Raw genomic sequence first — 112,916 nt, forward strand, 5'->3', positions numbered from 1 at the left:
GGTATCTTCCGCCGTGGTGACTGCCTGAGCGTCTGCGACTGGTGCATCCTGGACCGGTTCGACCGTGATGCTCACCCTGGCCTCGGTGGAATCGGCGCTGCCATCGTTGACTTTGAAGGTAAAGGCGTCTGTGCCGTTGAAATTCAGATCAGGTGTGTAGGTCAGGTTGGGCGTGGTGCCGGTCAAGGCGCCATGGGTGGGCTGTCCGATAACGGTATAGGTGAGCGGATCGTCTTCAGCATCGCTGCCACTGAGGGTGATCGCAACGGCGGTATCTTCCGCGCTGGTGACGGCCTGGGGAGTTGCCGCCGGTGTGTCGTTTTGTGGAGTTACCGTGACGGTTGCCGTGGCCGGGCTCGACACCGCACCAAGTAGATCTCGGATGGTATAAGTGAAGGAGTCGGAGAGGGTCTCCGAACCGTTGTGGGTGTAATCAATGGAACCATTCGGTTGTACCACGACGCTGCCGTAGGCGGGTTGGGTGGTCACGGTCAGCGTGGTGGGATCGAGTCCGTTGTCGTCACTGTCGTTGCTGAGCACATCGATATTGACCGATGCCCCCTCATCCACGGTGGCTGCATCGCCCACAACGGTGGGTGGTGGGTTGGCCGATACGTTCATGGTAACGGTGGCGGTGGCGGTTCCACCGTTCCCGTCGCTGACCAGGTAGGTGAATGTGTCTTGCCCGGCAAAATCTGCGGCGGATGTGTAGGTGAAGGTGCCATCTCCAGGGCTGACTACCGTGCCGCCGTTGGCGGAAGGATTCTGAAAGTCTGAGATGGAGAGAGTATCTCCATCCTCGTCGGTATCGTTGTTCAGAACATTACCGGTGGTAGTCGCTATCCCTGAATAGGCGGCGTAACTGTCATCTGCCGTGACTGGCGTCTCGTTCACGTTCAGTACATTGACAGAAATCACCGCGGTGTCGCTGAATTCACCGTCACTCACCTTCACATCGAGGGCGTACGATGTGGTGGATTCAAAATCAAGCGGCTGCAGCAGAGAGATTTCACCGCTGGCCGCGTTGATGCGGAATGTTCCGCCAGCGTCGCTTAACAGAGAGTAGGTCAGCGTGGCGCTGGCGTCGTTGTCACTGGCCACCACTGTGTGCAGCAGGGTCGAGACCGCTGTGTCTTCGCTGAGGTTGATGCTGGCGCCGCTCACCACCGGGGTGAATTCGTTGATATCAGCGACGTCGATTGTAATGTCCGTTGTCTCTGAATCGCTGTAGCCGTCGTTGACGGTAACACCGAGTGTGTAGCTGGTGGTGTTTTCCGCATCGATGGAGGAGTTGTCCGCTACCGTTAGTTCACCGGTGTTGGCGTCGAGCGCGAATATACCCGCCTCGTTGCCGTAGCTGATCGAAAAGGTCAGGGTGGCGTTGGAATCCAGGTCGGTGGCGGCGATCTGTCCAAGCGATGTCAGATTGGCCACGTTTTCGGCGATATCAATACGCTGTCCCGCTGTGACCGTGGGAATGTTGTTGATCAGGGTGTCTTCGCTGGCCTGCGCGTCGTCGATATTGCCGCCCATCTCCGCAGTGACAGTGGCAGTGTTGCTGATCGAATACTGAAGATTGGAGGCGGTGCTGACGGTAATGCTCACATTGGCGCTGCCGGCCCCGTCGCGGGCCAGGGTGCCGTTGATGTTGCAGGTCACCGTACCATTATTATGTGAACACCCCGCATCGTCCGATTGGTAAGTGACCTCATTCGGCAGGTTGTCGACGATGGTTACGTTAGTGGCATCGAAGTCGGAGGAGTTATTGATCACCTGCAGGGTGTAGGTGAAGGTGTCACCAGGGGTGACCGGCAAGGGCAGGGGTTCGTTGTCGGTTTTGGTGAAGGAGAGTCCTGAGGCCGACGTGAAGACATAGGCGAGGCCAAATTCCTTGCCCGGGTTGTCGTCACCTGATTGCTCAAGAGTGCTGGAGATGTCACCGTGCCCGGCTGCGCCGATAATGACACGAACACCGTCGGTCCAGACGCCGTTCGACATGGAGGCGCCAAAATAATCGCAATCGGCGTTATCCACGTCGGTGCAGCTGGCCGGCTGGTCGGAGGCGATGATCACCTGGTCATTATCATAGGGGCTGGATGCGCTGGCCCATCCAGTCGCTGGCCGGCTCCACTTTATCGATTTCTCTGGGCGTCCCGGATGGAGTCTGTTGGTGTCGCTCAGGCCGGCAACCACCATGTTGCCGTTTGGTGAGATCGAGACCGATGTGCCGATGCGATCATCGCTGACACCCGCGAGATCCCTCAGCATCAAATCCTCGTTGCGGATGCCGCTGCCGCTCCAGTCGGAGTTACTCTCGAGATACATAAAGATTGCGCCGACACTGTTTTGTGTGCCTGTGTCATAGCCACGGGAACCGGCAACGATGATGGAGCCATCCGAATTCACATCGACCGAATTACCGAGCCGGTCGGAGTATATTATTCCTGTAAATCCCATCTTGCGGGTCTCATCCATGGCCGAGACCGATTCACCCAGGTGATCCCAGTCGGCCCAACCGTTGGAGCCGCTAGGTTTTTGCCAGACAAAGACGGCTCCCGCATCGTTGCCATTGCTGCTGGTGCTCAGGTCCTCATCGCCAAAGGCACCGGCCACCACCGTCGTGCCGTCGGCTGAAATCGCCACTGAGTTACCCAGGGTATCGCCGTCTTTGTCGTCTGAATCCGCGGAGGTGTCGTATACGCCGTCGCCATCCAGGTCGGTCAGTTTGGCGGTGGCGTTGAGGCTGGTCCTGGCGTTGTTGGTATAGGTGCCGGTGGTGACGTCGCTAAAATGGAACAGATAGACCGAACCGACGTTACGGCAGCGTATGCCGGAACAGAACTCATTGGGGTCCGATTGCGCGCCGTCGTCACTGGGGTCGTAATTGTCCTTATCATCCCCCCAAGCGCCGACCACGACAGTGTAGTCATTTCCCCCCTGGGGATTGGCCACATCCACCGCGTAGCCGAACTGCGCCCCCGGCGCCGGGTCATTGGGCGTCAGTTCCGCGACCGGGGTCTGGCCCCAGACGCCGCCCTCTCGGACGAACACAAAGGCGCGCCCGGCCCGGCTAGTTGCGCCATTGTCGTATTTGGGGGCGCCGGCGACGATTACATCGTTCTTGATCGAAACCGCCCAGCCGAACCGCTCCGTCTCTTGGGCAGGTGAGGTCAGTTTGGCCACCTGGTTCCAGTTGTTGTTGCTGTCGATTTCAAACACAAATGCGGCGCCGTACTCACCGGTCGCCCCGTTGAGTTCGGGATGCTGATAGGCGCCAACCACTGCAGTGGTGCCGTCAATCGCGACACTGAATCCGAAATCAGCGCCTCGTTGCCGGTCGGTGTAGTCAGGCGCTACCTGTACATCCCCCTCCAGCAGTGGGTCGATGACAAGCGGATAACGTGCGTTGGAATCGTCGACACTCAAACGCAGCCTACCTTCTGTGATGGCCATCTTCGCATCAAGGATGTTGCCGTCGGCGTCGAAGGCGGTCAGCTGACCGTAACTGAGTTGGATCCTGCCTTTGCTATCCTTAAATACCAGTCCTTCCTCGTTCATCTCCGGGCGCAGGTTTCCACCCAGACTCAGGTCAACCCGCAGATTTCCCGAACCGGTTTGAGCGCCATCTGGGGCGTGGCTGAGCGTAAATCCCTGTTCGACGCCAAACGCTCCGTTCAGATACCACTCGTTCAGACCATGACCATGATCGATATCCACCCGGTTGCCGGAGATCTTGATATTTCCCTTGGCAGCCGGCTGCAACGCATCGTCATAACCCCATGCCGACAGTGATAGGGTGAGCGAATCTCCCTTTGTGGTTTTTAGATCCAGCTGCTCTGGATTAATCGTTACCTGAAAACCGTGACCGACGTTGTACAACCGTGCAGCGTTTTCCAGCGAGAAAATTTCCCATCCTGTCGGTGCAAATGGCGCGCTGCCGGCAGGATTGCCGGTGCTGACTGTTTGCCGCAACTCAGGAGCTTGAGCGAGAGTCGAGTCCGGTAGAGTTGCCTGGACCAGAGAAGGTGATATGAAAGCGATTGAGCAGGCAATCCCGGATAAAAGGGAAATAAAATCCTTTAGGCAGCTGTGCGTGTCACGTCGCATATGCAAAGTGTTCCTTTGGAGTAAGTCATTCAAGGAGGCGGTCAGAGCAGGGTTGGTCAGGCGCTTGAGTTGAGTCAAATATGATGAACTCATACTCTGATTCCAAGTTCGTTTTGATTCCATTCGCGAATACTTTCACATTAAGGAAACGCTGATCAGTTGACAGGTTTCAGCAGCCTTCCCGTTACCAGACGATTTTTTCGTATTCCGCTTAGAATAAATTGTTTTTCGACCGCCATTCAAGAAATTGGGCCGTTGGATGCCGCTTTTTGCGACATCTGGGCGTTTTTTGGCCGTTTCCCCGGTTCAAGACGCACCTTGGGTGCATTGTGCTCGCAAACGTACGGCCATCACAAGATTACTCGGCGTAAAAAAACTGTAGAACAGCGCGCTACCCTGTTCCAGTTTCTTCACTTGGCGGCGACGCATGGCCCTCTCTTTGAGCGCTCCACGCTATGTAGCCAGCATCGCCCCAGACCGATCTTCTTCGGCGATTTCGACGCCAACGCCCACAGAGACTACATCCAGGTGCAACCACCACCACCGTCCCCCTCTGCGATCTCGAACGACTCGCTAGCCTCGCCCAAACCACGTGCGAGATCGATGCGGTCAGCGAGGCCCTGCGCAATCACGCCGATAACACCTATGAGATGGCCAACCAACTGTTGGCGCTGGCGGACCTGATCGAGGATGAAAAGCACCAGGCTCAGCACTGGTGCAGCGGCTCAGAGACCACAGTGCTGGAGCGGCTGGGTAAGACCCGCACAGGCTATATCACCTTCTGGCAGGCCACCAGCCTCGATGCTGTCGGGCGGCTGAGCAGTAGCCGCACTGGCGATGGCCTCGACAACGTGCAGTATCGGGAAGACTTTATCCAAGATGTCAGAGAGGACTTCCAATACGACAAGCAGAATCCTCTCACCAACAGCCAGGTGGTCGGTCATATCGATGGCGTGCAGTATCGGCACAGTGCCAACCTACGTTACGACGCCAACGGCAACATCAGCTTCAAGTCTGATGTAGGAGACTACGACTATGGTGAGAGTGGCGCAGGCCCCCACGCCCTGACCAGCGCCGGAGCGCACCATACTGGCTACAGATACGACAAGAACGGCAACATGACCGCCGGTGGCGGAAAAATAATAGAGGTCAGACCACGGCTTTTATTCTGGTATGTTGATTTAATCAAGGAAGATTTTTCCATGCCAAGACGGCTGCGCATTACCCGTCCAGGGGTGCCGCTGCACTTGATTCAGCGCGGCAATAATAGACGGGCGTGTTTCTTTCGGACGATGATTGCCAGATTTATCTCAATTGGTTGGAGGCGTACGCGAAGGAGAGTGGTTGCGTTATCCACGCTTACGTTCTGATGACAAATCATGCTCATCTGTTGATGACGCCGTCCACATCAAGTGCGGCGAGTAAGATGATGAAGCGGCTTGGGCAGCATTACGTTCAGAGGGAAAAAATGGGGTCTGACCCCTATTCAGATGTTTGTTGTAGTAGCAAGTGATGGATGAAGGAACGGAGCGAGCGATCCTTCTTTTGTTATAGATAGACGGTCTTTGGTCGGCGTTTGTCATCGATCGAAGTCCAAGCTATGTCGGCTTGGCCCGACCTATGGATGCGCCTTGGTGGATTGCCGAGTTCGTTGATCCCTTTGCATCAACCGTCTTGACAGGGTGCCTGGCAGCCGCGAGTTGGCCATCGCAGCCGTTTATTGGTTGCTGGCCAACTGGCGTTTTCGGATCACCCGTCTTATCTCTTCCGTGGCGTTCGGTACGAACTTGGCATGGACTACTGTTTGTCGGAGGGCTCCGCTTCGTAGGGCTCGGTAAAACTGCACTCCTTCTGCGGGCAGACCCGTTCGGTGCCTTTGCGTTTGGTGGTCTTGATGGTCAGCACCGGCCAGCCGCAGCGGGGGCAGGGGCCATTGACCGGCTCGTTCCACACCGCATAGTCGCAGTCGGGGTAGGTGGAACAAGAGTAGAAGATCTTGCCGCGCTTTGATTTGCGCTTCAGCAGGGTGCCGTTGCCGCACTTGGGGCAGCTTACGCCGGTATCCTGGGGTTTCTCCAGGGGTTCGATGTGACGGCAGTTGGGGTAGCCGGAGCAGCCGATGAACTTGCCGTAGCGACCGCGTTTGATCACCAGCGGGGAGCCGCACTCGGGGCAGCTGCGCCCCTCCACCACCTGTGGCTCATCCTGCTCTGATTTGTCGGCGTTCAGGTCGCGGGTGTAGTCACACTTCGGGTAGTTGTTGCAGCCAATGAAGCGGCCGTGGCGACCCAGGCGAATCGACAGCTGGTCGCCGCACTTGGGACACTTCTCATCCAGTGCCTCGTGGGTCACGTCGCTGCGCTTGACGTTCTCCTGGGTGTAGTCGATGCGCTCCTTGAATGGGGTCCAGAATCGCTCCAGCAGCGGTACCCAGGCCTCTTCGCCGCGGGAGACCGCATCAAGTTCGTCCTCTAGTTTGGCGGTAAAGTCGTAGTCCACGTACTGGGTGAAGTGGTCGGTGAGGAATTTGTTGACCACTCGCCCCACGTCGGTGGGCTGAAATCGCTTCTTCTCCAGGGTGACGTATTCGCGGTCCTGCAGGGTGGAGATGATCGAGGCGTAGGTGGAGGGGCGACCAATGCCGTACTCCTCCAGGGTCTTTACCAGGCTGGCCTCGGTGAAGCGCGGCGGCGGCTCGGTGAAGTGCTGTTCGGGGCGGATCGCCTTCAGCGCCACCGTCTCCCCCTCCTGCAGGGGCGGTAGCATCTTCTCGTCGCCGTCACCCTTTGCAGCATCGTCCTTGCCTTCCATATAGACGGCGATGAAGCCGGGCTTGGCGATGGTGGAGCCGTTGGCGCGGAACATGTTGCCCTCGCCGCACTGCAGGTCGGCGGCTACGGTGTGGATGGTGGCGTGGATCATCTGACAGGCCACGGCGCGTTTCCAGATCAGCTCATAGAGGCGCGCCTGATCCTTGCTCAGGTGGTCCTTGATCTCGGTTGGCAGGCGCAGCACCGAGGTGGGGCGGATCGCCTCATGGGCCTCCTGGGCGTTCTTCGCCTTGGTCTTGAAGTGGCGCGGCGCATCGGGGATCTGATCTTTGCCGTAGCGCTCGGCGATAAACTCACGGAATTCATCAAGCGCCTCGTCGGCCAGGTTGACCGAGTCGGTACGCATATAGGTGATCAGGCCGACGGTGCCGTTGCCGACGTCAACACCTTCGTAGAGCTGCTGGGCGGTGCGCATCGTGCGCTGGGTGGTAAAGCCAAGCTTGCGCGACGCCTCCTGCTGCAGGGTGGAGGTGGTGAAGGGCGGGGCCGGATTGCGGCGGCGCTGCTTCTTTTCGACCTTGACCACCTGCAGGCCATCTGTGCCGGCGGCTAGCAGGGTCGCTTCGGCGGCCTTGGCGCTGGTCTCATCGGTGATGCTGAACTGACTGAGTTTGTCGCCCTGTAGGTGGGTCAGTTTGGCGCTGAAAGGGTGTTGATCCTTACTGGTGTCGGCCTCGATGGACCAGTATTCGCGGGCTTTGAAGGCCTCGATCTCTAGCTCGCGCTCGACGATCATGCGCAGCGCCGGGCTCTGCACACGGCCGGCAGAGAGGCCGCGGCGGATCTTTTTCCACAGCAGAGGTGAGAGATTGAAGCCGACCAGGTAGTCGAGGGCGCGGCGTGCCTGTTGCGCGTCGACCAGCTCCTGGGCTAGCTCCCTGGGGTTGGCTATCGCCTCCTGTACCGCCTTCTTGGTGATCTCGTTGAACACCACCCGGTAGACCGGCTTGTTCTTCAGCTTGCCCTTCTCTCTGAGTAATTCAGTGAGGTGCCAGGAGATCGCTTCGCCCTCGCGATCTGGATCGGTCGCCAGATAGAGTGCATCGGAGCGCTTTAGCAGCTTGGCGATCTCCTGCACATGGCGCTCGTTCCTCTCGATCACCTGGTACTTCATGGCGAAGTGGTTATTGGGATCGACGGCACCTTCTTTGGGGATCAGATCGCGCACATGACCGTAGGAGGCAAGGACTTCAAACCCGCTTCCCAGATACTTTTTGATCGTCCCGGCTTTGGCTGGGGACTCTACGATGACTAGGTTCATGAATGGCTAGGCTTGGAACGGATGCAGGATCCAGCTCCCGCGCTGAGGGCACGGGATGGTTGGATCTTTATCAGTGGATAAAGACGGGGGATTCGTTGTAGACCATATCTTCCATGCGGGCGAAGGCGGCCTCCTGGCCGGGCTGGTTCATCAGCACCAGTAGCACGATCCATTTCAACTCCTCCTCGCTGATGAAGGGAGTGTCGAGGGCCAGTGCCCGTTCGATTACTCGCTCGCGTCCCTCCGGGTTGAGGATCTCATTCTGCTCGAGGAACATCAGCAGGCCGCGGGAGTTGGTGTCAAGGCGCGCCTGCTCCTCTTCGGAGAAGATGCGCAGGGAGTGCGCCTTGTGGCTGACGCTCTGTGGCCGGTAGGCGTGGTCGGCCAGCTCGTCGAGCCAGTCGAAAGTCTTGTCGATCTCGGTGGCGGCAAAGCCGGCCTGGGTCAGCTCGTCGCGAAGAGTATTCTGATCTGTCGGTGGTGACTGTTCACCATCCATATAGTTTTCATAGAGGTAGATCAGTATGTCGACCACGTTTTCGTTCATCTTCTCTCTCTTCCGCCGCGGCGGGAGTCATTTTCTAGTGCGGCAGTAGAGGCCGCCGGCTGCTGATGATACATATCCTTCCAGTTCAAGCAATAGCAGCATGGAGGAAACCACCTCCGCGGTCAAACCTGTTTTGGTGATCAATTCATCCGGGGAGGTCGGGTCGTATCCCATGGCTTCGAGCAGACTATGGTAGTCGTCATCGAGCTGCCAGTGGTGAGAATTGGCGATGGCCTCCTGGTCGGCGGGCGGTTCAGCGCTGAGGCTAAGCAGCGGTGCGAGTTCGTCGACACAGTCCTGTGCCGTCTCCACCAGTTTGGCGCCCTGTTTGATCAGTGCATGACAGCCACGGGCCTGTGGGTTGTGGATCGAGCCGGGGATGGCAAACACTTCGCGCCCCTGCTCCAGGGCGGTGCGGGCGGTGATCAGCGAGCCGCTCTTGGGGGCGGCCTCGATCACCAAGGTGCCGGCGGAGAGGCCGCTGATGATGCGATTGCGACGTGGGAAGTTCTGAGGCAGAGCGGTGGTGCCGGGGGGGAACTCGGAGACCAGTACACCCTGCTCGGCGATCTGGCGTGCCAGCTGGCGATGCCGGGCTGGGTAGACCCGGTCGAGACCGGTGCCGCAGACCGCCAAGGTGGCGCCACTGCGTAGCGCACCGCGATGGGCGGCGCCGTCAATGCCGATGGCCAGTCCGCTGGTGATGGTGATGCCACAGGCGGCAAGGAACTCGGCGAAACTCTCGGCATTGCGAATGCCGCCGGGGGTGGGGTTGCGACTGCCCACCATGGCCAGCTGCGGGGTGGAGAGCAGCTCCGGGTTGCCTGTTACGAAGAGTAACGGGGGCGGATCATGGATCGCCTTCAGCAGTGGTGGATAAGCTGGCTGGTCAAGCGTGAGCAGCTGGTTGCCGGTGATGGATGCCCACTCCAGGCAGGCATTCAGGAGCGGGGAATCAGCCTGATTGAGGGCGGAGATGGCCGCTTCGCCAAGGCCGCACTGACGCAGCGTTGGCGTGTCGGCATGGAGAATGGCGGCGGGAGAGTCGAATTGCTCCAGTAGCTTGAGAAAGGTGCGCGGGCCAACGCCGGGGGCGAGGCTGACGCGCAGCCACGCAACCGTTTGCTCCGATAGGACGCTAGTGTCCTCCATGACTTGCGGCGTTCGTACCTGCAGACTGCGCTATTCCTCGGGGGGGCGTACCCAATCGAGTATGTGCAGGGGTTTGGTGGTATGCATTACCAGTGCGAAGCTGACCTGCTCAAAGGTGCGGAAGACCATCAGCAGGCCTGCCTTCTCCAGTGGCAGTTTCACGGTCTCGCCACGACCGGCGACGACGTCGCGAATCTCTTCGCCACCCTGCAAGATCTCCAGTACATGGCCGGGCTTGAGGCCATCACTAGCGCCCTTGTTGAGCACCACTACGTTGTACTGGCCGATCTGAGAGACGCCGTTGAGTACCGAGATGATGCGGCCCTCGAGGGGGGCTTCGAGGTTCAATGGCTGGAAGCTGTGCAGTGGCACTCCTTTAGTGATCGGTAGCAGGCGGTCGCCGATTATTGCCTCCATCTTCGAACGCTGCAGCTGGAGCTTGGCCGGGTCGCCACTGCGCAGCAGTTCGGCGGGGCCGATATAGCTGGCCTCATACCCCAGGATCTTGCCGCTGTCTGGATCCTTGTAAGGCTTGCCGGGGCGTATGACCTCATATTTGCCGGGGTCATGCTGCTCGATGGTGCGGGCATAGAAGCTGACACCGGCGCCACCGATAATGTGATCGTCGAGGAAGTGCACGATGTAAGGCGCGCTCTCCATCTGATCCTTCTCCATCACGTAGGGGCGAGTGAGAAACTGCGCGATGGCGTCGATCGGGATCAGGGGGATAGAGGTATCGAGCGGGGTGGCGCGGATATGCGGTGAGAGTTTGCCCCTGCCGGGGCGGTCGCGTTCGAGGGTGAGAACCGGGCGGCCGTCCTGATAGGTCAGCAGGATCACGTCGCCGGGGTAGATCAGGTGCGGGTTGCTGATCTCGGGATTGACATACCAGATGTCGGGCCAGCGCCAGGGGTCGCGCAGGAAACGATCGGCAATATCCCACAGGGTGTCACCCTCCAGCACCGTATAGCGGCTGGGATGGTCCGCGTCCAGGGCGATCGGCTCTGCTGCCAGCGCAACGAAGGAAAACAGCAGTCCGAGGAGTATTCCTACGGGTTTGTGGCTAAAATAAGACATGTTGATTCCCTATGCGACCAAACAGCGATGTGTCCGCCATCTGGCGGAGTTCTTGCCGGAAATTGCCCCCGGATTTCAATATGATCATAATGTTAGCGCAATTTCTTGCGTCGGTTCCATAGCATGCCCGCAAATTACACCCTGTACCGGGCGAAGGGGCTGCGGGGTCGGCAAAGCAAGATGAAGATCCTTTGACTTTCAACATTATTTACCTTCCGTTATATCGGCTATTCAAATGACCGCCCGCAAGAGTGAGCGACTGCAGGGCCTGACGACACTGGAACAATCCATGGCAATTCTCGACATACTCCACTTCCCCGATTCTAGGCTGCGCAACAAGGCGAAGCCGGTCAGTCAGGTTGACGATGCCATCCGCAAGCTGGTGGATGACATGTTTGAGACCATGTACGAAGCCCCCGGCATTGGCTTGGCCGCGACCCAGGTGAATGTGGCCAAGCAGATCATCGTCATCGATCTCAGCGAGGAGAAAAACCAGCCGCTCTGCCTGATCAATCCGGAGATCCTGAGTAAAGAGGGCGAGGAGAAGATGGATGAGGGCTGTCTCTCGGTGCCCGGCATCTACGAATCGGTGAAGCGTGCCGCACGGATCAGCGTACGAGCGCTCGACCGGGATGGAGCGCCCTTCGATCTGGAGACGGAAGGCCTGTTGGCGGTCTGCATACAGCATGAGATCGACCATCTGAATGGCAAGCTTTTTGTCGACTATCTCTCCAGCCTGAAGCGTCAGCGCATCCGCAAGCGGCTCGAAAAAGAGAGCCGACTGCGCAGCACAGACGATGGAGACCACAAGGTGATCTGAGCGGTTGAATCCGTATCGGTGTCCGCTCCCCGCCATCTTCGATCGCCGCCACGAAGATTGCTGAGACACCGATCCCAAACTGTGATTGCGAGAGATGGCGGCCCAGATGCAGGAAACCCAGGATGAATAAAGCGTTGAAGATCATCTTTGCCGGCACCCCCGATTTTGCCGCTGAGGCGCTGCTGGCGTTGCTTGCCAGTGAGCATCAGGTGATCGCCGTCTACACCCAGCCTGACCGCCCGGCAGGGCGTGGCCGCAAACTGGCGGCCAGCCCGGTGAAGCAACTGGCGCTGCAGCACAACATTGAGGTGCGCCAGCCGAAAAGCCTGAAGGCTGAGGCTGATCAACAGGCGTTGGCGGAGTTGCAGGCTGATCTGATGGTGGTGGTGGCCTACGGCCTGCTGCTGCCTCAGGCGGTGCTGGATGCGCCGCGACTGGGCTGCATCAATATCCACGCCTCGCTGCTGCCGCGCTGGCGCGGTGCCGCACCGATCCAGCGCGCAATCCATGCCGGCGATCAGGAGTCGGGCGTGACCATCATGCAGATGGAGGCAGGGCTCGATACTGGGCCGATGCTGCACATCCTCAAATGTCCGATCAGCGCCGAGGAGACCGGCGGCAGTCTGCACGACCGGCTGGCCGAACTGGGCGCACGGGCGTTGCTCGAGGTGCTGCCTGCGCTGGCCGATGGCAGCGCTGTAGCCGAGCCGCAGGACGATGCCCGTGCGAGCTACGCCAGTAAGCTGACAAAAGAGGAGAGCCGTATCGATTGGCAGCGTAGTGCCGTTGAAATCGACCGCCAGGTGCGTGCCTTCAACCCCTGGCCGGTGGCTCAGGCCGATTTTGCCGGCAAGGTGATGCGAATCTGGGAGTCGCAGCCACTGAATGAACAGAGCACGCAGCCGCCTGGCACCGTCGTCGCCGCCGGCAAGGTAGGCATCGACGTGGCCACCGGTGAAGGTCTGCTGCGTATCCAGAAGTTGCAGATGCCGGGCAAACGGGCGATGCAGGTGGCCGACTTTCTCAACGCCCACCAGATCGACGGCGTGGTGTTGGGTTGAAGATGCTGGCGACGCAGCGTAAATCGGCAGCTGACTCGCGCCTGATCGCGGCCCGGGTGCTGCGGGATGTACTTAAAGGGCGCTCCCTCTCCGATCTGCTGCCCGAGCGGCTGAATGGACTCGACGACCCCCGCGACCGGGCCTTGGCTCAAGAGCTTTGCTACGGTGTGATGCGCGGCTATCCACGCCTGCAGGCGCTGGTTGATCTGCTGTTGAAAAAGCCGCTTAAAGCGAAGGATCAGGACCTGCAGGCGCTGATCCTGATCGGCCTCTATCAGCTGAGTGAGATGCGTGTCGCTGCGCATGCGGCGATCCATGAGACTGCCGGTGCTGCAGGCCGGCTGGGTAAACGCTGGGGTGTGGGGCTGATCAACGGCGTGTTGCGCAACTTTCAGCGCCAGCAGGCAGTGTTGCAGGAAAAGGTCGATCGGCAGCCAAGCAGTCGCTACGCCATGCCCGACTGGCTGCTGCAACGGATCGAACAACGTTGGCCGGATAGCTGGCAGGAACGGATCGCCGCGCTCAATGCCCGCCCGCCGATGAGTCTGCGGATCAACTGTCGCCAGGTGGATCGGGCCGACTACCTGGAACGACTGCGGGAGCAGCAGATCACCGCTGAGCCGGTTCCCCACACCGAGAGCGGGCTGACGCTGCAGCGACCGGTGGATGTGTTGGAACTGCCCGGCTTCAGTGATGGGGCGGTTTCGGTGCAGGATGGTGGCGCTCAGCTGGCCGCACCACTGCTTGAGCTGCAGCCCGGCCAGCGGGTGCTGGATGCCTGCGCCGCCCCCGGCGGCAAAACCGGCCACATGCTCGAGCTGGCCGATGATCTCCGGCTCACCGCGATCGACCTCGATCCCCAACGGCTGCAGCGGGTGGCGGAGAATTTGCAGCGGCTCGGCCTGCAGGCTGAGCTGCAGGCCGGCGATGCGGCCCATCCACAGGGCCGCTGGGCCGAGCGCCAATATGACCGCATCCTGCTCGATGTGCCCTGTTCCGCCACCGGCGTGATGCGGCGTCACCCCGACATCAAATATCTGCGTAGCGAGGCGGATATCGACCGGCTGGGCCGGCTGCAGGGGCAGATCCTGGATGCGATCTGGCCGCTGTTGAAACCCGGTGGGCTGCTACTCTACGCCACCTGTTCGCTGTTGCCGCAGGAGAACGAACAGCAGCTCGAAGCCTTCCTGCAGCGCTGCGGTGATGCCCGCGAGCAGCCGATCGAGGCCGGCTGGGGCGAGCCGCGCTGTGTTGGCCGGCAGATTGCCCCGGGCCAGCACGGCATGGACGGTTTCTACTACGCGCGTCTGCAGAGGGTGCCGGGGTGAGGCGCAAAAGGCACTGGCTGGCGCTGCTACTGTTCTGCTGGGGCAGCCTCTGCAGCGCTGCGGAGTTTCTCATCGAGAAGGTCGAGTTCGAGGCGGATGAGGCGCTCTACCAGCTCAATACGCATATCGACTATCGCCTGAGTGAGGCGGCGCTGGAGGCGCTCGACAATGGCGTGCCACTGACCTTCGAGTTGCTGGTGCGGGTGGAGTGGCGTGGCGCGCGCTTCTGGGAGCCCTGGCTGCTCAACAAGCGGATGCGCTATCAGATACGCTACAACGCTATCACCGAGCTGTTTCGCGTGGTTGATCTGCAGGAGGGGGAGGAACGCAATTTCGTCACCCGCGACGCAGCGATCAGCGCCCTCGGCGAGATCAATGGCCTGGCGCTGCTCGACAGGGCCCAGCTGGAGCCGGGTAAGGAGTACCTGGTCTGGCTGAAGGCATCGCTCGATATCGAGTCGCTGCCGTTGCCGCTACGGCCGCTGGCCTATCTCAATTCTGAGTGGCGACTTTCGAGTGGGTGGAGACAATGGCCGTTACGACCCTAAGACGCATGCGACTGGGCGGCCTCTCGGTAGGGGTACTGCTGATCCTGCTACTGGTATCGCTGCACCTGATGAGCAGCGCGGTGCAGAACTCCGCCGAGCTGAGCCGCTACTTTGTGCCGCTGCTGCTGGTCAACCTGAGCGGCCTGGTGGTGTTGGTCGGGCTGATTGCCTTCAACACGGTGCGCCTGATTCGCCAGTATCTGCGCCACCGCGCCGGCGCTCGCCTCACCCTGCGCATGGTGCTGATGTTTGTGGTGATCTCGCTGGCGCCGGTGGGGGTGGTCTACTACTACTCCTTCAGCTTCCTGCAGGGCGGCATCGATGCCTGGTTCGATGTGCAGATCGACGAGGCGATGGAGGATGCACGGGAACTGGGGCAGACCTCGCTCAATCTGAATCAGCGGGTGCTGCTGAAGTTCACCGAGAACCTGATGGCGAGCATCGATGACGCCTCGGAGTCGGCGCTGGCGCTGACCATCGACGAGTTGCGCCGGAAGTCGGGGGCGATCGAGCTGGTGCTGACCGACCTGTCGGGGCAGGTGATTGCCTACTCCAACGAAGATCCGACAGTGCTTGCGCTGAGTACCCTGAGTTCGGAGATCCGCCAGCAGATGCGCAGTGGGGACGATTATGTGGGGCTGGACCAGGAGGGGGATGTGCTGATGGTGCGGGTGGCGGTGCACGACCCGATGGGGCGCTCGTTGATCCTGCAGGGGCTCTACCCCACCTCGGCGCGGGTCAGCGCGCTCTCAGAGAAGCTTGAGCTGGCCTACAATCGCTACAAGGAGCTGGCCTTTCTGCGCCAGTCGCTGAAGCGCAACTTCTCGCTGACGCTGCTGCTGGTGCTGGTGTTTGCGATGCTGGCGGCGGTCTGGATGGCGTTCTTCTCGGCGCGCCGCATGGTGGCTCCGATCGCCAACATCGCTGAGGGCACCCGCGCGGTGGCAGAGGGCAACTACGACCGCCAGCTGCCGGTGCCGCGGCTCGCCGACGAGCTGGCGTTTCTGGTCACCTCCTTCAACACCATGACCCGGCGCATCGCCAAGGCGATGGACCTGGCGGAGCGTAGCCAGCGCGAGGTGGAGGGGCAGCGCGCCTATCTGGAAACGGTGCTTGGGCGGCTCTCTTCCGGGGTGGTGACGGTGGATGCGGAGTGTCATCTGCGTACTGCGAATGCGGCAGCCGGCAAGATTCTTGGCGTCAGTTTTGCCCGTTTTCAGGGGCAGCCGTTGCAGGCCTTCGCCCAGGAGTCGAGTGCGCTGCGTCAGTTTGTCGATAGCCTGCAGAGCCCGCTGCAGGATATGGAGGAGGAGTGGCAGGGCGAAGTGACCCTCTACGGCGGCGAGGGACGCAAGGTGCTGATCTGTCGTACCTTGCCGTTTTCCCAGCCCGCCGGGCGCAAGGGGCATGTGATTCTGTTCGACGATGTGACCATGCTGATCCGCGCCCAGCGGGATGCGGCCTGGGGTGAGGTGGCGCGGCGTCTCGCCCACGAGATCAAAAACCCGCTGACGCCGATCCAGCTCTCCGCTGAGCGGCTGCGCCACAAATATCTACGCAGCATGCCGGCGCAGGATGCCAGGGTGTTGGATCGGGCCACCCACACCATCGTGCAGCAGGTGGAGGCGATGAAGGAGATGGTCAACGCCTTCTCCGACTATGCCCGTCCGCCGAAGATGGAGACCAAACCGGTGCGTATCGATGCATTGGTGGAGGAAGTGGCGGAGCTCTATCGGGCGGATGGCGGCGAGACCTGTTTTGAGCTGCAACTGGAGGCCGCTGAGGTGGAGGTGAAGGCCGATCCGCTACGGCTACGCCAGCTGCTGCACAATCTGCTGAAGAATGCCCGGGAGGCGGTGGCGGAACGCCTGGATGGCTGCGTGCGGCTGGAGACGCGGGTGGTGGAGCAGAGTGACCATCGGCTGTTCGAGATGCGGGTGCAGGACAATGGCCCCGGTTTCGACCAGCAGATCCTGAAGAACCTGTTTGAGCCCTATATCACCACCAAGCAGAAAGGCACTGGGCTGGGGCTGGCGATTGTGAAGAAGATCGTCGAAGAGCACAGTGGTATCGTGTGGGCCGAAAATTGCGAGGATGGGGCCTGTATGATCGTGCAGCTGCCGTTGCTTGAGAAACTGGAGGGAGAGGAACTATGAGCGCCCCGCACATCCTGGTGGTCGATGACGAGCCCGATATCCGCAACCTGGTGAGGGAGATCCTGGAGGACGAGGAGTACCAGGTGGCGGTGGCGGAGGATGGGGCCAGCGCACGCCAGGCGCTGCGCGAGCGCCGCCCCGATCTGGTGCTGCTGGATATCTGGATGCCCGATATCGACGGCATCAGCCTGCTCAAGGAGTGGGCTGAGGATGATGGCCTGGTCTGCCCGGTGATCATGATGTCGGGCCACGGTACGGTGGAGACGGCGGTGGAGGCGACCCGCCTCGGCGCTTACGATTTTCTGGAGAAGCCGCTGTCGCTGGCAAAGCTGCTGCTGACGGTGGAGCGGGGGCTGGAGGCGGACCAGCTGAAGCGTGAGAATGTCGGACTGCGACGCCACGCACCGCCGGTGCAGGAACCCACCGGCAAGAGCCCGGTGATGCAGCGCCTGCGTGAGCAGGTCAAGCGCATCGCGCAGCACGACACCTGGGTGTTGATTACTGGAGAGTCGGGCAGTGGTCGTGAGACTCTGGCGCGCTACCTGCACAGTCAGAGCGTGCGCAAGGATCGGCCGTTTGTTGATCTGGGCGTGACCAGCATCGCCCGCGGCAACGCCGCCTATGAGCTGTTCGGCAGCGAGGAGGGGGGCAGTGTCCACTACGGCTGGCTGGAGCAGGCCGCCGGCGGCACCCTGTTTCTCGACGAGGTAGCCGACATGGACCTGGAGGTGCAGACCCAACTGCTCGGCGCCCTCGACACCGGTACCTTCATGCGGGTCGGCGGCAGTGACCCGGTGAAGATCGATGTGCGGATCATTGCCGCCACCCAGAGAAATCTCGAAGAAGAGGTCAAGCAGGGGCGCTTTCGCGAGGACCTCTTCTATCACCTCAACGTGGTGCCGCTGCATGTGCCGCCACTGCGCGAGCACCCCGAAGATGTGCCGGATCTGCTCAACTTCTATGTCGACTGGTTTGTTGCCCACGATAAACTGCCCTACCGGCGCTTCAACGTGGGGGCGCAGAACTTCCTGCGCAACCACAGCTGGCACGGTAATGTGCGCGAGCTGAAAAACCTGGTGCAGCGGCTGCTGATCCTCGGTGCTGGGGATGAGATCACCCAGGATGAGGTGGAGACGGCGATGGGGGCGGCAGAGATTCACTCCAGCGAGGGTATGGATGCGGTGATGGCGTTTGAGCTGCCGCTGCGCCAGGCCCGTGAGAAGTTTGAGAAAGCCTATCTGGAGTACCATCTGCGTGAGAGCGGCGGCAATATCTCACGCATGGCCAAGCAGGTCGGCATGGAGAGGACCCATCTCTACCGCAAGCTGCGCGGCCTGGAGATCGAGCTCAAAGAGCGGCGCTGAGCGCCTGAGTGGGTTGTCGCGCAGGCAACTCGCAAATTGGTTAAGATTCGCCTGTATGGACCAAGTCAGAGATGACCGCCACCGACGGCAGCGAGCTGGGCTTGGGATCCTAAGGGGCCTCTGCTTCGAGCAGAGTCTGTAACCAATCAATCGACTGGCAGGATAATGAAAATAATCATCCTGGGCGCCGGGCAGGTGGGACGCTCAGTGGCCAACGCTTTGGTTCACGAGGCGAACGACATCACAGTAGTGGACCAGAATGCCGAGCTGCTGCACGAGTTGCAGGACCGGCTCGATCTGAGCACTGTGCAGGGGCACGCCGGCCATCCGGATGTGCTGCGTCGCGCCGGCGGTGAGGATGCCGACATGATCCTGGCGGTGACTAATAGCGACGAGACCAATATGGTTGCCTGTCAGGTCGCCTATACCCTGTTTCATACCCCCACCAAGATCGCCCGGGTGCGTGCCCAAGGCTACCTCGACTATCCTGAGATCTTCGCCCTGGACTCCTTTCCGGTGGATGTGTTGATCAGCCCGGAGCAGCTGGTTACCGAATATATCCTGCGTCTGATTCAGTACCCCGGCGCCTTGCAGGTGCTCGATTTTGCCGATGGGCTGGTGCGGCTGGTGGCGGTGAAGGCCTACCACGACGGTCCGCTGGTGGGGAACAGGTTGAGCGTGCTGTTTGAGCATATCCCCGAGATCGATGCGCGGGTGGCGGCGATCTACCGGGAGGGGGAGGTGATCAACCCGCAGGGGGACACCTTGATCCAGGAGGATGATGAGGTTTTCTTCATCGCCGCCACCGAGCATATTCGCGACGTGATGAGCGAGCTGCGCAAGTTGGAGAAGCCCTATAAGCGCTTGATCTTCGCCGGGGCGGGGAATATCGGTCGGCGCCTGGCGCAGGCGCTAGAGCGCAGCTATCGGGTCAAGCTGATCGAGGAGGATCAGCAGCGTGCGCGGGAGATCGCTGAGCGGCTCGATACCACCATTGTGTTGCACGGTGATGCGGCGGATGAAGACCTGCTGCTGGAGGAGAACATCGAGAACACCGATGTGTTCTGCGCCATCACCAACGACGACGAGGCAAATATTCTCTCGGCGATGCTGGCCAAGCGCCTCGGTGCGCGCCGGGTGATGGCCCTGATCAACCGCGCCGCCTATGTGGATCTGGTGCAGAGCGCCCCGATCGATATCGCCATCTCACCGGAGCAGGCGACCATTGGCAGCCTGCTGACCCATGTGCGGCGCGGTGATGTGGTGATGGTGCATTCGCTGCGGCGCGGCGCGGCGGAGGCGATCGAGGCGGTGGCCCATGGTGATCCCGGTTCCTCCAAGGTGGTGGGGCGGGCGATCGAGGAGATTAAGTTGCCCAAGGGGGCGACCATCGGCGCGGTGGTGCGCGGTGAGGAAGTGCTGATCGCCCACCACGATACGGTGATCCAGAGCGGCGATCACCTGATCCTGTTTCTGGTCGACAAGCGTCAGATTCGTGCAGTGGAGAAGCTGTTTCAGGTGGGGATCACCTTCCTCTAGGGGCAGCTCTGGCTATGAATATCACCGTGGTTCAACGCATTCTCGGCATCCTGCTGATGGTATTCAGCCTGACCATGATCCCACCGATGTTGGTCTCACTCTGGTATTGGGACGGTGCGTTCATCGGTTTTACCGATGGCTTTATGCTTACCTTGGGGCTTGGGGTGTTGATTTGGCTGCCGGTGCGGGGGCGGCGTCAGGAGCTGCGAGTGCGCGATGGCTTCCTGGTGGTGGTGATGTTCTGGACGGTGCTCGGGTTGACCGGAAGCCTGCCGTTTTTGCTGGCGGCCCAGACTGGGATGTCGCTTACCGACTCGGTGTTTGAGTCGATCTCCGGTCTCACCACCACTGGCGCGACGGTGATTGTCGGCATCGACCATCTGCCGCCTTCGATCCTCTTCTATCGGCAGCAACTACAGTGGCTTGGTGGTATGGGCATCATCGTACTGGCGGTGGCGGTGCTGCCGATGCTCGGGATCGGTGGTATGCAGCTCTACCGGGCTGAAACCCCCGGGCCGATGAAGGATAGCAAGCTGACGCCACGTATCACCGAGACGGCAAAGGCGTTGTGGCTGATCTATCTGGGGCTGACCATTGCTTGCGCCCTCGCCTACTGGGGCGCGGGCATGAGCCTGTTCGATGCGGTGGGGCACGCCTTCTCCACGGTGGCGATTGGCGGCTTCTCCACCCACGACGCCAGCATGGGCTATTTCGACAGCACCCTGATAAAGATGGTGGCGGTGGTTTTTATGCTGCTCTCCGGGGCCAATTTTGCGCTCCACTTTGTGGCGGTGCGGCGGCGCTCCCTGAAGATCTATCTGGCGGATAGCGAGTTCCTCTTCTATCTGACCAGTCTGGGGCTGGTGTTTCTCGCCGTCACCCTGGCGCTCTACGGTATGGGCACCTATACCGACTGGAGCGAGGCATTTACCAAGGGGCTGTTTCAGGCGGTCTCCATCGGTACCACCACCGGCTTCACCACGGCTGACTATTCGCTCTGGCCAGGGTTCGTTGCGATCCTGCTGCTGTTTTCCAGCTTCATCGGTGGCTGCGCCGGTTCCACCGGTGGTGGCATCAAAGTGATCCGCTTCCTGCTGCTGATCAAACAGGGCTTTCGCGAGATCAACCGACTGATCCATCCTAGCGCGCTGATCCCGATCCGCATCGGCGGCAAGACCGTACCGACCCGGGTGGTGGAGGCGGTGTGGGGATTCTTTGCCCTCTACATGGCCAGCTTCACCCTGATGTATCTGGCGCTGGCACTGACCGGGCTCGACCTGATGACCGCCTTCTCGGCGGTGGCGGCGAGCATCAACAACCTGGGACCGGGGCTGGCGGGAGTCGGTGCCAACTATGCGGGGCTGAACGATCCGGCAAAGTGGATCCTCTGTTTTGCGATGTTGCTGGGGCGGTTGGAGATCTTCACCCTGCTGGTGCTGCTCACGCCGGCTTTCTGGCGAAAATAGGTGACATCTCTCATTTCCGCGCCCTGCTTTGTTGCCTGTTCGCTATAGTCTTCTCAATAAGCGATTGATCGTCATTCAGGTCGCCATTTCCATCCTATAAGGAATCGACTTAATGTCTATGTCTTCTAGCCCCAGTCATGCATCAAAATCAGCCGCAGAGGCGTCGCGACATGCGCTTGTGGTGGAAGATAGTCAGGCGATCAACGCCTTGCTTAGGGCTGAGTTGATGGAGTTGGCAGGGGTAGCTTCGGAAGGAGCGGCGACTCTGGAGCAGACCAAAGCACTGTTGGCTGAGCGGCCGGAACGCTTTTTTATCGCAGTGCTCGATCTGAATCTTCCCGATGCGGCGGATGGGGAAGTGGTCGATTATGTCAGCCAGTTTGATATCCCGATCATCGTGCTCACCGGTAACCTGGATGCGTCGGCGCGCCAGCGGATGCGCCAGGATCATTTGGTCGACTATGTGCTGAAACGCAATGCCAGCGAGATCGACTACGTCTGCAATCTGGTGAGGCAGATTCGCGATAACTACCGGCGTAAGGTGCTGGTGGTGGATGATTCCCGTTCTTTCAGGCTCTATCTGAGAGGATTGCTGAGCGTACATAAATATCAGCTGCTAGAGGCGGCCAATGGCAAACAGGCGTTACAGCAGCTGAAGGCGAATCCCGATACGGTGCTGGTGATTAGCGACTACAACATGCCAGGAATGGACGGGGCGGAGCTGATCGAGATCATCCGCCGTGATCATCGCCGGGAAGAGCTTGCCATTATCGGTATCTCTGATCGCACTAAAGCGCAGATCAGCGCCCGCCTGCTCAAGGCGGGAGCCAATGACTTCATTACCAAGCCATTTGAAGTGGAGGAGTTCTACTGCCGGGTGATGCAGAGTGTCGACATGATTGCCCGGGTGTGCCAGATCCGCAATGCGGCTAGGCGGGACTTTCTCACCGGTGTTTACAACCGCTCCTACCTCTATGAGCAGGGTGAGGAGATGTATGCCCGGGCCAAAAAGTCTGCTGCCGGGCTAGCTGTGGCGATGGTCGATGCTGATCATTTCAAGCGGATCAATGACCGATATGGTCACCAGGCGGGGGATGCTGCCCTGGTGGCGATCGCCAACAGTTTGCAGCAGAGCCTGGGTGAGGTGAGTGTGGTTGGTCGCTATGGGGGTGAGGAGTTTGTTTGCCTCCTCCCCGGTGCATCTGAGACCCAGGCGATGCAGCAGTTTGAACGGGTTCGCGCGGAGATCGAAGCCCTGTCGATTCAGAACGGGAGCGACAGTTTCCAGGTGACCGTCAGCATCGGTGTCACGCTCGATCCCGGTGAGAGCCTGGAGCAGATGATTACCAGGGCCGACCAGGGGCTCTATCAGGCGAAGGCGGCTGGCAGGAATCGTGTCGAACTGAACTGAACTGATGCGGGTGCCATGCGTCCGTTGAAGAGTGATTGGTGCAGAGGCTTCTAACTGAGGCTCTGTCCTTCTGGCGTCGAAGCTTCACGCTGGTAGCAGCGCCAGCAATACCCCATAACGCAGCGCCTTGCCGGTGGCGATGAAGAACATCGCCGGCAGCAGCCGGACGCCACTCCAGCCTGCAGCCAGGGAGAGCGGGTCACCAACCACCGGCAGCCAAGAGAAGAGCAGCAGTGGGCTGCCATGGCGGGCGATGCGCTGTAGCGCGCGTTGCTGCTCGGGCTTTTTTAGTCCGACCTGGGGAAAACGGCGCGCTAGCCACCAGCCGATCAGCCAGCTGCTCAGTCCGCCCAGGGTGTTGCCGATGCTTGCCGCCAGCCAGAGCGAGAAATGGGATTCAGGCTGTTCGCCGGCGACATACAGCAGCGCCACCTCGGAGCCGCCGGGGAGCAGGGTGGAGGAGAGGAAGCTGACGCCCAGGATCGCCGGCCAGCTGGTTGGCTCGATCAGCCCTTCAAGCGCCAGCATCGATGGGCCGGATGGCGGTGAAAATCCTCCGGCAGGGTCTGCCGGGTGATCTCGCTGCAGTCGAAGGCCTGCTCGATTGATTCGTCAAGGCGAAAGCGGCGCCGGTTGTTGGAGAAGATTAGCTCCCCACCGTGGTTGAGCAGGGCCATGCAGCCCTTGATCAGCCGTGCGTGATCGCGCTGCACATCGAGCACCTCCTGCATCCGTTTCGAATTGGAGAAGCTGGGTGGATCGAGCACGATCAGGTCGAAGCGCTCCCGCTTTCTCTCCGCTTGGATCAGAAACTCAAACACATCGGCCCGCTGCAGCCGGTGGCGGGGGTAGCCAAAGCTGTTCAGCTGCAGATTGCGCTGGCTCCACTCCTGATAGGTATTGGATAGATCCACCGTGAGGCTCGCCTCGGCCCCGCCGGCGGCGGCATAGACGCTGAAGCTGCCGGTGTAGGCGAATAGGTTGAGAAAGCGTTTGCCGGCGGCCTGTTCGCGCACCATCGAACGGGTGGTGCGGTGGTCGAGAAATAGGCCGGTATCGAGGTAGCTGTGCAGGTCCACCTCAAAGCGCAGGCCGGCCTCCTGCACGATCATCGGTCTGCCCTGCCGACCGGTCTTCTGATACTGGGTTAAGCCCCGCTGGCGCCGGCGGGTCTTGAAGGTGAGCCGATCGGCGGGAACCTCCATGGCGCTGCTGAGGGCGTCGGCAATGGCTCGCTCCTCACTCTCGCTCGGCTCTTCGATCCCTTTGCGGGCGAACAGCTGGGCGTGCAGATGGCCTTCGTACCAGTCGATCGCCAGGGGGAACTCCGGGATGTCACGATCATAGATGCGGTAGCAGCTGATGCTGCGCCGGCGCGCCCACTTACGCCAGTGGCGCTGGTTTTTGCGCAGGCGGTTGGTGAAGGCGTCGAGATTGTTCACCGGTTGATGCATCTGGTCGCCATCGCGAGGCAGAACCAGCCAGCGATGAAGGCGCTGCCGCCGATCGGGGTGATCATGCCGAGGCTGCGTTGCCCGGTTAGGGTCAGCAGATAGAGGCTGCCGCAGAACAGCAGCATGCCGGTGAGAAACAGCCAGCCGCTGGAGGCGATCCAGCGGTTGTTTGGCAGCTGCAGCGCCAGCAGACCGCCGGCCAGCAGCGCCAGGCTGTGCAGCCCCTGGTAGTGCACAGCCTTCTGCCACCACTCTAGATGCGTGGCCGGCACCGCCCCCTCCAGTCCGTGAGCGCCGAAGGCTCCCAGCACTACGGTCAGCAGGCCGCTGATGGCGCCAATAAACAGCGTCCGCCCTGCGTTCATTGCTGCTCCAGCGTGTTTAACTCTTTGAGAATACCCTGCACCAGCTGCCCGGTGGTGTCGTCGAGGTGCTTGCAGAGTCGCTCCGGCTCCCGCTCGCCGTTGATCATCGGCCGGATCACCGAGGCGAGCCCGGCCAGCGGACCGCCGGCCTTACTCATCTGTTCGGCCATCTCGGAGATCAGCTGCAGTGCCTGGGGATTGCCGCTGGAGGCGGTGTGGATCATCGAGGCTAGCCCCGGGGCGGCCATGGCGGGATCGGGTTTGGCGTCCGGGTCGGGCAGGGTGGCGGGGTTCTGCATTCCCAGCAGGATCGACTCGGCAATAGTCTGGTCCTCTTCGTCGAGGCTGTTGAGTAGTTCGGCGTCGCGACGCCCCTTGAGCATCTGCCGCACGGCGCTGACCAGGGCGGTCCAGCCGTTCTCCTCCGCCTGCTTGAGGTGCTGCTCCAACTCGGCCTGGCGCTCTGGGTTCTGGCTGCACTTAACCACCTCATTTATAAAGCGGGCGTGCATGGCGAGGATCTGTTGTTTGTGGTCCATGGCTGTTTTTAGTTGATCTCTTGCAGGGAGTCCGCAGCGATCTCGCGGACATCCGGGTGTTCGTCCTCGAGCAGCTCCTGCAGTCGTGGGCGGGCTGCATTGGTGCCGCAGAGGCCGAGATAGTGGGCGGCGTCGGCGCGCAGGTTGGCGTGCTGCGATTCGCTCAGGCGCAGCAGAGTGGGCAGGGCGTGGCGCAGGATAGGCTCACCCTGCAGTTCCTCCATCACCACGCCGATGCCGATGCGGGCCGCCATCGGTAGCTCCTCCGACTCCAGCAGAGCTAGCAGGCTATTGAGCTGTTGCGGCTCCGCATGGACCATCTCGGTGACCCGGTGCGGTCGTTGCGTCTCCAGCAGGTGGCTGAAGTAGTCTGCTATGCCTGTGTCGTTGGCGGCATGTCCGGTCCAGCGTTCCAGCTCCCCTTGGCTCTGGTTGCCCTCGAGCTCGAAGGGCCCGATGCGGGTCCAGGGCACGCTGCGGGTGCCGACCTGCTGGGCCACTTCCGGGTGTTCGACGATGTTGACTACCTCCAGGCGGCCTAGTTTTCCCTCTTTGACGAGGGCCGAGAGCCCCTGCAGCACGCTGGGGCAGTGGGCGCAGCCGGGGGCGATCAACAGCAGTGCATCGGGTGCGGATCTGGCCATATGGGGGTCCGTGAGTGAAACAGGCGCTACCATAACTGGAAGGCGGCGGGGGCGCAAAGCAGGCCAGCCGGTTGGGAGCTGGGGGAGCTCGTGTAAAAATCGCTGCTCGCATAATGTTTGATCTCGGAAGTGGCAGTGGCGCTTCGAAATATCCCTACCAATCTGATTCTCGGTTTTCTTGGTGTCGGCAAGACCACCGCGATCCGCCATCTGTTGGCGCATCGCCCTGACGGTGAGCGTTGGGCGGTGTTGGTGAATGAGTTTGGCCAGGTCGGTGTCGATGGTGCTCTGCTGGAGCAGCAGGGGGTGGCGGTGGCCGAGGTGGCGGGAGGGTGCCTCTGTTGTGTCGCAGGGGCGGCGATGCAGGTGGGGCTTAGCCGTCTGATCTGTGAGGCGCGACCTGACCGGTTGCTGATCGAGCCCACCGGGCTGGGCCATCCGCAGCAGATTCTGCAGTCATTGCTACGGTCACCTTTTGACGAACTGCTCGAGTTGCGGGCGACGCTCGGGCTGGTGGATGCGCGAAAGCTCACAGATCCCCGTTATACCACCCATGAGACCTTTATCGATCAGTTGCAGCTGGCGGATCTGCTGCTGGCAAACAAGGCGGATCTCTATAATGAGGCGGCGCGGGAGGCCTTTGTTGCCCTGGTGAGAGCGGCGACGCCGCCAAAGGCGCTGAGTGCGTGGCTGGAGTTTGGGGGTGTCAGTTCGCTCTGGCTTGATCTCCCCCGCGCTATAGATCGGGATCGGCGATCTTCCCGGGCAGATGGGCAGCAAGCAAATGTCGTGGAGGCTGCCACTGATCGGTGTGCTGCAGCGGCAGAGGCTGGCTGGTTTTTTCTCGAGGGTGTCGGCGATGGCTTCTACAGTGGCGGTTGGCGGATCCCCGCCCGACAACGTTTTTCTCGCGTGGCGCTGGAACGTCTCTGTCGCCAGCCCGGAGTTGAGCGAATCAAAGGCGCAATGCACACGGATGCAGGATGGCTGGAGCTCAATGCCGCTGATGGGGAGCTGGCGATGCGGCCGGCGCGGCCACTGCTGGAGAGTCGGATCGAGTTCATCGGCAGGCGGCGGCTGGCGTGGCGGCAGATTGAACAGGCACTGCTGGTAGGATTGTGGAAGGCCTAGGGTCCTTTATCCGACTGTTTTGCTAGGTCAATGGTGTCAGGTAGATCAATAAAGGCAGCTTATGCGCCCACCTTGAAAAACTGTTTGGCGCATTAGGCTTGAAAACCTTAGTGTTGACCGCCCTGAGGCCCCGTTGCGCCAGTTTTGTGCCGCTTTACCCAGGGGCTCAGGCCGGATTTCGTTGTTGCAAGCCGGCCGGCGGCGGTCGCGAAAGGACGGAAAGCTGGATTCAAAATCCGGGATGTTTACCCGGTAAGTGCTTCTAAGTCAGCGCGATTTTGCGTTGGCTGAATCACTGCAGTGAAAAACCTAGGAGAAATGCACCATGCCAACATTTGTGCGTACTGAAAAGTGTGATGGCTGCAAGGGTCAGGACAGGACCGCTTGCATGTACATCTGCCCGCATGACCTCATGAAGCTGGACAAAGACGGTTCCGAGACCGGCCATGCCATGAAGTCTTTCAACCAGGAGCCCGAACAGTGCTGGGAGTGCTACTCCTGCATCAAGATCTGCCCCCAGCAGGCCATCGAGGCACGTCCCTACGCTGACATCGTTCCGATGGGTGGCTCTGTGCAGCCCCTGCGCGGTACCGATTCCATCATGTGGACCATCAAGTTCCGCAACGGCACCATGAAGCGCTTCAAGTTCCCGATCCGCACCACCCCTGAGGGTTCCATCGACCCTTATGGTAATACGCCCGCAGCCGATATGGCCAAGATCGCTGAGCCTGGTTTCTTCAACCACAATCAGCAGAATGGCTACCGCGCTGGCGATCCCAGCGAGCTGATTTGCAAGTAATCCGAAGATATTGAGAGGTAAACACAATGGCTGAATTCGGTAATCCGGACGTCATCGAAGAAGAAGTAGACATCCTCATCATCGGCGGTGGTATGGCTGCTTGCGGTACCGCTTACGAGATTGGTCCCTGGATCGAAGCTGCTGGCGGCGGCATCACGGTCAAGCTGGTCGATAAGGCTGCCATGGATCGTTCCGGTGCTGTGGCGCAGGGTCTGTCCGCTATCAACACCTACATCGGTCCTGATCAGGATCCTGCGGACTACGCTCGCATGGTCTCCAACGACCTGATGGGTATCACCCGTGACGATCTGGCCTACGACCTGGGTCGCCACGTTGATGAATCCGTTCACCTGTTCGAAGAGTGGGGTCTGCCGATCTGGAAGACCGACGAGAACGGTGAGCGTTATGACGGCTCCAAGGGCATGACCTCACTGAAGGACGGCGGCAAGCCCGTACGTTCCGGTAAGTGGCAGATCATGATCAACGGCGAATCCTACAAGTGGATCGTCGCTGAGGCTGCCAAGAAAGCACTGGGCATGGACAACATCCAGGAGCGTATCTTCATCGTTAAGCTGGTTAACGATAAGAACGATCCGAACCGTATCGCCGGTGCTGTCGGTTTCTCCGTGCGTGAGCACAAACTGTATGTTTACAAGTTCAAGGCTTGCCTGCTGGTTGCCGGTGGCTGCGTAAACATCTTCCGTCCCCGCTCCGTGGGTGAGGGTCAGGGCCGTGCCTGGTACCCCGTATGGAACGCTGGTTCCACCTACACCATGGCTGCTGAGGCTGGTGCCGAGCTGACCCTGATGGAAAATCGCTTCGTACCGACCCGTTTCAAAGACGGTTACGGTCCTGTTGGCGCATGGTTCCTGCTGTTCAAGTCCAAGGCCACCAATGCTTATGGCGAAGTGTACATGGATCGCAACAAGGAGATGCTGGACGACTATCCTCCTTACGGCCAGGCTGCCGTTCCTGCATCCTGCCTGCGTAACCACCTGATGCTGAAAGAGATGAAGGAAGGTCGCGGTCCCATCTGGATGGACACCGTTACCGCCCTCGCCAACCTGCGTGAGACTCTGTCTCCCCGCGAGGTTAAGCATCTGGAAGCAGAGGCATGGGAAGACTTCCTCGACATGTGTATCGGCCAGTGCGGTATCTGGGCTGGTGAGAACATCGAGCCTGAGAAGAAGAACTCCGAGCTGATGCCCACCGAACCCTACCTGCTGGGTTCTCACTCCGGTTGCTGCGGCATCTGGGTTTCCGGTCCTGACGATGTGGGCGCGCCCACCGACGAGGCGATGGACGGCGTTCCCGAGCACCTGCCGAAGGGCTGGAACTGGGGCTACCGTGGCATGACCACCGTTCAGGGTCTGTTCACCGCTGCTGACGGCGTTGGCGCCTCTGGCCACAAGTTCTCCTCCGGCTCCCACGCCGAGGGTCGCATGTGTGCCAAGTCCATGGTCAAGTTCGTGATGGACAACAAGGACCACAAGCCTGAGCTGGACACCAGCGTTGACGAGCTGATCGAAGAGATCTACCGTCCGGTGCGTAACTTCCTGGAGCACAAGGACTACTCCACCGCTATCGACGTGAACCCCAACTACATCACGCCGAAAATGCTGCAGTTCCGCCTGCAGAAGCTGATGGATGAGTATGTTGCTGGTGTTGCTACCTACTACACTACCAATGCCAACATGCTGGAAGTTGCCGAGCACAAGCTGGCCGAGCTGAAGGAAGACGCTCTAAAGATGCGTGCGAAAGACCTCCACGAGCTGCTGCGTGCTTGGGAGAACTATCACCGCATCCTGACCGCTGAAGCTCACATGAAACACATCCAGTTCCGTGAGGAGAGCCGTTATCCTGGCTTCTACTACCGCATGGACAAAAACTTCGTTGACGAAGAAAACTGGAAGTGCTTTGTGAACTCCATCTACGACAAAGAGACCAAGACCTTCAAGTGCTTCAAACGCGCTCACGTCGATCTGGTCGACAAGTCTAAGCTGTTCAAGTAAGCATTGCTTGACAGTCTGATGGCGTGAAAGGCCCGGATGCCGTAAGGTGTCCGGGCCTTTTTCATCAGTCTGCAAATAAACGCCAATTAACGCAGCGCTTTGTTTTGTATTAAAATTGCGCAATCGCGTGGATCGGATGCTCATCGTTAATGAGCAGCTGAAGTCCAATACCGCCATTTTTTCCGCATCTGCATTTCATTTCGCGTTCATTCGCGTTCATTTGCAGACTTTTACGAGGTCTAAACAATGAGCGAACAATTCGACATTCCCTTTAAAAGTGACTTGGTGCCGACCGTTATGGAGCCTGGCAGCAAGCTTAAATTCCGCTGTTACAAGGGCATCTCTTGTTTCAATGCCTGCTGCAAAAGTGCGGATATTCAGCTCACGCCCTATGACATCCTGCGCCTGAAAGATAATCTGGGTATGAGCGTCACCGATTTCCTGAAGAACCACACGGTTCCCTTTGAGATGGATAAGGACGGTATCCCCGGTATCAAACTACGTACCGATAATGATGGTGCCTGCCTGTTTGTCACGGATGAGGGCTGCAGTGTCTACAATGATCGTCCCACCGCCTGTCGTTACTATCCGGTAGGCCATATGGCGATTCGTGAGGCGGGCGCAACCGAAGATGAGGCGCGATACTTTTTGGTCAGGGAGGATCACTGCAAAGGTCATGAAGAAGATCGGGAAATCAGCGTCACTGACTACCGAAAGGAGCAGCAGGTCGAGCAGTACGACCAGATTAATCGCGAATGGATGCAGCTGATTCTGAAGAAGAAATCGGCAGGGCCTTCAATTGGACGACCTTCCGATACCAGCCTGCAATTTTTCTTCATGTGTTGCTACGACATGGACCGGTTTCGTCGCTTTGTGCTGAGTGATTCCTTCAAGGCCTCCTACGATATGGACGATGCTTTCTATGCGACGGTGGAGAAAGAGGATCTGGCGCTGATGAGTTTTGGCATCCGTTTGCTGAAACAGATCCTGTTTGGCGACGAGACCATCGCGGTCAAACCGGGAGCAGAGGAGAAGCGCCTCAAGGAGCGTCGTGAGATTCTTGAAATGCGTCGCAAGGCCGAGATCGAGATCCATCGGCAGAAAGAGGAGCAGCAGAAAAAGGACGTACTCTCCTGAGTCTGAATGCTGCCACGACAATCCTAAAAAGCCGCGCATCCTGCGCGGCTTTTTAGTTTAGGGAGTCTTTGATCAAGTCATGAACGCGTATCTTGTGCCCAGAATATCCAGCTTCTGCGTGGCAAATCTCGGCAACGGCTCCATGCGTTACTCTACCTCCTGCATCCATGCAGTCGTTCGTAATAGCCAGCTATCCCCGACAGAGATGTAGGGGAGGGCGTGAGTAGGGAGCGATAGCTTTAGGTGCGATTTGTGCCTTGAATCTGAATATTCTGAATCACAATCGACTTCGTCCAGACTTAATCTGCGGCTCCTTAGAGGGTTTGGATGGCGTCGGTCTTGGCTGCCATGATGAAATCATTGCGATGCAGACCGCGAATCTTGTGCGACCACCAGGTTACGCTCACCCTGCCCCATTCGGTCAAAACAGCGGGGTGGTGTCCTGCGGCCTCTGAAATTCTTCCGACCTTGTTGGTAAAAGTAAGCGCTTCTTCAAAGTTATTGAAGGAAAAAACCTTTTCGAGTTGCATCACTCCACTCCTGACTTCGATGTTCCAATCTGGAATCAGTTTGATCAGGTTGGCCAGTTCAGATTCGGATACTTGCGGGGCATCGGCTCTGCAAGCCTCACACTGTTCTTGAGTCAAAGCACTCATATTCATCGTTCTCTTTGTCGATAAGGCTGGAAATAGACTAGTATCGAGAATTATTCCTCAGTTAATTGAATGAGTTTAGTGAGAAACTGCGGGGTAATTAGCAGCGGCTAGGAGGCAGTTCGACTTTGAAAAAGAAGCATGCACTGATTGTCGATGATTCCAAAACGGCGCGCCGGGTTTTGGCAAAAAAACTGGACAGTTTTCATGTCGATGTCAGTGAGGTTGGCTCGGGCAAGGAGGCGATTGAATTCCTCAAAAAGGCGCAGCCTGATGCGGTATTTATGGACTATCACATGCCAGGGATGGACGGCATCCAGGCACTGAAGTTCATCCGCCTTAATCCGGAGACGGCATCGATCCCGGTGATGATGTACACTTCCCACTCCGAGAAACTGAAGCCTGAACAGGTCAAGGCGCTCGGTGCAGTTGGAGTGTTGCCGAAGAATCTCGACAGTAAGGACTTCGAGATCGTCATCAGCATGTTGAAGCTGGAGCCTGAGGGTGAGCCCGATAGCCAGTTCGTCGACAGCATGAATATTGATGAGACACCAAGCGTACAACTGCTCGATGGGGCCAGTGAAATCGCGGAATCATCTCGCCTGCTGCATGATGCCGCACGCGAGACCGAAGCCTCAGTTGGCTCAACACGACTGCGCAAGCAGATCGCAAAACTGCTGGCGCAGCATCTGAAGTTGGTAAGGCGACATATCGATGAGACTTCCCGGCAGACTGTTGAGGAGATGGAGAAGGGCAACAGTGCCATCGAAAACAGGCTGCTGGAGATGCAGCAGGCAGAGGCTGAGCAGAGCAAGGCTGGCGGTCTATCATGGGTAATGCTGCTGTTTCTATTGCTGCTTGGAGGTGGCGCACTTCTGCTTTCCGGTTGGCGAAGCGAAATGGTCGAGGAGCGTAACACACTGCGTGAGCAGATCACTTTGATGGAAAAAGCGCGTGCTAACTACGACGAGCAGGCAGATTCTCTGGCCAGCCTGCTTGAACAGCAAGGTGGTGTGTCGGTTGGTGATAAGGCAGCCGGGATTACTGCGGCAGAACAGCCGGAGGCCTGGATGAAGCTGCTTGAGTGGGCGCTGAATCGAGACCTTGAGTTTGCCTATCGGGCAGTGCCATTTGACGACAAGATGGTGAGTTGGCTCTCCCAGGCGCTCGATCATCTCGGCAATGCAGGCTTCAGAGGGACGCTTCTTTTGGAGGCGCGTTATGGGGATTTTTGTCTGACTGGAAAACCAGACGCGCAGCTTGAATTGGCCGCTGATGAGCTGAAGGGGGCTGACTGTCTCTTCTCGCGTCAGCTATCTGCAGATGGATCGACTCGTAACGAACTGCAAAGCATCAGCTTTACCAACTACATCAACTCCTCCCCCAGGTTGAGCGCTGGCCCGATTAAGGTGCAGGTAAAAAGAGGGGGGTATGATACGCCTGTGGTGCCCTATCCGGAGGCGCGGGAGGAGGTGAGCGCTGTCAAGTGGAACCAGGTCGCCGCCCGCAACCAACGCATTCAGGTCCGCCTGCTGCCGGCGGTGCAATAAACTCCAGCCATTGGCAGCATCCTCTCTGCGCGTTGTGCTAGGAGGATGCGACCGGCGGCTATCGATTTTCAACTGCCCAGACCGCCGCCTCGACCCGGGACTTGAATCCGAGTTTTTTCAGCAGATGTTTGACGTGTACTTTGACTGTTGCTTCCGCAATATTCAGGTTCCTGGCAATGACCTTGTTGCTCTCGCCTTGGGCTAGGTGGGTCAGGATCTCCTTCTCCCGCTCCGTCAATCCCGCATCGTCGACGTCTTTCGGACGATGGGAGGTTTGATGCATGGCCCGGGCCAATGACTCCGCGATATTGTGCGACATCACCAGCCTCCCTTCGGCCACCTCGCGGAACTTGACCATCAGCTCCTCTGGCGGCATGTCTTTGAGCAGATAGCCGTCTGCCCCGTTGCGCATGGCGGCGACAATGTCATCCTGTGCATCAGATACGGTAAGGATGACAATGCGGGCGACGGTATCGCGCTTCTTCATCTCCACCAGGGTCTCGATGCCGTTCATGCCATGCATGTTGAGGTCGAGCAGTACCAGGTCTGGCTGCAGCTGTTCAACCATCTCGATACCCTGCTCGCCGTTGTCTGCCTCGCCGACGATCTCGATCTCGGGAGTGAGGTCGGCAAGCTGTTGCAACCCCTTGCGTAATAACGGATGGTCGTCGATCATCACCACGCGTTGGACGGTTGAATCACTCATATCGCTACATCTGCCTGCTGATTGTTGTTCTGGTCGGGGCTTAGTTGTATGGGTGTGAAGGTGACGCTGACCCGGGTGCCGCCTTCGCCGAGGGGGCGGATATTCAGGTCGCTGCGCAGTGACCGGGCCCGCTCCTGCATGATGGCAAGGCCGTAGTGGTGACTGCGTTCCGCCTCAGGCGGCATGCCGATGCCGTCATCCTCCACGCTGATCTCGATACGGTTGTCGGCAAGCTGCTCCAGGGTAACATTGGCGCTGGATGCTGCCGAGTGGTAGGTCACATTGGCTAGGGCCTCGCGTACTATCTGTAATACATGGATCTCTTCGTTGGCGCTGAAGGGGATATTCTTTGTATGGTTGTTGAGGGTGATGGCGACCTTGTTCCGCTTGTTGAACTCCGCCACTGTCTCCGCGAGCGCGGTAACGACATTGCGACCATCCATCTGCAGGCGAAAGGTGGTCAGAAGTTCCCGCAACTGCCGGTAGGAGGCGGCTAATCCCTCTCTCAGTTCTGTCATCACTTCGTCGATCTGCGATTTTTCGGCCTCTCTGTCCATTAGAATTGTGAGACGGGTGACCTGTATCTTCAGGTAGGAGAGGGATTGGGCCAGTGAATCGTGCAATTCCCGCGCAATCACGCTGCGTTCGTCGAGCAGAGCCAGTCGTCTGCGCTGGATGTCACGGCGGCTGACCCCGACGGCGATACCAATGTGCTGACCAAGGGTTTCGAGCAGCTGCATCTGCCATGCTGCGAGATTGGCCCCAGGCTCTTTCTGCAGCAGCAGAACCCCATAGTTGTGCTCCTGGTCATGAATGGGGATCGAAAGGATCTTCGAAGAGCCCCCATGATGCTTCCGTGTTAGCAGTTGGGTGTTGCCGTTCCCGAGACAGACATGACATGCCTCAGTGCTGCACATAGGGGGCACAGGGCCATTGAGGGCTACCCGGTAGGCCTTGTCGCCATCCTGTTCGGGAGTCAGGCAGAGGGTGCCTGAGCGGATTCCCACTACCCGGCTGATATCCTCCAGTAGCGCGTGGTAGGTCTTTTGTGAAACCGGCACTTTGGTCAACTGCTGGGTGGCGCTGTAGAGCAGTTGCAGGGAGAGATTCCTGGTCTGCAGTTCGGCGGTTTTTTCTGATACCCGCTTTTCCAGATTACCGTACATTTTCGACAGTTCGGCTGCCATGTTGTTGAAGGCAAGTCCCAATCGGCCAAGTTCATCCATGCCGATATGGCCGACGCGAACACTGAAATTGCCTTTTCCCGCTCGCTCTGCTGCGAACAGAAGTTCACGCAGTGGCCCCAGGACATCGGTGTGAACCAGATAAAGGGTGCTGGCAAGTACCAGCAGGGTCAGCATCAGGCAGATACCCTGGATCAGTCCCAGCTTGTGCAGCCGCGATTCTGCATCCTGTTCCAGCAGGTAGACAAAACGGTCGATCTCCGCAACGAAGGGATCGACCAGGCTGCTGTACTGGCGGCGCAGCTGGTCAATGTGCTGTTCCAGTTCTGCGGTTGTCTGGATGGTGGGCAGTCGATCCAGATGGCTGGAGAGCAAGGGGTACATGACCCCTTGCCACTGGTCAGATATCTGGCGGTAGATGGTGTGCAGTGATTTGCGTTCTGTGTCCTTCAGAACCCTGGTTAGGCGTGGGCTTTCCAGGCGGCTGTGGAACTCCATGGCCTGTTTGCGTATCGCCTCCTGGTCTATGTGACGGGACTCGAGGGCGGCAACGATGCGATAAGACTGCATGCGCAGGCTGCCGGCCTGATTGACTGCCGCTGCTACGCCATAGGTGGACCGCGCCATGATCACGGCGCTGACCATGCCGGTCAGGGCAAGTAGGGTGATGAGCCCCATCGCCAATCCCGCGCGTATCTGTAGTGACTGACCGATAAACCGAAACATCAGTGCTCTCCCATGCCGGATGAGCCGCCTCTGCCGCCTTCCTCCAGCATCGCCGGGTCAGGTGCTCGGCTGGTTTTTTTAGGGTTAATCCTTTTGCTTTTGCGGTTAAGCAAAAGTTCGCTGCATGACGCCATCATAAATCATTTTTTCCTTTCTTAACAATGCATTAGAGGTGTTACCCCCTCTAACTCAAAGGTGGTAGTCGAGTCTCTCACTGGAAATCCGCGCTTGATTGAGATCAAGAGCCACAAGATTTGTGCGTCTTATCTTCCACGCCGAACCCTGCCGGAGATGCGAGATATGGCTACGCAGAGAACCAAACAACTATCTGTACTGACGATGAATACCCTAGCCTTTACCGCCTGCTTTGCGGTTTGGGTGATGTTTTCCATTATCGGGATACCGATCAAAGAGTTGCTGACGCTCAGCGAGACTCAGTTCGGCATTCTGATCGCTACGCCGATCCTGACCGGTTCCGTAGCGCGACTGCCGGTGGGTATCTGGACTGACAGATACGGCGGTCGTATCGTCTATTTCATCTTGATGCTCTGCACTATCCTGCCGCTTTACTTGATCAGCGAGGCGACGCAGTACTGGCAATTCCTGGTGCTGGGTCTGTTTGTCGGTATCGCCGGCGCCTCGTTCTCGGTAGGTATTGCCTACACTGCCCGCTGGTTTAGCAAAGAGAAGCAGGGTTTTGCGATGGGCATCTTCGGGGCCGGTAACGCCGGTGCCGCGCTGACCAAGTTTGTCGCCCCCTCGATTGTCGTCGCCTATGGTTGGGAGGCGGTACCACAGGTCTATGCCGTCGCCATGTTTGTGGTGGTGGTACTGTTCTGGATATTCACCTACGAGGATCCCGAGCACAAGGTGGCTTCCCATGTCACGCTGGGTCAACAGCTGGCCCTGCTGAAGGATCCGCACATCTGGAAGTACATGCAGTACTACTCACTGGTGTTTGGCGGTTTTGTCGGTCTCTCCCTGTGGATGACCAAGTACTACATCGCCGAGTACGACTTCGACCTTACCCATGCCGCGCTGCTAGCCGCGATCTTTGTACTGCCCTCCGGTGTGATTCGCGCCTTGGGAGGGTGGTTTTCCGACAAGTATGGTGCCTACAAGGTGACCTGGTGGGTGATGTGGATCTCCTGGGTCTGTCTGTTCCTGATGTCTTATCCACAGACCGAGATGGTAATCAAGACCATCAATGGCGAGGTCAACATCGGTATCGGCCTCAATGTTTGGGCATTTACCGCGCTGCTGTTCGTCGTCGGCATCGCCTGGGGCTTTGGCAAGGCCTCAGTCTTCAAGTTCCTCTCCGATGAGTACCCCGACAACATCGGTGTCGCCTCTGGCATTGTGGGCTTGGCTGGCGGTATGGGGGGTTTTATGTTGCCGATCATGTTTGGTGCCCTGATCGATTTCACCGGCATCAACAGCGCGGTCTTCATGCTGCTCTATGGCGCCACCTGTGTCTCCCTGATCTGGATGCACTACACCTTTGCCAAGGAACACCAGGAGAAGGATCAGCAGATCGCCAAGGATCATGCCTATGACCAGTATGCCCGTATGCATGAGAACCCGGATGAGTATGTGGCCGCCCGCGCTGCTGTCGAGCAGGCCGATCTGCTTGAGGAATTGATCACTAAATACAGCGCCGCTCGCGCCAAGGCTGAAGCGGAGGCGCAAAGGATCCGCAATGGCCAGACCAAGGGCAAGAGTGTCGACTGTCTCGAATAATCCAAACCACCTATATAGAGAGAACGATTATGTCTGACATAAAAGAGTGGAACCCGGAGGACTCCCAGTTCTGGGAGTCGAAGGGAAAAAAAATCGCTAATAGAAATCTGTGGATTTCCATACCCAGCCTGCTCAGCGGCTTTGCGGTATGGCTCTACTGGGGCATCATCACGGTACAGATGCTGAACCTGGGCTTTCCTTTTGAAAAGGCGGAGCTGTTTACCCTGGCGGCGATTGCTGGCCTGACGGGCGCCACCCTGCGTATCCCGTCGAGCTTCTTCATCCGCATCGCGGGTGGCAGGAATACCATCTTCTTTACGACGGCGCTGTTGATGATTCCAGCGATCGGTGCTGGCTTTGCGCTGCAGGACAAGGACACGCCGTTATGGGTGTTCCAGATGCTGGCATTCCTTTCCGGCTTCGGTGGCGGTAACTTCGCCTCATCCATGTCCAACATCAGCTTCTTCTTTCCAAAGCGGATGCAGGGCCTGGCGTTGGGTCTGAATGCGGGTCTGGGTAATGCCGGTGTGACCACTATGCAGATCCTGATTCCTCTGGTGATGACCTTCGGTATCTTCGGTGGCGAGCCGATGATTCTGCAGAACACCTCGGGCACCCTGATCGGTAAGATCCCCGCCGGTTCAGAGACCTACATCTTTAATGCCGGTTTTGTCTGGCTGCTGCTGCTGATACCTCTGGCCTTCGCCGGCTGGTTCGGCATGAACAACATTCGCACGGATGAAGTCTCTCCCCATATTGGTTCCCCGCTCGGAGCCATGTCCAAGATCGCTGGTATGTTGATCATCGGCTTCATCACCGCAGCCATCGGTCTCTACATCATCCTGCCCGCCCCCACTGGACTGGGTGCGCCCGGTTGGGCCAAGTGGCCGGTCATCGCCGGTATCCTGTTCGGCACTGTCATGCTGATGAAGATGATCCCCGGTGACATCAAGCCCAATCTTAAGCGTCAGTTTAAGATTTTCGGCAACAAGCACACTTGGGTGATGAGCATCATCTACACCATGACCTTCGGTAGCTTCATCGGTTACTCCGCTGGTTTTGCCCTGGCCATCAAGGTGGTGTTTGGCTATCAGCATGTGATGGTCGATGGTTTGATGACGCATGATCTTGCCAACCCCAATGGCCCGTCGGCACTGATGTACGCCTGGATGGGGCCTTTTATCGGCGCACTGATTCGCCCGATTGGTGGCTGGATCGCCGACAAGATGGGTGGCGCCAGGGTGACCCAGTATGTCTCCATCGTGATGATCGGTTCTGCCCTGGGTGTGGCCTACTATCTGCAGCAGGCTTACCAGTCAGCTACGCCGGAAGAGTTCTTCGTACCCTTTCTGATGCTATTTCTGGTGCTGTTTGCCGCCACCGGCATCGGTAACGGTTCCACCTTCCGCACCATCGCGATGGTGTTCCCCAAGGAGCAGGCAGGCCCGGCGCTGGGTTGGACCTCGGCGGTAGCTGCTTATGGCGCTTTCATCATCCCGAAGGTGTTCGGTGAGCAGATCAAACTGGCTACACCAGAAGTCGCACTCTATGGGTTTGCCGTCTTCTATACGATCTGCCTGATCTTGAACTGGTGGTACTACCTGGGGCCGAAGGCTGAGATCAAGAATCCCTGATCGTTACCAGTAAAAAATCGGGGTGGGTCTGCAATACCCCACAGGGCAGCGTCCTAACTCCCCAGCCTTGGCGGACTCACCCCAACCAAATTGCGGGGCATGCCGATGAAACAGAATCGGCGCCCCTAAGGAGAGCGTTATGAGCCACTTTCTCGATAGACTGAAATATTTTAAGAAGGTAGAGAGCACCTACTCTGGCGGTCACGGCATCGTGACCAGTGAAGACCGCCAGTGGGAAGACACCTACCGCAACCGCTGGCGCCATGACAAGGTCGTGCGTTCCACCCACGGCGTCAACTGCACCGGTGGTTGCTCCTGGAAGATCTTCGTAAAGAACGGTCTGGTTGCCTATGAGATGCAGCAGACCGACTACCCGCGTACCCGCGATGATATGCCTAACCACGAGCCTCGGGGCTGTCAGCGTGGTGCCTCCTTCTCCTGGTACCTCTATAGCCCGCACCGCATCAAGTACCCCTTGGTGCGCGGCCGCCTGGTGGAGCTGTATCGTAAAGAGAAAGCGGCAGGCAAGAATCCTGTCGCTGCCTGGGAAGCGATTCAGAGCGATCCCGCCAAGCGCAAGAGTTACACCGCAGTACGCGGTCTGGGCGGTTTTGTCCGTGCCGATTGGGAGGAGATGACTGAGATCATCGCCGCCGCCAACATCTACACCATCAAGAAGTGGGGACCAGACCGGATCTACGGCTTCTCGCCGATCCCCGCGATGTCGATGATTTCATATGCTGCCGGCTCGCGTTACCTCTCGCTGATCGGTGGCGCTTGTGGCTCATTCTACGACTGGTACTGTGACCTGCCGGCAGCCTCTCCTCAGGTGTGGGGTGAGCAGACCGACGTGCCGGAAGCGGCCGACTGGTACAACTCCAAATATCTGATCGTCTGTGGCGCCAACCTGCCGATGACCCGTACACCCGATGCTCACTTTGCCATCGAGTCGCGTTACAACGGCACCAAGGTGGTCTCCATGGCGCCGGACTACGCGGAGTATGTGAAGTTTGCTGACCTGTGGATGCCGGTCAAGCAGGGCACCGACTCCGCCGCCTTCATGGCGATGGGGCATGTGGCACTCAAAGAGTTCCATATCAACAAGCAGGATCCCTACTTCACCGAATACGTGCGGAAATACACCGATCTGCCGATGCAGTTGATGCTGCGCAAGGACGGTGACCATTATGTCTCTGACCGTTTTTTGCGTGCTTCTGACTTCGACAAGAACTTGGGCGAGACCAATAATCCTGAGTGGAAGACGGTGGTCTTCGACACCAAGAGTAACGCCTTTGTGGTGCCCAACGGATCCGTCGGTTTTCGCTGGGGAGAAGAGGGTAAGTGGAATCTTCTGGAGAAATGCGGCGCTGATCAGGCCGAGACCGAGGCCGAGCTCTCCTGTATCAACAGCAAGGACACGATTGTTGAGGTTGCCTTTCCTCACTTCACGCCGGGCGAAGACGAGATGCTGCTGCGCAACATCCCGGTGCGCAAGCTGAAGTTGGCCTCTGGTGAAGAGGCTCTGGTCTGCTCTGTGTTTGATCTGCAGGTAGCCCAGTATGGTATCGACCGCGGCCTGGGCGACAATCTGGCGACCGGCTACGATGATGAGAGTGTGCCTTACACCCCGGCATGGGCCGAGAAGATTACTGGTGTGAAGCGTGCCGACCTGGAACGTACGGGTCGTGAGTTTGCACAAAACGCCTCTGAGACCCAGGGTAAATCCATGGTCATCATGGGTGCTGCCATCAACCACTGGTATCACAACGACATGGGTTACCGCAGCATCATGAACCTGCTGCACATCTGTGGTTGTGTCGGTCAATCTGGCGGTGGCTGGGCTCACTATGTGGGGCAGGAGAAGCTGCGTCCCCAGGCGGGCTGGGCGCCCATCGCCTTTGCGCTTGACTGGAATCGCCCACCGCGCCACATGAACAGCACCACCTACTGGTATTTTCATACCGATCAGTGGCGCTATGAGAAGGTGCAGGCCGACGATATTCTGGGTTCTACCGCCCAGGCCAAGTATCGTGGCTATCAGCTGGCCGACTACAATGTGGTCTCCCAGCGTCTGGGGTGGCTGCCTTCCGCGCCTCATTTCAACAAGAACCCGCTCGATATCGTCAAGGCGGCCGAGGCCGCGGGTGCGACCGATGAGGCGGGTGTGGCTAGCTATCTGACCGAGCAGCTGAAGAGCGGTGAGACTGCCTTTGCCTGTGAGGACATCGATGCGGAAGAGAACTTTCCCCGCAACCTCTTTGTCTGGCGTGCCAATCTGCTGGGTTGTTCCGCTAAGGGGCATGAGTACTTCCTCAAACACTTGGTTGGTGCTCAGAACGGCGTCATGCAAGAGGGTGTCGAGGGTCAGAACTCCAAAGAGATCAAGTGGCGTGAGAAGTCCCCGGTGGGCAAGCTGGATCTGATGGTTGATATCAACTTCCGTCTTAACTCCACTGGCGCCTATTCGGACATCATCCTGCCGACCGCAACCTGGTACGAAAAGGCCGACCTCAACACCACTGACATGCACCCCTTTGTGCATCCGCTGGGCAAGGCGGTCGATCCCGCCTTCGAATCCAAGTCCGACTGGCAGATCTTCCAGACCATCGCCAAGAAGTTCTCCGAGTTGGCTGAAGAGCATCTGGGTACCGTCAAGGACGTGGTCTCCCTGCCCATGCAGCACGATTCCCCGATGGCGCTGGCACAGCCCTTTGGTGAAGTGAAGGATTGGAAAAAAGGTGAATGCGACCTGATTCCTGGCAAGACCGCACCGCTGTTCAAGGTGGTGGAGCGTGACTACCCCAACACCTATAAGAAGTTCACCTCGGTCGGACCTCTGATGAATAAGTTGGGCAACAATATCAAGGGTATTGATTGGAATACCGACCTGGAGATCGAGCAGCTATGCTCACTCAACGGTGTCATCCATGATGAAGGTGTTTCCAAGGGCCGGCCGTCGCTGGTAGATGACGTCGCGGTGTGCGATACCGTCTTGCATATGGCGCCAGAGACCAATGGCGAGGTTGCACACAAATCCTGGTCGGCACTCTCCAAGAAGACGGGTATTGATCATAGCCACCTCTACGCGGGGCGGCATGAGGAGAAGATCCGTTACCACGATATCGTCGCTCAGCCGCGCAAGATTATCACCGCGCCGACCTGGTCGGGTATCGAATCGGAAGAGGTGAGCTACAACGCCTGCTACACCAACATCCATGAGCATATCCCTTTCCGTACTCTGACCGGTCGTGCCTCCTTCTACCTGGATCACGAGTGGATGCGTGACTTCGGTGAGGGTCTGTGCTGCTACCGTCCGCCTCAGGATCTGGGTGCACACAAAAACCTGCCAAAGGAGCTGGCCAGCAAGCTGAAGGGTAAGAAGACCCTGACCCTGAACTGGATCACCCCGCACTCCAAGTGGGGTATTCACTCCTCCTATCAGGACAACCTGCGCATGCTGACCCTGTTCCGTGGTGGTCCCTACTTCTGGCTGAATGAGAACGAAGCCAAGAGTATCGGCATCAAGGACAACGATTGGGTCGAGGCGGTCAATGCCAACGGCGCGACGGTGGCCCGGGTGGTGGTTAGTCAGCGCGTGCCCGAGGGCATGGCCATCATGTATCACGCTCAAGAGAAGAACGTTAACGTGCCGGGTTCCAATACCACCGGTAAGCGTGGCGGCATCCTCAACAGCGTGACCAAAGTGGTGATGAAACCCACCAACATGATCGGTGGTTACGCCCAGCTCTCTTACTCCTTCAACTACTACGGTACGGTGGGAAGTCAGCGTGATGAGAACGTCATCGTTCACAAGATCGAAGACGCCGACGTGAATTGGTTGGAAGGCGATCTGACGCCGGAGCGCGAAGCTCAACTCAATCCCCCGGGGATTAATAACTGAGTCAGTTGATCGTATTGATGCAGGGTGGAATCGATCCCACCCTGCATCCCGGTGGAAAGAATTTTGAGGAATAGAAGATGAAGATACGTGCGCAAATTGCCATGGTCCTGAACCTGGACAAGTGCATCGGCTGCCACACTTGTTCGGTGACCTGCAAAAACATCTGGACCAACCGAAAGGGTGTGGAGTACGCCTGGTTCAATAATGTAGAGAGTAAACCCGGCATTGGTTTTCCTAAGAACTGGGAAGATCAGGAGAAATGGAAAGGCGGCTGGGTTAAGAAAAACGGCAAGCTGGAGCTTAAGGCCGGTGGTCGTATCAGCAAGCTGCTGAACATCTTTGCGAACCCCGACATGCCTGAGATCGACGACTACTACGAGCCGTTCGATTACGATTACGCGAAATTGCAGAATAAGCCTCTGTCTGAGGCGGCACCCACTGCACGCCCGCTCTCCCAGATCACCGGTGAGCGGATGGAGAAAATCCATTGGGGGCCTAACTGGGAAGATGATCTGGCCGGCGCCTTCGAAGATCGTTCAAAGGACAAGAACTTTGAGGGCATCCAGAAGCAGATGTACAAGGAGTTTGAAAAAACTTTCCACATGTACCTGCCGCGTCTGTGCAACCATTGCCTGAATCCGGCGTGTGTCGCCAGTTGTCCCTCTGGCGCCATCTACAAGCGTGACGAGGACGGCGCAGTACTGATCGATCAGGATCGCTGTCGAGGCTGGCGCATGTGCGTCAGTGCCTGTCCCTATAAGAAGATCTATTTCAACTGGGAGTCTGGCAAGTCGGAGAAGTGCATCCTCTGCTATCCGCGCATCGAGTCTGGCATGCCTACCGCCTGCGCCGAGTCCTGTGTTGGCCGCATCCGTTATATGGGCGTGGTGCTCTACGATGCTGACAAGATCAGCGATGCTGCGGGCACTGACAATGAGAAGAACCTGTATCAGTCGCAGCTCGACATGTTCCTCGACCCCAACGATCCGGCCGTCATTAGGCAGGCGCTGGAAGATGGCATTCCGCAACAGTGGTTGGATGCGGCTAAAGACTCTCCAGTCTACAAGATGGCCATGGAGTGGAAGATTGCCTTTCCGATCCATCCTGAGTTCCGCACCCTGCCGATGATGTGGTACGTGCCGCCGTTGTCGCCGGTGCAGAGCCAGATCGATCAGGGCAACCTGCCTACCGAAACGGATGGGGTGATTCCGAAGTCCGAGGCGCTGCGTTTCCCCGTACGCTATCTGGCCAACCTGCTGACCGCTGGTGACGAAGCACCGATCCTCAGTGCCCTCAACAGAATGCTGGCGATGCGCAGCAATCAGCGCTCCAAGTCGATTGAAGGCAAGCCGAATGTCGCGGCACTGGAATCTGTCGGGTTGACTGAACTGCAGGCCGAGGAGATGTACCAGATGCTCGGTATCGCTAACTACGAGGATCGCTTCGTTATTCCGACCGCCCATGAGGAGATGGTGCAGGAAGATCCCTATGCCTTCCAAGGACAGAACGGATTTGGGCCTGGCAATACCAGTTCACACGGTAGCGAGGCCGGTCAGGGCTTTACCCTGTTCCCGAGTCCGCGTAAACGCACCCATACCCCGCAGGGCATTCAGCCCCGCAAGAAGGGCTAACCGGGAGAGTTCACCATGCGTATATATAACATTATGGCTCGTCTGCTGGATTACCCGACCGAGGAGTTGATGGAGAATCTGCCAGCCATCATAACGATACTGAAAGAGGATCCCGACGTGGGTGCGCAGGAGCGCGAAGATCTGATGCAGCTGATCTCATGGATGCAACTGCACGACCTGATCGGTATGCAGGCTGATTACGTACAGACCTTCGATATGACCCCGGAGCACGATCTGCACCTGACCCATCACCTGTTTGGTGACGATCGGGGACGCGGTCCGGCGCTGATCGACCTTTCGGAACACTTCAAGAGTGCAGGGCTGGAGGTAGAGGAGGGTGAGATCCCGGACTATCTGCCGCTGATTCTGGAGTATGTGTCGACGCTGGATGAGATGCAGGCAAGGGTCTTTCTGGGGGATGCCGCAAAGGTGATTACCGTACTGGCAGAGAACTTGGAGAAGGCGGAGAGCCCCTATTCACGACTGCTGCGGATTGTGGAAGGCCGTGGTCATCTAGCCAAAGCAGCCTGAGGAGATAGACAAATGAACTTACATGACTTGGTTTTTGGGGCTTACCCCTATCTGGCTGGCGCCATCTTTCTGCTTGGCAGCTGGATCCGTTTTGATCGTGAACAGTACACTTGGAAGGCGGACTCCAGCCAATTGCTCAGCAACAAGAATATGCGGCTGGCGAGTAACCTGTTCCACGTCGGCATACTGGGCATCTTTTTTGGTCACGCGGGAGGCATGTTGTTACCGCACAGCTGGTTCCTGGCGATGGGTATCTCCGATGTCGGCCATCAGTATATCGCTATCTATGCCGGTGGCATTTTCGGCATTATGTGCCTGATCGGCGCCGCGATGCTGTTGTATCGGCGTGTTACCAACCCCCGGGTTAAGGCGGTAAGCCGTAATCGCGATACCTTTGTCATCGGCTGGCTGCTGGCCACCGTGACTCTGGGGCTGAGCACCCTGCTGGTCTCCACAGGTCACGCTGCCCACGGTGATGTTTCAGAGATGATTGCTCTGACCGAATACGTCAAGAGCATCGCCACCCTGAGTGTGGACCCGAGCCTGATCAAGGATGTGTCGCCGATATTCAAGACCCACATGTTCTTCGGTATGACGGTATTCCTGGTCTTCCCATTTACCCGCTTGGTTCACGTCTGGAGCGTGCCGGTGACCTATCTCGGTCGTGCCTACCAGATCGTCCGCGTCAAGCGGGTGCGGATGAACTAACAGAAAGTAGATGTTGTATCGAGCGGGAGCGATTGCTCCCGCTCAGTTTCACGAGGCGTTATTCATGAGTACGAACCCTTACGCAACGCGGATCGAATATCTGGATGTCGACGGCAAAAAGGTGGCCACGGACCAGGAGGGTTATATCCAGGATATGGATGAGTGGTCGGAGGGCTTTGTAAAGGCGTTGGCCGAAAAAGAGGGGCTAGAGTTGATTGATGACCACTGGGATGTGATCAACTATATCCGCGACTATTATGAAGAGCACCGAGTTCAGGCTCAGGTGCGCGATATGATCAAACATTTTAGGACGGCGTGGGGTAAGGAGCGCGGCAATAACCGTTATCTCCACGATATCTTTCCCAAAGGCGGGCCGCAGAAGCAGGGTAACCGCCTGGCGGGTATTCGCAAGACCAAGGGTGAGCACTGAGCTAATCACTATGTAGGAACAGGGGTATCCGGCGGTAAAGGCATCTTCTCCGCCTCCTGATCTTGCTATGGCCGAGAAAGAGCGGCTGACTCCGGGGATCAATACCCGAATATGTTGTTGAACGAAAGTGGAGGCGTGGAGAAGGTCAGGGTGGAGTGCGCCGGAGGTTGTTGATATCGGCCTAGCTGATATATAACACGAACCATGCTTAAAAAAATCATAGGTCTAAAGCGGGATATGACCGAAAAGGAGTTCGTGATTTCGGTCATGGGCGCCTTTGTCGGTACCCTGATTGCCTCGTTCTTCAGCAACATGATACTGCAGGCGGAGGCGATGCCGCTCATCCTGGCGTCTACCGGCGCCTCGGCGGTGCTTATCTTTTCCCTGCCCTTCAGTCCTGTATCCGGCCATGGAATCTGGTGGGTGGCCATTTGGTCTCCGCATTTGCAGGCGTCTCCTGTTATTTGCTGGTGCCCAATGAGCTGCTCGCGGCATCCATTTCCATTCCCAGTGCGATGCTGCTGATGCACCTTTTGCGATGTATGCATCCACCTGGCGGCGCCACGGCGATTACTGCGGTGGTGGGGGGGGGCCAATGTTCATGCCTTGGGATACGCGTTTATCGTGATCCCCGTTTTCATCAACGCCATTATCCTGCTCTCCATCGCGATGGCGATTGCAACCTTTCGCGACGACAATCCATTTGAATCCCGGCTCAAAGGAGAGGGGGATGAAACGCTGGATGTGCTGGAAGAGTGACAGGGAGCGAAAGCTCGCTGGAGAGATCCTTGTTTATTCTTGTCGATGAGACTGCAAAGTAAAATATGGTGTTGTTATGCTCTGGAATCTAATGATGCATGCCCTCATGGGCTGGCTCGGGGCTTACTATTTTCTCTGGTCTCCCGAAGGAATAGGAATGGCTGTGTTGGTTGTCTGTGTGACTCAGGCGGTTGATCAGATCCGGCTAAGAAAAGAGGCGTGGAGCGAGGTCGAGTCGATGCCGATGGCCGAACGCGAGGATGCCGCACAACAGCTGGAGGCCGGCATCAACAAAAAGATGGCGCTGGTGTTTGTGCAGAACGTCGTTTTATATGCGGCGATCGTGCTCCTAGTTGCAGAGATGGCCCGTACCCGCGGTTGGTTGTGATGAATGAAGCGGCCTTGCGTCGCCAATCGAACCGCAGCAACGCGACAGCAGTCAGTCACGCTTGCTCTCATGCAAAACCGCATCGAGGTCGAGCATTTTTATTGCGCTGATAGCCGCCTCCCAGGCACCTTCGTGGCACAGTCCGCTGATGGCGGCATGTTGGTAACCTTCAAGCGCGGCACGTATGCATGCATCCCTGACCGCAGTGGCCATGTGGTGCGTGTCACTCGATTCATGTTGCGTCGTCGTCGTCTTCTTACTCAAGGGGTGTTATCCCTGCGGTTAAACCTAGAACAGTAGTATTTATCCTGACAGGACCCGATCATGCAAGTGACAAAAGATAAAGTCGTAACCATCGAATACACCATGACCGATAAAGAGGGCGCTGTGGTTGATACCACTGACAATGGAGAACCTCTCTCTTTCATTCAGGGCAAAGAGAGCCTGCTTGCTGCGATTGAAGCAGCAATCGAAGGCCGCGATGTGGGGGAGAAGTTATCGATCGTCCTCGAGCCTGAGCAGGCTTACGGACATCGGGATGAAAGTCTGATCAGGAAGGTGCCGAGAAGTCACGTCAATGTCTCGGGAGATCTGGAGGTTGGCCTCAAATTGAGAGGTAGAAACGGTTCTAATGTCACGCCGATTACGGTTGTCGAATTCGACGATGAAACGGTGACGCTGGATGCAAATAATCCGCTCGCTGGTGCCACGCTGGGTGTGAAATTGGTGATCGTGGAGGTGCGCGACGCGATTGATGAGGAGCTGAAGAGCGGCAGGGTCCAGGATATGGAAGCAATCTACGAGAAGGAGCGGGTTGACGGCGTGGTGGTGGAATTCAAGCTATAGAGATCCGTATCTCAGATCATCTATTGTCGCTCGAATAAGGCTCCTAGCCCTGATCCAACAAGGGCGGCACTGTGTCGGCAGCAGCGGTGGATTATGCTGTGCTCAGCAATTGCTCCATGTATTGTTCCCGGCTTCGGCCCGGGTGTTGCCCGAGCTTCCACATCCCTGGGGTCGTGCCCCCTGCAGCTGACACCCAGCGTGGAGGGAATGTAGAAAGATCGCAGGCGCTATCTCTGCCAGGCAGCTGTAGCCCGACCTGTGGGATTGGGGGCAAAAAAAAGCCCGCTTGCGCGGGCTTTCCTTTTGCCCCTGCTGGGGCGAGTCGAAAGCAGCCTTATTTGGCGGCAATCTCCTCGAGCTTCTTGGCCGGAATCACCTGTCCGTTGAGGGCGGCATCCTTGGCGCTGCGCCCAAAGGCGACGCTCATCAGGGTCGAGTAGTAGACCACCGGCATGTTGAACTTACTGCCGTAGGTCTCGTTGATCTGATCCTGATAGATCTCCACGTTGGCCTGACACAGGGGACAGGGGGTGACGATCATGTCGGCGCCGTTATCGTAGGCCGCTTCGATGATGCCGTGGATCATCTCCTGGGACTTCTCCGGCTCGGAGAATGCCAGGGCGCCGCCACAGCACTGCACCTTTTTCTCGAAAGTCGGGATCGACTCAGCACCGACAGCCTCAACGATCTTGTCCAGGTACTGCGGATTCTCGAACGACTCGCCCGCGATACCAAAGGGGCGGTTGGTCTGACAGCCGACATAGCCGGCGATCTTGATACCCTCGAGGGGTTTCTTGACCTTCTCCTTGATGGCATCGAAACCGATATCCTCGACCAGTACCTCCACCATGTGGCGGACCTTGGCTTCGCCCTTGTAACGCAGACCGCCTTCCGCCAAGGCAGTGTTGGCATCCTTGAACATCTGCTCGTCTTCAGAGAGACGCTCTTTGGCCTCGCGAGTGGAGAGCCAGCAGGCTGCGCAGGTGGCGACGATCTCCTGACCGGCATTGTGCTCCTCGGAGAGGGCGATGTTGCGGGCCGAGAGAGTCAGGCGGGGCAGCTCGCCACCACCGCCATAGCCGATGGAAGCGCCACAGCAGTTCCAGTCGGGGATCTCGTTGAGGGTAATATCCAGCTCTTCACACATGGTCTGCGCAGAGACCAGGTAGTTGGATGAGGTTGCTCCTGTCTGTGAGGAACAGCCCGGGTAGAAGGAAAGTTCTATCTTAGCCATTGCGGTTTGTCCTCACTCAGCTGAAGTCCTGGATGTTGCCATCCTCGATTTCCTGGGCCTTCTTGATGATCTTCTGTAGATCTCCAGGGTTCTTAACACCATGCCCACCAAGGATTTCCATGGCGTTCATGCGTTTGGCCTTCATCATGTTCTGTCCCAGCTTCTGATTGGCCATGGCGTTCTTGATGCCCTGGCTGAAGCCGTCCTTGAAGTACATGGAGAGGCCCAGCTTGAGCTCGTTGACACGGCCCTTCTTCATCAGGTTGTCCCAAAAGATCTGGGAGAATTCCTGAGTCGGCTGCTTCTTTGGCACCAAGCCGAGACGTTTAGCATAGGTCGCCAGGCCGTGCATGATGTGGGTGATCGGCAGGCCGCGGGGGCAGCGTGCGATGCAGTTGTAGCAGGAGGTGCACATCCACATCGAGTCAGAGGTCAGCACCTCTTCGCGCTTGCCGGCACGGATCATCATGAAGATCTCCTGCGGCGGATGCTCCCAGTGCTTGCCGAGCGGGCAGGAGCCAGCGCACACGCCACACTGCATGCACATCTTGACCCATTCGCCCTCTTCCACGTTCGCCTCAACCTCTTTGAGGAAGCTGTTGCGATAGTTGTTGATCTGATTGCTCATTGGGAAGACTCCTTAGAACTTGAACGGGCTGAGGCCGATCTTCTCGACGGTCTCTGCCATGTCGTTGATCAGCTGCGGTGCGCGAGTCGTGTCGGTGATGGCGACCTCATGGAGCACGACGCGTTCCGGTTCCAGATTCAGCGTGTCCAGGGTGTCGCCGACCTTGCTCATGCGCTCCGCCGCCATGGCAGAGCCGCGCACGAAGTGGCACTGGTAGTCGTCATCGCGGCGGCAGCCCATCATCACGATGCCGTCATAACCGCTGTTCAGTGCATCGGTCACCCAGGAGAGGCTCACCGACCCGAGGCAACGGACCGGGATGACGCGCGCCCAGGGGTTGATCTCGACACCGTTCTGGGCCGCCTGATCGAGCGCCGGGTAGGCGTCATTCTCACAGGCCAGCACCAGGATGCGTGGCTTCTCGTCCCACTCCTCCGGAATCTCGACGTTCTTGATCTGCTGGTTGACGGTCTCCACCGAGTAGTTCTCGAAGGAGATGACGCGTACCGGGCAGGCGCCCATGCAGGTGCCACAACGACGGCAGCGCGCCTCGTTGTACATCGGGTAGCCCTCTTCGTCCTCGTTGATCGCGCCAAACGGGCACTCAACGGTACAGCGCTTGCACTGGGTGCAGCCCTCCTTGCGGAAGCTGGGGAAGGAGAGGTCGCCAGAGCGGGGGTGAACCGCCTGTCCCAGCGCGGCATGCTCGGCCGCCTGGATCGCCTTCAGTGCGCCGCCGGTGGCATCGTCCTGGGCCTGCTGAATATCCATCGGGCGGCGCACTGGCCCGACTGCGTAGATGCCGGTACGGCGGGTTTCATAAGGAAAGCAGATGAAGTGCGAGTCGGTAAAGCCGTGGCGCAGGTGCGGCAGGTCGGTGCCCTGACGGTACTCCAGGTTGAGGATCGAGGGCGGAGCCACCTCCAGTGCCTGCTTCAGTGTCTCCTTCTCTGCGGAACCTTCCTCGGCCTCCTCGAAGGCGAGCTGGGCATAGGGATCGGGGCCAGAGTTGGGCTCCATGCCGGTGGCCAGGACCACCAGGTCGCACGCCATCTCGGTATCCTCGTTGAGGATCTGGTCATGGAACTTGACGCTCAGGGTGCTGCCGGTAGCCACTTCGGAGGCGATGCCCTTGGAGAAGGTCACCATCGCCTGCTGGCCAGCACGGTAGAAATCCTCACCGCCGGCGCCGGGGGTGCGCAGGTTGTCGTAGAGGATGGTGGTGTCACAGTCGCCGTTCAGCTCCTTGAAGTACATCGCCTGCTTGATCGAGACCAGGTCGGTGACACCGGAGAAGTAGGGCAGGTGGCCCTCCTTATCGGAGCACTGGCCTGCGTTCTGGATGAAGCAGACGCTGCTGACTTCCTTGCCGTCGGAGGGGCGCTTGATCGGGCCGCCGTTGGCGGCAACCGCCAGTGCTTCCAGTTCCAGGCCGGTGACCACATCCTTGCTCTTGCCGTAGCCGAGCTCGGGCAGCTTGTTGGCATCAAAAGGCTTCCAGCCGGAGGCCTGGATGATGGCGCCGAAGGAGACGGTCTCGCTGGAGCCCGACTCAGTGGCGATATCGACCTCGAAGCGGCCGGGGGCGCCGTCAGTCTTGGCCACGCTGCTGTTGAGGTGCACGGTGATCATGTCGTTGCCTTCGATGGCAGCGACCAGGCCGGGTACCGGGTTCTCTTCCGGTGCATCGTAGGGTGCGCGAGACGGGATGATCTTGTAGTAACTGCCCACCGCGCCGCCCAGGGCGCCGCTCTTTTCGACGATGTGTACCGGATAACCGGCGGCTGCCGCCTCGATGGCTGCAGTCATGCCGGTGATACCACCGCCGACCACCAGCAGGTTCTTGTTCAGCTCTTGCTCGCCGGAGCTGGATGGGATGCCCATCGACTTTAGCTCGGCGCAGGCCATGCGGATGTAGTCGTCCGCCATCTCCTGGGTGGTTTCGCGATTCTCGTCGGTGTCGGGGCGGACCCAGATGACGCCTTCACGCAGGTTGGCGCGGGTGATGGCGATATCCGGAATGTTGAAGGCTTCTACCTTGGCGCGGCGGGAGCAGGCAGCGATCATGACATGGGTGACGCCGTCGTTGGCGATGTCGTCTTTGATCATCTGCACGCCTTCGGCGCCACACAGCAGTTCGTGCTGCTTGCAGGACTGCATCTTGCCGTCGCGGGTGGCTGTCTGCTCCAGGGTGGCGGCGTCCAGGCGTTCGCCCAGGCCGCAACCGGTGCAGACATAACCAGCAAATTTCTTTTCGTCAGCCACTGTTTAACCCTCCGTTCCGGCTACGCGATTAACCACCTGAACCGCACGCAGGGCGGCGCCGGTGGCGTGTTGTACCGCACGGTTGACGTCCAGTGCGTCGGACGAGCAACCGGCTGCGAAGATGCCGCCGTTGTTCGGATCGGGCTCAATGAAACCCTCTTCGTTCATCACGATCTCGACCGGGAAGCTGGCCTTGTCGACGCTCGGTTCCATGCCGACCGCGAGTATGACCAGGTCGTGCTCGTTGGCGTAGCGGTTGTAGCCTTCGGTATCCACGCCGTGCAGCACCGGGCTGTCGTTCTCGCCCTTGACGATAGAGGCCACCTTGGACTTGATGAACTTGACGTTATCCTTCGCCTTGACCGTTTCGTAGAAGTCCTCGAAGCGGTCGATGGCGCGGATGTCGATGTAGTAGATGGAGATATCGACATCGTCTGCCGGGTAGGTGGCCTGTTTCAGCGAGGCCATGCAGCAGATGCGCGAGCAGTGCAGCAGGTGGTTCTTGTCGCGGGAACCGGCGCACTGGATGAAGGCGACGTTCTTCACCTCTTTACCGTCGGAGGGACGGACGATCTTGCCGCCAGTGGGGCCGTTCGGATCGGCCAGGCGTTCGAACTCGACGTTGGTGATGACGTTGGCAAAGCGATCGTAGCCGTAGGGCTGGATCTTGTTGGCATCGTAGGGCTGCCATCCGGTGGCCCAGATCACGGCGCCGGCCTTCAGCTCGATGGTCTCTTCCTGCATCTCCAGATCGACCGCGCCGGCCTTGCAGGCGTCCGCCGCCTTCTGTGCGTCATCGGTGCCGATGATGGCGGGGTCGATGACGTAGCGCTGCGGGTGAGCCATGGTGTGGGGCAGGTAAGCGCCCTTGCGTTTGCCTAAGCCGTAGTTGTACTCGTCGTCGAACTCGGCCTCGACAGCGCGACCACAGTCGCCGCAGCCGGTGCACTTTTCGTTGATGTAGCGGGGGCTAATCTTAACGGTGGCGGTGTAGTCGCCAGCTTCGCCCTTAATGTCGGTCACCTCGGCCATCGTAATGATGTTGAGGTTGGGGTTCATCTTGGCCCGACGCTGGTTGATCTCCAGACCACAGGTCGGGAAACAGAGCTTGGGAAAGTATTTGTACAATTGGGTGACGCGGCCGCCGACATAGGGGCGCTTTTCAACCAGTACGACCTGTTTTCCGGTCTCGGCAGCTTCAATGGCGGCGGTCATGCCGCTGATGCCACCGCCGACCACCAGAATGGTCTCGTTGGTTGCGATTACTTCCGTCATGGATCTTCCTCCGTCGCGGAATGGCTTTTCAATGTGAAACAGTGAGCGAGCCAATAGTTGACTTGATCGCTAGGTTATTTCATGATTGACGGCGCGTTTCCACGCCCCCGGATTCTGGATCCGCTACGATACGCGTCTTCGCGCCTCCCTTCTATATGAATGCCCTCTATTCCCTATCGAATTTTCCAATGCTTTGATAGAAAGTGGTTATGCTTTATTAGTAGCTGCTAATAAAACAAGGTTCTCTACAGGGTTTTGTCACTGCCGGTTCCAGCCTGGCTGGATTCCCACGGCGCATTCATGGCTTATCGGCTTGCCTCCAGCCGGGGCTGAGGTTAGCGTGGGCCAGCCATAGAGATAAGGACAAAGAGTTGGACGCACGCACCCTGAAGCCGGAAGAGTACTTTGTTGAGAGCGAACCCTACTACGAGCCGGTGGGGGACGAGATCGAGATCTTCGAGGTGGCCTACCGCAATCAGTTGCCGATCCTGCTCAAGGGGCCGACTGGCTGTGGTAAGACCCGTTTCATGGAGCACATGGCATGGCATTTGAATCGCCCGCTGATCACCGTCTCCTGCCACGATGATCTAACCGCCTCCGACCTGGTGGGGCGATTTCTGGTCAAGGGTGGCGAGACGATATGGGTCGACGGCCCACTGGCGGCGGCGGTGCGTGCCGGCGCCATCTGCTACCTTGACGAGGTGGTGGAGGCGCGCAAGGACACCACCGTGGTGATCCACCCGCTGGCCGACGACCGGCGCGTCTTGCCGATGGAGAAGGTGGGCGAATTGCTCGAGGCGGGCAACGACTTCTGCCTGGCGATCTCCTTCAATCCCGGCTACCAGAGCGTACTGAAGGATCTCAAGCCGAGTACCCGCCAGCGCTTCATCGCTCTGGAGTTCAATTACCCTGATGCGGAGCTGGAGCAACGGATCATCTGCGCAGAGTCGGGGGTTGATGCGGATGTGGCCGGGCGGCTGGTGCGGTTCGCGCAGATGACCCGCAATCTCAAGGGCAGCGGCCTCGACGAAGGGGCCTCAACCCGCCTGTTGGTGCACACGGCCAAGCTGATCCACTCCGGGATCGAGCCAGTCAACGCCTGCCGCGCCGCTATCGCCCAGACCCTGACCGACGATGCCGACATGCTGACGGCGGTCAACGAGCTGAGCGCCTCACTCTTCTGATTAGATCATGGTGTCGCAACCTGAACTCTCACTGGAGCAGATCCAGGCTCTCCTGGATGAGCTTTTTGAGGTCGAGTTCACCTTTCGCAATACTACCGAGCCGACCGATGCCATCAAACGGTTAGTGCCGGCGGAGCAGCGCTTTGTGCTCGACTGGGTGGCGCGCATCAGCAGCACCAACATCGAGCTCGCCTACCAGTTCTGCCTGAAGGCCGCCGATGCGCTGCGGCTGATGGATGAGTCGATGATCGAGACCTGGGTGGTGCAGGCGATGGACAGCTACGACCGGGTTGGGCTGCAGCCGGCGCTGAAGGTGATCCGCGACATCGATATCTTTGTGCGCCAGGGGCGCGAGCGCGCCTCTGGCGCGCTGTTCGACGAGCAGGTGGGGGTGCTGTTGCCGTTCGTGCATGGTCTCTCCGGGCGCAAGCTGAAGTTGGAGCAGGCCGACTTCGCCCACACCGACAGCGAGACGATCTACCTGCCGGCGGTGATGGCGCACCTGCCCAACCCGCGTGACAACTTTCAGCTCTACAAGGCGACCGTGGCGCACCTCTGGGCGCAGACCCGCTTCGGTACCTTCCGGGTCGATATCGCGGCCGAGCTGGAGCGCTACGCTGCGCCGCGGCATGCGTTGCGCTGCTTTCATGCGCTGGAGTCGGTGCGCCTCGACGCCTGTGTGGCGCGGGAGCTGCCTGGACTCTATCGTGAGATGCGGCGGCTGCAGACCGAGCTGGGCGATACGGTGACGGATGATGCCTGGCAGAGGCTCAGCGCGCCGTTGCAGGCGGCGAGTGCAACGGTTGCCGACAGTCTCATCCTGCTGCCCCAGGCGTTGGTGTTGTCGCCGCCGTCATCGAGCTGTTTCTATGGCGAACTGGCGCCGGGGCAGGTGGCGGAGGTGATGCGGCGGCGCATCGAGCGGGAGAAGGCGCGCTTCCGGGTCGCCCTGAAGAAGATCGACGATGAACTCAACGAGGGGCGCCAAGAGCGTACTGAGGCGCCGTCGCCCCGCACCTTCCATCGGCTGTTCGACGAGGAGCGGGATCCGATGGTTCCGGAAGGATTCGAGATGGAGTTGGCGGTGGATGGTAACCGCATCCCGCTCACTGATGAGCTGAAGCAGACCATGACTTCGATCATCCAGGATCTGGGTGATATCCCAGATGAATACCTGATCCCCGCTGGCCCCGGCGAGTACGACCTCAGCGCCTTTGAAGAGCAGGGCCTCAATCCGGATGACGTCTGGAGCGGCGCCTATCATGAAGAGGGGGCGTTTCTCTATCCCGAGTGGGACTTCCGCCGTAAGCACTACAAGAAGGATTGGTGCGTGGTGCGCGAGCTGCAGATCCAGCCGCAGTACGATGGGTTTGCCACGCAAGTGTTGCAGAAGTATCGGCGGTTGCTGGCGAGCCTACGCCGTACCTTTGAGGCGATGCGCGATGAGGATCGTCTGTTGAAGCGCCAGGTCTATGGTGATGGGGTGGATATCGATGCCTTTGTCGAGGCCTGGGCCGATCTGCACATCGGCCTGGAGATGAGCGACCGGCTGTTTACCCGGATGCAGCGGGAGGAGCGCAGCATCGCGGTGGTGTTCATGGTCGACATGTCCGGTTCCACCGAGGGCTGGATCAACCAGATGGAGCGTGAGGCGCTGGTGTTATTGGCGGAGTCGCTACAGATGGTGGGTGACCGCTACGCCATCTACGGCTTCACCGGGCAGGGGCGCAAGCGCTGTGAGTTGTTCCAGATCAAGGCGTTCGATGAGGCCTACGATGCCGAAGTGCAGGCGCGCATTAGCGGCATCACAGCCGGCGATTACACTCGCATGGGGGCCGCGATCCGCCATCTCACCGCCAAACTGAAGTCGGTGGAGGCGCGCACCAAGCTGCTGGTGACTCTATCGGATGGCAAGCCGGAGGACTATCCCGATCACTATCGTGGTGAATATGGGGTGGAGGATACCCGCCAGGCACTCTACGAGGCGCGTCAGGATGGGGTGCACGCCTACTGCATCACCATTGATGAAGAGGGCCAGGACTACCTGCCGCATATGTATGGTGCGGCCAATTATGCGCTGATCAGTGATGTCGAGACGCTGCCGCGCAAGGTCTCTGAGATCTATAAAAAACTCACCAGCTGAGCTCTCCTGTGGTTCTTAAAATCCATAATTGGCGGTGCTGCTGGGGATATCGGTTTATCGGCAGTTTCTGTGATGCTGAAGCTGCTTGCTTTCGCTTGGGGTGCTTGGCAACCTGACGATCTTGGCCGCGCCGACGGCCAGTTGCAGCAGTCCCCACTGGAGGAATCATGAAAGCAAAGATCATTGCGCTGTGCATACTCGCCGGGTTTGGCGTATCTCAGGCAGAAGCGGCCCCCGGCTACAGCTATGCTCCCGGACCTCGCTACCAGCAACTACAGTCGCCAGGCCCTGACCAGGTGCTGAAGCAGGGCATCGAGCAGCTGATCAGCTTTATGCGCAGCCAGCAGGGGCGATCGCCGCAAGCGCTTGCGGCCTTTCTCGAACAGAACATCGCCCCTTCCTTCGACTTCGCTTACATGGCGCGCTGGGCGGCCGGGCCGGCCTATCGGACGATGAACGAGACACAGCGTGAGCTGATGGCGCGGAAGATAAAGCGCCTGCTGCTGGGTACCCTGGCGAAGCGCCTCTCGGTCTATGACGACCAGGGTATGCGCCTGTTCCATTCACGACGAATCAGTCGCAACGAGGCCAAAGTGACGGTGGGCATCATGGGCAGTGCCGGCTACCCGGCCAAGCTGATTTTTCGTCTCTATCGCGGTGAGGCGGGCTGGAAGGTGTTCGACATCGCCGCCAATGGCAACAGCGCACTGGCCTACTATCGGCGACACTTTGCCCGCAAATTGGCTGGCAGAGGGCGTTGAGGCGGATCGGCCATTCACGAACTTTTGGCTGGTCGCGGCCTCAAAACAGCCAGGCTGTATATCTATTGTGAGCCGCACTGCCCATGTCCCCAGCGAATAATGGCACCCCAGAAACGCCACAGACGACAGGTATAGGGCGAGGCATGACTCTTGCCGCCTGGGTGTTGCTGCTGGGGCTGTTCTCGCTGCTCTTCTCCGGTCTGCTCGAGCGTCAGCACAACCCCAACCACGAATTGCTGGCGGTTGAGGGAGAGCAGGGCGGGGCTGAGGTGGTGCTGCAGCGCAACAGTCGCGGTCACTATCTGGCACCGGGACGGATCAACGGCGTGCCAGTGCTGTTTCTGCTCGACACTGGGGCGACCAATGTGGCCCTCTCCGAGCGGCTGGCTGAGCGCATTGGTTTGCCGCGCGGCGCCTCGTCATTGAGTGTCACCGCCAATGGCACCGTAAGGAGCTGGCTGACACGCCTCAATCGGGTGGAGCTGGGGTCGCTCAGTATGTCCGGTGTTGAGGCGTCGGTCCTGCCTGGTATGGCGGGCGATGAGGTGCTGCTCGGGATGAGCTTTCTAAAGCATTTGGAGTTACAGCAGCAGGGCGATAAGCTGATCCTGCGTCCTCCCGGCTAAGCTCGGCGGGCGGTCGTGCAGCAGTTGTCAGTCGACGCGGTCTTTGAGTGCCTTGAGGGCGCTGACCTTGACCACGGTGCAAGCGGGTTTGGCGGCAATCTTGATCGCTTCACCGGTGGCGGGATTTCGCCCCATGCGTGCCTTGGTGCGGGGCTTGCGTACACGGCGGATCTTGACGCCGGTATCGGGAATGGTGAATTCGCCTGATCCTCGACGCTGTATATGCCGGGTAATCAGTGAACTTAGCGAACCGAATACCGCCGCCACCTGTTTGCGGGTGAGGTCGGTATCCTCGGCGATCATCGCGATGATTTGGGTCTTGGTCTGTTTCGCGGTGATCGACTTCTGGCGTGGTGCTGCAACGACCTTCTTTTTTGCGGCCCGTTTTTTGATGCTCTTTTTTGCGCTCTTCTTGGCGGTTTCCTTCTTTACAGCCATCTGCGACTCCAAAATAGTGGTGGTGAGCGGGGCAGGCGTGTTGATGATCGCCTGGCGTTATGGCGAGTGGTGGCGGGGGAGGGTCCCCATCTTCGCCTGAATATAGCTGAATGTTATATGTGGTGCAGGAATTGGGTGGAGAAAAAGGGCAATTGGTCGGTAACTTGTTGCGAAAGTTGGCGAATGGGGTGAGGCAAGGTTCAGGCCGAGAGCCACACACCGCCACGACGTTCATCGCCGGCACCGCTGACCTCGCCGCTGCTGCTGAGTGCAACGCTGTGCGTGCCACCAAAAAACAGGCTCTTCTGCTTCCACAGTTCCTGTTGCGGGAACTCCTCCTCGAGCGCGCTTATCGTTTCGGCTGGCAGGCCGGGTTCGATGCTCAGTAGATCCCCCTCGAGGTGGATGCGGGGAGCCGCCACCGCCTCCGCGAGGGGCATCTCGAAATCGATCAGGTTGCTGATGACCTGTAGGATCGCGCTGCGGATGCGGTTTGAGCCGCCGGAGCCAGTGACAATGCGACGGCCATCTGCCAGCATCAGCAGGGTGGGGGCCATCATTGAAGCGATACGCTGGTCCTTGGGCCACTGGTTGAAGCCGAGTGGGTTGAGATCCTCTTCACCTAGCATATTGTTCAACATGACGCCGGTGTTGGGGATGATGTAGCCGCAGCCCTCTCCGTTGGAGAGAGTGAGGCTGGCGAGGTTTCCGTCCCGGTCAGCGATACTGACCTGGGTGGTGCCGCGGCTGGAGATGCCGCCCTCGGCCACTCGACTCTGAAACGCCTGTAGCAGGCTGGCGGCGTGTGACAGGTCATTGCCGGCTTCAGGATGCTGACGCATCAGCTGGGTCTGCCGCATGCTACGTGCCAGAAAGCGGAGCGGCTCAGCAGAGGCCGCAGAAAAACGCCCCAGTGTGCAGGGTTCAAGCAGCTGCAGGCTGAAATGGATCAGGCTTCCGCCCAGCGAGGGGAGCGGATTGGTCAGGATCTGCGCGCCCTGGTAGTGACAGCGCAGTGGTGAGCGTCGTATCACCTCGAACTGCTCGAGGTCCTCAGCCAGGAGGTGTCCGCCGTTCTCCCGGCAGGCGCGCACCAGCAGCTGTGCCGGTTCACCGCGGTAGAAAAGCGCCTCACCCTCGCGTTGCAGCGCCTCCAGCAGATCGGCCAGCTGCGGGTTGTGGTGTAGTGTACCCACTTCAGGCAGAGTACCCGCCTCCTCGCTGGCGTGCCAGAGTCGCGAAGCAGTATCGGTGGAGCGAAGGATTGGGGCAACAATCTGTGCGATAAGATGTTGAAACGGATTGAGTGGGACGCCGCTGCGGGCCAGCTCGATTGCCGGCTCAAAGAGTCGCTGCAGTGGTAGGCTGGCCAGCTCCCGATGGATCGCAAACACCCCCCCGACAAAACCGGGGGTGGCGATCGAGCCCATGCCGATATGAAAGCTTTGGTTGGCATCGCCAAAATCCGCAACGATCGGATAGAGATCGATCTCTGATGCGTCTCGTTTGCGGTGCGGGGTCTGGGCAAAAAAATCGTAGACGAGCGGGTCAGCGTCGACAGGATGTGCGGTGAGGAATCCGCCGCCGCCGGGCGATGCTAGAATGGGTTCGGCGACGCAGGCTGTCAGCATTGCTGAAATCGCTGCATCAAAGGCGTTGCCACCCTCCTGGAGGATGAGCCGAGCGGCCTCGGCCGTGGTGGAGTGGCCTGCAGCGACAGCTCCCATTTGTGTGCATCTATTCACTATTGCGGCATTTTTGGGATCTATTGCCCCTTGAAACGTGGTGCTGTGCAAAAATCGGCAGCCCCAGGAAGGGTAATATGCACAGCAAATCATAGACGCTGGGGGTGGACAAGAAACTTTGGATGGATTCAGTTTTTTTCTGATATGCCGCTAGATTGAGAGATATAGAGAGGGTCTATTCTGATAGATCTACAGTTTCCCAGAGGCGAGCTGAATGCCGGTTCCTGACAGTCAAAACGATGATGCTCTACTGAAAAACCTGGTGCCTCTCAATACCCTTTCGGACGAACAGCTCGGTGAGCTGTTGAGCCGGATTGTGGTGGAGAAGGCGGTCAAGGGCGAATATTTATTCCGTGAGGGCGATACTGACCACCAAAACGTCTATCTGCTCTCCGGTACAGTCGCGCTGCTATCAGGCAAGCGTGAGGTCGATACGGTGGCCAGCGGCACCCAGACAGCGCGTTTTGCGCTCGCCCACCAGTTGCCGCGCAAGAACTCGGTGCGTGCCAAAAGCACAGTGAGCTTCGTCCGCATCGACAGCCGCATGCTCAGCGAGCTGTTGGCGAAGAGCCATAACGCTACCTACGAGGTAGCGGATGTTGAGGAGCGCCACACTAGCGACTGGATGACGCTGCTGCTGCAGTCTCCGGTGTTTCAGCAGATCCCGCCTGCCAACCTGCAGAGCGTGATGATGCGCATGGAACCGGTCAATGTTGCTGCGGGTCAGGTGATCATTCGCCAGGGAGATGAGGGGGACTACTTCTATTTGATTAGCCAGGGTGTCTGCAGTGTCACGCGCCGGAATGAAGCGGGAGGCCCTGAGGTCGAGCTGGCGCGTCTCAAGGATGGTGCAAGTTTTGGCGAAGAGGCGCTGATTTCAGACAGCCCTCGCGGTAGCAGTGTCGCCATGGTCACCGATGGCGTGTTGATGCGGCTCAGCAAGGAGGATTTTGTTGACCTGGTCAAACGGCCGCTAACGAAGAGTGTAAAGTACAAGCAGGCGCAGGCCTATATCGACGAAGGGGCGCTCTGGCTCGATCTGCGTACCCCGGAGGTCTATGAGGAGAAGCATCTTCCGGGAGCGATCAACCTGCCCTATTTTTCATTGCGTTTTCAGGCCTCATCCCTCGCCAGCGATCGGATTTATATCACCTGCTCCGATCAACCGGGTCAGGCGGCGAGCGCAACCTATCTTCTGATGGAGCGCGGTTTTGAAGTCTATGCCCTCAGCCAGCAATGGGACGAGGTGGCAGAGCTTGCAGGCCTGACAGCAAAATCTGCGCTTGAAGAAGAGGGCGGCAATGTCATCGATTTCAATCGGGAAGAGCGCATCCAAGAGGTTTCCGGCGACAGTGAAAGCGTGGATGCGGAATCCGAGGTGGCCTCGATTGCAGCGCTCAGTCAGCGGGCGGACGATCTCGAAATAGAGCTGGAGGATCTGAGGAACGAATACACGGAGATGGAGAGCCGCCGCGCCACGGAAATAAAGCTTCTCCGGCAGACTGTGGCGGCTGCGCGTCATCGGCTGGCTGCAGAGGAGAAAAAGGCGGCAGCCATGCGTGACGGGTTGCTTGTGGAGGTCAACGAGATCAAGCAGCAGTTGGCGCAGGCGCATAAAGAGTTGCAGGAGAAGCGCGAAGGGGAGGGATGGGAGCTCGCGCTGAAAAGACACACTGAGGCGCTGCATCAGAAGATTGCCGCAATCTATGACGATTTGCGGCTGACCGAACAGTCGAGAGATGAGGCCCTCGAAGAGCTCGATCGCCTGCGCAAGGAGCGTGCAGAGAGTGGACAGTCGCGGTCGGGGTTCGAGAAACAGTTTCAGGCTCTGCAGCAGCAGTTGGCGGCTGCAGAGCAGAAGGCTGAAGAGCAGACTCTGGCGTTGGCTGAGGCAGAACGGCAGAACAAGTCGCTTGAAGCAGAACGGAAGCAGCTAGAGGATGCGCGTGAGCGTCTTGCCAGAAAAAATGCCGAAAAGGAACGTGAGCTGGAGGCGGTGCGGCAGGCCAACGACGAGCAGGAGGATGCGCGCCAGGTAACGCTTGGAGCGCTGCAGAATCAGCTTGAAATCGTCAAGGGAGAGGCCGCCAGACAGGCTGAAAAGGCGGCCCACGAACGGACCGAGCTTGAAGCTGAGCTGGAGCGGAGTTGTGAAACGCTCAAGGCGCGTGAAGATGAGATTGCCCGCCTGCAGGTGAAGGCGGGCAAGGTTGGTGAAGAGCGCGCTGCACTGGATCGCCAGTTCCGGGATGAGGCGGAGGCGCGCCAGACACTGCAACAGAAATATGCTGAACTGGAGTCGCAGTTTACTCGTGAGCGGCAGAAGAGTGCAGAGTTGGCAACTGCTTTGCGCGAGTTTGACGATGCTAAGAGAGCGCTTGAAGATGAGCTGAAAACCGCCGCGACCCAGAGGCGCGAGGCAGAGGCCGAGCATAAGGCAGCGATTAGTTCGTTGCGTGAAGAGCTGAATGAGTCGAAGCGCATCGCCACCAATCAACAGACCGAGCTGTTCAATATCGGGCGGGAGTTGCAGGCGCAGCGACGTGAGCGGGATGAGCTCTCCAGTCAGATCAAACAGCAGGACGTGATGCTGAATGCCTCTGAAGAGCAACTTGAGGAGCTACAAAGAGAGACCGATAGACTGCAAGCCGCCAAGCAGGAACTTGAGGTGCAGTTAAGATCCCAGCAGCTGGAGATGGCTGCCGCCGAACAGACTTGGCGGCAGAGCTTGGAGGAGGCTGAAGCCGAGCAGGAGCGTCTGTCGCGTCAGGCCAGTGAAAAAGCACAAGACGCGCTACGGGAACGGTCTGCTGCAGAGAAATTTGAAGCAAAGAGTATTCAGCTACAAACTGCACTGGAGCAGATGGAGGATGAAAAAGCGGTTGCGCAGCAGCAACTGCAGGCAGCTGAACAAAGGGCTGAAACGCTTCAGGAAGCAGTTGCTGAGAGCGAACAGCAACTGCAACAGCTGCAGCAAGAGATCGCCGAGACTCGAGATGCCGGGCAACAGTGTCTCCAGCGTGATGAGGCATTGATTGCAGAGTTGCGGGAATCGCTGGCGCAGGCTGAGGCAAAGATCCGTGATCTGTCGGAAGCGATCGCTGAGGCCAACGCCCAGGTTCGTCAACATGAGGCGTCACAGTCGGCGCTAGAGGAGAGAGCAGAGCAGGATAAAACCAAGCTTGCTTCGCTCCAGAGTGGACTAGAAGATGCAGCCGCCAGGGCTGACAAGGCGGAGATGGAGTTGCGACGTCTGATGGATAATGAAAAGCAGGCAGAAGGTGAGTTTGAGGCACGGCTTTCAGAGCTGCAGGAGGCCTTGGAGGCAGCGCAGACCGAGAAAGCCCGCGCCCGGGAGCAAGTGGAGCAGGCCGAGTTGCGCCTGCGTGAGGTGGATGAACGGAATTTGGAACTCGAATCTGAGTTGGACCGGGAAAAACAGCACGTATCCGAGCTGAGCCAAAGCCTGTATCAGGTCGAGGCACAGAAGTCGGGTGCCGATGTCTCCCTGCAGGATGCGAAGCGTGAGCAGCAGGAACACGCTGAGCAGTACCAGGCGCGTTTGGCTGATCTTGAGCAGGACCTGAGGCAGTTGCAAGGTCAGCTGGCTAGCACGCAACGTGAGCTTGACGCAGAGCGGGAACAGCACACTCAGGATATGGCGGCGAGCCAGCTGAGGATTGAGGAGCTCGAGTCAACCTTGCTGGAGGTGGAATCCCAGAGTCGGATTGACGGTGAAACCGATAGTTCAGGTGATCAGGGGCAACTTGAGGTCTTGTTGGAAGCACGGAGTGAGATCGAAGATCTGAACCGCACTATCGACGGTCTGCGTGAAGTCCAATTGGAGATGGAGAGTCAGCTGGATGGAGACAATGAAGAGGAGGTGCATGCGCTGCGTACCTCGCTGGAGAAAGAGGAAGCGCGTCGCAGAGCGGCGGAGGAAAAGGCTCAAAAGGCCGATTTTCTGTTGCGCGAACGGCAGGTGCAGGAGGCCGCAGTGGAGATGTTGGAAGAGGACCTCGACGCTATCTCCAAAGAGCGCGATCGGCTTAAGCAGGAGCATGACGGCATTAGCTCCCAGCTGGAAGAGCTGCGCGACCATCTCGGCGATCTGATGGATGAGAATGACAAGCTGCACGACCAGATCAATGTCTATCGTGAGCAGGTGGGTGACTCCATGTTGGCTGAAGAGGTGCTGGATCAGCTGGCAGAAGCCCGCAAAAAGGTTGAAAAACACCGAGTAGAAAGGGACGAGGCGTACAAGAAAGCGCAACGTTATAAAAGCCAGGTCGAGGAGCTTCGTTCGGTGATGGAGACCTATGTCTCACAGATTGAAAGTGTGCAGGCAATGGGTGAGGGCGATGCGATGGATGCGTTGCGCAGTGAGCTTATCATGGTGAGGGAGCGGGCGACTGAAGATCTGGAGACCATGCGCCGCAAGCTCGATGAGGTTGCGACGAGCGGTGGACGTGACGTCAATGATGTAGCTGCGCTGCAGGGGGCCTTGCAGGATGTTGATTCGCTGCAGAAGGCACTGCGTGAGCGTGAACAGTCGCTGCGTATCTCCCAGCGGCAGTGTCGCAAACTGGAGGATGCGGTTGAGGATCGGGACAAAGAGGTGGATCGTCTCAAGCATCGTTGCGAGTTACTGCAAAAGCACAGCGGTATAGAGAGCATCGAGATGGATTCTATTGATGTCAGCACTGATGCATTCTCTCAGGCACCCAGCACTATCGAAGTGGATATGGCAGAACAGTTCGGTGGTGGCAAGGATGACTCGATGGAGAAGAGTGAATCGAGTCGCCGAAAAATCTCATTTGGGCGTCTGTTCGGTAAAAAATCAGACTGAATGATTCGTTCAGAGGCTTCTTAGCCAGTCAGATCGGGCAGGGCGATACGTTAGTCAAAAGAGGAACGCTGCGTGCGGGTGCTTGGGGTGGGGGTGGCAACCCTCGATATCATCAACACGGTCGACCACTACCCAAATGAGGACGACGAGATGCGGGCCTTGTCGCAGCGCATTGCCCGTGGCGGTAATGCTGCCAATACGCTGGTGGTGTTGAGTCAGCTTGGCCACCGTTGCGACTGGGCTGGCAGCATCGCCGACGAGCCGGATAGTCGCCACATCCTGGAGGATCTGGCGCGCTACGCTGTCGGCTGTTCTCACATCACCCGGCAGAGCGGCGGCAAGGTGCCGACCTCCTATGTCACGCTCTCTGCTGTAACTGGCAGCCGCACAATCGTGCATCACCGGGATCTCGAGGAGTTTTCCGCCGCAGACTTTGCCGGGATCGATCTGGATGGCTACAACTGGGTCCACTTCGAGGGGCGTAACTGTGCCGAAGTGGAGCAGATGATGAAACGACTCAAGCGGTCGAATCCGGCTCTTCCCTGCTCGCTGGAGATCGAGAAGCCGCGTGAGGGCATGGATCGACTGCTGGGTTTGCCTGATCTTCTGATATTCTCGCGTGCCTTTGCCAGGGTCAGCGGTTATACCGGGGCAGAAGCGTTGTTTGCCGAGATGCGCCCGCTCAATGCTAAGGCCACTTTCTTCTGTGCCTGGGGTAGTGGCGGTGGCTACACGCAGCTAGCGGCGGGCAAGATACTGCACTCGCCGGCTCATCACCCGCCTCGGGTAGTGGATACCCTGGGTGCAGGAGATGTTTTCAATGCTGCGGTCATTGATGGTCAGATGCGGGGGCTGTCGGCTGAATCTGTGTTGCAGCGGGCGCTGCGCTTAGCGGGAGAGAAGTGTGGGCGGGTCGGATTCGATGGCCTGCGCGGGGTGCTCGATAGCCATGGCTGAGCCACGCAAGCTCTGCCCCCTCGATATGCTACAGGATCCAGGAAGTCGGGGCTTTTCCGTCGATCGGGATGGCCGGCCGGTCGAGCTGTTTCTGGTGCGGCGTGGTGCGTCCGTATTCGCCTATCTCAATCGTTGTCCCCACACCGGCGTCAATCTGGAATGGCTTCCCGATCAGTTTCTCGATCTGAGTGGCGGTTTTGTCCAGTGTGCGACTCATGGAGCCCTGTTCCGTTTGGAGGATGGTTACTGTGTGCGTGGACCCTGCGGAGGCGCGTCACTGCAGCCGCTACAGGCGTGGGTTGAGGCGGATGAGGTTTGGGTGGCGCTGGATTGATGTCAGCGCTTACCGGATGTTCAGCTGGCCAGGAATGAAAAAACCGGGCACTTGGCCCGGTCGTGGAGGGTGAAGGGAAGCGCGCCGCCTCAGCTCATTTCGTCAAGGAAAGCGTTTAGGTCCGCTAAGACCAGCTCAGGTGGGATGCGCTTCTCTTCGTGTTGTTCGGAGATGACCTCCTGAAGCCCCAGTTGGGCCAGCTCTGTAGAAGGCGCGATGAGTTCATTCGCGGTCGTGCGGTGTTCGCTGCATTCATCTTTGGCTGAATACCTTTCGACCACCTGGCCGGTGGACATATCGAATACAGTCTTCATCTTGCACCTCCTGAAGGGGTCTGGATTCTGCCTTCACCTAAATTAGCGGCGTTTGGTGCCAGTTCTTTAGTTCTGTTAACCAATACCATGAGTGATGGTCCTGCTGGGGTGAGTGACTTCACAAAACAATGCATAGACCCTTCATATCACAGCGGCTAGTCCTGTTCATCCAGATGATCCAAGGGGTTTATATGATTGTTACCCGCCGGCTTGTCCAGGTCGACGCCATAATCGTCGCGGCTGAGATCGTATGAGCCGGACCAGTCTTCGGGTGGTGCAATCTGCTTGGCGTCCAGGGCTTCCCAGGCTTCCAGGTCGTACTCTTCGACCGTGCCATCGTAAAACTGGACCTCGATCAGCCCCTCTTCCGGGTCGAATGCAACCACCTCGAGGTTTTCCATTTCGTTGGTTCTGAACCAGTCGCCAATTTTGATCATGGTGGTGTTCATTGCAGCTCTCCGGTCACCATGGGTTGTGATTTGATTATGACACCTGGAAATCGCCCGGCCATTGTCGAAGATCAGTTATTCCTGCTGCTTTGATTACTCATATTCCCTGATCACTAGGGTGCCGGCGAGTTTGTCGTGCCACCCTTGCTTGCGCTTGTCCCAAATGATCCAGAGAAACCCCAGCCCAAGCCCGAGTATAGAGAGATAGTAGCCCAAATAGCGGCCGATGAGCTGCCCGGTGGAGGGTTTGCCGAAGCTTTTGGCATCGACGACGCGGGCGTTGAACAGCATTTTACCGGGGGTGGCGGAGCGGAAGTGCCAGAATACCAGGACTGCAATGGCTGGAAAGAGATAGTTGAGCAGTAGCTCCCCGGAGCCATAGATGGGCTGGGTGGATTGGAAGTACTCAACCCCATAGAGTTGGATCAGGATCGGTGCGGTTACTAGCGTGATCAGAATCGAGTCGATGATCGATGCCGCGGTGCGTTTCCAGAAGCCGATATATTCGATCACCAGAGATTCGGATGTCGTGGAGGGCGTTTCGTGTTGCATTGATGTTTCTCGTCAGGGGCTGGGGTTGGGCTGTCTGGTATGGATCGCCTCGATGCCGGCTTCCAGCTCGGGGCTGAGCTTCAGCTGCAGACTCGCCAGATCGATTTCGAGTTGCTGCAGGGTGGTAGCGCCAATGATGTTGGAGGTGACAAAGGGGCGGGAGGTGACCCAGGCCAGCGCCATCTGTGCTGGATCGACAGCGTGTTCCCTGGCCAGCGCCACATAGGCCTGGGTGGCGTGTTCCGCCTCGGGGTTAGAGTAGCGGGTGAAGCGCTCAAACAGGGTGATGCGTGCACCAGTTGGGCGGACGCCATCGAGATATTTGCCGGAAAGCACGCCAAATGCGAGTGGAGAGTAGGCGAGCAGACTGCAGGCCTCGCGCTGGGCGATCTCTGCCAGCCCCACCTCGAAGCTGCGGTTGAGCAGATTGTAGGGGTTCTGAATGCTCGCCGCCCGGGGTAGGTCGTTTGCCTCTGCCAGTTGCAGATAGCGCATCAGGCCCCAAGGGGTCTCGTTGGAGACGCCGATATGGCGGATCTTGCCCGCCTGGACCAGCTTATCGAGCACGCCGAGTGTCTCTTCGATGGGGATGCTGTGGTCGTCTGGTTGGTGTTGATAGCCGAGTTGACCAAAATAGTTAGTGCTGCGCTCAGGCCAGTGAAGCTGATAAATGTCAATGTAATCAGTCTGTAGACGGCGCAAACTGGCGTCGAGCGCGGCTTCGATATGGTGCTGGTTGAGACGTGGCGCGCCATTACGCAGGTAGGGGAGCCAGTCTGCTGGGCCGGTGACCTTGCTGGCGAGGATCACCCGGTCGCGCTGTCCTCGCTTAGCAAGCCAGTTGCCGATGTAGCTCTCAGTTCGCCCCTGAGTCTCGGGGCGGGGCGGAACTGGGTACATCTCGGCGGTATCGATCAGGTTGATGCCAGCCGTGAGCGCGCGATCGAGCTGTGCGTGGGCTTCAGCTTCACTGTTCTGCTCGCCAAAGGTCATGGTGCCGAGGCAGAGCGCGCTGACGTGAATCCCAGTGCGTCCCAGTTGTCTGTATTCCATAAAGGTGCTCCTGCTGCGGACGGCAGCAGATTATAGGTGAAGCTGTCGCTGCTGGCTGTATTTCTGGTCTAAAGTCAGAGGTCTTGGCAGCTATGATGGCAGGTTGTCGCCACGGGGGGTGATATGGAGCTTGATGGGGCGCTGTTTCCTGCAGAGATGTTGTGGTGGTTGGGGGCGTTCTATGGCATGGCGTTGCTTGCCGCGCTGCGCATGGCCCCCTGGCGGCGCTTGTTCGCGCCATCGCAACTGCATGTGTTTCTCGGTGCCATCGTGGCGCTGATTGCGCTCTGGCATATGCGCGGTCAGGTTCTGCCGGGGGTGACCTTTCATCTGCTGGGCGTTACCACTGTCACCCTGATGTTTGGCTGGTCGTTCGCCCTGCTCGTGGCAAGCGTCGTGCTGCTGGTCGTCAGCTGGAATGTTGGCTATGGCTGGCAGGGTCTCCTTCTGAGCGGTTTCACAACCGGCCTGCTGCCGATCACCCTGACCCAGGTGCTGCTGGTGCTGGTGCGCTCCTGGCTACCCAAAAACTTCTTTATTTACGTGCTTGGTAGCGGTTTTTTGACTGCCTGGCTGGTGGCCTATATCAGCGGTTATCTGGCGGTCTGGTTGCTGGTGACGGCTGGCGTCTATACCTATGCCAAACTGCAGGTGACCATCATGCCTTTCTTCCCACTGATGTTTTTTCCGGAGGCCCTGGTGAATGGTTGGATCGTGACCATCTTGGTCTCTTTCTGTCCCGCCTGGGTCTACTCCTTCAGCGATGAGCAGTATCTGAAAGGCAAGTGATCTTCAGCTACGAGATAGGCGTTTGTCAATTTTAGCCCTAGAATGGCTGCAGTTCTGGTTCAATCCCTGTGATGTGAGGATGCGCAATTGAGTTGGTGGGGTAAGTTGGTCGGCGGGGCCTTTGGATTCATGTTGGGCGGACCGCTGGGGGCGGTGCTGGGGGCCGCTCTGGGACACAAGTTCGACAAAGGTCTGGAGGGGTTGCCGGAGGATGCTGGCGGGTGGGGGGCGGGCGACCAGGAGCGCACCCAGATGGCCTTCTTTACCACCACCTTCTCGGTGATGGGGCGGTTGGCCAAGGCGGATGGACGTGTCTCACCCGATGAGATCCGGTTAGCAGAGGCGATCATGGATCAGATGTCGCTCTCGCCGGAGATGCGCAAGACGGCGGTGCGTCTCTTCAACGAAGGCAAGTCAACCGGCTTTCCCCTGGACGAGGTGCTGGAGCAGTTTCGCGTTGAGTGCCACCGGCGTCAGACCCTGATCCAGATGTTCGTCGAGATCCAGCTGCAGGCCGCCTACGCAGACGGTCAGATGGACCCGGCTGAAGAGACGCTGCTGCTGCACATCTGTGAGCGCCTCAGTATCCCTGAGTTCACCTTTCGCCGCTTGGAGCAGATGGTGCGGGCGGAGCGCCACTATGCTGGAGCGGGGCAGGCGCCGCGTGCAGCGGGGGTCTCGCTGGAGGATGCTTATGCGATCCTTGGGGTTGCGCAGACAGTTTCGGATAAGGAGGTGAAGCGGGCCTACCGCCGTCTGATGAGCCAGCATCACCCAGACAAACTGGTGGCCAAAGGCCTGCCGGAGGAGATGATGAAGATGGCGGCACAGAAGACCGATGAGATCCGCAAGGCCTATGAGCAGGTCAAGGCGTCGCGAGGGATGCGCTAGGGTCGAAATGTGAGCAAAACTTGAGCCAGCGCTGCCGGATGCCTATGCTTAAGACTCTGTGCCTAGGGACAAAAGAAGCCCAGTGCACATCTGGCTTGCCGCAAATCCAATAAAAACGTGCTGGGGGAAAGCATGACCGATAGTCTTGATCCGATTCTGCTCAACTTCGTCTATGCCATTTTTGGTGGCGCCCTGACGATCTTTTTCATGTGGTTTGGTTGCAAGGTCTTCAGCCACATCGTCAACTTCAGCATTCCGGACGAGTTGCAAAAGGGCAACATTGCGGTCGGCATCATGATCATGGGTATCTTTGTCGGCATTGGTACTGCACTGGGTTTGGTGATAGGGCTTGGGTTGAATTGACCATGTCCGCACGAACCCTCAGGTTGTTCGTGCTGTTGGTGATCATCCCCGGGCTGGCGCTGGCCGGGGTGGCGAAGCATGTCAGCCATGAGCACTGGACCAAACAGTACGACCGCTATTTCCGCAAATATACCAAGCACTACTTCGGCCCCCATGTGGACTGGCGCTGGTTCAAGGCGCAGGGAATTGCCGAGTCCGGCCTCAAAGCGGATGCGCTGAGTCGGGTCGGTGCCAAGGGGATCATGCAGATCCTGCCCAGCACCTACGAGGAGATCAAGAAGAAGAACCCCCACTTCACCCAGATCGACGAGCCGCGCTGGAATATCGCGGCGGGCATCTTCTACGATCGCATGCTCTATCGCCGCTGGAAGAAGGGGGCGCTGCCCACCGAGCAGCGGCTGCCGTTTGCCCTAGCCAGCTACAACGCAGGCTATGGCAAGGTCTCAAAGGCCTTCAAGCGAGCGAAGTCGAGGCATGGCGATATCAAACAGTGGGAGCAGGTGGCGCCTTTTACGCCGCGGGAGACACGTCACTATGTCAGTCGTATCAAAGATCTGATGGAGCCGGAGGAATAGCTTATTTTAGTTGCCGCTCCTCACCGGCAGCATGCCTGCGGATCCAGGCGCGGGTGCGGTTGATCAGCGTCTGCTCGAGGTTGCTGAAGAAGTGGTCGGCACCCTCGATGCGGTCTTGCCGATAGGTCTGTAACTCTGCTCGCTTGGCGACAATGCGTCGTAGCCTGGCAGTGTCGGTGACACTGGCTAGATCGCGACTGCCGTAGAGATCGAGCATCGGCAGCTTGAGCTTACGCAGCGTCTCGTATACCGGATTCTCCTCCTGTTCCTGCGGTGTCGGCAGGCCGATTGCGACAAATGCACGGATCGCCTCGGGTGGGGCGCCGTCGGCGAGAAACTCCAGCCCCATGCGTGCCCCGAGACTGTGGCCAATCAGCACCAGATTGTGGTTATTCTGTTCCCTGAAGAACTTCGCGGCACTGCGGATGCGTGGGAACGCCTCGGGGATCAGCCGCAGCCACTCCGCCTGCGTTGCGCCAGGGGCGGCCACCGGCAGTTGGATCGAAAGGGTCTCCCAGCCGTGTTTAGGCAGCGCCGTGCGCAGCGGATGGATTACCTGATCCCAGTCAGGGTTGGCGCCCATACTATGCAGCAGGATCACGCCGCCCTGCACCTGTTTGGCGGGACTCAGGGTGTGGATGGCGAGAAAACGCCTACCCTCCGCCTTCAGCCAGATCGGCTGGCCCTCCAGAATGGCATCGAAGATCTGCTCGGCAATGCGCCCCTCCCGGGTCAGATCGGCGGCGCTGAGTAGGCCGGGCAGCAGACAGAATAGTAGGCTGATGGCGTATCGGTTGATGCTTCTGTACGGCTCCATGGTAGAGGAATTTAGACCAGAATCACGCCGTCGTCATGCCGTTGCGGCGTCTGCTGCATGCCGACCGGTGGGGAGGCTGAAAATTCTCCTGCTTTGGGGTAAAGTGCCCCGTCAACTTATATCGAGGGTTGGGGCCGCCGGTTTCCAACCAGCTTCCAGGGTCGTCATGGCGCTGGTGAATCAAATTTGAAAGGGGAGTAAAGCATGGCCCGTCAAGCTGATCAGATCGCACCGTCCATCCTTTCGGCGGACTTCGCCAAGCTGGGTGAGGAGGTGGATAACGTCCTCGCCTCCGGCGCCGAGATCGTCCACTTCGACGTGATGGACAACCATTACGTGCCCAACCTGACCATCGGTCCGCTGGTCTGCGAGGCGCTGCGCAAGCACGGCGTCACCGCCGATATCGACGTGCACATGATGGTCAAGCCGGTGGATCGCATCATCCCCGATTTCGCCAAGGCCGGCGCCACCTACATCACCTTCCATCCGGAGGCCTCTGAGCACATCGACCGCTCCCTGCAGCTGATCCGCAACGAAGGCTGCAAGTCTGGCCTGGTCTTCAACCCCGCCACCCCGCTGTCGCACCTGGATTATGTACTCGACAAGGTCGACATGATCCTGCTGATGTCGGTCAACCCGGGCTTCGGCGGCCAGAGCTTCATCCCTGCCACCCTGGACAAGCTGCGCGCCTGCCGCAAGCTGATTGACGACTCCGGTCTGGATATCCGTCTGGAGATTGACGGCGGAGTCAAGGTCGACAACATCGCTGAGATCAAGGCCGCTGGTGCTGACACCTTCGTCGCCGGCTCCGGTATCTTTGGTTTTCCCGAAGAGGGCGATGCCAACCGCTACAACACCATCGTCGGCAAGATGATGGCTGAATTGGGCAAAGTCTGATCCGGCTTGACGCTGAAAACGAGGCCTGGTTGGCCCCGTTTTTTGTTGTCTGGCAGGAGCTTCTCTGATTTCCACAGGTAGGGTGCGCAAACTTTTCTCCTCCCTTCTGTATCCTTGCTCCTTTTGAGTCACCAAGCAGGTAGCAGATTATGAGCCTTAGGCAGCCCAAGATGGTCCTTATCGACGTGGACGGTACCCTGGTGGACAGCGTTCCCGACCTGGCCTGGTGTGTCGATGAGATGATGCGGCAGCTGGGTCATCCGGTTTGGGGTGAGGGTCGGGTGCGCGACTGGGTGGGCAACGGTGTCGAACGTCTGGTGCGCCGGGCGTTGATCGGTCAGCTCGATGATGAGCCATCGGATGAGGCGTTCGAGAAGGCCTATCCGATCTTCCTGGAACTCTACGCGGAGAATACCTCCAAGCGTTCGGCGCTCTATCCGGGGGTGCGAGAGGGGCTGGACTACCTCAAGGCGAAGGGCTACAAGCTGGGCTGTGTTACTAACAAGGCGGCCCAGTTCACTCTGCCGCTACTGAAGGATCTGGGCATTCACGATGATTTCGAGATCATCATCTCCGGTGATACCCTGCCGAAAAAGAAGCCTGACCCGATGCCGCTGCTGCATGGCGCAAAATACTTTGGGATCGATCCTGCCGAGGCAATGATGATCGGCGACTCCAAGAGTGATGTGAAGGCGGCTCGGGCCGCCGGGTTCCAGATTATTTGCATGAGCTATGGCTATAATCACGGCGAGGATATCCGCAACTACGATCCGGATGCAGTGGTTGACTCGATGGCAGAGGTCAAGGATTTGCTGGAGGCTGCAGCTTGAGTCGCGCCATCCTTTTCGATTATCTTTGAGCGCCATTCCATAGTCAGAACAAGAGTATGTACTTCCTTCTCCACAAAAAGAGCCTGAAGACCGGCACACGATGGCGTTGGTGATTTCGACCGAAGCGTCTGTTGTTTGTCTGTCTGTTGTGTGGAGAGGATCATGATCCCCCAAGAATTCGATGCCCTGGTGGACCAGGGTTTTAACCGCATCCCTGTCGCCTGCGAGGTGCTGGCCGACCTCGATACTCCCCTGAGTGTCTATCTCAAGTTGGCAGACGGCCCCTACTCCTATCTCTTCGAGTCGGTCCACGGCGGTGAGAAGTGGGGCCGCTACTCGATCATCGGTTTGCCCTGTCGTACCCATGTCCGGGTCAATGATCATCGCGTCGAGGTGGTGACCGACGGTGAAGTCGTGGAGGCCGACGAGGCGACGGATCCGCTCGCCTGGATCGAGGCCTTTCAGGGGCGCTACAAGGCGGCGGAGCCGGAAGGGCTGCCCCGCTTCAACGGCGGCCTGGTGGGCTATTTCGGTTACGACATCGTTCGCTATATCGAACCCAAGCTGGCGAATTGCCCCAACCCGGATCTGATGGGCACCCCGGACATCCTGCTGATGGTCTCCGACGAACTGGTGGTATTCGACAACCTCAGCGGGCGCATGTTTGTCATCGTGCATGTGAACCCTAGCGCCGGCGGCACCCTGGATGGAGCCGAGGCGCGGATCCGCGAGCTGATCCAGTCGATGAAGCGCGGCGCACCCCGGGGGGGCTGTAAAACCGCCCGTCAGGTGAATGAGTCGGACTTTGTCTCCGGCTTCTCCGAGGAGGGCTTCAGGCAGGCGGTGGACCGGATTAAAGAGTACATCCTGGAAGGCGACTGCATGCAGGTGGTGATCTCGCAGCGCCTCTCGATCCCGTTCCAGGCGCCGCCGCTCGATCTCTACCGCGCCCTGCGCGGACTCAATCCCTCGCCCTACATGTACTTCCTCAATCTGGGTGAGTTCCATATCGTCGGCTCCTCACCGGAGATCCTGACCCGCCTGGAGGATGGCGTGGTGACGGTGCGTCCCATCGCCGGCACCCGCCGTCGCGGTTACACCGAGGAGGAGGACCGGGCGCTGGAGGCAGAGCTGCTGGCCGACCCCAAGGAGCGTGCTGAGCACCTGATGCTGATCGACCTGGGGCGCAATGACGCTGGTCGTGTCGCCAAGGTGGGTAGCGTGCGGCTCACCGACGAGTTCATCATCGAACGCTACTCCCACGTTATGCACATCGTCTCTAACGTCACCGGTGAGCTGAAAGAGGGCATGAGTGCGATGGATGTGCTGCGCGCCACCTTCCCCGCCGGCACGGTCAGTGGGGCGCCGAAGATCCGGGCGATGGAGATCATCGACGAACTGGAACCGGTGAAACGGGGTGTCTATTCGGGCGCGGTGGGTTACCTCTCCTGGAACGGCAACATGGATACCGCCATCGCCATCCGCACCGCGGTGATCAAAGATCAAACATTACACATTCAGGCCGGCGCCGGGGTGGTGGCCGACTCCATCCCCGCCCTGGAGTGGAAAGAGACCATGAACAAGGGGAGGGCCATCTTCCGTGCCGTGGCCCTGGCGGAGGCCGGTATCGACCGCCACGCCTGTGATCCGTCTGAAGAGGAGGCGTAGTCATGTTGTTGATGATCGATAATTACGACTCCTTCACCTATAACCTGGTGCAGTATTTTGGCGAGCTGGGCGCGGAAGTGGTGGTGAAGCGCAATGACGAGATCACCGTCGACGATATCGAGGCGCTGCAGCCGGATCACTTGGTGATTTCCCCAGGCCCCTGCACCCCCAACGAGGCTGGTATCTCGGTGGCGGCGATCAAGGCCTTCGCCGGGCGCATCCCGCTGCTCGGTGTCTGTCTTGGTCACCAGTCGATCGGCCAGGCCTTCGGCGGAAAGATCGTGCACGCCCGTGAGGTGATGCATGGCAAGACCTCGCCTATTCACCATGCCGACAGAGGCGTCTTCAGCGGTTTGGAGAATCCCTTCGAGGCGACTCGCTATCATTCGCTGGTGATCGAGAAGGCGAGTCTGCCAGACTGTCTGGAGATCACCGCCTGGACCGAACGTGACGGCGAGATGGATGAGATCATGGGGGTGCGCCATAAGGAACTCGACGTGCAGGGGGTGCAGTTCCACCCCGAGTCGATTCTGACTCGCCACGGCCATGACATGCTGAGCAACTTTATCGACGGAAAATAGGATAGGTTTGGAATAACCAACAACAGGGAGTCGTTGAGATGGAACAACAAGAAAGGCAGATCAAGTTGCCGCCGCAGCTGCTGCTTCTCGATATGCTGGGTGCGATTCTGATGGGTGTAGGGCTGGCTGACTGGCTGGCCAATACCAGTCTCGTACCAGAGTCGATGCGCTTCGAGAACTATGACATCGTCATGGTGGTCGTTGGGGGATTGATGATGTTGCCTCCGCTCATCTACATTGTGCGGACGGCGCTGGAGTTGCGACGTTCCGCTTGAGCGCAGGGATATAGGAGTGTTTAGACCAGCTTAATATCGCTATCGTTGCGGTTTGTTTCAAGGCGTCGTTTTTCGTCCATCAGTTCAGACATCGCTGCGATCAATACTGAACTTGAGGCCTCAACCACATTGAACCGGTCCAGGATCTCTTCGCGCACGGCTTCATTGTTTTTCCAATCCCTGTTCAGCAGGGCCACCACCTGATGCACGCTGTTGTGCACCTGCTCATGGGGTATCTGGAGTCTTTCATAGGAGGGAAGGTGCCTGAATACATTAAACCCCTGTGCCGATTCGTACCATTGACCAAAGCGGCACTGGTGATGGTCCACCTTGGTTGCCTGCCACTCAGGGCTGCCCTCCCCCATCTCATAGGCGCGATAGGCATTCTGCAGATAGATCATGTGGTCGAGCTTAATCAGTGAGGCGTTGCTGACCCCCTGAGCATAGGCGATGGTCTCATAGCTGGCCTGGGCGCCGTCAGCCACCTGATTGAAGCCAGTCTCAAAGTCGGCAACCATCTCCTGGGAGTGGTCGGCCATCTCTGCAATGGTGGCTGCATTGTCGGACATGGTCTGGGTGGCCGTGGAGAAGCCGTGAATAATCTGCTCGATGCTGCCGGCCGCCTGTTTGGTGCTCTCCGCCAACTTCTTGACCTCATCGGCCACCACTGCAAATCCTCGGCCATGTTCGCCGGCGCGGGCCGCCTCGATGGCGGCATTCAGCGCCAGCAGATTGGTCTGGTCGGCTATCTGGGTGATCAGAGAGAGTGCCTGAATGACTTCGATACTGTGTTCGTTGAGGGTGGAAGAAGAGCTCTGGATCTCGCCGATCATCTCCACCAAACTGCGTAGTTGGCCTGTCACCTCACTGATCGATTCGCGACCGGCCAGCGCGGTATTGGCAGCCTGCCGGGAGATATCCTCAACCGTGCCCATGTGCTCCGCCATTTCGCCGAGGTCTGCCTGGGTCAGCTGCAGATTGCTGAGCAGTGAATCGGTCTTGGATGCGCTGAGTTTGCCGAAGAAGACATCAACCTCCCGGTGGCGCCTATTCTCCGCCATGGCATCGACTGAGGCGTTGATGCGCTCCATGGCTTTCTGGTAGGAGCCGTGCAGCCCTGCCGGGAAACACTTGCGATGGAATTGCTCCTTGAGGGCCAGCTCAAAGGTGGTGCTGGTCTCTTTGAAAAAAGCCTCCTCCTGATCGCGTCCCTCATTCAGGTTCCAGGCGGTCTCCGCCAGATTATGTTTCTCGGGGATCTGGGTGATCCGGTACTGCAGGTCGCCTTTGATGATCGCCTGGCCCATGGCCTTGATCTTGGCGATTAATTCCTGGTCTTCGCGCTCCGTGCGCCAGGTCAGAACCCCCAGTACCAGGGCTAGTATCAAGCCAGCGATGAGTTCCGTCTGCAGGCCGTGACGGAACAGGCCGATGATGACCAAAACCACCAGCGCCCCCAGCATGAGTCGGTTAAGGGTTGCTGCCCTAAATCTCAAGAACGAAGTGCTCATAATCGCTCCTGTAGTCGGTCAGTTTTGCCTGTAGCAGCTGGGTCGATGCCTGGATTGCTTGTCTGGCCCCCGTCCGCTGCTCTACCGCCAGCATCTCTGCGTAGATCGGTTCGATCAACCGTACCGACTCCTCCTTTGGCCGGCGTCTTACCGAATAGTAACCGACTAACTTGCCAGAGGGATTCAATGTCGGGGTGATGTTGGCGAAGACCCAGTAGAAGCTGCCATCCCTGCTCATGTTTTTGACGTAGCCGAAGAACTCCCGGCCCTGTTTGAGCGTATCCCACAGCAGTTGAAAGATGCCCCTTGGCATATCCGGGTGACGTATGATGTTCTGTTGCTGGCCCAGCAATTCCGCTTCGCTGTAGCCCGCAATCTGCATAAAAATACGGTTGGTGTAGGTTATGCGACCGCTTGGGTCGGTCTTGGAGACGATAAAGTCCTCTTCCTTGAGCTTCCGTTCTTTGTTGATGGGTTGGATCTTGTTTTTCATTCAATGAGTCCCCTGGCACCTCTCCCCACCTCCTACTTTCGGCAGGGGGGGGCGGAAAAGTTAATTCATTCCTGGGGGCGATGAGCGGGTTTACTGGTTCGGAGCCGAACCCTGCGTATGAGATATCTTTGCGTCCTTCGCACTTCTTTGCGATCTTTGCGTTATTCCAAGATAAACGAAAGGGGAGAGTTTCAATGGAGATGCGGCAGGCCATCAATAAAGTCCTGGGCCGTCAGGAGCTGAGCGCCGACGAGATGACCGGGGTGATGCGCACCATCATGACCGGAGGGGCGACTCCGGCACAGATCGGCGGTTTTATCATCGGTCTGCGCATGAAGGGCGAGACGGTAACCGAGATTGCTGCCGCGGCCTCGGTAATGCGCGAGTTGGCCAGTGGTGTCGCCATCGGCGATCTGGAAAATACTGTTGATATCGTCGGCACCGGCGGTGACGCCTCCGGCACCTTCAACGTCTCCACCGCCAGCATGTTTGTCGCCGCCGCCGCCGGTTGCCATGTGGCGAAGCACGGCAATCGTTCAGTCTCCTCCAAATCGGGTAGTGCCGATGCGTTGGAGGCTGCCGGCATCCGGCTCGATCTGATGCCCCAACAGGTTGAGCAGTGCGTGCGCGAGGTGGGTGTTGGCTTCATGTTTGCGCCCGGTCATCACAGTGCCATGAAATACGCCATCGGCCCGCGCAAGGAGATGGGGGTGCGCACCATCTTCAATGTGCTCGGCCCGCTCACCAACCCTGCCGGCGTGCCCAACCAGCTGCTCGGTGTTTTCAGTGAAGAGCTGCTGGAGCCCCTGGCCGAGGTGCTGCAGCGGCTTGGTAGCCAGCATGTGATGGTAGTCCACTCTCGCGACGGCCTTGATGAAATCAGTATTGGCGAGGCCACCGACGTGGCCGAGCTGAGGGATGGTCAGATCCGTCGTTATTCGATCCAGCCGGAAGATTTCAGCATCAAACGCACCGCCATCGACAGCATCAAGGCGGACGATGCGGCCCACAGTCTCGATATCATCCGCGGTGTGCTGGAGGATCGCGCTGGCCCGGCTCGGGATATCGTGATGCTCAACGCCGGTGCCGCGATCTACTGTGCCGGGCTTGCCGATAGCCTGACTGACGGGGTGCAGAAGGCCGATCAGGCGATCGCCAGCGGCGAGGCGCGCAATCGGCTCGACCGCCTGGTGGTGCTCAGCCAGAGCTTCGATTGACGGGTGATACTGCGCCTGCGCGGAGCGGTCAGGCGGGGGAGTGGGTTGTCTACATTCTGTGCTGTGCCGATGACACCCTCTATACAGGGATCACCACCGATCTAGCGAGGCGCCTGACGGAGCACAATCAGGACAATCGTCTGGGCGCCAGATATACTCGGGTGCGGCGCCCGGTGGCGCTAGCCTATCAGCAGGCCTGTGCAGATCGTGCCGCGGCGCTGCGGGAGGAGTATCGCATCAAGCAGCTGAGCCGGGCGCAGAAGCAACGCCTGATCGCGGCTGCTATTTCAGACTAAGTCGTGGACGAGCCTGCGTTGGCCTGGGTCGAAGGGTAAACCCCTATTTTTATCTCACGGCTCGAGTGGCATTCTCAATCGATAAAAAGAGGGTAGCTTGCTGCTGCCAGATAACTATCGGAGGAGAGTTATGGAGTTTTTTGCCAAGACGGTTTGTCGGGCCAATCCACAGCTGATCCAACATCGGGTGCGCATCGAGAATCTGATGAGCTGGTGTGCCACAATTGAGGCCGCGTCGGGTCGGGGCGAGCGCGGTGAGTTGCTGCTGCCCTGGGGGCGATTTCGTGTCCGCCGGGAGGTGATCCAGAGCGGGGTGCGCTTCTCTTTGCCCGGTTGCCCCAACGCCACCCAGTGGACGATTACCGCCGATCAGCATCTCTCCGGCGTGCGTCTGCACTGCACCCTCAACCGCACCAAAATCACCCCAGATCTGCGCAGTCAGCTGGAGGCGTTTGTGGCAGAGTGGCTGGCGGGTCTGGAGTCGGGGCTGCAGGGCAGCCCGATTGTGCGCGTTGGTTGTGAAGATGCAGTCTGCCTCAGCTCCTTCAGCGGTATGGGCTAGCTGGACAGCGCCGTTGATTGTATCGCCTGTGATATGCTTTGCGTCCTTTAGAGGCATCCCCGAGCGTTGGCTGGTATGAGTGACACCCCCGATATCCTGAAAAAGATTCTCCGCCGCAAGTTGGAAGAGATCAGTGCGCGGAGCGAACAGCTGTCGCTGCAGCAGCTGATCAAATCGCTGGATGAGGCAGATGCCCCGCGAGGCTTCGCCGCCGCCATCCAGGCCAGGATCGATGCCGGTGGCGAGGGGGTGATCGCCGAGATAAAGAAGGCCTCGCCCAGCAAGGGGCTACTGCGGGCCGATTTCAGACCGGCGCAGATTGCGCAAAGCTATGCGAGCGGGGGAGCCGCCTGCCTTTCGGTGCTCACCGATATCGATTTCTTCCAGGGCGCTGATGACTACCTGAAACAGGCGCGTGGCGCCTGTAACCTGCCGGTGATCCGCAAGGATTTCATCATTGACCCCTACCAGGTCTATGAGGCGCGCGCGATCAACGCCGATTGCATCCTGCTGATCGTCGCCTGCCTGGATGACCAGCGGCTGCGGGAACTGAACGATCTGGCGCACCAGATCGGCATGGATGTGCTGATCGAGGTGCACGATGAGGTGGAGCTGCAGCGGGCGCTGCAGGTGGAGAATCGGCTGATCGGCATCAACAACCGCAATCTGCGGACCTTTGAGGTGAGTCTGGATACCACCCTGCGGATGTTGGAGCAGATCCCCGGCGACCGCATCCTGGTAACTGAGAGCGGCATCCATAGCGCAAAAGATGTGGCGTTGATGCGCGCTAACGGGGTGCATGCCTTCCTGGTTGGCGAGGCATTTATGCGCGCAGATGATCCGGGAGCGAAACTTGCGGAGCTGTTTGACTAGGCGGGGAGGGGTGAGAGGGCTGCCGGGCTCCAGGGGGAGTGCCTGCCGGCTCTCCTCCTGGAGACGGGTTCTGTGGGACGGGACTCAGCGCGTGCCGAACACTACGATGGTCTTGCCCTTGACGTAGATCAGCCCCTGGGCTTCCAGGTTCTTCAGTACACGCCCAGCCATCTCGCGTGAGCAGCCAACGATGCGGCCAATCTCCTGGCGGGTGATGCGGATCTGCATGCCATCCGGGTGGGTCATGGCATCGGGTTCTTTGCAGAGGTCAAGCAGGGTGCGGGCGATGCGGCCGGTGACGTCGAAAAACGCCAGGTGGCCGACCTTTGTGCTGGTCTGCTCCAGGCGCTGCGAGAGCTGCGCGCCCATCGCATAGAGGGTGTCCTTCATGTATTCACGCAGCTCGGTATCAAACAGCTGTTCAAGGCGTTTGTAACTGATCTCTGCGATCTGGCAGGGGGTGCGGGTGCGGACCATCACGCTGCGCTTTGGCTGAGGGACGAAGAGCCCCATCTCGCCGATGAACTCCCCTTTATTGAGGTAGGTGAGGATGATCTCGCGACCATCATCATCCTCGATGTAGACTGCGACTGAACCTTCGGTGAGGTAGTAGAGTACATCGGAGGGATCACCGATATGGATGATCTCGGTATTCTTTGGATAGCGGCGCCGGTGACAAAACGAGAGGAATCGCTGAAGATACTCTGGCTCTTGGGGTGGCGGCTTGATTATTGTCATAAGTCGGTTTCTCGTTGAATGGCCCGATGAGCTGTTTGGGATAATTTAGCTCTCAACGTCCAATTCTAGCAACCCATTCAACACTGTCGATGAAGCCGTCGTAGTGTCGGGTTGCTGATAGTGGTGGCTGTTCATCCTAAACAATTGAACAGCATATAAATAAAACTTAGCTTCGTCGACCTTATTGTGCGGCTGTGGCGGGGTTTTTGTGGGTTTCCTGATCAATCAGTTTGGAGTTGTGATGAAGGCACGGGTGAAGTGGGTGGAAGATGCAGCGATGATGGGTGAGTCCGGCAGCGGGCATGCGGTGATAATGGACGGTCCGGAGGCGTTTGGCGGACGCAACCTGGGGATACGGCCGATGGAGATGCTGCTGCTCGGCATGGGTGGCTGCACCGAGTTTGATGTGTTGTCGATGCTGAAGAAGTCGCGCCAGCAGGTGACCGGTTGTGTGGTCGAGTTGGAGGCAGAACGGGCCGAGAGTGAGCCAAAGATCTTCACCCGGATCCACGCTCACTTTATCGTCAGCGGCAAAGAGCTGAGTGAAAAGCATGTGGCCCGCGCCATCTCTCTGAGCGCCGAGAAGTACTGTTCCGCCTCGATCATGCTCGGCAAAGTGGCGGAGGTGACCCACGACTATGAGATCCTGGATGTCTGAAGCGGCCGATTTCGATGCGCTGGTTGCTGAGTTCTACCAGGTCTGGTTTCGCTTCCATCCCAGCGCAGCGCTGTTTGCCGGTGTCGCGGGTTATGAGGGGCAACTGGCCGCGGATGGCGACGATGATGTGGGCGCGTTGGCCGGTTGGCTCGGCAATCTGTTGCTGGGGCTCTCCGAGTTCAGCTTGGAGGCGCTTGATGCGGATCGCCAGATCGACCTGCAGCTGATCTATGGTGCGGTGATCATTGAACGCCGCTGGCTGCTGGAGCAGGACTGGCGGCATCGTGATCCGGCCCGCTATCTGCCGCTGCGGACCCTGCAAGAGTTGGTGCTGCGCCAACCCGAGCAGCTTTGCGAGGCTGTGCAGGGGCTGCTGAAGCGGACCCCTAACTACCTGCGTGATGCGCGCAGTCAGCTCTTGGAGCTGCCGGAACTGGTCTCCAGTCTGTGGCTGGCAGAGGCGCTGGAGCTGCTTGAGCGCGGCATCCCCTGGCTGCACCGGCTGGTACAGGAGCTGCCGCAGGGGCGGGAATGCTGTACTGAACAGGGGCAGTTGCAGGAGTTGAGCTGTACCGCGGCCGAGGCGCTGGAGGACTATCAGCGCTTCCTGCAGGATGAGATAGTGCCAGCCGCGCAGGGGAGTTCGAGCTGTGGTGCGGAGATGGTGGATCTGATCCTGCGCAACCGCCATCAGTTGGCCCTGAGTGGTGAGCAGGCACTGCAGCTGGCGCGACGGGAGAGGGAGAAGATCCGGCGACAACTGGCTGAGCTGGGTGTCGATGCGGACGATCTACAGGATCGGCATCTGGTGGGGCCTGAGCTGACCGGTGAGCAGCGGCAGGCTGTCTATCGCGAGGAGCTGGCTCGGCTCAAGGCGTTTGTGCTGGAGCGGGAGTTGCTGCAGCCACCTGAACAGCCCTGCGAGATCCGGCTGACCGAGGGGTGCTTGAGTCGTATCGCCTGTGACAGCTACTGCCGCACCGAAGCGGGTGGCGTGATCTACCTGCCCTGCCGCACCGAGCGGCCTGAGGGTGGCGAAAGCCTGGCGGAGATCCGCCTGCGTTGTCTCTATGCCGGCTGGGCCGGGCGCCACTTTCTTGCCTGGGCGGGTGGCATCGAGGCGCATAGCCTAGTGCGCCAGATCAACCCGTCCGCCGCCTTCAAACGTGGCTGGGCCCACTATATGAGCGGCCTGCTGGAAGAGCAGGACTACTTTGCTGAAGTAGACCGGCGGCTACTGCAGCAGCGTCGACTGGCGCTGGCGGAGGAGGCGGTGGTGGAGCTGGAGTACCATCTGGGCGATATCGACGGCGTGACCGCGCTGTCGCGACTGCGCAGTGTGGCGATCCTGGGCAACACTGCCGAGGCGCGTCTGACGCAGATATCGCGCCACCCCACCGATGCCTTCATGGCACTGATCGGTGTGCGCCTGCTGGAGGCGACGCGCCGCCGAGTGTTGGAAAAACAGCCGCAGCTGTCGCCGCTGCAGTTTCATGCCAAATTGTTTGCCGAGGGCGCCATCGCCCTGCCGCTAGTGGTGAAGCGCAGCTTTGGCGAATCGGTATGGGAGCAGGTCTCCCGCGAGGTGTTGTGATGAATCGACCGGGTTCCAATCTGGGCATGCGTCATGTGGCGCTCTATGTGCGGGATCTGCCTGCCTGCGAACGGTTCTATGTGAGCCTGCTCGGCATGCAGGTGGAGTGGCGTCCCGATCCGGCCAACGTCTATCTCAGCTCTGGGCCGGATAATCTGGCGCTGCACCAGGCTGCGCCAGGCGAGCGGGATGAATCGCAACAGCGTCTCGACCACATTGGTTTTTTTCTCGCCACGAAGGCGGCGGTGGATGAGTGGTTTGCCTTCCTGCAGGCTGAGGGTGTGCAGATGCGCACCGAGCCGCGCACCCATCGGGATGGCGCGCGCAGCTTCTACTGCTATGATCCCGATGGCATGGTGGTGCAGATCATTTACCATCCACCGGTGGCAGAGTGGGAGCGCCGCAGATAATCGATTGACGGTGGATGGGCAGATGGCCTAGCCTTGCCCGCCTTTCCATTTCCAATGAGGCAGGATCCGCAGATGAAGCGTCTTAAGCTGCATGGATTCAACAACCTGACCAAGACCCTCAGCTTCAATATCTACGATATCTGCTATGCGGCGACGCCCTCGCAAGTAAAGGAGTATATCGAGTATATCGATGATGCCTATAACGCCGAGCGTCTGACCCAGATCTTGACCGATGTGGCCAACATCATTGGCGCCAATATCCTGAATATCGCGCATCAGGATTACGATCCCCAGGGGGCCAGCGTCACCATGCTGATCTCCGAGGAGCCAGTGGCGGCGCAGCAGCTCTCCAATACCGAGGCGCCGGGGCCGCTGCCCGATGCGGTGGTGGCACACCTCGACAAGAGCCACATCACCGTGCATACCTACCCAGAGAGCCACCCGGAGAACAGCATTAGCACCTTCCGCGTCGATATCGACGTCTCCACTTGCGGGCGTATCTCGCCACTGAAGGCGCTCAACTATCTGATCCACTCACTTGAGTCGGATATCGTGATTATGGACTACCGGGTGCGCGGTTTTACCCGCGATGTGGGAGGCAAAAAGCACTACATCGATCACAAGATCAACTCGATCCAGAACTACCTGGCCCGCGACACCAAAAATCGCTACCAGATGATGGACGTCAATGTCTATCAGGAGAACATTTTCCACACCAAGATGATCCTTAAGGAGTTCGATCTGGACGGCTACCTGTTCGGCATGGAGGTGGACGACATGCCGCCGCGCCAGCAGCGCGAGATCAGCGAGCGGATCAAGCGGGAGATGATGGAGATTTTCTACGGCCGCAACATCCAGAAGGGCATGAGACTAATGTAGGCGCGCTGCTGCAGCGCGAATGGCCTGTTCGCACCGCTCGCGGTGCGCCTACAGCCCCATTACAGATAGTAGACCGACGTGGTCATCAGCTTAGAGGTGAGCTTCATCGCCAGTTTGATCGGGCCTGGCAGTTCGGTGCCGCCGGCCTCAAGCGCCAGCGTGGCGTGGTGGATCTCATCCTCTTTCATCTGTTCGAGAATGGCGCGGCTCTTGGCGTCCTGGCTGGGCAGTTGTTGCAGATGGCTGTTCAGGTGCGCCTCCACCTGATGTTCGGTCTCGGCGACAAAGCCCAGGCTCCACTTGTCGCCGGCCAGCCCGGCGGCGGCGCCGATGGCGAATGAGCCGGCGAACCAGAGCGGATTGAGCAAGCTCTTGCGGTTATCCAGTTCATCGAGGCGTCTTTCACACCAGGCCAGATGGTCGTTCTCCTCCTGAGCGGCGCGCTCCATGCTGTCGCGCACCTCCGGCAGCTTGGCAGTCAGCGCCTGGCCCTGATAGAGCGCCTGGGCGCAGACCTCGCCGGTGTGGTTAATGCGCATCAGGCGTGCGGTTTCGTCGCGCTCCTGCTCGCTCATCTCTGACTCGTCGAGGCCGTGTGCGGGATTGGCCCGCTCGGTGACTTGGGGGCGGCCAAACACGGTGCGCAGGGCCTGGTCGAAACCGAGGATCAGACGCTCGGCCGAGGTGTAATTTCGTGCATTCATAATGCTTAAGATAGCCTCTCTGAGGAGTGGAGTTCAACCGGTTCGGGTATTAGCGCTTGGTCTGCTGCAGTTGCCGGAGGATCAGCTCGAGCGGGTGCAGCACCTTAGTCGCCACTCCTGCCTGTTGCAGCAGGTTGCGAATTTGCAGGGCGCAGCCGCTGTTCTGAGTGACCAGGAGCGGGGCCTTGAGTGCGCGGATCTCCTCCAGCAATGCCGCGCCCAGGCCATCGGAGATACCGGGCTGGAACAGCAGATGGCTGCCTGCCGCGCCGCAGCAACCGAGCCTCTGTGGCAGCGGCAGGAGTTGGATCTTGGGGATCCGCTGTAATAACCGGGCAGCATGATCTCCACGACTGCTGCAGGGCTGGTGCAGCAGCACCGGTTGCGGTAGGGGGCGCAGAGTCAGCCCCGCCGGCCAGGGCTGTTCCAGCAGCAGCTCGATAAGCGAACGTATTGGTGGAGTGGTACGGCAGTGCTCGAGTAACTCGTTGTGACAGGCGCTGGCGAGGGTGGCGATCACGCCGACCTGGCTTGCCACGAACAGGGCGCTGTTATGCTCGCACAGCTGCTGCGCCTGCTGTAGACCCCCGCTGTGACGGTGCAGCGCGCCACAGCAGTGCTGTGCTTCGGGGATCTCCACCGCATAGCCCAACTGCCGCAGCAGTTCGATCGCTGTCTCGATGAGCTGCGGTTCGAGCGATTGTGAAACGCAGCCGGTGAAGAGCAGGGCGCTGCGGCCGCTGGCGGTGTGGGTGGGCAGCAGGGCGGGGTGCTCCGGTCCTGGGGCGGGGATCTGGTTGGCGATGGCTGCCAGCCGGGAACTGACCCCGAAGCGCTGGCGCGCCAGCCACTGCAGCAGCCCAAAACGCTTGGCCAGTCTGGCAAACCCGAGCCACTTTTTGAGTCTGCGTGGTTGGCTCAGCCGCTTGATTAGTTGTTGCTTGAAGGCACTGTGCCAGCTGCTGCGCCTGCTGTTCAGAAGCTGCCGGGCGCCATCGATCATCGCACCATAGGCGACCCCGGAGGGGCAGGCCGATTCGCAGCGTCGGCAGTGCAAGCAGCCCTCCAGGTGTCGGCTCAGGGTCGGATCGGCCGGCAGGCTGCCGTCGGCCAGCGCCTGGATCAGTGCGATCCGCCCGCGTGGCGAGTCGGCCTCGTTGCGCAGCAGTCGGTAGGTGGGGCAGTGGGGCAGACAGAGGCCGCATTTGACGCAGCGGTCCGCCTCGAGGATCAGCTGTTCAGGTGTCACTGGCTGGAGCCTGGGTCGGAAATGCCCGGCAGGCGGTGCGGTTTTGTCGCAAAGGGGGGTTGAATCGCGCTCATCGCGCTTATAATAGCGACAAATCAGCGAGGCTTCACAGCGAGAAGGCCATGTCTTACTACCGCCATCACCTCTTCTTCTGCACCAATCAGCGCGATGATGGGCGCCCCTGCTGCGGACGCTTTAACGCGGCGGGGCAGTGCGGCTATCTGAAGCAGCGGGTTAAGGAGCTGGGGCTGGCCGGACCGGGCGGGGTGCGGGTCAACATCGCCGGTTGCCTTGATCGTTGCGAGCATGGGCCGGTGCTGGTGATCTACCCGGAGGCAGTCTGGTACACCTATGTGGATGGGGAAGATCTGGATGAGATCCTGCAGCGCCACCTGATCGATGGAGAGCGGGTGGAGCGGCTGTTGATCAAGCCACAGGATGCCTCATAGCGCCTTGGTCTTGGTGACACCGCAACGGCTGCAGCGAAACTGGGTCACCAGCCGCCCCTGTTTAACGTCGAACTGGCGCTCCTTGACCGTCCGCCACCTGTGAAAGCCCTCGCGACAGAGCCCCTGGCCACGGTGTTTATCGCTCAGGGTGCGCTTTTTGAATGTCAGGATCTCGCCCATTGATCACACTCCTCTGGTGTCCGCAGTATGACCGATAATCGACCGACAGTGCAGATCTACGCCCGTGGTTGGGACCACCCGGCTTGGCAGGGCAGTTTCTACCCGGAGGATCTGCCGGCTGACTGGCGCCTGACCTACTATGCCAACGAGTTTCCCGGAGTCTTGTTGCCACAGGCAGTGTGGGCGGATCTCGCAGCCTTGACACTGCTGGAGTGGTTGGATGATTTGGATGATGGCTTCCAGCTCTATCTGGAGATCGAGAGCTCGCTGGAGGCACAGCAGGCGCAGTTGCTTGAGGGGTGGGCTGGGCAGCTGGCTGGGGTGGTATTGCGGCAGGGGATAGATGCTGAGCCAGTCGAGACGATGGGCCTGAACTGCTATCGCCTGCTGCGGTCCGACAAGGGAGTGGCTTACGATGAGCCTGCCGCCTTCTGCATCAAACCTGATGCGCGATTGGAACCGCGCCAGCAGCGTGCGCTGCTTGAACGTCTTTCCACACGGGTGGCGGGCGATCAGGAGCTGCCTCTGTTCCTCTGCGGCGAGCCGCCAGATCTGGATCTGCTGCGGCAGTTGCGCCAACTGGCGCAGCTGATGGGGCTAGCTTGACGCTTATAGGGGGTGTCGACAGAATGGGTGAAAACGCCAGAAGGGAAGCCTCGCTAATGGTCGAAGACAAGAGCTTGCAGGAGTCGCCGCTGATCCGCATTCGTGGGCTGCGGTTTCGCCGCGGCGGGCAGATCATCTTTGATGGCGTTGACCTGGATATCCCGCGTGGTCAGGTGAGTGCCATCATGGGGCCCAGTGGCAGCGGCAAGACCACCCTGCTGAAACTGATCGCCGGCCAGCTGCAGCCGGATGCCGGGAGCATCGAGGTGGACGGTCTGAACGTGCATCGGCTCAGCCGGCGCGAGTTGTTTCGGCTGCGCACCCGTATGGGCATGCTGTTCCAGAGTGGCGCGCTGCTCACCGATCTCTCTGTCTTCGAAAACGTCGCCTACCCGTTGCGCGAACATGCCGACCTGCCCGAATCGATGATTCGTCGTCTGGTGCTGATGAAGCTGGAGGCGGTGGGGCTGCGCGGTGCGCGTGGGCTGATGCCGGCTGAGCTCTCCGGCGGCATGGCGCGGCGGGTGGCGCTGGCCCGGGCCATCGTCCTTGATCCGATGATGGTGATGTACGATGAGCCCTTCACCGGCCAGGATCCGATCTCGATGGGGGTGTTGGCGCAGCTGATCCGCCGCCTCAACGATGCGGTGGGGCTGAGTAGCATTCTGGTCTCCCACGACGTGGAGGAGACCGCCGCGATCGCCGACCGGCTCTATCTAATCTCCCATGGCCGGCTGGTGGAGCAGGGGTCGCCGCAGCAACTGGCCGACTCCGACTCCCCCTGGGTGCACCAGTTCATGCGCGGCGAGCCGGATGGGCCGGTGCGTTTCCACTACCCGGCCGCGCCGCTGGCCGATGATCTGCTGATGAGTGGAGGTGGTGCTTGATCCTTGACCTTCTGGCACATCTGGGCCGACATGGGCTTGCGTCGCTGCAGCGCCTGGGTCGCGGCCATCTGCTGCTGCTGGAGATCCTGATCGGCAGCCTGGCGCTGGTGCGACATCTGCGCCTGCTGCTGATCCAGGTTTATTCTGTGGGGGTGCGCAGCCTGGTGATCGTGGTGGTCTCCGGGCTGTTTGTCGGCATGGTTTTGGGGCTGCAGGGGCACTATGTGCTTTCCCAGTTCGGCGCTGAAGAGAGTCTCGGCGTGATGGTGGCGGCTTCACTGGTGCGCGAGCTGGGGCCGGTGGTGACGGCGCTGCTGTTCGCTGGTCGCGCCGGTTCGGCGCTGACCGCCGAGATCGGCCTGATGAAGGCCACTGAACAGCTCTCCGGTTTGGAAATGATGGCGGTGGATCCGGTGCACCGGATCCTGACGCCGCGCTTCTGGGGTGGTTTTATCTCGATGCCGCTGCTGGCGGGGCTATTCAGTGCGGTCGGTGTGATCGGTGGCTACTTCGTCGGGGTGGCGCTGCTGGGGATCGATGATGGCGCCTTCTGGAGCCAGATGCAGGCGAAGATCGACTGGAACGACGATGTACTCAACGGTGTCACCAAGAGCGTAGTATTTGGCATCGTTTGCAGCTGGATCGCGCTGTTCGAGGGTTACGATGCACATCCCACCTCGGAGGGGGTGGGTCGTGCCACCACCCGTACTGTGGTGCACTCGGCGCTGGCGGTGCTGATGCTCGATTTTGTGCTCACCGCGCTGATGTTTGGAGACTGAGAGATGAATAGACGCAGGCTGGAGGTCGGGGTTGGGCTGTTCATGGCGCTTGGCCTGGTGGCACTGTTTTTTCTGGCGATGCAGGTAAGCAACCTGAGCAGTGTCAGTAGAGGTGATGGGTATGAGGTACAGGCCCGCTTCGACAATATCGGCGGTCTCAAGGTGCGCTCGCCGGTGGCGATGGCCGGGGTGCGCATCGGTCGGGTGACGCATATCGGGTTCGACCAGCAGAACTTCGAGGCGGTGGTTACCCTGCGGATCGAAGAGCAGTATGACAAGATTCCAGAGGATAGCATCGCCAAGATTTACACTTCGGGTTTGCTCGGGGAGCAGTATGTCGGTCTCGATCCGGGGGGCAGCGAGGAGACGATCCGTGACACCGGCCAGATCACAATGACTCAGTCAGCGCTGGTGCTGGAGGAGATAGTTGGCCAATTTCTGTTCAGCAAGGCGGAAGAGGCGGCCCTTGAGTAGCCTGGCCGAGATCCGCCACGAAGGGGCGTTTCGCTTCACTTTGCAGGGCGATATGAGCTTCGCCAGTGCGCGCAGCCTGCTGCAGCAGTCGCAGGCGCTGTTTCCGGCTGGCGGGGACTTCTCCCTCGATCTCTCCGCGGTGCAGCACAGTGACAGCGCCGGGGTGGCGCTGCTGTTGGAGTGGCTCGCCGCGGCCCAGGTGGGTGGGGGGCGTCTGGAGATAACCGGCCTACCGGCCTCAATGCGCGCCATCGCCGGTGTCTGCAATCTGCAGGAGCTGCTGCCGTTGGATGAGGAGGAATAGCTCCAGATGCGGGGTGATCCGATCCTCTTCACCATCTTTCTGGTCTTCTCCGGCGCGGCGCTGCTGGCAACGGTGGCGCTGTTCGCCCGTCAGGCGCTGCTGATCGCCTATATCCTGCTCGGTGCGCTGTTTGGTCCCTGGGGCTTCGGCTTTGTGGATGATCCGGCGGTGGTGAAGGAGATTGCCGACATCGGCATCATCTTTTTGCTGTTTCTGTTAGGGCTCGATCTGAAGCCCCAGGAGCTGCTCAATCTGCTGCGCAAGACCACCCTGGTGACCCTCGGCAGTTCGCTGCTATTTTTCGTGATCGGTTTCAGCGTCGCCTGGCTGTTTGGCTTCAGCTGGGTGGAGTCGCTGGTGGTGGGCGGTACGATGACCTTCTCTTCCACCATTATTGGTCTCAAATTATTGCCGACCACGGTACTGCACCATCAGCGCACCGGCGAGATTATTATCAGTATCCTGTTGCTGCAGGATCTGCTGGCGATTGTCATGCTGCTGCTGCTGCTGCTGCTGCTGCTGCTGGAGGGCAGAGGGGTGGATCTTGCTTCAGCGGGAGGGCGCTTCATTCTGCTGCTGCTGGTATTGCCGGTGTTGATCCTCGGCTCTTGGCTAGTGGCGCGCTTCCTATTGATTCCGCTGATCCGGCGCTTCAGCCAAATCAAGGAGTATGTATTTCTGCTCGCTATCGGCTGGTGCCTGGGGATGGCCGAACTGGCCGGTGGGGTAGGGCTTTCCCGCGAGATCGGTGCCTTCAGTGCCGGCGTCGCGCTGGCCACCAGTCCGATCGCCCTCTATATCGCCGAGAGCTTGAGGCCGCTGCGCGATTTCTTCCTGATCCTCTTCTTTTTCTCCCTGGGGGCTGGGGTGAATCTGGAGAAGCTGCCCGATCTGTTGCTGCCAGCGCTGCTGCTGGCGACGATCCTGATGCTGGTCAAACCCTGGGCCTTCCGTTACCTGCTCGAGCGCACCGGTGAGGATCGTGAGCGCAGCGGTGAGATTGGCTGGCGGCTCGGCCAGCTGAGCGAATTCTCTCTGCTGATCGCGGTGCTGGCACTCGACCTGGGGCAGATTGGCGACCGCGCCTCCTACCTGATCCAGCTAACAACCCTGTTCACCTTCCTGGTCTCCACCTACCTGGTGGTGATGCGCTTCTACACGCCGATCGCCATCTCCGATCGGCTGCGGCGGGATTGATGTGGCTACGTGGGCGGGCTGGGAAAATACGGTTATACCCCCGCTTGGGTTGCCAACTGTCGAAAAAAGCTCCCGTTCTTGCCGTATTTTCGCTATGATCCCCGGTTTTTCCAAGCGCTGGCAGGTTGGCGCCGACTGAGCGGATCCCAACGATGGATAAACTGATCATCAAAGGTGGAATTCCCCTGCAGGGCGAGGTGCGGATTGCCGGGGCGAAAAATGCGGCGCTGCCGATCCTCGCGGCGACCCTGCTGGCCGACAGTCCGATGCGGGTGGGCAATGTGCCGCATCTGCAGGACATCACCACCACCATGGGGCTGCTTGGCGGGATGGGCGCCACCCTGGTGGTGGATGAGAAGATGGGCATCGAGGCGGATACTGGTTCGATCACCCGATTCCACGCCCCGTATGAGCTGGTCAAGACCATGCGTGCCTCGATCCTGGTGCTCGGGCCGATGTTGAGCCGTTTCGGCGAGGCGGAGGTATCGCTGCCCGGAGGCTGCGCGATCGGCTCCCGCCCGGTCAATCTGCACATCGACGGACTGCGCGCCATGGGCGCAGATATTTCTGTCGAGAACGGCTACATCCGCGCGCGCGCCAAGCGGCTGCGGGGTGCGCGTATCGTCATGGATTTGGTCTCGGTGACTGGCACAGAGAACCTGATGATGGCGGCGGCGCTGGCCGATGGCACCAGCATTATCGAGAATGCTGCGCGTGAACCGGAAGTGGTGGACCTCGCCGACTGTATCAACAAGATGGGTGGCAATATCTCTGGCGCGGGGACTTCGACCATCACCGTCAATGGGGTTGGACGGTTGCTCGGCACCAACTATGAGGTGTTGCCAGACCGGATCGAGACCGGCACCTTTTTGGTTGCCGCGGCGATCACTCGCGGCCGGGTCAAGGTGCGTGACACTCGCCCCGATCTGCTCGATGCGGTGTCGCAGAAGCTGATCGAGGCGGGCGCAAAAATGGAGTTTGGTGAGGACTGGATTAGCCTCGATATGGAGGGACGCCGTCCCAAGGCGGTGGATGTGCACACCGCCCCCTATCCCGCCTTTCCGACCGATATGCAGGCGCAGTTCACCGCCCTCAACTCGGTGGCGGAGGGGGTCGGCACGATCACCGAGACGATCTTCGAGAATCGCTTCATGCATGTGCAGGAGCTGGTGCGGATGGGGGCGAAGATCCGCCTCGAGGGCAACACGGCGATCTGTACCGGCAGCGAACATCTGACTGGCGCGCCGGTGATGGCTACCGACCTGCGTGCCTCCGCCAGCCTGGTGCTGGCCGGGCTGGTGGCCGAAGGGGAGACCCTGGTGGATCGCATCTACCATATCGACCGGGGTTATCAGAACATCGAGGAGAAGTTGGCCGGCCTCGGCGGGCAGATCCGTCGGGTGCCTGATTGATCTCATCTGGCTGTCAGCCTGGCGTCAGGCAAGCCTGTTTTGAATACTACTGATTGAGCCGCGAACGCGCATCGTCATGAAATTTTCTACACCGATCACCATCGCCCTCTCGAAAGGGCGCATCTTCAAGCAGAGCCTGCCGCTGCTGGCCCATGCCGGCATCGAGCCGATCGACGACCCGGAGACCAGCCGCAAGCTGATCCTAGATACCAATCACGAGCAGGTGAAGCTGGTGATCATCCGCGCCACCGACGTACCCACCTATGTGCAGTACGGCGCCGCTGACATCGGCGTGGCGGGCAAGGATGTGTTGCTGGAGCACGGCGGCGAGGGGCTCTACGAGCCACTTGACCTGCAGATCGCCAAGTGCCGCCTGATGGTGGCCGGTCACGCCGGCGCCTCCCTTGATGGCAACCGCCTGCGCATCGCCACCAAGTATGTGAAGAGCGCGCAGAAACACTTCGCCGCCAAGGGTCAGCAGGTGGAGATCATCAAGCTCTATGGTTCGATGGAGCTGGCGCCGATCGTGGGGCTTGCCGACCTGATCGTCGACCTGGTGGAGAGCGGCAGCACCCTGAAGGCCAACGGCCTGGTGCCGTTGGAGCATATCGCCGACATCAGCTCGCGACTGGTGGTCAACAAGGCCGCCTGGAAGATGAAGCACGCCACGATCATGGCCCTGAAGGCGGCGGTGGCCGAGGCGGTGGAGAAGAATCAATCCTGATCTGTGTTCTGTGCGGGAGTTAGAGAGATGAGCGAGATACGCCAACTGTCCAGCAGCGATGCCGATTTTCAATCACGGCTGGACGCGCTGCTGGCCTGGGAATCGGTCTCCGATCGGGCGGTCAACGATACTGTTAACAACATCATTGCTGAGATCCGTAGCCGCGGTGACGCCGCGTTGGTCGAGTTTACCAGCCGCTTCGACGGCTGGCAGGCGGCCAGCGCCGCCGATCTAGAGTTGCCGCTGAGCCGACTCGAGCAGGCCTGGAACACCATCCCTGCCGAACAGCGCCAAGCGCTGGAGGTCGCGGCCAATCGCGTCCGCGCCTACGCCGAGCACCAGATCACCGACTCCTGGTCCTATACCGAGCCCGACGGCACCCTGCTAGGTCAGCAGGTGACGCCGCTCGATCGCGCCGGCCTCTACGTACCCGGCGGCAAGGCGGCATACCCCTCCTCGGTGTTGATGAACGCGATTCCCGCCAAGGTGGCCGGGGTGTCCGAGTTGATCATGGTGGTGCCTACCCCTGGCGGTGAGCTCAACGAGTTGGTACTGGCGGCGGCCCATGTCTCCGGCGTTGACCGAGTCTTCCTGGTGGGAGGCGCCCAGGCGGTGGCCGCGCTCGCTTACGGCACCGAGAGTGTGCCGCCGGTGGACAAGGTGGTCGGCCCCGGCAACATCTACGTGGCCACCGCCAAGCGCGCAGTATTCGGCCAGGTCGGCATCGACATGGTGGCCGGTCCTTCGGAGATCCTGATTATCTGCGACGGCAAGACGGATCCCGACTGGATCGCCATGGACCTCTTCTCCCAGGCGGAGCACGATGAGGATGCCCAGTCGATCCTGATCTGCCCCGACGCCGGCTTCATTGAACAGGTGCAAGCAAGCATTGATAAGCTGCTGCCGAGTATGGAGCGGCGCGAGATCATCGCCACAGCGCTCAGGGTGCGCGGCGCGCTGATCACGGTGAAGGATATGCAGGAGGCGGTGGATGTGGCCAACTTCATCGCTCCCGAGCACCTGGAGCTGTCGCTGGAGAACCCCGAGGCGATGGCAAAACAGATTCGCCACGCCGGTGCGATCTTCATGGGTCGCTACACCGCCGAGGCGATGGGCGACTATTGCGCCGGTCCCAACCATGTGTTGCCGACCTCGCGCACCGCGCGCTTCTCCTCACCGCTGGGGGTCTACGACTTCCAGAAGCGCTCCAGTCTGATCATGGCCTCGCCGCAGGGTGCAGCCAGCATGGCGGAGACCGCTTCGGTGCTGGCGCGCGGTGAGGGGCTCACTGCCCACGCCCGTTCTGCCGAGTATCGTGGTAAGTCGTGATGGCGGAGGTGGTCACCCGTTCGGTGATCAGCTGTCCCCACTGTGGAACGCCCCGGCAGGAGAGTTGAGGTGAATTTTTTGTTCGTAAAAGACGCAAATAGCGCCAAGGTTTTTTGTGTGCTTCGCGTATTTTTGCGGATGCAAAATTGAATCGAAATATTCGCGGTAATTTGCGGACTGATATTCCAATGAAACAGCTCATCGACCAATGGGTGCGCCCTGAGATCCGGGCGCTCTCCGCCTATCATGTGCCGGATCCGGGCGAGATGATCAAGCTCGATGCCATGGAGAACCCCTACACCTGGCCGGATGAGCTGCGCCGGGAGTGGCTGGATCTGCTTGCCGGGGTCGATGTGAACCGCTATCCCGACCCCCAGGCGGCAGCGCTGAAGGCACGCCTGCGTGACGCGATGGGAGTGCCAGCGGGGGCGGAACTGATCCTCGGCAACGGCTCTGATGAGCTGATCCAGATGCTGGCGATGGCGGTCTCGGGCCCGGGGCGGGTGGTGATGTCGGTGGATCCCGGTTTTGTCATGTACCGGATGATCGCCACCTTCTGCGGCATGGAGTATGTCGGTGTGCCGCTCAGGAGCGACGATTTCAGTCTCGATATCGATGCCCTGCTGGCGGCTGTTGAGCGGCATCAGCCGGCACTGCTGTTTCTCGCCTACCCCAACAATCCGACCGGCAACCTGTTCGATGCGGCGGAGATCGAGCGGGTGATCGAGGCAGCCCCCGGTATCGTGGTGGTGGACGAGGCCTACGCCCCCTTCACCGATGAGAGCTTCATGCCGCGCCTCGGTGAGTTCGAGAGCCTGCTGGTGATGCGTACTGTCTCCAAGATGGGATTGGCCGGGCTGCGCCTCGGCTTGCTGGTTGGGCCCGCCGCCTGGCTGGAGCAGATCGACAAGACCCGCCTGCCCTACAACATCAGCGTGCTGAGCCAGCTGAGTGCGGAGTTTGCGCTGCGCCACCAGGCGGTGTTTGATGCCCAAACCAGCGCGATTCGTGAGGAGCGCGGCAGGCTTTTCTCCGCCCTGCGGGCGATCGACGGCGTGGCGCCCTACGCGTCGCAGGCCAACTTTATCCTGCTGCGGGTGCCCGAGGGGCGTGCGCTGGAACTCTTCGAAGGGCTGAAGGAGCGAGGTGTGCTGGTAAAGTGTCTGCACGGTGCCCACCCGCTGCTCAGCGACTGCCTGCGGGTGACGGTGGGTACGCCGCAGGAGAGTGAAACCTTTCTTGAGCATTTCACTGCCCTTCTCCAGGGTTGACTGGTCCTGGCAACTCATTGCGGATGGGTTGTCCTGATCCAGATCAACGTTCCTTAGGCGTGTCTGGCCGATACTAGCGCCGGCGAGCAGTGTCGGTCGATGCCAGTTGGTGTCTTGCCTCTGTCTGGCCGCCTAATTCGCTGATCTGTCTCTTCTTTCCCCCGTGTTGGATGTGATGCGCAGCGGCTCCTGTTGTATGCAGTTTTGGAGTGTGCGATGAGAAAAAGAATCCTTTTGTTGGCCCTGATCTCTGGGCTGTTCCTCTCCCTGCCAGCTATGGCCACCAATGGCTACTGGTCCTACGGTTATGGCCCCAAGTCGAAGTCGATTGCCGGGGCCTGTGTGGCGATGTCGTTTGGCGCCATGTGTGCCGCCAGCAATCCGGCCTCGCTGGTGCGGGTGGGTAACCGTATCGAGGCGGGGGCGTCACTGTTTGCGCCGACGCGAGGCTTTACCGCCAACGATGACACGCAGACCCCGCCCTATGCCTCGATCCCTCCCGGTGAATATAAGAGCGCCAATGATCTGTTTCTGTTGCCCCACTTTGCCAGCAACTACATGCTCGACGAGCAGAGCTCGATTGGTGTGGCGATCGGTGCTAACGGCGGTATGAACACCGAATATGATAGTGCTGTCTTCGCCCGCTTCAGTCCGCCGGGGGTGTCGGAGTATCAGGCCTCAGCGCCGGTTGGGGTGGACCTCAAGCAGATGTTTGTCGGCATCAGCTATTCGCGCCTGCTGAGCGAGGAGCACTCGATCGGTATCACTCCGATCCTGGCGGTGCAGTCGATCTCTGTCACCGGCCTGGAGCCGTTCCGGATGTTCTCCAAATACCCCGATTCAGTGACCAATAACGGTACCGATGTCAGTGTTGGTGGCGGTGTGCGGTTTGGGTGGTTGTGGCGCGTGAATCAGCAGCTGAAGCTCGGCGCCTCCTATCAGAGTCGTCTGTGGATGCAGAAGTTTGACAGCTACAAGGGGTTGTTTGCCGAGGAGGGTGACTTTGATATTCCGCCCAACTTCGACTTGGGTTTTTCTTACCGCTTTACGCCGGAGTGGACCTTCGCCTTCGACTACCAGCGCATTCAATACTCCGAGGTGAATGCGGTGGGCAACCCGGCCGATCTGGTATTTATACCTGGCTCCACCCTGCTGGGCACCGATGATGGGCTGGGCTTCGGCTGGAACGACCAGAATGTCTACAAGTTTGGCGTGCAGTGGCAATACAGCGACGATTTGACCCTGCGTGCCGGCTACTCCTACGCCACTGATACCTTCGAGAACAGCCAGGCGCTGTTCAACATCCTCGCGCCGGCGGTGATCAAGGAGCATTTTACCGGTGGCTTCGGACTGAAACTGGGGGGTGGGCACGAGCTTAACGCGGCTTTCATGTATGCACCTGAAGAGCAGGTCACTGGCACTAACCCCAATACCGGGCCGCAGACCGGTGATCTCTGGATGGACCAGTGGGAGGTTGAGATCGGCTGGGCGATGCGTTTTTGAGCCTGTTTGTCCGCTGAACGCAGTGGCATGGCGCATTCGCCCATGCTGCTGTCAGGAGTAAGTGTTGCGGCTTTACGGAACTGTCGACAAACGCACTGTTTGAAAGGAGGTGCTAGGACATTTTGCGGGGATCTGTGGTTATAATCCGAGGCGTTCACTGGATGGTGCAGTCGCCTCCAAAGCCCCCTTGCACCAATACGGAAATATCTAAAAAGAAGCTAGAACGACTATGTGTGGTATTGCCGGTTTTGTCCTGAATAACCCTGTCGACAGCCCCCAGGCCCTGCTCAAGCGCATGGCAGACGAGATCGTCTACCGCGGGCCAGACGACGAAGGCTTCTATACTACCGAGGCCAACGCCGGGCGCCAGCAGATTGGCCTGGCTCATCGCCGCCTCTCGATCATTGATCTGGGCGGGGGGCACCAGCCGATGGCCAACCAGCGCGCCACCACCCAGGTGGTGTTCAATGGTGAGATCTACAACTATCGTGAGCTGCGCGCCGAGCTAGAGTCGAAGGGCTACAGTTTCAACAGCAACTCTGACACTGAATCATTGCTCGCCGCCTACGATGAGTGGGGCGAAGCCTGCGTCGAGAAGTTGCATGGCATGTTCGCCTTCGCCCTCTGGGACAGCGAAAGGCAGCAGCTCTTCGTCGCCCGCGACCGCTTCGGCAAGAAACCCTTTTATTTTTGGCAGCGCGGCGACGAGCTGATCTTTGGTTCCGAGATCAAGAACATCCTGGTGCATCCGCGGGTGCAGCGGCAGATCGATCAGGCCGCAGTCTGGGACTATCTCGCCTTTCGCTATGTGCCTTGGCCGCGGACCTTGTTTGAGGGGGTCGAGAAACTGCCTCCCGGTTCCTGCGGGGTGTGGCGCAACGGCGAGTTTTCTGTGCGCCGCTACTACATCCCGCCGGATCGGGAGCCGCGCGTCGACCAGGCCCCGGTGGCCGACCCGGTGGCCGGCTTTATGGAGCAGCTCGATCATGCGGTGGAGAGCCGCATGGTGGCGGACGTGCCGTTTGGCGCCTTCCTCTCCGGCGGTATCGATTCCTCCGCCATCGTCGGCCTGATGACGCGCCACAGCAACGAACCGATCAAGACCTTCTCGGTGGGCTTCTCTGAGGCCCAGTACAGCGAGCTGGGCTACGCCAAGACCATCGCGGAGCAGTTCCATACCGACCACCACGAACTGACCGTCTCCCAGGCGCACCTGATGGAGGAGCTGCCGAAGCTGGTGCGTCTGCGCGACGCGCCGGTGGCTGAGCCGTCGGATATCCCGATCTACCTGCTCTCTTTGGAGGCGCGCAAGACGGTGAAGATGGTGCTCACCGGCGAGGGCAGTGATGAGTTTCTCGGCGGCTATCCGAAACACAGCTTCGACCGCTACGCCGACTATTACCGTTATATCCCGGATCTGCTGCAGGCGCCGATCCGCAGCCTGGTCAACGCGCTGCCCTACAAATATCGCCGCGCCAAGACCGCCATCAACAACCTAGGGCTGCGCAACTGGGACGAGCGCATGCCGCGCTGGTTTGGCGCGCTGACCTGGAAGGAGCGCGAGGCGCTGGCGGCGTTTCGTCCCGACGGCTATCAGCAGTTCGACGGTCCGCCCTTCGATGTCAATCGGGACAACAGCAACCTGCGCAAGATCCTCTACTTCGATCAGACTAGCTGGCTGCCCGATAATCTGCTGGAGCGCGGCGACCGCATGACCATGGCGGCCTCCCTGGAGGCGCGTATGCCCTTCATGGACCATCAGTTGGCGGCCTACATCTCCTCGCTGCCCGACGACTGCCGGATCAAGGATGGCACCAGCAAATGGATGCTGCGTGAGGGGATGAAGCAGATCCTGCCCGAGGCCATCCTCAATCGCCCCAAGGTTGGTTTCCGGGTGCCGGTCAATGAGTGGTTCCAAGGACCGATGCGTGACTACCTCTGCGACCATATCCTCAGCAGCGATTCAAAAACCGCCGCCTATTTCAACCGGCCGGTGCTGGAGCGCTATGTCAACGAGCATGTGAACGGCACTCAGAACCACGAGAAGTTGCTCTGGGGTCTGCTCAACCTGGAGATCTGGCACCGGGAATATGGGATGAGCGCATGAGTTCACTGGCATGGAAGATCAACCGGATCAAGGCAATGAGCCCGGCGGAGCTGCTGTTCCGGGTTGGCCGGGTGGTGCAGGGCAAGTTCGAGAAGCAGCGTCTCAGCGCTGGTTGGAGGCCGAAGCCGAAGGGGGCGGTGGGTAGTCGTGGTGGCCTGTTTCAGGGGGAGTCTGAACAGATCGTCAGTCAGTGGCGTGCCGCCTATGCCGGCCAGCTGGCCGGCTACGAACCGCTGCTCGATGGCGATGTAGATATCTTCGGTCACCTCAAGGTCAATCTGCTCGACGGCTTCAACTGGCACCGGGATCCCGAGTCGGGGATCGTTGCGCCGCTGCTCTACGGTAAGGACATCGACTACCGTGACAACGACCAGGTGGGTAACTGCAAAACCCTCTGGGAGGTGGCGCGTCACCCCCATCTGGTGCCGCTGGCGGTGGCCTATGCGGTTACCGGCGATGAGCGTTATGCGCGGCTGGTGACTAGCCAGATCGACAGCTGGATTGCGCAGAACCCATTTGGCCTGGGGGTTCACTGGTGCAGCACCCTGGAGGTGGCATTGCGGTTGGTGGCGTGGGCCTTGGTGCACAGCCTGTTCTATCTGCGCGATGAGCAAGGGCTGTTCAGCCGGGTCAGCGACAGTGAGGTGCTGGGCAATGCGATTTATCAGCACGCCCACTTTATCCGCCACTATCTCTCTCGCCATTCATCAGCCAACAATCACCTGATCGGCGAGCTGACCGGTCTGTGGCTTGGCTGCAGGGTATTTGATCTTGGCGCGGAGGGGGAAGCCTGGGCGGCGCTGGCGAAGCGCGAACTGGAGGCCGAGGCGGTCAAGCAGGTGTTCGAGGATGGCGTCAACAAGGAGCAGGCCAACTACTACCATCTGTGGGTGATGGAGTATCTCTACCTCAACTGGCTGGTGGGGGAACGCTACGCTGAGCCCTTTAGCGATACCTTCCGTGAGCGCATCATCGGCATGCAGCGCTTCATCTCTGCGCTGCGCCCGCCGGGTGGTGTGGTGCCGCAGATCGGTGACTCTGACGACGGCGTGGTGGCTCGCTTCGAGCCGGCGGATTCACCAGACCCCTACCGGGAGGTCTGCAGTGCGATCCAGGCGGTGCTGGAGGATGGTTGTGAGGCGCTGTACCTCAGCCAGAAGGTCTTCTGGTACAGCCTGATCGCAGGCCGCTCGGCGCAGATCGATGCGGGTCCACAGGCGGATGATCAGCCGGCTGGGCAACTCTTCCCGAAGGGCGGCTATGCGGTGCTGCGAGGTGGCGGTGCCCATCTGATCTTTGATGCAGGGCCACTGGGATATCCCTCGATTGCCGCTCACGGCCATGCCGATGCGCTGAGCTTCTGCATGGCGCTGGATGGCCAGTGGTGGCTGGTCGATCCGGGCACCTATTGCTACCACACCCAGCCCGACTGGCGTGATTACTTCCGTAGTACTGCTGCCCACAATACCCTGGAGGTCAATGGCCACGACCAGTCGCTGATCGGTGGTGCCTTCCTCTGGCTGCAGCGTTCGAAACAGCAGATCGGTGAGTTGCAGCAATCGGCCGATGGTGAGCAACAGAGTATCTCGGGTAGCGTCAGTGGATATGCCGACCCGCAGATTAGCCACCACCGGGAGATCACTCTCGATGCTCGGCAGCGCAAGCTACGGGTGACAGACCGGATCGAAGGGGGTGCGGCAGCGCTGCGGCTGCTGTTTCAGTTCCATCCGAATGTACGCCTCTACCCGGGTGAGCTGAAGCACCATTTCTATGCCGAGATCGAAGGTGAGCCACACCGTTTGGAGATCTGTGCCGATGAAGCCCTGCAGTGGGAAGTGCGGCGCGGCGAAGAGAATCCCCATCTGGGTTGGTACTCGGAGCGGCTAGGTCAGAAGGTGCCGATCGATGTCTTGGTCGGCACTCTGCAGGCTGCTTCGGGCTGTACCATCAACTGCGAATTCAGCTGGTAGCCGTTGCTGCCGCAACCAACCTGGGAGTGGAGAGGGAATGGCTGCCGCGCAGCTGATACTCAGCGTTGATTACGAGGTATTTGGCGACGGAAGTGGCGAGCCGCGCCACTGTGTGCAGGATCCGGCGCGGCGTATCATGCAGGTTGCCGAGGGATTCGACGCGCCTGTCACTCTGTTCGTCGATGCCGCAGGCTTTGCGATGATGGAGTCGGAGTTGCGCAGCGTCTGCTCGGTGGCGGCGATCAAGGCGCAGCTGGCGGCAGCGCTGGAGCGGGGGCATGATCTGCAGCTGCATCTGCATCCCCAGTGGGAGGGGGGGCGGATGGATGCCGAAGGTGAGTGGCAGCTAGATCTCTCACGCTGGCGAATCGCCGATCTGAGTGACGGCGAGATCCGCCTGCTGCTCAAGGAGGGGCGCACCTGGCTGGAGGATCTGGCGCGCTCGCGTCAGCCTGACTACCGCTGTATCGCCTTCCGTGCCGGTGGTTGGTGCATCCAGCCATCTGAGCGGGTGGTTAGGGCGCTGCGCAAGCTCGACTTTCTGGTCGATTCGAGTGTCGCTCCGGGGATGCGCAATACCACCAAGGGGGAGTGGCTCGACTTTACCAAGGCCCCGAAGTTGCCCTACTGGATGACCAGGGGTGACGTCTGCACGCCAGAAAAAAAAGGGCTCTATGAGATGCCGATCGCAACGGCGCGGATCGATCCGGTGCGCCACATGCGCGCCTTGGTGGCAGTAAAGGGGCGGCCGGATGCTGGCTTTGCATCTGGCTGCGAGGGCTCCTATCGGGGGCCTGGTGGGACAGTCTCGGGGGTGGTGGGGCGGCTCGCAAAACTCTCCAAGCTGGGGCAGGTGATGCTCGATTTCTCCAGCATGCCTTCGCGGGTGCTGATCGATGTCAGCCGCAAGTGGCTCAAGCAGTTTGATGGGGTGACAGATGTACCGCTACCGCTGGTGGCGATTGGCCATACCAAAAACTTTTCCGTCGCCTCTGAGCAATCGCTGGCAGAGTACCTTGAGTGGGCCAGCGGGGAGGGGATTGCTTTCACCACCTTTCCCGCCTGGCTCGACGCCCTCAACGCTGATTGATTGACTGGTCGATGTGGTTCTTCAGCGCAGCCTGGCCGTCGTCATCTATGTAGCTGAACTCCATGCGGCTGTGCCACGCCTTGCCGCGTTGCTCGGAGCGCAGCACCTTGGCGTAGATGGTGCCGGTCTCGCGGTTCATCAGCGACAGTGAGAGATTGATCTTGATCTCGGAGAGTCTCTCCAGCTGTATCGGCGTACTGGCGAGCATGCCGTTGTAACTCAGATCCACCACCCGTCCCTGGTGACTGTGCTCCTCCAGCCACTTGCCTTGCAGGCGGCGGAAGCTCAGTGGCAAGTCTGAGGGGATGCGCGGGGTGCGGCGTGCTTCTACCCGTGGCACCTGCAGTGGCTTCGGACGGCTGGTGGCGAGCAGTTCGTAGAGGGTGACGGGTTCGCGTTTGCCCTTGACGTGGACCCGGTTGACCTCGCCAGTCTCAATATAGTCGGCGGCCTGGCGCTGTGACGCCTGGCTGAGCAGGATCTGGCCGCGCAGGCTGTAGGCCTCGATGCGCGAGGCCAGGTTGACGGCGTCGCCGATCACGGTGTACTCGCTGTAGAGCTCGGAGCCGAGATTGCCTGCCATCACCTTGCCGCTGTTGATGCCGATCCCCATGTAGAGACGCGGAAAGCCTAGCAGCCTGTTGTCTCGGTTGATGCGATCCATCGCCTGCTGCATCTCCACCGCGCAGGCGATGGCCTGTTGCAGGTCGTCAGGGTGGGATTGCTGCAGGCCGAACAACACCATGATTGTGTCGCCCATGAACTTATCGATGGTGCCGCCATGCCGGTAGATGATCTCACACATCTGGGAGAAGTAGAGGTTGAGCATCTCAATCACCTGCCGTGCGGGCATCTGCGCGGTGATTGAACTGAAGCTGTGCAGGTCCGAGATCAGGATGGTGATCTGGCAGCTTTTGGGTTGGGCGGGGTCTGGCTGTTTCTGCAGCAGCCTTGTGATGTGTTGTCGCAGCTTGCTCTCGTGGCTGTCGTCGAGCTGGTTGTTGCAGCTGCGCTGTACTGAGTCGATGAGCTCATCGACCAATCCGGTGGTTCCGTTCATACGGATATTCCTTGTGGATTGAGGCCTTCCCTGGATTGTAGGCGAAGCTGTGGTTAGGCGCTTTATTCCCTGGTGGGGGAGGTAGTGGGACGCGGCTGTGAGATGGCTGTCGCCTCAATGGGGGTGTTGCCGCGCCAGCCGCCGATATGTAGCTGTTTACCTGGCGCTGTGCCGGCGATCAGCTGCAGCAGCTCGTGGGAGTTTTTCGGGGCGATGCCGTTGATGCTTGTGATGACATCGCCCGGGGTGAGTCCGGCCTGATCGCCGGGGCCGTCCTCCAGCACGCCGGTGATCAGCACCCCTTCCACCGAGCGCAGGCCAAACGCTTCGGCTAGCTCTTCGGTGACGTCCTGGCCCTGGATGCCGAGCCAACCACGCACCACCTCGCCAGTGGCGATTAGTTGGCGCATGATGCCTTCCGCCAGCTCAAACGGGATGGCGAAGCCAATGCCGTGAGAGCCGCCGCTGCGGGAAAAGATGGCGGTGTTGATGCCGACCAGCTCGCCCCGGGCGTTGACCAGTGCGCCGCCGGAGTTTCCGGGGTTGATGGCGGCGTCAGTTTGGATGAAGTTCTCGAAGGCGTTAATCCCCAGGTGGTGGCGGCCGGTGGCGCTGACTATGCCCATGGTGACGGTCTGACCGACGCCAAACGGGTTGCCGATGGCCAGCACCACGTCGCCGATGCGGCGCTTTTCCGGATCGCTGATGGGGATCGCCGGCAGGTCGGGTTCGCCGTCGATCTTCAGCAGCGCCACGTCTGATTCCGCGTCGCTGCCGATGATGCGCACTGCCACGTTGTGGCCGTTGCGCAGCACCACTTTGATCTCGTCCGCCTCCTCGATCACGTGGTGATTGGTCAGCAGATAGCCATCCGGTGTGATGATGACGCCAGAGCCGAGACTGGTCTCGCGGCGCTTGCGGGTCTGATCGGGTAGCAGTCTGCCAAAGAAGTGTTGTAGCAAGGGGTCGCGAAACCGTAGCGACTGAGTCTCGGTGGTGATCTTGGCAGTGTAGATGTTGACCACCGCAGGGGCTGCGGTGGCAACCGCATCCGCATAGGAGAAGGGGCCGCTGGCGGTGGGAGGCTTGGCTGGTGGTTCTGCTGATGCTTCGGGCTGGTTGAGGTGTGGCGCCTGCGGGCTCGGCTCTCGAAGTCCAGGCAGCAGAAATAGAACCACGATCGCCGCGGCGAGGCCGGCGGTGAGCGATGTCATTAAAAATGAGGCGAGTTTGCGGATCTTCATCGGGCAGGTAATCTAGCAGCCCTTTAATCGGGAACAGGGGCGTGCGCATGGTCGATCTGAATGAGCTTGAATCATACTGCAATGCACAACTCGGGGCGAATGAATTTGATGACTACTGTCCCAACGGCGTGCAGGTGGAGGCGGCACAACAGGTCCGGCGCCTGATGGTCGGGGTAACCGCCTGCCAGGCGCTGATCGATGCGGCGGTGGAATGGAGGGCGGATGCGTTGCTGGTGCATCACGGCTTCTTCTGGAAGGGGGAGGCCGCGCCGCTGCGAGGCATCAAAGGGCGGCGTATTGCCAGTCTGATAAAAAATAATGTCAGCCTGCTGGCCTATCATCTGCCGCTGGATGCCCATCCGGAGTGGGGCAACAACCGCCAGTTGGCGCGGGTGCTAGGGTTGGCGTCGGCTCAGAGTACCCCCGCCGGCCGGGGGCTGGTGTGGCAGGCGGAGTTGTCCCGGCCGATAAGTGGGGTGACGCTGGAGCGGCAGATCGCTCAGGCGTTGGGACGAACTCCGCTGCATATTGATGCGGCGGAGAGGATGATTGGGAGGATTGGTTGGTGCAGTGGCGCAGCCCAGGGCTTTATCGAGGAGGTGGCGGATCTCGGTCTGGATGCCTACATTTCCGGTGAGATATCTGAGTCGACAGTGCATCTGGCGAGGGAGCGGGGGATCCACTATTTTGCCGCTGGGCATCATGCCACTGAGCGTTATGGTGTGCAGGCGTTGGGCGAGCGCCTGGCAGAACGATTTGAGCTGGAGTTGAGTTTTATCGATATCGATAGCCCAGCGTGAGCTCTTGCTGGGGGTGTTGGTTGGTACTTTAAAGAGTCCTAACATACTGATTCTTGGCCTCTTGCGGCGGAATTGGGATAGGTGTGCCCGCCTGGCAGCAGGCCTGGGTGGAGTGGCATGTCGTTGATACAGAACAGAAGTTACTCGGATTTACCTGCGTCCAGCCTTGACCTGTCGCGGTGCATGTTGGAGAATGCGCGGTCAATTTTTGGGGTTTATTCAGCATATTCTAATGTCCTGAACGGCGGGGCTGCCGAGCTGCCTTGTGGCACAAGGTATTGGTGGTTCGTCCAGAAACTCGGGGAGTAAAAAATGAGCGCAGATGGCGTGGATTTGGGAAAGCGGCGTACACTTACGCTCGCGACAAGTGCAGTCGGGGCGGTTGGTGCCGGCTTCGTGGTTTATCCTTTTCTGGCGGCTTGGTCCCCCAGCGAGAAGGCGAAGGCGGCTGGCGCGCCGGTAGAGGCCGATATCGGCAAGCTGGAGCCCGGCCAGATGATGCGCGTCAAATGGCGCGGTAAGCCGGTCTGGGTCGTGTATCGCACGGAACAGAATCTGAAGGACCTGCCGACTCTGGATGCTGCGTTGCTGGATCCCGCCTCCGATGATACCGGCCAGCAACCCGACTACTGTAAGAACCCCGCCCGCTCCATCAAGGAGAAATATCTGGTGGCGGTCGGTATCTGTACCCACCTGGGTTGTTCTCCGACCTACCGCCCCGATGTGGCGCCGGCGGATCTGGGTGCCGAGTGGAAAGGTGGCTTCTTCTGCCCCTGCCATGGTTCCCGGTTCGATCTGGCCGGCCGCGTCTACGCGGGCGTGCCGGCTCCGAAGAATCTGGAGATTCCCCCGTACCAATACCTTTCCGATACCAGGATTCAGATCGGTGCTGATGGAGGTGCTTCCTGATGAGCATGATGCAGAACTTCGTCGGCTGGATCGACGATCGTTTTCCGATGACCAAGGTGTGGAACGAGCACCTGGCGCAATACTACGCACCGAAGAACTTCAACTTCTGGTACTTCATGGGCTCCCTGGCGATGCTGATGCTGGTGAACCAGATCCTCACCGGTGTCTGGCTGGCGATGAGCTACAAGCCCGACGCGGGGTTGGCCTTCGCCTCCGTCGAATACATCATGCGTGATGTGGAGTGGGGCTGGTTGATCCGCTATATGCACTCCACCGGCGCATCGGCGTTCTTCATCGTCATCTACCTGCACATGTTTCGCGGGCTGATGTACGGTTCCTATCGGAAGCCGCGTGAGCTGTTGTGGGTCATCGGTGTGATCGTCTACCTGGCGATGATGGCCACCGCCTTCATGGGCTACCTGCTGCCCTGGGGTCAGATGTCTTACTGGGGGGCGCAGGTTATCGTCAACCTGTTCTCGGCGGTGCCGGTGATCGGTCCCGACCTGGGTGTCTGGATCCGTGGTGACTACGTCATCTCCGACGCCACACTGAACCGATTCTTCGCACTGCACTTCCTGCTGCCGTTCGTATTGGCTGCGTTGGTCTTCATTCACATCGTCGCCTTGCACAAGGTGGGTTCCAACAACCCCGACGGCATCGAGATCAAGAAGGGTCCAAAGGGCAACAAGTGGAGCGATACAGCACCGGCTGATGGTATCCCCTTCCATCCCTACTATTCGGTGAAGGATATCGCTGGTGTGGCAGGTTTCTTGTTCCTGTTCGCGGCGGTGATCTTCTTCGCGCCGGAGATGGGTGGCTACTTCCTCGAGCACCCCAACTTTGAACCGGCCAACCCGCTGAAGACCCCTGCCCACATCGCGCCGGTCTGGTACTTCACGCCGTTCTACGCAATCCTGCGTGCAGTACCTTCGATTGCAGGTTCTGCCTTCCCGGGTGTTGTTGCCATGTTCGGTTCGATCCTGGTGATGTTCTTCCTGCCCTGGCTCGACCGGAGCCCGGTCAAGTCGATCCGTTACAAGGGTGGCCTCTACAAGGTGGTGCTCGGACTGTTCGTAGTGGACTTCATTGTGCTTGGCTACCTTGGGACTCAGCCGACCACCGACCTGTACAAGCTGATGGCGCAGATCGGCACCATCTACTACTTCGCTTTCTTCCTGCTGATGCCCATCTACTCCAAGATGGACAAGACCAAGCCTGTTCCTGAGAGGGTGACCCAATGAAAAAGCTGTTTTTTGCATTTCTGTTGGCTGCGGCGCCTCTCATGGGGTTTGCCAGTGGCGGTGGCGTACACTTGGATGACGCCGATATCGACCTGAGCGACGAGGCTTCGCTGCAGCGTGGTGCGAAATACTTCGTCAACTACTGTCTGAGTTGCCACTCGGCCAAGTTCCAGCGCTACAATCGCATGGCAAGGGATCTGGGGTTGACCGAAGAGGAGGTCAAACAGAACCTGATGTTCACTACCGACAAGATCGGTAACACGATGACCATCGCGATGCCGCAGGAGCAGGCGGAAGCATGGTTCGGCACCGCTCCGCCTGATCTGAGCGTGATCGCCCGGGCGCGTGGTGTGGATTGGCTCTACACTTATTTCCGCAGCTTCTATGTGGATGAGTCGCGGCCTTTCGGTGTCAACAACATCGTCTTCCCCGATGTAGGCATGCCTCACGTGCTGTGGGAACTGCAAGGTCCGCAGAAAGCGGTGTTCCGCACCGAGCAGGATGCGGCGGGCAACGAGACCCATGTCTTCGATAAGTTCGAGCAGATCGCCCCTGGCAAACTGAGCCCGGGCGAGTATGACGATGTGGCGCGTGATCTGACCGCTTTCCTGAGCTATGTTGGTGAGCCGATCCAGATGAAGCGTAAGAGCATGGGCATCTGGGTGCTGCTGTTTATTGCAGCCTTCTTTGTGCTCGCTTATATGCTCAAGAAGGAGTACTGGAAGGACGTCCACTGAAACCGTTGATACGGTAATTCTGAAAAGGGGCGCGCAGTTGTTGTATACTGTGCGCCTTTTTCGTTTAGTTTTTGCTGGCGGGTGGAATTGCTGAAGCGGTTTCTCTCGCGGTTATTTTGGAGAGGAATCAATGGCGGCGGTTGCGAACAAACGTTCAGTAATGACCCTCTACTCGGATCCCCAGAACCCCTATTGTCACCGTGTGCGGATGGTGCTGGCGGAGAAGAATATCACCTTTGAGATCAATGACATTGATCCGCTCAACATGCCCGAACAGTTGATGGAACTGAATCCATACGGCACTCTGCCGACGCTGGTGGACCGGGATCTGCGGCTGTATGAGTCACGTATTATCATGGAGTACCTGGACGAGCGATTTCCTCACCCGCCGCTGCTGCCGGTGGATCCGGTTTCGCGCTCCACCTCGCGTTTGCTGATGTACCGGGTCGATTACGACTGGTACCGGTTGATGGATGTGATCCTGGCCGGCAAGAAAGACGCGGCCAAGGCTCGCAAAGAGCTGCGTGAGAGCCTGATCGCTACCTCTCAGGTGTTTGCCGCTAAGGCGTTCTTCATGAGTGACGATTTCACTCTGGTGGATTGCTTGATCGCTCCACTACTGTGGCGTCTGCCGGTGCTTGGTGTCGATATCCCTGCTTCGGCCAAGGGCCTGCATGAGTACGCCTCGCGCCTGTTTGCGCGTGAGTCGTTCACCCAGAGCCTCTCCGAGGCGGAACGCGAGATGCGGGGCTGAAAAGTTACTGATGACCTCGAACCGTCCCTATCTGATCCGTGCCCTCTACGAGTGGCTGGTGGACAATGCTCTGACCCCCTATCTGCTGGTAGATGCCGATCATGAGGCGGTGGAGGTGCCGCGGCAGTTTGTCAGCGAAGGCCGGATCGTGCTCAACATCGCTCCAGATGCGGTGGTGGGTCTAGAGCTGGGCAACGAGTGGATCAGCTTCAGTGCCCGTTTCGCCGGTCATCCGCAGGCGATTCTTGTGCCGCCGGCTGCGGTGCTGGGTATCTATGCCAAGGAGAATGGCCAGGGCATGCTGTTTCCAGAAGAACCGGAGCAGGAGCAGGAGCAGAAGGCGAATGCGGATGATAAGCCGGAGCCTCCCAAGCCGGGCAAACGGCCTGCTTTGAAGGTTATCAAATAGCGCCTGTTCAGAACCGTCGTTAATTCAATTTGTGTGGACCCCATCCTCAGGGGGGCGATTCGGCAAAGCCCTGTCGTTGAAGCCTGCTTATCATGGAAGAAGTCCGAGTGAGCATAGATATCGATAAAGGCAGGGGTTTAGTCCGCAAAAAACGCAGATGAACGCAATAAGAGCCCGTTGACAACGGGCTGAAGTGGCGTAACTGGATTTGCACAATAGTCGCGTTGTTTGCGGATTATCGTTTTAGCTGGTCATCTGCGGTCAATGCAATAGTTCGGAATGGGACGTCTCGGGTATCTCGATCTGCAGCAGTTCGGTGTGGCTGCCGAGCATGATGATATAGCCGGTGAGACGCCCGCTGCCCTCCAGGCTGTAGTCGAATTCGTAGAGGCGGCGGAACTTGAGGCCGCTGCGCAGCCAGCGCAGGCGGAGTCGACGCAGGGCCACGGTCTGATCGAGGAACTGCACGTCGTGTGATTCGCAGGCACGCTTGCTGATCCGAGTGGCGATCTCCCGCACCTGCAGGCTGTCGCGCCAGAACCAGATTAGCAGCAGGATCAGTAGCAGCAGATTCAGGGTGGTAAAAGACATCAGGGAGCCTTGTTGTGGGTCAGATCCAGATTGTACAGGGTGACATCACCCGGCTTGAAGTGGATGCCATCGTGAATGCGGCAAATAGTTCGCTGTTGGGCGGTGGTGGAGTGGACGGAGCGATACATCGTGCAGCGGGTCCCGAGCTGTTGGCCGCCTGCCGGCCTTTGGGCGGCTGCCCTACCGGCGAGGCACGCATCACTCCGGGGTTCCAGCTGCCGGCCAGGTGGGTGATACACACCGTCGGCCCGGTATGGCGTGGCGGAGATCAGGGCGAGCCGGAGCGCCTGCAGGCCTGCTACCAAAACTCCCTGCAACTTGCTCGCGAGTATGAGGTGCGGACGATTGCCTTTCCGGCCATCAGCACCGGAGTCTACGGTTACCCGAAACAGGCAGCGACCAAAATCGCACTGGAGGCGATGAGAGGAGCGGTAAATGATTTCGAGCGAATCATCGCCTGTTGTTTTAGTAGCTCTGACGTAGGCCGCTATGTCCGGCTCTGCTCGGAGTGTGAAGTGGAGAAAGAGTGATGTTTGCCTGGCTTGACCGGATTCCCCTGCACATGATCGTCTTGCCAGCGTTGCTGCTCGGCTTCGCACCTTTTGTGCCCGAGCCCCACCTGTGGGAAAAGCTCAAGATGTTGGCGGCGGGCAGCCTGACCCGCCCCATCGACATCTTCGATCTCTGTATGCATGGGACGCCTGCGCTGTTACTGGTGATCAAGCTGCTGCGTGGTGAGCGGGGTTGAACGCTTTGGGGCAGGATTAAAATAGCTCGATATCAGCGCGCTTTGTTTGGCGCTTCTGCGTCGGCTCAGGTAGAGGCGCAAGTCGGGCTTGCTGCGGACTGTTCTCCTGGGGGGGCGATTCCTCGGGTGTAAGCAGAAACTGCTTTACCAAGTCCTGCAGTTGAGCGGCCATGATGGTGAATTCGTTGCTCGATAGCGAGGCTGTGTTGGCGGTGTCTGCGGTCTGCTGGGCGATTTGATTGATGTTGGCGGCTCGGTTGCGGATCGAGTCGGAGTTGCGTGTCTGATCTTCGGTGAGGTGGGCGATCCCTTCGTTCATCTCGGTGAT

Annotated in this window: 108 protein-coding genes and 1 pseudogene (1 of these 109 running past the window's edge); 74 read left to right on the plus strand and 35 right to left on the minus strand. The window is 59.3% G+C overall.

Annotated elements, in window-relative coordinates; all coding sequences use genetic code 11:
* Positions 1–3,879 (minus strand): Ig-like domain-containing protein (locus tag Ga0074115_RS02935; protein ID WP_198295030.1); only part of this gene is annotated, 3,879 nt, incomplete at its 3' end.
* Positions 3,880–4,757: 878 nt separating this feature from the next.
* On the opposite strand from Ga0074115_RS02935, the gene Ga0074115_RS17150 reads away from it, so the two are divergent.
* Positions 4,758–5,477 carry a hypothetical protein gene (locus Ga0074115_RS17150; protein ID WP_332311053.1) on the plus strand — a complete coding sequence of 240 codons (720 nt, stop codon included), beginning with the start codon at positions 4,758–4,760 and terminating at the stop codon, positions 5,475–5,477.
* Positions 5,384–5,620: a transposase gene (locus Ga0074115_RS15645; protein ID WP_082626683.1), complete on the plus strand. Its 237-nt coding sequence runs from the start codon at positions 5,384–5,386 to the stop codon at positions 5,618–5,620. The genes Ga0074115_RS17150 and Ga0074115_RS15645 overlap by 94 nt, the downstream gene beginning before the upstream one ends.
* A gap of 284 nt (positions 5,621–5,904) precedes the next feature.
* Here the strand turns inward: Ga0074115_RS15645 and topA are convergent, their stop codons facing one another.
* The 4 genes from topA to Ga0074115_RS02965 form a co-directional block, all read right to left on the minus strand.
* Positions 5,905–8,199, minus strand: a complete 2,295-nt coding sequence (gene topA / locus Ga0074115_RS02950) for a type I DNA topoisomerase (protein WP_057955049.1) — start codon at positions 8,197–8,199, stop codon at positions 5,905–5,907.
* 70 nt (positions 8,200–8,269) lie between these two features.
* The gene (locus Ga0074115_RS02955; protein WP_057955048.1) at positions 8,270–8,746 is read right to left on the minus strand and encodes a Smg family protein; all 477 of its coding nucleotides are present in this window, start codon (positions 8,744–8,746) and stop codon (positions 8,270–8,272) included.
* 27 nt (positions 8,747–8,773) lie between these two features.
* Positions 8,774–9,898, minus strand: coding sequence for a DNA-processing protein DprA (dprA, locus tag Ga0074115_RS02960; RefSeq protein ID WP_060528193.1), 1,125 nt, complete (start codon positions 9,896–9,898; stop codon positions 8,774–8,776).
* A gap of 30 nt (positions 9,899–9,928) precedes the next feature.
* The gene (locus tag Ga0074115_RS02965; protein ID WP_057955046.1) at positions 9,929–10,975 is read right to left on the minus strand and encodes a LysM peptidoglycan-binding domain-containing protein; all 1,047 of its coding nucleotides are present in this window, start codon (positions 10,973–10,975) and stop codon (positions 9,929–9,931) included.
* Positions 10,976–11,264: 289 nt separating this feature from the next.
* Between Ga0074115_RS02965 and def the strand changes: the two genes are divergently transcribed.
* The 9 genes from def (at position 11,265) to Ga0074115_RS03010 (ending at position 22,668) form a co-directional block, all read left to right on the plus strand.
* Positions 11,265–11,795 carry a peptide deformylase gene (def, locus tag Ga0074115_RS02970; RefSeq protein ID WP_057955064.1) on the plus strand — a complete coding sequence of 177 codons (531 nt, stop codon included), beginning with the start codon at positions 11,265–11,267 and terminating at the stop codon, positions 11,793–11,795.
* A 122-nt stretch (positions 11,796–11,917) separates the two neighbouring features.
* Positions 11,918–12,856: a methionyl-tRNA formyltransferase gene (gene fmt / locus Ga0074115_RS02975; RefSeq protein WP_057955045.1), complete on the plus strand. Its 939-nt coding sequence runs from the start codon at positions 11,918–11,920 to the stop codon at positions 12,854–12,856.
* A gap of 2 nt (positions 12,857–12,858) precedes the next feature.
* The gene (gene rsmB, locus Ga0074115_RS02980) at positions 12,859–14,184 is read left to right on the plus strand and encodes a 16S rRNA (cytosine(967)-C(5))-methyltransferase RsmB (protein WP_057955044.1); all 1,326 of its coding nucleotides are present in this window, start codon (positions 12,859–12,861) and stop codon (positions 14,182–14,184) included.
* Positions 14,181–14,732 carry a DUF4390 domain-containing protein gene (locus tag Ga0074115_RS02985; protein ID WP_057955043.1) on the plus strand — a complete coding sequence of 184 codons (552 nt, stop codon included), beginning with the start codon at positions 14,181–14,183 and terminating at the stop codon, positions 14,730–14,732. Before rsmB ends, Ga0074115_RS02985 begins: the two co-directional genes overlap by 4 nt.
* A complete protein-coding gene (locus Ga0074115_RS02990; RefSeq protein ID WP_057955042.1) occupies positions 14,714–16,888 on the plus strand; it encodes a sensor histidine kinase in 2,175 nt (724 codons plus the stop codon). The genes Ga0074115_RS02985 and Ga0074115_RS02990 overlap by 19 nt, the downstream gene beginning before the upstream one ends.
* Entirely contained in the window at positions 16,885–18,252 is a 1,368-nt protein-coding gene (locus Ga0074115_RS02995) for a sigma-54-dependent transcriptional regulator (RefSeq protein WP_057955041.1), read from the plus strand. The genes Ga0074115_RS02990 and Ga0074115_RS02995 overlap by 4 nt, the downstream gene beginning before the upstream one ends.
* A 165-nt stretch (positions 18,253–18,417) precedes the next feature.
* Entirely contained in the window at positions 18,418–19,791 is a 1,374-nt protein-coding gene (gene trkA, locus Ga0074115_RS03000; RefSeq protein ID WP_057955040.1) for a Trk system potassium transporter TrkA, read from the plus strand.
* A gap of 14 nt (positions 19,792–19,805) precedes the next feature.
* Complete coding sequence (locus Ga0074115_RS03005; RefSeq protein WP_005964342.1) at positions 19,806–21,257, plus strand: TrkH family potassium uptake protein; 1,452 nt, start codon at positions 19,806–19,808, stop codon at positions 21,255–21,257.
* Between the two features lie 112 nt (positions 21,258–21,369).
* A complete protein-coding gene (locus Ga0074115_RS03010; protein WP_232432873.1) occupies positions 21,370–22,668 on the plus strand; it encodes a diguanylate cyclase in 1,299 nt (432 codons plus the stop codon).
* An 84-nt stretch (positions 22,669–22,752) separates the two neighbouring features.
* Here Ga0074115_RS03010 and Ga0074115_RS03015 read toward each other — a convergent pair whose 3' ends face one another.
* Genes Ga0074115_RS03015 through Ga0074115_RS03035 form a run of 5 tightly spaced genes read right to left on the minus strand, consistent with a single transcriptional unit; the run spans position 22,753 to position 25,670 of the window.
* Positions 22,753–23,196, minus strand: a complete 444-nt coding sequence (locus Ga0074115_RS03015) for a YqaA family protein (protein WP_057955062.1) — start codon at positions 23,194–23,196, stop codon at positions 22,753–22,755.
* Positions 23,175–24,110: a class I SAM-dependent methyltransferase gene (locus Ga0074115_RS03020; protein WP_057955061.1), complete on the minus strand. Its 936-nt coding sequence runs from the start codon at positions 24,108–24,110 to the stop codon at positions 23,175–23,177. The genes Ga0074115_RS03015 and Ga0074115_RS03020 overlap by 22 nt, the downstream gene beginning before the upstream one ends.
* Positions 24,107–24,487: a DUF423 domain-containing protein gene (locus Ga0074115_RS03025; protein WP_057955039.1), complete on the minus strand. Its 381-nt coding sequence runs from the start codon at positions 24,485–24,487 to the stop codon at positions 24,107–24,109. The genes Ga0074115_RS03020 and Ga0074115_RS03025 overlap by 4 nt, the downstream gene beginning before the upstream one ends.
* Positions 24,484–25,026 carry a hypothetical protein gene (locus Ga0074115_RS03030; RefSeq protein WP_057955038.1) on the minus strand — a complete coding sequence of 181 codons (543 nt, stop codon included), beginning with the start codon at positions 25,024–25,026 and terminating at the stop codon, positions 24,484–24,486. The genes Ga0074115_RS03025 and Ga0074115_RS03030 overlap by 4 nt, the downstream gene beginning before the upstream one ends.
* 8 nt (positions 25,027–25,034) lie before the next feature.
* A complete protein-coding gene (locus Ga0074115_RS03035; RefSeq protein ID WP_057955037.1) occupies positions 25,035–25,670 on the minus strand; it encodes a HEAT repeat domain-containing protein in 636 nt (211 codons plus the stop codon).
* A 135-nt stretch (positions 25,671–25,805) separates the two neighbouring features.
* Here Ga0074115_RS03035 and Ga0074115_RS03040 point away from each other — a divergent pair, with 135 nt between their 5' ends.
* The 4 genes from Ga0074115_RS03040 to Ga0074115_RS03055 all read left to right on the plus strand — a co-directional run bounded on the left by Ga0074115_RS03040 (position 25,806) and on the right by Ga0074115_RS03055 (position 30,749).
* Positions 25,806–26,801 carry a CobW family GTP-binding protein gene (locus Ga0074115_RS03040; protein ID WP_232432874.1) on the plus strand — a complete coding sequence of 332 codons (996 nt, stop codon included), beginning with the start codon at positions 25,806–25,808 and terminating at the stop codon, positions 26,799–26,801.
* Between the two features lie 325 nt (positions 26,802–27,126).
* On the plus strand, positions 27,127–27,600 hold the full coding sequence (gene aprB / locus Ga0074115_RS03045; RefSeq protein WP_040819155.1) for an adenylyl-sulfate reductase subunit beta: 474 nt from the start codon (positions 27,127–27,129) through the stop codon (positions 27,598–27,600).
* 26 nt (positions 27,601–27,626) lie between these two features.
* Positions 27,627–29,612, plus strand: a complete 1,986-nt coding sequence (aprA, locus tag Ga0074115_RS03050) for an adenylyl-sulfate reductase subunit alpha (RefSeq protein ID WP_005966055.1) — start codon at positions 27,627–27,629, stop codon at positions 29,610–29,612.
* 246 nt (positions 29,613–29,858) lie between these two features.
* Positions 29,859–30,749, plus strand: coding sequence for a YkgJ family cysteine cluster protein (locus Ga0074115_RS03055; protein WP_060528194.1), 891 nt, complete (start codon positions 29,859–29,861; stop codon positions 30,747–30,749).
* Positions 30,750–31,063: 314 nt separating this feature from the next.
* On the opposite strand, the gene Ga0074115_RS03060 is transcribed toward Ga0074115_RS03055, so the two are convergent.
* Positions 31,064–31,405: a 4a-hydroxytetrahydrobiopterin dehydratase gene (locus Ga0074115_RS03060; protein ID WP_057955059.1), complete on the minus strand. Its 342-nt coding sequence runs from the start codon at positions 31,403–31,405 to the stop codon at positions 31,064–31,066.
* Positions 31,406–31,530: 125 nt separating this feature from the next.
* Here Ga0074115_RS03060 and Ga0074115_RS03065 point away from each other — a divergent pair, with 125 nt between their 5' ends.
* The gene (locus tag Ga0074115_RS03065) at positions 31,531–32,952 is read left to right on the plus strand and encodes a response regulator (RefSeq protein WP_057955035.1); all 1,422 of its coding nucleotides are present in this window, start codon (positions 31,531–31,533) and stop codon (positions 32,950–32,952) included.
* A gap of 58 nt (positions 32,953–33,010) precedes the next feature.
* Here the strand turns inward: Ga0074115_RS03065 and narL are convergent, their stop codons facing one another.
* Together narL and Ga0074115_RS03075 are read right to left on the minus strand one after the other, a co-directional pair.
* On the minus strand, positions 33,011–33,658 hold the full coding sequence (gene narL / locus Ga0074115_RS03070) for a two-component system response regulator NarL (RefSeq protein WP_057955034.1): 648 nt from the start codon (positions 33,656–33,658) through the stop codon (positions 33,011–33,013).
* Positions 33,655–35,568 carry a histidine kinase gene (locus tag Ga0074115_RS03075; protein ID WP_057955033.1) on the minus strand — a complete coding sequence of 638 codons (1,914 nt, stop codon included), beginning with the start codon at positions 35,566–35,568 and terminating at the stop codon, positions 33,655–33,657. Before Ga0074115_RS03075 ends, narL begins: the two co-directional genes overlap by 4 nt.
* Before the next feature lie 300 nt (positions 35,569–35,868).
* Here Ga0074115_RS03075 and Ga0074115_RS03080 point away from each other — a divergent pair, with 300 nt between their 5' ends.
* The 10 genes and pseudogenes from Ga0074115_RS03080 to Ga0074115_RS03120 all read left to right on the plus strand — a co-directional run bounded on the left by Ga0074115_RS03080 (position 35,869) and on the right by Ga0074115_RS03120 (position 47,290).
* Positions 35,869–37,308: an MFS transporter gene (locus tag Ga0074115_RS03080; protein WP_232432875.1), complete on the plus strand. Its 1,440-nt coding sequence runs from the start codon at positions 35,869–35,871 to the stop codon at positions 37,306–37,308.
* Between the two features lie 29 nt (positions 37,309–37,337).
* Positions 37,338–38,942 (plus strand): MFS transporter, encoded by a 1,605-nt coding sequence (locus Ga0074115_RS03085; protein WP_057955031.1) that lies wholly within the window; start codon positions 37,338–37,340, stop codon positions 38,940–38,942.
* A 139-nt stretch (positions 38,943–39,081) separates the two neighbouring features.
* Positions 39,082–42,843 (plus strand): nitrate reductase subunit alpha, encoded by a 3,762-nt coding sequence (locus tag Ga0074115_RS03090; protein WP_057955030.1) that lies wholly within the window; start codon positions 39,082–39,084, stop codon positions 42,841–42,843.
* 77 nt (positions 42,844–42,920) lie between these two features.
* A complete protein-coding gene (gene narH, locus Ga0074115_RS03095) occupies positions 42,921–44,474 on the plus strand; it encodes a nitrate reductase subunit beta (protein WP_057955029.1) in 1,554 nt (517 codons plus the stop codon).
* Between the two features lie 15 nt (positions 44,475–44,489).
* Entirely contained in the window at positions 44,490–45,005 is a 516-nt protein-coding gene (gene narJ, locus Ga0074115_RS03100) for a nitrate reductase molybdenum cofactor assembly chaperone (protein WP_057955028.1), read from the plus strand.
* A gap of 12 nt (positions 45,006–45,017) precedes the next feature.
* Positions 45,018–45,713: a respiratory nitrate reductase subunit gamma gene (gene narI, locus Ga0074115_RS03105; RefSeq protein ID WP_005959164.1), complete on the plus strand. Its 696-nt coding sequence runs from the start codon at positions 45,018–45,020 to the stop codon at positions 45,711–45,713.
* A 64-nt stretch (positions 45,714–45,777) separates the two neighbouring features.
* Positions 45,778–46,143 carry a TusE/DsrC/DsvC family sulfur relay protein gene (locus Ga0074115_RS03110; RefSeq protein ID WP_005959163.1) on the plus strand — a complete coding sequence of 122 codons (366 nt, stop codon included), beginning with the start codon at positions 45,778–45,780 and terminating at the stop codon, positions 46,141–46,143.
* A 267-nt stretch (positions 46,144–46,410) separates the two neighbouring features.
* Positions 46,411–46,697 (plus strand): annotated as a pseudogene (locus Ga0074115_RS17305) (HPP family protein); the annotation flags it as partial.
* 70 nt (positions 46,698–46,767) lie between these two features.
* On the plus strand, positions 46,768–46,902 hold the full coding sequence (locus Ga0074115_RS17035; protein WP_269747023.1) for a hypothetical protein: 135 nt from the start codon (positions 46,768–46,770) through the stop codon (positions 46,900–46,902).
* Positions 46,903–47,059: 157 nt separating this feature from the next.
* Positions 47,060–47,290 (plus strand): hypothetical protein, encoded by a 231-nt coding sequence (locus Ga0074115_RS03120; protein ID WP_157292625.1) that lies wholly within the window; start codon positions 47,060–47,062, stop codon positions 47,288–47,290.
* A 51-nt stretch (positions 47,291–47,341) separates the two neighbouring features.
* Here the strand turns inward: Ga0074115_RS03120 and Ga0074115_RS03125 are convergent, their stop codons facing one another.
* A complete protein-coding gene (locus Ga0074115_RS03125) occupies positions 47,342–47,554 on the minus strand; it encodes an acetyltransferase (RefSeq protein ID WP_232432876.1) in 213 nt (70 codons plus the stop codon).
* Positions 47,555–47,614: 60 nt separating this feature from the next.
* Here Ga0074115_RS03125 and Ga0074115_RS03130 point away from each other — a divergent pair, with 60 nt between their 5' ends.
* The gene (locus Ga0074115_RS03130; RefSeq protein WP_057955026.1) at positions 47,615–48,136 is read left to right on the plus strand and encodes an FKBP-type peptidyl-prolyl cis-trans isomerase; all 522 of its coding nucleotides are present in this window, start codon (positions 47,615–47,617) and stop codon (positions 48,134–48,136) included.
* A gap of 334 nt (positions 48,137–48,470) precedes the next feature.
* On the opposite strand, the gene Ga0074115_RS03135 is transcribed toward Ga0074115_RS03130, so the two are convergent.
* Genes Ga0074115_RS03135 through Ga0074115_RS03150 form a run of 4 tightly spaced genes read right to left on the minus strand, consistent with a single transcriptional unit; the run spans position 48,471 to position 53,538 of the window.
* The gene (locus tag Ga0074115_RS03135) at positions 48,471–49,370 is read right to left on the minus strand and encodes a CoB--CoM heterodisulfide reductase iron-sulfur subunit B family protein (protein ID WP_060528195.1); all 900 of its coding nucleotides are present in this window, start codon (positions 49,368–49,370) and stop codon (positions 48,471–48,473) included.
* 16 nt (positions 49,371–49,386) lie between these two features.
* Entirely contained in the window at positions 49,387–49,998 is a 612-nt protein-coding gene (locus tag Ga0074115_RS03140; protein ID WP_005959158.1) for a 4Fe-4S dicluster domain-containing protein, read from the minus strand.
* 12 nt (positions 49,999–50,010) lie between these two features.
* Positions 50,011–52,263, minus strand: a complete 2,253-nt coding sequence (locus Ga0074115_RS03145) for an FAD-dependent oxidoreductase (protein ID WP_060528196.1) — start codon at positions 52,261–52,263, stop codon at positions 50,011–50,013.
* A gap of 3 nt (positions 52,264–52,266) precedes the next feature.
* On the minus strand, positions 52,267–53,538 hold the full coding sequence (locus tag Ga0074115_RS03150; protein ID WP_057955023.1) for a CoB--CoM heterodisulfide reductase iron-sulfur subunit A family protein: 1,272 nt from the start codon (positions 53,536–53,538) through the stop codon (positions 52,267–52,269).
* Between the two features lie 371 nt (positions 53,539–53,909).
* Here Ga0074115_RS03150 and Ga0074115_RS03155 point away from each other — a divergent pair, with 371 nt between their 5' ends.
* The 4 genes from Ga0074115_RS03155 (at position 53,910) to Ga0074115_RS03170 (ending at position 58,252) form a co-directional block, all read left to right on the plus strand.
* Positions 53,910–54,722 carry a CbbQ/NirQ/NorQ/GpvN family protein gene (locus tag Ga0074115_RS03155; protein WP_057955022.1) on the plus strand — a complete coding sequence of 271 codons (813 nt, stop codon included), beginning with the start codon at positions 53,910–53,912 and terminating at the stop codon, positions 54,720–54,722.
* 7 nt (positions 54,723–54,729) lie between these two features.
* A complete protein-coding gene (locus tag Ga0074115_RS03160; protein ID WP_057955021.1) occupies positions 54,730–56,865 on the plus strand; it encodes a nitric oxide reductase activation protein NorD in 2,136 nt (711 codons plus the stop codon).
* Positions 56,866–57,032: 167 nt separating this feature from the next.
* Positions 57,033–57,626, plus strand: a complete 594-nt coding sequence (locus Ga0074115_RS03165) for an MlaC/ttg2D family ABC transporter substrate-binding protein (protein ID WP_057955020.1) — start codon at positions 57,033–57,035, stop codon at positions 57,624–57,626.
* Positions 57,627–57,709: 83 nt separating this feature from the next.
* Positions 57,710–58,252, plus strand: a complete 543-nt coding sequence (locus Ga0074115_RS03170) for a retropepsin-like aspartic protease family protein (RefSeq protein ID WP_082626679.1) — start codon at positions 57,710–57,712, stop codon at positions 58,250–58,252.
* A gap of 27 nt (positions 58,253–58,279) precedes the next feature.
* On the opposite strand, the gene Ga0074115_RS03175 is transcribed toward Ga0074115_RS03170, so the two are convergent.
* Together Ga0074115_RS03175 and Ga0074115_RS03180 are read right to left on the minus strand one after the other, a co-directional pair.
* Positions 58,280–58,690: an HU family DNA-binding protein gene (locus tag Ga0074115_RS03175; protein WP_057955018.1), complete on the minus strand. Its 411-nt coding sequence runs from the start codon at positions 58,688–58,690 to the stop codon at positions 58,280–58,282.
* A gap of 200 nt (positions 58,691–58,890) precedes the next feature.
* Positions 58,891–60,417 (minus strand): gamma-glutamyltransferase family protein, encoded by a 1,527-nt coding sequence (locus Ga0074115_RS03180; RefSeq protein WP_232432877.1) that lies wholly within the window; start codon positions 60,415–60,417, stop codon positions 58,891–58,893.
* 232 nt (positions 60,418–60,649) lie between these two features.
* On the opposite strand from Ga0074115_RS03180, the gene Ga0074115_RS16555 reads away from it, so the two are divergent.
* The 3 genes from Ga0074115_RS16555 (at position 60,650) to Ga0074115_RS03195 (ending at position 66,575) form a co-directional block, all read left to right on the plus strand.
* On the plus strand, positions 60,650–65,284 hold the full coding sequence (locus Ga0074115_RS16555; protein WP_232432878.1) for a cyclic nucleotide-binding domain-containing protein: 4,635 nt from the start codon (positions 60,650–60,652) through the stop codon (positions 65,282–65,284).
* A gap of 72 nt (positions 65,285–65,356) precedes the next feature.
* Positions 65,357–66,241, plus strand: a complete 885-nt coding sequence (locus Ga0074115_RS03190) for a PfkB family carbohydrate kinase (protein ID WP_057955610.1) — start codon at positions 65,357–65,359, stop codon at positions 66,239–66,241.
* Complete coding sequence (locus Ga0074115_RS03195) at positions 66,234–66,575, plus strand: Rieske (2Fe-2S) protein (RefSeq protein WP_057955611.1); 342 nt, start codon at positions 66,234–66,236, stop codon at positions 66,573–66,575. The genes Ga0074115_RS03190 and Ga0074115_RS03195 overlap by 8 nt, the downstream gene beginning before the upstream one ends.
* Before the next feature lie 89 nt (positions 66,576–66,664).
* Here the strand turns inward: Ga0074115_RS03195 and Ga0074115_RS03200 are convergent, their stop codons facing one another.
* The 4 genes from Ga0074115_RS03200 to Ga0074115_RS03215 all read right to left on the minus strand — a co-directional run bounded on the left by Ga0074115_RS03200 (position 66,665) and on the right by Ga0074115_RS03215 (position 68,943).
* Positions 66,665–66,889 carry a hypothetical protein gene (locus Ga0074115_RS03200; protein WP_057955612.1) on the minus strand — a complete coding sequence of 75 codons (225 nt, stop codon included), beginning with the start codon at positions 66,887–66,889 and terminating at the stop codon, positions 66,665–66,667.
* A 155-nt stretch (positions 66,890–67,044) separates the two neighbouring features.
* A complete protein-coding gene (locus tag Ga0074115_RS03205) occupies positions 67,045–67,338 on the minus strand; it encodes a DUF6763 family protein (protein WP_057955613.1) in 294 nt (97 codons plus the stop codon).
* Positions 67,339–67,431: 93 nt separating this feature from the next.
* The gene (locus tag Ga0074115_RS03210; RefSeq protein ID WP_060528198.1) at positions 67,432–67,890 is read right to left on the minus strand and encodes an RDD family protein; all 459 of its coding nucleotides are present in this window, start codon (positions 67,888–67,890) and stop codon (positions 67,432–67,434) included.
* 12 nt (positions 67,891–67,902) lie between these two features.
* A complete protein-coding gene (locus Ga0074115_RS03215) occupies positions 67,903–68,943 on the minus strand; it encodes an NADP(H)-dependent aldo-keto reductase (RefSeq protein WP_057955615.1) in 1,041 nt (346 codons plus the stop codon).
* A gap of 123 nt (positions 68,944–69,066) precedes the next feature.
* Between Ga0074115_RS03215 and Ga0074115_RS03220 the strand changes: the two genes are divergently transcribed.
* The 4 genes from Ga0074115_RS03220 to Ga0074115_RS03235 all read left to right on the plus strand — a co-directional run bounded on the left by Ga0074115_RS03220 (position 69,067) and on the right by Ga0074115_RS03235 (position 71,561).
* On the plus strand, positions 69,067–69,732 hold the full coding sequence (locus Ga0074115_RS03220) for an energy-coupling factor ABC transporter permease (RefSeq protein WP_057955616.1): 666 nt from the start codon (positions 69,067–69,069) through the stop codon (positions 69,730–69,732).
* A gap of 87 nt (positions 69,733–69,819) precedes the next feature.
* Positions 69,820–70,623, plus strand: coding sequence for a co-chaperone DjlA (gene djlA, locus Ga0074115_RS03225; RefSeq protein ID WP_057955617.1), 804 nt, complete (start codon positions 69,820–69,822; stop codon positions 70,621–70,623).
* A 132-nt stretch (positions 70,624–70,755) separates the two neighbouring features.
* Positions 70,756–70,986 carry a DUF350 domain-containing protein gene (locus Ga0074115_RS03230; protein ID WP_232432879.1) on the plus strand — a complete coding sequence of 77 codons (231 nt, stop codon included), beginning with the start codon at positions 70,756–70,758 and terminating at the stop codon, positions 70,984–70,986.
* Between the two features lie 2 nt (positions 70,987–70,988).
* Positions 70,989–71,561: a transglycosylase SLT domain-containing protein gene (locus tag Ga0074115_RS03235; RefSeq protein WP_057955618.1), complete on the plus strand. Its 573-nt coding sequence runs from the start codon at positions 70,989–70,991 to the stop codon at positions 71,559–71,561.
* A 1-nt stretch (position 71,562) separates the two neighbouring features.
* On the opposite strand, the gene Ga0074115_RS03240 is transcribed toward Ga0074115_RS03235, so the two are convergent.
* The gene (locus tag Ga0074115_RS03240; RefSeq protein ID WP_060528199.1) at positions 71,563–72,378 is read right to left on the minus strand and encodes an alpha/beta fold hydrolase; all 816 of its coding nucleotides are present in this window, start codon (positions 72,376–72,378) and stop codon (positions 71,563–71,565) included.
* A 204-nt stretch (positions 72,379–72,582) separates the two neighbouring features.
* Here Ga0074115_RS03240 and rpe point away from each other — a divergent pair, with 204 nt between their 5' ends.
* The 5 genes from rpe (at position 72,583) to Ga0074115_RS03265 (ending at position 76,629) form a co-directional block, all read left to right on the plus strand.
* The gene (gene rpe / locus Ga0074115_RS03245) at positions 72,583–73,275 is read left to right on the plus strand and encodes a ribulose-phosphate 3-epimerase (protein WP_005959134.1); all 693 of its coding nucleotides are present in this window, start codon (positions 72,583–72,585) and stop codon (positions 73,273–73,275) included.
* Positions 73,276–73,424: 149 nt separating this feature from the next.
* Positions 73,425–74,105 (plus strand): phosphoglycolate phosphatase, encoded by a 681-nt coding sequence (locus Ga0074115_RS03250; RefSeq protein WP_057955620.1) that lies wholly within the window; start codon positions 73,425–73,427, stop codon positions 74,103–74,105.
* A gap of 162 nt (positions 74,106–74,267) precedes the next feature.
* Positions 74,268–75,773: an anthranilate synthase component I gene (trpE, locus tag Ga0074115_RS03255; RefSeq protein ID WP_057955621.1), complete on the plus strand. Its 1,506-nt coding sequence runs from the start codon at positions 74,268–74,270 to the stop codon at positions 75,771–75,773.
* A 2-nt stretch (positions 75,774–75,775) separates the two neighbouring features.
* A complete protein-coding gene (locus tag Ga0074115_RS03260; protein ID WP_082626767.1) occupies positions 75,776–76,354 on the plus strand; it encodes an aminodeoxychorismate synthase component II in 579 nt (192 codons plus the stop codon).
* 38 nt (positions 76,355–76,392) lie between these two features.
* Positions 76,393–76,629 (plus strand): DUF1418 family protein, encoded by a 237-nt coding sequence (locus Ga0074115_RS03265; protein ID WP_057955622.1) that lies wholly within the window; start codon positions 76,393–76,395, stop codon positions 76,627–76,629.
* Between the two features lie 20 nt (positions 76,630–76,649).
* Here Ga0074115_RS03265 and Ga0074115_RS03270 read toward each other — a convergent pair whose 3' ends face one another.
* Positions 76,650–78,140: a methyl-accepting chemotaxis protein gene (locus tag Ga0074115_RS03270; protein WP_060528200.1), complete on the minus strand. Its 1,491-nt coding sequence runs from the start codon at positions 78,138–78,140 to the stop codon at positions 76,650–76,652.
* Complete coding sequence (locus tag Ga0074115_RS03275) at positions 78,115–78,633, minus strand: PAS domain-containing protein (RefSeq protein ID WP_060528201.1); 519 nt, start codon at positions 78,631–78,633, stop codon at positions 78,115–78,117. Before Ga0074115_RS03275 ends, Ga0074115_RS03270 begins: the two co-directional genes overlap by 26 nt.
* Positions 78,634–78,827: 194 nt before the next feature.
* Here Ga0074115_RS03275 and trpD point away from each other — a divergent pair, with 194 nt between their 5' ends.
* From trpD to trpC, 4 genes are all read left to right on the plus strand, one after another.
* Positions 78,828–79,850: an anthranilate phosphoribosyltransferase gene (trpD, locus tag Ga0074115_RS03280; protein ID WP_057955626.1), complete on the plus strand. Its 1,023-nt coding sequence runs from the start codon at positions 78,828–78,830 to the stop codon at positions 79,848–79,850.
* Entirely contained in the window at positions 79,847–80,146 is a 300-nt protein-coding gene (locus Ga0074115_RS03285; RefSeq protein ID WP_057955627.1) for a GIY-YIG nuclease family protein, read from the plus strand. Before trpD ends, Ga0074115_RS03285 begins: the two co-directional genes overlap by 4 nt.
* Before the next feature lie 130 nt (positions 80,147–80,276).
* Complete coding sequence (locus tag Ga0074115_RS03290; RefSeq protein WP_232432880.1) at positions 80,277–80,708, plus strand: indole-3-glycerol phosphate synthase; 432 nt, start codon at positions 80,277–80,279, stop codon at positions 80,706–80,708.
* A 75-nt stretch (positions 80,709–80,783) separates the two neighbouring features.
* Complete coding sequence (gene trpC / locus Ga0074115_RS03295; protein WP_198295031.1) at positions 80,784–81,581, plus strand: indole-3-glycerol phosphate synthase TrpC; 798 nt, start codon at positions 80,784–80,786, stop codon at positions 81,579–81,581.
* Positions 81,582–81,665: 84 nt separating this feature from the next.
* Here trpC and crp read toward each other — a convergent pair whose 3' ends face one another.
* The gene (crp, locus tag Ga0074115_RS03300) at positions 81,666–82,319 is read right to left on the minus strand and encodes a cAMP-activated global transcriptional regulator CRP (RefSeq protein WP_005959123.1); all 654 of its coding nucleotides are present in this window, start codon (positions 82,317–82,319) and stop codon (positions 81,666–81,668) included.
* A 241-nt stretch (positions 82,320–82,560) separates the two neighbouring features.
* Between crp and Ga0074115_RS03305 the strand changes: the two genes are divergently transcribed.
* From Ga0074115_RS03305 to speD, 4 genes are all read left to right on the plus strand, one after another.
* On the plus strand, positions 82,561–82,977 hold the full coding sequence (locus Ga0074115_RS03305) for an OsmC family protein (RefSeq protein WP_057955654.1): 417 nt from the start codon (positions 82,561–82,563) through the stop codon (positions 82,975–82,977).
* The gene (locus tag Ga0074115_RS03310) at positions 82,970–84,571 is read left to right on the plus strand and encodes a DUF885 family protein (protein WP_060528202.1); all 1,602 of its coding nucleotides are present in this window, start codon (positions 82,970–82,972) and stop codon (positions 84,569–84,571) included. Before Ga0074115_RS03305 ends, Ga0074115_RS03310 begins: the two co-directional genes overlap by 8 nt.
* Positions 84,571–84,981, plus strand: coding sequence for a VOC family protein (locus Ga0074115_RS03315; RefSeq protein WP_039960102.1), 411 nt, complete (start codon positions 84,571–84,573; stop codon positions 84,979–84,981). The genes Ga0074115_RS03310 and Ga0074115_RS03315 overlap by 1 nt, the downstream gene beginning before the upstream one ends.
* Positions 84,982–85,053: 72 nt before the next feature.
* The gene (gene speD, locus Ga0074115_RS03320) at positions 85,054–85,860 is read left to right on the plus strand and encodes an adenosylmethionine decarboxylase (RefSeq protein WP_057955655.1); all 807 of its coding nucleotides are present in this window, start codon (positions 85,054–85,056) and stop codon (positions 85,858–85,860) included.
* A gap of 59 nt (positions 85,861–85,919) precedes the next feature.
* Here speD and coq7 read toward each other — a convergent pair whose 3' ends face one another.
* Together coq7 and Ga0074115_RS03330 are read right to left on the minus strand one after the other, a co-directional pair.
* Positions 85,920–86,564, minus strand: a complete 645-nt coding sequence (gene coq7 / locus Ga0074115_RS03325) for a 2-polyprenyl-3-methyl-6-methoxy-1,4-benzoquinone monooxygenase (protein ID WP_057955631.1) — start codon at positions 86,562–86,564, stop codon at positions 85,920–85,922.
* A gap of 49 nt (positions 86,565–86,613) precedes the next feature.
* On the minus strand, positions 86,614–87,813 hold the full coding sequence (locus Ga0074115_RS03330; RefSeq protein ID WP_057955632.1) for a (Fe-S)-binding protein: 1,200 nt from the start codon (positions 87,811–87,813) through the stop codon (positions 86,614–86,616).
* A gap of 122 nt (positions 87,814–87,935) precedes the next feature.
* Here Ga0074115_RS03330 and Ga0074115_RS03335 point away from each other — a divergent pair, with 122 nt between their 5' ends.
* Positions 87,936–88,262, plus strand: a complete 327-nt coding sequence (locus Ga0074115_RS03335) for a (2Fe-2S) ferredoxin domain-containing protein (protein ID WP_057955633.1) — start codon at positions 87,936–87,938, stop codon at positions 88,260–88,262.
* Here the strand turns inward: Ga0074115_RS03335 and Ga0074115_RS03340 are convergent.
* Positions 88,257–88,442: a hypothetical protein gene (locus Ga0074115_RS03340; RefSeq protein WP_057955634.1), complete on the minus strand. Its 186-nt coding sequence runs from the start codon at positions 88,440–88,442 to the stop codon at positions 88,257–88,259. The genes Ga0074115_RS03335 and Ga0074115_RS03340 overlap by 6 nt on opposite strands.
* 27 nt (positions 88,443–88,469) lie before the next feature.
* Here Ga0074115_RS03340 and Ga0074115_RS03345 point away from each other — a divergent pair, with 27 nt between their 5' ends.
* From Ga0074115_RS03345 to Ga0074115_RS03410, 14 genes are all read left to right on the plus strand, one after another.
* On the plus strand, positions 88,470–89,048 hold the full coding sequence (locus tag Ga0074115_RS03345; protein ID WP_057955635.1) for a hypothetical protein: 579 nt from the start codon (positions 88,470–88,472) through the stop codon (positions 89,046–89,048).
* A gap of 56 nt (positions 89,049–89,104) precedes the next feature.
* On the plus strand, positions 89,105–89,935 hold the full coding sequence (locus Ga0074115_RS03350) for an ABC transporter ATP-binding protein (protein WP_057955636.1): 831 nt from the start codon (positions 89,105–89,107) through the stop codon (positions 89,933–89,935).
* Entirely contained in the window at positions 89,932–90,714 is a 783-nt protein-coding gene (mlaE, locus tag Ga0074115_RS03355) for a lipid asymmetry maintenance ABC transporter permease subunit MlaE (RefSeq protein WP_082626769.1), read from the plus strand. Before Ga0074115_RS03350 ends, mlaE begins: the two co-directional genes overlap by 4 nt.
* 3 nt (positions 90,715–90,717) lie before the next feature.
* Positions 90,718–91,188: an outer membrane lipid asymmetry maintenance protein MlaD gene (gene mlaD / locus Ga0074115_RS03360; protein WP_057955637.1), complete on the plus strand. Its 471-nt coding sequence runs from the start codon at positions 90,718–90,720 to the stop codon at positions 91,186–91,188.
* The gene (locus Ga0074115_RS03365; protein ID WP_057955638.1) at positions 91,181–91,492 is read left to right on the plus strand and encodes an STAS domain-containing protein; all 312 of its coding nucleotides are present in this window, start codon (positions 91,181–91,183) and stop codon (positions 91,490–91,492) included. Before mlaD ends, Ga0074115_RS03365 begins: the two co-directional genes overlap by 8 nt.
* 6 nt (positions 91,493–91,498) lie before the next feature.
* Positions 91,499–92,689 (plus strand): cation:proton antiporter domain-containing protein, encoded by a 1,191-nt coding sequence (locus Ga0074115_RS03370; protein ID WP_060528203.1) that lies wholly within the window; start codon positions 91,499–91,501, stop codon positions 92,687–92,689.
* A 152-nt stretch (positions 92,690–92,841) separates the two neighbouring features.
* Positions 92,842–94,101 carry a UDP-N-acetylglucosamine 1-carboxyvinyltransferase gene (gene murA, locus Ga0074115_RS03375; RefSeq protein WP_057955640.1) on the plus strand — a complete coding sequence of 420 codons (1,260 nt, stop codon included), beginning with the start codon at positions 92,842–92,844 and terminating at the stop codon, positions 94,099–94,101.
* A gap of 76 nt (positions 94,102–94,177) precedes the next feature.
* Positions 94,178–94,825 carry an ATP phosphoribosyltransferase gene (gene hisG, locus Ga0074115_RS03380; RefSeq protein WP_057955641.1) on the plus strand — a complete coding sequence of 216 codons (648 nt, stop codon included), beginning with the start codon at positions 94,178–94,180 and terminating at the stop codon, positions 94,823–94,825.
* Positions 94,826–94,852: 27 nt separating this feature from the next.
* Positions 94,853–96,154, plus strand: a complete 1,302-nt coding sequence (hisD, locus tag Ga0074115_RS03385; protein ID WP_057955642.1) for a histidinol dehydrogenase — start codon at positions 94,853–94,855, stop codon at positions 96,152–96,154.
* 188 nt (positions 96,155–96,342) lie between these two features.
* Positions 96,343–97,425 carry a histidinol-phosphate transaminase gene (gene hisC, locus Ga0074115_RS03390; protein ID WP_057955643.1) on the plus strand — a complete coding sequence of 361 codons (1,083 nt, stop codon included), beginning with the start codon at positions 96,343–96,345 and terminating at the stop codon, positions 97,423–97,425.
* Positions 97,426–97,641: 216 nt separating this feature from the next.
* Positions 97,642–98,928 carry an OmpP1/FadL family transporter gene (locus tag Ga0074115_RS03395; RefSeq protein ID WP_057955644.1) on the plus strand — a complete coding sequence of 429 codons (1,287 nt, stop codon included), beginning with the start codon at positions 97,642–97,644 and terminating at the stop codon, positions 98,926–98,928.
* Positions 98,929–99,157: 229 nt separating this feature from the next.
* Positions 99,158–101,035, plus strand: a complete 1,878-nt coding sequence (gene asnB, locus Ga0074115_RS03400; protein WP_057955645.1) for an asparagine synthase (glutamine-hydrolyzing) — start codon at positions 99,158–99,160, stop codon at positions 101,033–101,035.
* Complete coding sequence (locus Ga0074115_RS03405; protein ID WP_057955646.1) at positions 101,032–103,005, plus strand: heparinase II/III family protein; 1,974 nt, start codon at positions 101,032–101,034, stop codon at positions 103,003–103,005. The genes asnB and Ga0074115_RS03405 overlap by 4 nt, the downstream gene beginning before the upstream one ends.
* A 37-nt stretch (positions 103,006–103,042) precedes the next feature.
* Positions 103,043–104,095 (plus strand): polysaccharide deacetylase family protein, encoded by a 1,053-nt coding sequence (locus Ga0074115_RS03410; protein WP_057955647.1) that lies wholly within the window; start codon positions 103,043–103,045, stop codon positions 104,093–104,095.
* On the opposite strand, the gene Ga0074115_RS03415 is transcribed toward Ga0074115_RS03410, so the two are convergent.
* The gene (locus Ga0074115_RS03415) at positions 104,082–105,155 is read right to left on the minus strand and encodes an adenylate/guanylate cyclase domain-containing protein (RefSeq protein ID WP_057955648.1); all 1,074 of its coding nucleotides are present in this window, start codon (positions 105,153–105,155) and stop codon (positions 104,082–104,084) included. The two genes, Ga0074115_RS03410 and Ga0074115_RS03415, sit on opposite strands and share 14 nt — an antisense overlap.
* A 62-nt stretch (positions 105,156–105,217) precedes the next feature.
* A complete protein-coding gene (locus Ga0074115_RS03420) occupies positions 105,218–106,399 on the minus strand; it encodes a trypsin-like peptidase domain-containing protein (RefSeq protein WP_060528204.1) in 1,182 nt (393 codons plus the stop codon).
* Between the two features lie 47 nt (positions 106,400–106,446).
* Between Ga0074115_RS03420 and Ga0074115_RS03425 the strand changes: the two genes are divergently transcribed.
* The 6 genes from Ga0074115_RS03425 to Ga0074115_RS03450 all read left to right on the plus strand — a co-directional run bounded on the left by Ga0074115_RS03425 (position 106,447) and on the right by Ga0074115_RS03450 (position 111,249).
* On the plus strand, positions 106,447–107,199 hold the full coding sequence (locus Ga0074115_RS03425; protein ID WP_232432881.1) for a Nif3-like dinuclear metal center hexameric protein: 753 nt from the start codon (positions 106,447–106,449) through the stop codon (positions 107,197–107,199).
* A 312-nt stretch (positions 107,200–107,511) separates the two neighbouring features.
* Positions 107,512–108,108, plus strand: coding sequence for a ubiquinol-cytochrome c reductase iron-sulfur subunit (gene petA, locus Ga0074115_RS03430; RefSeq protein ID WP_005961934.1), 597 nt, complete (start codon positions 107,512–107,514; stop codon positions 108,106–108,108).
* Entirely contained in the window at positions 108,108–109,349 is a 1,242-nt protein-coding gene (locus Ga0074115_RS03435) for a cytochrome b (protein ID WP_005961932.1), read from the plus strand. Before petA ends, Ga0074115_RS03435 begins: the two co-directional genes overlap by 1 nt.
* Positions 109,346–110,086: a cytochrome c1 gene (locus Ga0074115_RS03440; RefSeq protein ID WP_060528205.1), complete on the plus strand. Its 741-nt coding sequence runs from the start codon at positions 109,346–109,348 to the stop codon at positions 110,084–110,086. The genes Ga0074115_RS03435 and Ga0074115_RS03440 overlap by 4 nt, the downstream gene beginning before the upstream one ends.
* Before the next feature lie 130 nt (positions 110,087–110,216).
* Positions 110,217–110,840: a glutathione S-transferase N-terminal domain-containing protein gene (locus tag Ga0074115_RS03445; protein WP_005961928.1), complete on the plus strand. Its 624-nt coding sequence runs from the start codon at positions 110,217–110,219 to the stop codon at positions 110,838–110,840.
* Positions 110,841–110,850: 10 nt separating this feature from the next.
* On the plus strand, positions 110,851–111,249 hold the full coding sequence (locus tag Ga0074115_RS03450) for a ClpXP protease specificity-enhancing factor (protein ID WP_057956409.1): 399 nt from the start codon (positions 110,851–110,853) through the stop codon (positions 111,247–111,249).
* A 261-nt stretch (positions 111,250–111,510) separates the two neighbouring features.
* Here the strand turns inward: Ga0074115_RS03450 and Ga0074115_RS03455 are convergent, their stop codons facing one another.
* On the minus strand, positions 111,511–111,840 hold the full coding sequence (locus tag Ga0074115_RS03455) for a DUF3301 domain-containing protein (protein ID WP_057956408.1): 330 nt from the start codon (positions 111,838–111,840) through the stop codon (positions 111,511–111,513).
* 14 nt (positions 111,841–111,854) lie between these two features.
* Between Ga0074115_RS03455 and Ga0074115_RS03460 the strand changes: the two genes are divergently transcribed.
* Together Ga0074115_RS03460 and Ga0074115_RS03465 are read left to right on the plus strand one after the other, a co-directional pair.
* Positions 111,855–112,370: an O-acetyl-ADP-ribose deacetylase gene (locus Ga0074115_RS03460; RefSeq protein ID WP_057956407.1), complete on the plus strand. Its 516-nt coding sequence runs from the start codon at positions 111,855–111,857 to the stop codon at positions 112,368–112,370.
* Entirely contained in the window at positions 112,370–112,588 is a 219-nt protein-coding gene (locus Ga0074115_RS03465; protein ID WP_006474325.1) for a hypothetical protein, read from the plus strand. Before Ga0074115_RS03460 ends, Ga0074115_RS03465 begins: the two co-directional genes overlap by 1 nt.
* 16 nt (positions 112,589–112,604) lie before the next feature.
* Here the strand turns inward: Ga0074115_RS03465 and Ga0074115_RS03470 are convergent, their stop codons facing one another.
* Positions 112,605–112,916 carry the 3' portion of a HAMP domain-containing methyl-accepting chemotaxis protein gene (locus Ga0074115_RS03470; RefSeq protein ID WP_060528206.1) on the minus strand. 1,836 nt of this gene lie beyond the right edge of the window, so only the last 312 of its 2,148 coding nucleotides appear in the window; its start codon lies beyond the right edge, outside the window; it ends in the stop codon at positions 112,605–112,607.

This window comes from endosymbiont of Ridgeia piscesae (assembly GCF_001443665.1).
Lineage (GTDB): Bacteria > Pseudomonadota > Gammaproteobacteria > Chromatiales > Chromatiaceae > Endoriftia > Endoriftia persephonae.

Coding starts and splice junctions, on each gene's coding strand:
- Ga0074115_RS17150 (WP_332311053.1), top strand. CDS start 4,758: ATGGCCAACCAACTGTTGGCGCTGGCGGACCTGATCGAGGATGAAAAG.
- topA (WP_057955049.1), bottom strand. CDS start 8,199: ATGAACCTAGTCATCGTAGAGTCCCCAGCCAAAGCCGGGACGATCAAA.
- Ga0074115_RS02955 (WP_057955048.1), bottom strand. CDS start 8,746: ATGAACGAAAACGTGGTCGACATACTGATCTACCTCTATGAAAACTAT.
- dprA (WP_060528193.1), bottom strand. CDS start 9,898: ATGGAGGACACTAGCGTCCTATCGGAGCAAACGGTTGCGTGGCTGCGC.
- Ga0074115_RS02965 (WP_057955046.1), bottom strand. CDS start 10,975: ATGTCTTATTTTAGCCACAAACCCGTAGGAATACTCCTCGGACTGCTG.
- def (WP_057955064.1), top strand. CDS start 11,265: ATGGCAATTCTCGACATACTCCACTTCCCCGATTCTAGGCTGCGCAAC.
- fmt (WP_057955045.1), top strand. CDS start 11,918: ATGAATAAAGCGTTGAAGATCATCTTTGCCGGCACCCCCGATTTTGCC.
- rsmB (WP_057955044.1), top strand. CDS start 12,859: ATGCTGGCGACGCAGCGTAAATCGGCAGCTGACTCGCGCCTGATCGCG.
- Ga0074115_RS02990 (WP_057955042.1), top strand. CDS start 14,714: ATGGCCGTTACGACCCTAAGACGCATGCGACTGGGCGGCCTCTCGGTA.
- Ga0074115_RS02995 (WP_057955041.1), top strand. CDS start 16,885: ATGAGCGCCCCGCACATCCTGGTGGTCGATGACGAGCCCGATATCCGC.
- trkA (WP_057955040.1), top strand. CDS start 18,418: ATGAAAATAATCATCCTGGGCGCCGGGCAGGTGGGACGCTCAGTGGCC.
- Ga0074115_RS03005 (WP_005964342.1), top strand. CDS start 19,806: ATGAATATCACCGTGGTTCAACGCATTCTCGGCATCCTGCTGATGGTA.
- Ga0074115_RS03010 (WP_232432873.1), top strand. CDS start 21,370: ATGTCTATGTCTTCTAGCCCCAGTCATGCATCAAAATCAGCCGCAGAG.
- Ga0074115_RS03015 (WP_057955062.1), bottom strand. CDS start 23,196: ATGCTGGCGCTTGAAGGGCTGATCGAGCCAACCAGCTGGCCGGCGATC.
- Ga0074115_RS03025 (WP_057955039.1), bottom strand. CDS start 24,487: ATGAACGCAGGGCGGACGCTGTTTATTGGCGCCATCAGCGGCCTGCTG.
- Ga0074115_RS03030 (WP_057955038.1), bottom strand. CDS start 25,026: ATGGACCACAAACAACAGATCCTCGCCATGCACGCCCGCTTTATAAAT.
- Ga0074115_RS03035 (WP_057955037.1), bottom strand. CDS start 25,670: ATGGCCAGATCCGCACCCGATGCACTGCTGTTGATCGCCCCCGGCTGC.
- aprB (WP_040819155.1), top strand. CDS start 27,127: ATGCCAACATTTGTGCGTACTGAAAAGTGTGATGGCTGCAAGGGTCAG.
- aprA (WP_005966055.1), top strand. CDS start 27,627: ATGGCTGAATTCGGTAATCCGGACGTCATCGAAGAAGAAGTAGACATC.
- Ga0074115_RS03055 (WP_060528194.1), top strand. CDS start 29,859: ATGAGCGAACAATTCGACATTCCCTTTAAAAGTGACTTGGTGCCGACC.
- Ga0074115_RS03060 (WP_057955059.1), bottom strand. CDS start 31,405: ATGAGTGCTTTGACTCAAGAACAGTGTGAGGCTTGCAGAGCCGATGCC.
- narL (WP_057955034.1), bottom strand. CDS start 33,658: ATGAGTGATTCAACCGTCCAACGCGTGGTGATGATCGACGACCATCCG.
- Ga0074115_RS03075 (WP_057955033.1), bottom strand. CDS start 35,568: ATGTTTCGGTTTATCGGTCAGTCACTACAGATACGCGCGGGATTGGCG.
- Ga0074115_RS03080 (WP_232432875.1), top strand. CDS start 35,869: ATGGCTACGCAGAGAACCAAACAACTATCTGTACTGACGATGAATACC.
- Ga0074115_RS03085 (WP_057955031.1), top strand. CDS start 37,338: ATGTCTGACATAAAAGAGTGGAACCCGGAGGACTCCCAGTTCTGGGAG.
- Ga0074115_RS03090 (WP_057955030.1), top strand. CDS start 39,082: ATGAGCCACTTTCTCGATAGACTGAAATATTTTAAGAAGGTAGAGAGC.
- narH (WP_057955029.1), top strand. CDS start 42,921: ATGAAGATACGTGCGCAAATTGCCATGGTCCTGAACCTGGACAAGTGC.
- narJ (WP_057955028.1), top strand. CDS start 44,490: ATGCGTATATATAACATTATGGCTCGTCTGCTGGATTACCCGACCGAG.
- narI (WP_005959164.1), top strand. CDS start 45,018: ATGAACTTACATGACTTGGTTTTTGGGGCTTACCCCTATCTGGCTGGC.
- Ga0074115_RS03110 (WP_005959163.1), top strand. CDS start 45,778: ATGAGTACGAACCCTTACGCAACGCGGATCGAATATCTGGATGTCGAC.
- Ga0074115_RS03120 (WP_157292625.1), top strand. CDS start 47,060: ATGGCTGTGTTGGTTGTCTGTGTGACTCAGGCGGTTGATCAGATCCGG.
- Ga0074115_RS03130 (WP_057955026.1), top strand. CDS start 47,615: ATGCAAGTGACAAAAGATAAAGTCGTAACCATCGAATACACCATGACC.
- Ga0074115_RS03135 (WP_060528195.1), bottom strand. CDS start 49,370: ATGGCTAAGATAGAACTTTCCTTCTACCCGGGCTGTTCCTCACAGACA.
- Ga0074115_RS03140 (WP_005959158.1), bottom strand. CDS start 49,998: ATGAGCAATCAGATCAACAACTATCGCAACAGCTTCCTCAAAGAGGTT.
- Ga0074115_RS03150 (WP_057955023.1), bottom strand. CDS start 53,538: ATGACGGAAGTAATCGCAACCAACGAGACCATTCTGGTGGTCGGCGGT.
- Ga0074115_RS03160 (WP_057955021.1), top strand. CDS start 54,730: ATGGTGTCGCAACCTGAACTCTCACTGGAGCAGATCCAGGCTCTCCTG.
- Ga0074115_RS03165 (WP_057955020.1), top strand. CDS start 57,033: ATGAAAGCAAAGATCATTGCGCTGTGCATACTCGCCGGGTTTGGCGTA.
- Ga0074115_RS03170 (WP_082626679.1), top strand. CDS start 57,710: ATGTCCCCAGCGAATAATGGCACCCCAGAAACGCCACAGACGACAGGT.
- Ga0074115_RS03175 (WP_057955018.1), bottom strand. CDS start 58,690: ATGGCTGTAAAGAAGGAAACCGCCAAGAAGAGCGCAAAAAAGAGCATC.
- Ga0074115_RS03180 (WP_232432877.1), bottom strand. CDS start 60,417: ATGGGAGCTGTCGCTGCAGGCCACTCCACCACGGCCGAGGCCGCTCGG.
- Ga0074115_RS16555 (WP_232432878.1), top strand. CDS start 60,650: ATGCCGGTTCCTGACAGTCAAAACGATGATGCTCTACTGAAAAACCTG.
- Ga0074115_RS03195 (WP_057955611.1), top strand. CDS start 66,234: ATGGCTGAGCCACGCAAGCTCTGCCCCCTCGATATGCTACAGGATCCA.
- Ga0074115_RS03200 (WP_057955612.1), bottom strand. CDS start 66,889: ATGAAGACTGTATTCGATATGTCCACCGGCCAGGTGGTCGAAAGGTAT.
- Ga0074115_RS03205 (WP_057955613.1), bottom strand. CDS start 67,338: ATGAACACCACCATGATCAAAATTGGCGACTGGTTCAGAACCAACGAA.
- Ga0074115_RS03210 (WP_060528198.1), bottom strand. CDS start 67,890: ATGCAACACGAAACGCCCTCCACGACATCCGAATCTCTGGTGATCGAA.
- Ga0074115_RS03215 (WP_057955615.1), bottom strand. CDS start 68,943: ATGGAATACAGACAACTGGGACGCACTGGGATTCACGTCAGCGCGCTC.
- Ga0074115_RS03220 (WP_057955616.1), top strand. CDS start 69,067: ATGGAGCTTGATGGGGCGCTGTTTCCTGCAGAGATGTTGTGGTGGTTG.
- Ga0074115_RS03230 (WP_232432879.1), top strand. CDS start 70,756: ATGACCGATAGTCTTGATCCGATTCTGCTCAACTTCGTCTATGCCATT.
- Ga0074115_RS03235 (WP_057955618.1), top strand. CDS start 70,989: ATGTCCGCACGAACCCTCAGGTTGTTCGTGCTGTTGGTGATCATCCCC.
- Ga0074115_RS03240 (WP_060528199.1), bottom strand. CDS start 72,378: ATGGAGCCGTACAGAAGCATCAACCGATACGCCATCAGCCTACTATTC.
- rpe (WP_005959134.1), top strand. CDS start 72,583: ATGGCCCGTCAAGCTGATCAGATCGCACCGTCCATCCTTTCGGCGGAC.
- Ga0074115_RS03250 (WP_057955620.1), top strand. CDS start 73,425: ATGAGCCTTAGGCAGCCCAAGATGGTCCTTATCGACGTGGACGGTACC.
- trpE (WP_057955621.1), top strand. CDS start 74,268: ATGATCCCCCAAGAATTCGATGCCCTGGTGGACCAGGGTTTTAACCGC.
- Ga0074115_RS03260 (WP_082626767.1), top strand. CDS start 75,776: ATGTTGTTGATGATCGATAATTACGACTCCTTCACCTATAACCTGGTG.
- Ga0074115_RS03265 (WP_057955622.1), top strand. CDS start 76,393: ATGGAACAACAAGAAAGGCAGATCAAGTTGCCGCCGCAGCTGCTGCTT.
- Ga0074115_RS03270 (WP_060528200.1), bottom strand. CDS start 78,140: ATGAGCACTTCGTTCTTGAGATTTAGGGCAGCAACCCTTAACCGACTC.
- Ga0074115_RS03275 (WP_060528201.1), bottom strand. CDS start 78,633: ATGAAAAACAAGATCCAACCCATCAACAAAGAACGGAAGCTCAAGGAA.
- trpD (WP_057955626.1), top strand. CDS start 78,828: ATGGAGATGCGGCAGGCCATCAATAAAGTCCTGGGCCGTCAGGAGCTG.
- Ga0074115_RS03290 (WP_232432880.1), top strand. CDS start 80,277: ATGGAGTTTTTTGCCAAGACGGTTTGTCGGGCCAATCCACAGCTGATC.
- trpC (WP_198295031.1), top strand. CDS start 80,784: ATGAGTGACACCCCCGATATCCTGAAAAAGATTCTCCGCCGCAAGTTG.
- crp (WP_005959123.1), bottom strand. CDS start 82,319: ATGACAATAATCAAGCCGCCACCCCAAGAGCCAGAGTATCTTCAGCGA.
- Ga0074115_RS03305 (WP_057955654.1), top strand. CDS start 82,561: ATGAAGGCACGGGTGAAGTGGGTGGAAGATGCAGCGATGATGGGTGAG.
- Ga0074115_RS03310 (WP_060528202.1), top strand. CDS start 82,970: ATGTCTGAAGCGGCCGATTTCGATGCGCTGGTTGCTGAGTTCTACCAG.
- Ga0074115_RS03315 (WP_039960102.1), top strand. CDS start 84,571: ATGAATCGACCGGGTTCCAATCTGGGCATGCGTCATGTGGCGCTCTAT.
- speD (WP_057955655.1), top strand. CDS start 85,054: ATGAAGCGTCTTAAGCTGCATGGATTCAACAACCTGACCAAGACCCTC.
- coq7 (WP_057955631.1), bottom strand. CDS start 86,564: ATGAATGCACGAAATTACACCTCGGCCGAGCGTCTGATCCTCGGTTTC.
- Ga0074115_RS03335 (WP_057955633.1), top strand. CDS start 87,936: ATGTCTTACTACCGCCATCACCTCTTCTTCTGCACCAATCAGCGCGAT.
- Ga0074115_RS03340 (WP_057955634.1), bottom strand. CDS start 88,442: ATGGGCGAGATCCTGACATTCAAAAAGCGCACCCTGAGCGATAAACAC.
- Ga0074115_RS03345 (WP_057955635.1), top strand. CDS start 88,470: ATGACCGATAATCGACCGACAGTGCAGATCTACGCCCGTGGTTGGGAC.
- Ga0074115_RS03350 (WP_057955636.1), top strand. CDS start 89,105: ATGGTCGAAGACAAGAGCTTGCAGGAGTCGCCGCTGATCCGCATTCGT.
- mlaD (WP_057955637.1), top strand. CDS start 90,718: ATGAATAGACGCAGGCTGGAGGTCGGGGTTGGGCTGTTCATGGCGCTT.
- Ga0074115_RS03370 (WP_060528203.1), top strand. CDS start 91,499: ATGCGGGGTGATCCGATCCTCTTCACCATCTTTCTGGTCTTCTCCGGC.
- murA (WP_057955640.1), top strand. CDS start 92,842: ATGGATAAACTGATCATCAAAGGTGGAATTCCCCTGCAGGGCGAGGTG.
- hisG (WP_057955641.1), top strand. CDS start 94,178: ATGAAATTTTCTACACCGATCACCATCGCCCTCTCGAAAGGGCGCATC.
- hisD (WP_057955642.1), top strand. CDS start 94,853: ATGAGCGAGATACGCCAACTGTCCAGCAGCGATGCCGATTTTCAATCA.
- hisC (WP_057955643.1), top strand. CDS start 96,343: ATGAAACAGCTCATCGACCAATGGGTGCGCCCTGAGATCCGGGCGCTC.
- Ga0074115_RS03395 (WP_057955644.1), top strand. CDS start 97,642: ATGAGAAAAAGAATCCTTTTGTTGGCCCTGATCTCTGGGCTGTTCCTC.
- asnB (WP_057955645.1), top strand. CDS start 99,158: ATGTGTGGTATTGCCGGTTTTGTCCTGAATAACCCTGTCGACAGCCCC.
- Ga0074115_RS03405 (WP_057955646.1), top strand. CDS start 101,032: ATGAGTTCACTGGCATGGAAGATCAACCGGATCAAGGCAATGAGCCCG.
- Ga0074115_RS03410 (WP_057955647.1), top strand. CDS start 103,043: ATGGCTGCCGCGCAGCTGATACTCAGCGTTGATTACGAGGTATTTGGC.
- Ga0074115_RS03415 (WP_057955648.1), bottom strand. CDS start 105,155: ATGAACGGAACCACCGGATTGGTCGATGAGCTCATCGACTCAGTACAG.
- Ga0074115_RS03420 (WP_060528204.1), bottom strand. CDS start 106,399: ATGAAGATCCGCAAACTCGCCTCATTTTTAATGACATCGCTCACCGCC.
- Ga0074115_RS03425 (WP_232432881.1), top strand. CDS start 106,447: ATGGTCGATCTGAATGAGCTTGAATCATACTGCAATGCACAACTCGGG.
- petA (WP_005961934.1), top strand. CDS start 107,512: ATGAGCGCAGATGGCGTGGATTTGGGAAAGCGGCGTACACTTACGCTC.
- Ga0074115_RS03435 (WP_005961932.1), top strand. CDS start 108,108: ATGAGCATGATGCAGAACTTCGTCGGCTGGATCGACGATCGTTTTCCG.
- Ga0074115_RS03440 (WP_060528205.1), top strand. CDS start 109,346: ATGAAAAAGCTGTTTTTTGCATTTCTGTTGGCTGCGGCGCCTCTCATG.
- Ga0074115_RS03445 (WP_005961928.1), top strand. CDS start 110,217: ATGGCGGCGGTTGCGAACAAACGTTCAGTAATGACCCTCTACTCGGAT.
- Ga0074115_RS03450 (WP_057956409.1), top strand. CDS start 110,851: ATGACCTCGAACCGTCCCTATCTGATCCGTGCCCTCTACGAGTGGCTG.
- Ga0074115_RS03455 (WP_057956408.1), bottom strand. CDS start 111,840: ATGTCTTTTACCACCCTGAATCTGCTGCTACTGATCCTGCTGCTAATC.
- Ga0074115_RS03465 (WP_006474325.1), top strand. CDS start 112,370: ATGTTTGCCTGGCTTGACCGGATTCCCCTGCACATGATCGTCTTGCCA.